At 38.4% G+C, this 114,727-nt stretch carries 125 protein-coding genes, 1 pseudogene and 3 riboswitches (2 of these 129 running past the window's edge); of the genes and pseudogenes, 77 read left to right on the top strand and 49 right to left on the bottom strand.

The window, feature by feature from the left end:
• Positions 1–955 carry the 5' portion of an ABC transporter substrate-binding protein gene (locus tag LS684_RS17820; protein ID WP_233807994.1) on the bottom strand. It extends 8 nt beyond the left edge of the window, so 955 of the gene's 963 nt are visible here — the first part of the coding sequence; it begins with the start codon at positions 953–955; its stop codon lies beyond the left edge, outside the window.
• Positions 956–1,194: 239 nt separating this feature from the next.
• Here LS684_RS17820 and LS684_RS17815 point away from each other — a divergent pair, with 239 nt between their 5' ends.
• The 5 genes from LS684_RS17815 to LS684_RS17795 are packed head-to-tail and all read left to right on the top strand — an operon-like array spanning position 1,195 to position 5,098.
• Positions 1,195–2,199 carry a FecCD family ABC transporter permease gene (locus LS684_RS17815; protein ID WP_233807993.1) on the top strand — a complete coding sequence of 335 codons (1,005 nt, stop codon included), beginning with the start codon at positions 1,195–1,197 and terminating at the stop codon, positions 2,197–2,199.
• On the top strand, positions 2,196–3,248 hold the full coding sequence (locus LS684_RS17810; RefSeq protein ID WP_233807992.1) for a FecCD family ABC transporter permease: 1,053 nt from the start codon (positions 2,196–2,198) through the stop codon (positions 3,246–3,248). The genes LS684_RS17815 and LS684_RS17810 overlap by 4 nt, the downstream gene beginning before the upstream one ends.
• A gap of 20 nt (positions 3,249–3,268) precedes the next feature.
• A complete protein-coding gene (locus LS684_RS17805; protein WP_233807991.1) occupies positions 3,269–4,093 on the top strand; it encodes an ABC transporter ATP-binding protein in 825 nt (274 codons plus the stop codon).
• The gene (locus LS684_RS17800; protein ID WP_233807989.1) at positions 4,083–4,838 is read left to right on the top strand and encodes an IucA/IucC family C-terminal-domain containing protein; all 756 of its coding nucleotides are present in this window, start codon (positions 4,083–4,085) and stop codon (positions 4,836–4,838) included. The genes LS684_RS17805 and LS684_RS17800 overlap by 11 nt, the downstream gene beginning before the upstream one ends.
• 11 nt (positions 4,839–4,849) lie before the next feature.
• Complete coding sequence (locus LS684_RS17795) at positions 4,850–5,098, top strand: DUF2573 family protein (RefSeq protein ID WP_233807988.1); 249 nt, start codon at positions 4,850–4,852, stop codon at positions 5,096–5,098.
• 38 nt (positions 5,099–5,136) lie between these two features.
• On the opposite strand, the gene LS684_RS17790 is transcribed toward LS684_RS17795, so the two are convergent.
• Positions 5,137–5,478 (bottom strand): spore coat protein, encoded by a 342-nt coding sequence (locus LS684_RS17790; RefSeq protein ID WP_233807987.1) that lies wholly within the window; start codon positions 5,476–5,478, stop codon positions 5,137–5,139.
• 127 nt (positions 5,479–5,605) lie between these two features.
• On the bottom strand, positions 5,606–5,875 hold the full coding sequence (locus LS684_RS17785; protein WP_233807986.1) for a hypothetical protein: 270 nt from the start codon (positions 5,873–5,875) through the stop codon (positions 5,606–5,608).
• A gap of 383 nt (positions 5,876–6,258) precedes the next feature.
• Here LS684_RS17785 and LS684_RS17780 point away from each other — a divergent pair, with 383 nt between their 5' ends.
• Positions 6,259–7,176, top strand: coding sequence for a proline dehydrogenase family protein (locus tag LS684_RS17780; protein WP_233807985.1), 918 nt, complete (start codon positions 6,259–6,261; stop codon positions 7,174–7,176).
• A gap of 233 nt (positions 7,177–7,409) precedes the next feature.
• On the opposite strand, the gene LS684_RS17775 is transcribed toward LS684_RS17780, so the two are convergent.
• Complete coding sequence (locus LS684_RS17775) at positions 7,410–7,541, bottom strand: YuzL family protein (protein ID WP_233807984.1); 132 nt, start codon at positions 7,539–7,541, stop codon at positions 7,410–7,412.
• 261 nt (positions 7,542–7,802) lie between these two features.
• Here LS684_RS17775 and LS684_RS17770 point away from each other — a divergent pair, with 261 nt between their 5' ends.
• The 21 genes from LS684_RS17770 to sufB all read left to right on the top strand — a co-directional run bounded on the left by LS684_RS17770 (position 7,803) and on the right by sufB (position 29,569).
• On the top strand, positions 7,803–10,184 hold the full coding sequence (locus LS684_RS17770) for a 3-hydroxyacyl-CoA dehydrogenase/enoyl-CoA hydratase family protein (protein ID WP_233811697.1): 2,382 nt from the start codon (positions 7,803–7,805) through the stop codon (positions 10,182–10,184).
• A gap of 43 nt (positions 10,185–10,227) precedes the next feature.
• A complete protein-coding gene (locus LS684_RS17765) occupies positions 10,228–11,403 on the top strand; it encodes an acetyl-CoA C-acetyltransferase (protein ID WP_233807983.1) in 1,176 nt (391 codons plus the stop codon).
• A gap of 54 nt (positions 11,404–11,457) precedes the next feature.
• Positions 11,458–13,242, top strand: coding sequence for an acyl-CoA dehydrogenase FadE (locus LS684_RS17760; protein WP_233807982.1), 1,785 nt, complete (start codon positions 11,458–11,460; stop codon positions 13,240–13,242).
• A 229-nt stretch (positions 13,243–13,471) separates the two neighbouring features.
• Complete coding sequence (locus LS684_RS17755) at positions 13,472–13,831, top strand: arsenate reductase family protein (RefSeq protein ID WP_233807981.1); 360 nt, start codon at positions 13,472–13,474, stop codon at positions 13,829–13,831.
• A gap of 98 nt (positions 13,832–13,929) precedes the next feature.
• Complete coding sequence (gcvH, locus tag LS684_RS17750; RefSeq protein ID WP_233807980.1) at positions 13,930–14,313, top strand: glycine cleavage system protein GcvH; 384 nt, start codon at positions 13,930–13,932, stop codon at positions 14,311–14,313.
• Positions 14,314–14,445: 132 nt separating this feature from the next.
• Positions 14,446–14,685, top strand: coding sequence for a YusG family protein (locus LS684_RS17745; RefSeq protein WP_233807979.1), 240 nt, complete (start codon positions 14,446–14,448; stop codon positions 14,683–14,685).
• 154 nt (positions 14,686–14,839) lie between these two features.
• Positions 14,840–15,196: a toprim domain-containing protein gene (locus LS684_RS17740; protein ID WP_233807977.1), complete on the top strand. Its 357-nt coding sequence runs from the start codon at positions 14,840–14,842 to the stop codon at positions 15,194–15,196.
• Positions 15,197–15,201: 5 nt separating this feature from the next.
• Positions 15,202–15,510, top strand: coding sequence for a thioredoxin family protein (locus LS684_RS17735; protein ID WP_233807976.1), 309 nt, complete (start codon positions 15,202–15,204; stop codon positions 15,508–15,510).
• A gap of 346 nt (positions 15,511–15,856) precedes the next feature.
• The gene (locus tag LS684_RS17730) at positions 15,857–17,128 is read left to right on the top strand and encodes an MFS transporter (protein WP_233807975.1); all 1,272 of its coding nucleotides are present in this window, start codon (positions 15,857–15,859) and stop codon (positions 17,126–17,128) included.
• A 217-nt stretch (positions 17,129–17,345) separates the two neighbouring features.
• A complete protein-coding gene (locus LS684_RS17725; RefSeq protein WP_233807971.1) occupies positions 17,346–17,690 on the top strand; it encodes an SCP2 sterol-binding domain-containing protein in 345 nt (114 codons plus the stop codon).
• Between the two features lie 80 nt (positions 17,691–17,770).
• Positions 17,771–17,870: riboswitch (SAM riboswitch) on the top strand.
• Between the two features lie 110 nt (positions 17,871–17,980).
• Positions 17,981–19,300: an O-acetylhomoserine aminocarboxypropyltransferase/cysteine synthase family protein gene (locus LS684_RS17720; protein WP_233807969.1), complete on the top strand. Its 1,320-nt coding sequence runs from the start codon at positions 17,981–17,983 to the stop codon at positions 19,298–19,300.
• Between the two features lie 110 nt (positions 19,301–19,410).
• A riboswitch (SAM riboswitch) is annotated at positions 19,411–19,519 on the top strand.
• A 168-nt stretch (positions 19,520–19,687) separates the two neighbouring features.
• On the top strand, positions 19,688–20,713 hold the full coding sequence (locus tag LS684_RS17715; protein ID WP_233807966.1) for a methionine ABC transporter ATP-binding protein: 1,026 nt from the start codon (positions 19,688–19,690) through the stop codon (positions 20,711–20,713).
• Entirely contained in the window at positions 20,706–21,371 is a 666-nt protein-coding gene (locus tag LS684_RS17710; RefSeq protein ID WP_233807964.1) for a methionine ABC transporter permease, read from the top strand. The genes LS684_RS17715 and LS684_RS17710 overlap by 8 nt, the downstream gene beginning before the upstream one ends.
• Before the next feature lie 12 nt (positions 21,372–21,383).
• Complete coding sequence (locus LS684_RS17705; RefSeq protein ID WP_233807962.1) at positions 21,384–22,220, top strand: MetQ/NlpA family ABC transporter substrate-binding protein; 837 nt, start codon at positions 21,384–21,386, stop codon at positions 22,218–22,220.
• Positions 22,221–22,654: 434 nt separating this feature from the next.
• Positions 22,655–23,023: a carboxymuconolactone decarboxylase family protein gene (locus LS684_RS17700; protein ID WP_233807960.1), complete on the top strand. Its 369-nt coding sequence runs from the start codon at positions 22,655–22,657 to the stop codon at positions 23,021–23,023.
• A 248-nt stretch (positions 23,024–23,271) separates the two neighbouring features.
• Complete coding sequence (locus LS684_RS17695) at positions 23,272–23,412, top strand: YuzK family famiily protein (RefSeq protein WP_233807958.1); 141 nt, start codon at positions 23,272–23,274, stop codon at positions 23,410–23,412.
• 922 nt (positions 23,413–24,334) lie between these two features.
• Positions 24,335–25,120: a Fe-S cluster assembly ATPase SufC gene (gene sufC, locus LS684_RS17690; RefSeq protein ID WP_233807956.1), complete on the top strand. Its 786-nt coding sequence runs from the start codon at positions 24,335–24,337 to the stop codon at positions 25,118–25,120.
• A gap of 17 nt (positions 25,121–25,137) precedes the next feature.
• Positions 25,138–26,448 carry a Fe-S cluster assembly protein SufD gene (gene sufD / locus LS684_RS17685; RefSeq protein ID WP_233807954.1) on the top strand — a complete coding sequence of 437 codons (1,311 nt, stop codon included), beginning with the start codon at positions 25,138–25,140 and terminating at the stop codon, positions 26,446–26,448.
• On the top strand, positions 26,448–27,677 hold the full coding sequence (locus tag LS684_RS17680; protein ID WP_233807952.1) for a cysteine desulfurase: 1,230 nt from the start codon (positions 26,448–26,450) through the stop codon (positions 27,675–27,677). The genes sufD and LS684_RS17680 overlap by 1 nt, the downstream gene beginning before the upstream one ends.
• Positions 27,667–28,104 (top strand): Fe-S cluster assembly sulfur transfer protein SufU, encoded by a 438-nt coding sequence (gene sufU, locus LS684_RS17675; RefSeq protein ID WP_233807950.1) that lies wholly within the window; start codon positions 27,667–27,669, stop codon positions 28,102–28,104. Before LS684_RS17680 ends, sufU begins: the two co-directional genes overlap by 11 nt.
• 67 nt (positions 28,105–28,171) lie before the next feature.
• Positions 28,172–29,569 (top strand): Fe-S cluster assembly protein SufB, encoded by a 1,398-nt coding sequence (gene sufB / locus LS684_RS17670; protein ID WP_233807948.1) that lies wholly within the window; start codon positions 28,172–28,174, stop codon positions 29,567–29,569.
• An 88-nt stretch (positions 29,570–29,657) separates the two neighbouring features.
• Here sufB and LS684_RS24165 read toward each other — a convergent pair whose 3' ends face one another.
• The 4 genes from LS684_RS24165 to LS684_RS17655 are packed head-to-tail and all read right to left on the bottom strand — an operon-like array spanning position 29,658 to position 30,815.
• On the bottom strand, positions 29,658–29,891 hold the full coding sequence (locus LS684_RS24165; RefSeq protein ID WP_267930425.1) for a tyrosine-type recombinase/integrase: 234 nt from the start codon (positions 29,889–29,891) through the stop codon (positions 29,658–29,660).
• An 11-nt stretch (positions 29,892–29,902) separates the two neighbouring features.
• Positions 29,903–30,253 carry a tyrosine-type recombinase/integrase gene (locus LS684_RS24160; RefSeq protein WP_267930293.1) on the bottom strand — a complete coding sequence of 117 codons (351 nt, stop codon included), beginning with the start codon at positions 30,251–30,253 and terminating at the stop codon, positions 29,903–29,905.
• Between the two features lie 17 nt (positions 30,254–30,270).
• The gene (locus LS684_RS17660; protein WP_233807944.1) at positions 30,271–30,546 is read right to left on the bottom strand and encodes a hypothetical protein; all 276 of its coding nucleotides are present in this window, start codon (positions 30,544–30,546) and stop codon (positions 30,271–30,273) included.
• A complete protein-coding gene (locus tag LS684_RS17655; protein ID WP_233807943.1) occupies positions 30,516–30,815 on the bottom strand; it encodes a hypothetical protein in 300 nt (99 codons plus the stop codon). Before LS684_RS17655 ends, LS684_RS17660 begins: the two co-directional genes overlap by 31 nt.
• 213 nt (positions 30,816–31,028) lie before the next feature.
• Here LS684_RS17655 and LS684_RS17650 point away from each other — a divergent pair, with 213 nt between their 5' ends.
• The 3 genes from LS684_RS17650 to LS684_RS17640 all read left to right on the top strand — a co-directional run bounded on the left by LS684_RS17650 (position 31,029) and on the right by LS684_RS17640 (position 33,401).
• The gene (locus tag LS684_RS17650; RefSeq protein ID WP_226669409.1) at positions 31,029–31,637 is read left to right on the top strand and encodes a hypothetical protein; all 609 of its coding nucleotides are present in this window, start codon (positions 31,029–31,031) and stop codon (positions 31,635–31,637) included.
• 354 nt (positions 31,638–31,991) lie between these two features.
• The gene (locus LS684_RS17645; RefSeq protein ID WP_233807942.1) at positions 31,992–32,807 is read left to right on the top strand and encodes a lipid II flippase Amj family protein; all 816 of its coding nucleotides are present in this window, start codon (positions 31,992–31,994) and stop codon (positions 32,805–32,807) included.
• Between the two features lie 105 nt (positions 32,808–32,912).
• Entirely contained in the window at positions 32,913–33,401 is a 489-nt protein-coding gene (locus tag LS684_RS17640; protein ID WP_233807941.1) for a hypothetical protein, read from the top strand.
• On the opposite strand, the gene LS684_RS17635 is transcribed toward LS684_RS17640, so the two are convergent.
• Entirely contained in the window at positions 33,342–34,067 is a 726-nt protein-coding gene (locus LS684_RS17635; RefSeq protein ID WP_233807940.1) for a transposase, read from the bottom strand. The two genes, LS684_RS17640 and LS684_RS17635, sit on opposite strands and share 60 nt — an antisense overlap.
• Before the next feature lie 687 nt (positions 34,068–34,754).
• On the opposite strand from LS684_RS17635, the pseudogene LS684_RS17630 reads away from it, so the two are divergent.
• From LS684_RS17630 to LS684_RS17600, 7 genes and pseudogenes are all read left to right on the top strand, one after another.
• Positions 34,755–34,892, top strand: a pseudogene (locus tag LS684_RS17630) (DUF72 domain-containing protein); the annotation flags it as partial.
• A gap of 17 nt (positions 34,893–34,909) precedes the next feature.
• Positions 34,910–35,731 carry a sulfite exporter TauE/SafE family protein gene (locus tag LS684_RS17625; RefSeq protein ID WP_233807936.1) on the top strand — a complete coding sequence of 274 codons (822 nt, stop codon included), beginning with the start codon at positions 34,910–34,912 and terminating at the stop codon, positions 35,729–35,731.
• An 18-nt stretch (positions 35,732–35,749) separates the two neighbouring features.
• Positions 35,750–37,111: a bifunctional metallophosphatase/5'-nucleotidase gene (locus LS684_RS17620; RefSeq protein WP_233807934.1), complete on the top strand. Its 1,362-nt coding sequence runs from the start codon at positions 35,750–35,752 to the stop codon at positions 37,109–37,111.
• Positions 37,112–37,644: 533 nt separating this feature from the next.
• Positions 37,645–37,947, top strand: coding sequence for a YunC family protein (locus LS684_RS17615; protein WP_233807933.1), 303 nt, complete (start codon positions 37,645–37,647; stop codon positions 37,945–37,947).
• 307 nt (positions 37,948–38,254) lie between these two features.
• Positions 38,255–39,349 carry an HD-GYP domain-containing protein gene (locus LS684_RS17610; RefSeq protein ID WP_233807932.1) on the top strand — a complete coding sequence of 365 codons (1,095 nt, stop codon included), beginning with the start codon at positions 38,255–38,257 and terminating at the stop codon, positions 39,347–39,349.
• A 63-nt stretch (positions 39,350–39,412) separates the two neighbouring features.
• Positions 39,413–40,171 carry a sporulation protein YunB gene (gene yunB / locus LS684_RS17605; RefSeq protein WP_233807930.1) on the top strand — a complete coding sequence of 253 codons (759 nt, stop codon included), beginning with the start codon at positions 39,413–39,415 and terminating at the stop codon, positions 40,169–40,171.
• Positions 40,172–40,236: 65 nt separating this feature from the next.
• Positions 40,237–40,428, top strand: a riboswitch (Lysine riboswitch).
• 128 nt (positions 40,429–40,556) lie between these two features.
• On the top strand, positions 40,557–42,113 hold the full coding sequence (locus tag LS684_RS17600) for a Na+/H+ antiporter NhaC family protein (RefSeq protein ID WP_233807928.1): 1,557 nt from the start codon (positions 40,557–40,559) through the stop codon (positions 42,111–42,113).
• A 505-nt stretch (positions 42,114–42,618) separates the two neighbouring features.
• Here the strand turns inward: LS684_RS17600 and LS684_RS17595 are convergent.
• The 4 genes from LS684_RS17595 to LS684_RS17580 form a co-directional block, all read right to left on the bottom strand.
• A complete protein-coding gene (locus LS684_RS17595; protein WP_233807927.1) occupies positions 42,619–43,347 on the bottom strand; it encodes a GntR family transcriptional regulator in 729 nt (242 codons plus the stop codon).
• Positions 43,348–43,367: 20 nt separating this feature from the next.
• Positions 43,368–44,099 carry a glucosamine-6-phosphate deaminase gene (gene nagB, locus LS684_RS17590; protein ID WP_233811696.1) on the bottom strand — a complete coding sequence of 244 codons (732 nt, stop codon included), beginning with the start codon at positions 44,097–44,099 and terminating at the stop codon, positions 43,368–43,370.
• On the bottom strand, positions 44,099–45,289 hold the full coding sequence (gene nagA / locus LS684_RS17585) for an N-acetylglucosamine-6-phosphate deacetylase (RefSeq protein ID WP_233807922.1): 1,191 nt from the start codon (positions 45,287–45,289) through the stop codon (positions 44,099–44,101). The genes nagB and nagA overlap by 1 nt, the downstream gene beginning before the upstream one ends.
• Positions 45,290–45,593: 304 nt before the next feature.
• Positions 45,594–46,364: a TerC family protein gene (locus LS684_RS17580; protein WP_233807919.1), complete on the bottom strand. Its 771-nt coding sequence runs from the start codon at positions 46,362–46,364 to the stop codon at positions 45,594–45,596.
• A 430-nt stretch (positions 46,365–46,794) separates the two neighbouring features.
• On the opposite strand from LS684_RS17580, the gene LS684_RS17575 reads away from it, so the two are divergent.
• Entirely contained in the window at positions 46,795–48,315 is a 1,521-nt protein-coding gene (locus LS684_RS17575; RefSeq protein ID WP_233807918.1) for a sodium-dependent transporter, read from the top strand.
• Positions 48,315–48,425 carry a methionine/alanine import family NSS transporter small subunit gene (locus tag LS684_RS17570; protein ID WP_233807916.1) on the top strand — a complete coding sequence of 37 codons (111 nt, stop codon included), beginning with the start codon at positions 48,315–48,317 and terminating at the stop codon, positions 48,423–48,425. The genes LS684_RS17575 and LS684_RS17570 overlap by 1 nt, the downstream gene beginning before the upstream one ends.
• A 72-nt stretch (positions 48,426–48,497) precedes the next feature.
• On the opposite strand, the gene LS684_RS17565 is transcribed toward LS684_RS17570, so the two are convergent.
• Positions 48,498–49,487: a M23 family metallopeptidase gene (locus LS684_RS17565; RefSeq protein ID WP_233807914.1), complete on the bottom strand. Its 990-nt coding sequence runs from the start codon at positions 49,485–49,487 to the stop codon at positions 48,498–48,500.
• Between the two features lie 205 nt (positions 49,488–49,692).
• Between LS684_RS17565 and lipA the strand changes: the two genes are divergently transcribed.
• Positions 49,693–50,619 (top strand): lipoyl synthase, encoded by a 927-nt coding sequence (lipA, locus tag LS684_RS17560; protein ID WP_233807913.1) that lies wholly within the window; start codon positions 49,693–49,695, stop codon positions 50,617–50,619.
• Between the two features lie 93 nt (positions 50,620–50,712).
• On the opposite strand, the gene LS684_RS17555 is transcribed toward lipA, so the two are convergent.
• The gene (locus LS684_RS17555; protein WP_233807912.1) at positions 50,713–51,387 is read right to left on the bottom strand and encodes a YhcN/YlaJ family sporulation lipoprotein; all 675 of its coding nucleotides are present in this window, start codon (positions 51,385–51,387) and stop codon (positions 50,713–50,715) included.
• Positions 51,388–51,502: 115 nt separating this feature from the next.
• Between LS684_RS17555 and LS684_RS17550 the strand changes: the two genes are divergently transcribed.
• The gene (locus tag LS684_RS17550; RefSeq protein WP_233807911.1) at positions 51,503–51,778 is read left to right on the top strand and encodes a YutD family protein; all 276 of its coding nucleotides are present in this window, start codon (positions 51,503–51,505) and stop codon (positions 51,776–51,778) included.
• A 36-nt stretch (positions 51,779–51,814) separates the two neighbouring features.
• Here LS684_RS17550 and LS684_RS17545 read toward each other — a convergent pair whose 3' ends face one another.
• The 3 genes from LS684_RS17545 to glpX all read right to left on the bottom strand — a co-directional run bounded on the left by LS684_RS17545 (position 51,815) and on the right by glpX (position 53,433).
• On the bottom strand, positions 51,815–52,102 hold the full coding sequence (locus LS684_RS17545; RefSeq protein ID WP_233807910.1) for a cytosolic protein: 288 nt from the start codon (positions 52,100–52,102) through the stop codon (positions 51,815–51,817).
• Between the two features lie 68 nt (positions 52,103–52,170).
• Positions 52,171–52,437 (bottom strand): DUF3055 domain-containing protein, encoded by a 267-nt coding sequence (locus LS684_RS17540; protein WP_233807908.1) that lies wholly within the window; start codon positions 52,435–52,437, stop codon positions 52,171–52,173.
• A gap of 27 nt (positions 52,438–52,464) precedes the next feature.
• A complete protein-coding gene (glpX, locus tag LS684_RS17535; RefSeq protein WP_233807906.1) occupies positions 52,465–53,433 on the bottom strand; it encodes a class II fructose-bisphosphatase in 969 nt (322 codons plus the stop codon).
• Positions 53,434–53,607: 174 nt separating this feature from the next.
• Between glpX and LS684_RS17530 the strand changes: the two genes are divergently transcribed.
• The 3 genes from LS684_RS17530 (at position 53,608) to LS684_RS17520 (ending at position 56,316) form a co-directional block, all read left to right on the top strand.
• Positions 53,608–54,912, top strand: a complete 1,305-nt coding sequence (locus tag LS684_RS17530) for an EAL domain-containing protein (RefSeq protein ID WP_233807900.1) — start codon at positions 53,608–53,610, stop codon at positions 54,910–54,912.
• A gap of 39 nt (positions 54,913–54,951) precedes the next feature.
• Positions 54,952–55,389 carry a DUF86 domain-containing protein gene (locus tag LS684_RS17525; RefSeq protein ID WP_233807899.1) on the top strand — a complete coding sequence of 146 codons (438 nt, stop codon included), beginning with the start codon at positions 54,952–54,954 and terminating at the stop codon, positions 55,387–55,389.
• A 162-nt stretch (positions 55,390–55,551) separates the two neighbouring features.
• Complete coding sequence (locus LS684_RS17520) at positions 55,552–56,316, top strand: TIGR01457 family HAD-type hydrolase (protein WP_233807898.1); 765 nt, start codon at positions 55,552–55,554, stop codon at positions 56,314–56,316.
• A 352-nt stretch (positions 56,317–56,668) separates the two neighbouring features.
• Here LS684_RS17520 and LS684_RS17515 read toward each other — a convergent pair whose 3' ends face one another.
• Complete coding sequence (locus LS684_RS17515; protein ID WP_233807897.1) at positions 56,669–57,169, bottom strand: phosphatidylglycerophosphatase A family protein; 501 nt, start codon at positions 57,167–57,169, stop codon at positions 56,669–56,671.
• 197 nt (positions 57,170–57,366) lie between these two features.
• On the opposite strand from LS684_RS17515, the gene yutH reads away from it, so the two are divergent.
• From yutH to thrB, 5 genes are all read left to right on the top strand, one after another.
• A complete protein-coding gene (gene yutH, locus LS684_RS17510; RefSeq protein ID WP_233807896.1) occupies positions 57,367–58,368 on the top strand; it encodes a spore coat putative kinase YutH in 1,002 nt (333 codons plus the stop codon).
• Between the two features lie 89 nt (positions 58,369–58,457).
• Positions 58,458–59,420 (top strand): 2-hydroxyacid dehydrogenase, encoded by a 963-nt coding sequence (locus tag LS684_RS17505; protein ID WP_233807889.1) that lies wholly within the window; start codon positions 58,458–58,460, stop codon positions 59,418–59,420.
• A gap of 595 nt (positions 59,421–60,015) precedes the next feature.
• Positions 60,016–61,314 carry a homoserine dehydrogenase gene (locus tag LS684_RS17500; protein WP_233807885.1) on the top strand — a complete coding sequence of 433 codons (1,299 nt, stop codon included), beginning with the start codon at positions 60,016–60,018 and terminating at the stop codon, positions 61,312–61,314.
• On the top strand, positions 61,311–62,372 hold the full coding sequence (gene thrC / locus LS684_RS17495; protein WP_233807884.1) for a threonine synthase: 1,062 nt from the start codon (positions 61,311–61,313) through the stop codon (positions 62,370–62,372). Before LS684_RS17500 ends, thrC begins: the two co-directional genes overlap by 4 nt.
• Positions 62,369–63,265, top strand: coding sequence for a homoserine kinase (gene thrB, locus LS684_RS17490; RefSeq protein WP_233807881.1), 897 nt, complete (start codon positions 62,369–62,371; stop codon positions 63,263–63,265). The genes thrC and thrB overlap by 4 nt, the downstream gene beginning before the upstream one ends.
• Positions 63,266–63,343: 78 nt before the next feature.
• On the opposite strand, the gene LS684_RS17485 is transcribed toward thrB, so the two are convergent.
• Positions 63,344–63,580, bottom strand: a complete 237-nt coding sequence (locus LS684_RS17485; RefSeq protein WP_233807879.1) for a NifU family protein — start codon at positions 63,578–63,580, stop codon at positions 63,344–63,346.
• A gap of 274 nt (positions 63,581–63,854) precedes the next feature.
• Here LS684_RS17485 and LS684_RS17480 point away from each other — a divergent pair, with 274 nt between their 5' ends.
• Entirely contained in the window at positions 63,855–64,181 is a 327-nt protein-coding gene (locus LS684_RS17480; protein WP_233807878.1) for a YuzD family protein, read from the top strand.
• Between the two features lie 52 nt (positions 64,182–64,233).
• Here LS684_RS17480 and LS684_RS17475 read toward each other — a convergent pair whose 3' ends face one another.
• The gene (locus LS684_RS17475; protein ID WP_233807877.1) at positions 64,234–65,301 is read right to left on the bottom strand and encodes an NAD(P)/FAD-dependent oxidoreductase; all 1,068 of its coding nucleotides are present in this window, start codon (positions 65,299–65,301) and stop codon (positions 64,234–64,236) included.
• A 415-nt stretch (positions 65,302–65,716) separates the two neighbouring features.
• Here LS684_RS17475 and LS684_RS17470 point away from each other — a divergent pair, with 415 nt between their 5' ends.
• Positions 65,717–65,956, top strand: a complete 240-nt coding sequence (locus tag LS684_RS17470) for a YuzB family protein (RefSeq protein ID WP_233807865.1) — start codon at positions 65,717–65,719, stop codon at positions 65,954–65,956.
• Between the two features lie 211 nt (positions 65,957–66,167).
• Here the strand turns inward: LS684_RS17470 and LS684_RS17465 are convergent, their stop codons facing one another.
• On the bottom strand, positions 66,168–66,878 hold the full coding sequence (locus LS684_RS17465; protein WP_233807863.1) for a DUF2225 domain-containing protein: 711 nt from the start codon (positions 66,876–66,878) through the stop codon (positions 66,168–66,170).
• A gap of 261 nt (positions 66,879–67,139) precedes the next feature.
• Between LS684_RS17465 and LS684_RS17460 the strand changes: the two genes are divergently transcribed.
• Positions 67,140–67,505 carry a HesB/IscA family protein gene (locus tag LS684_RS17460; RefSeq protein ID WP_233807861.1) on the top strand — a complete coding sequence of 122 codons (366 nt, stop codon included), beginning with the start codon at positions 67,140–67,142 and terminating at the stop codon, positions 67,503–67,505.
• A 66-nt stretch (positions 67,506–67,571) separates the two neighbouring features.
• Here LS684_RS17460 and LS684_RS17455 read toward each other — a convergent pair whose 3' ends face one another.
• Positions 67,572–68,567, bottom strand: coding sequence for an NAD(P)/FAD-dependent oxidoreductase (locus LS684_RS17455; protein WP_233807859.1), 996 nt, complete (start codon positions 68,565–68,567; stop codon positions 67,572–67,574).
• Positions 68,568–69,010: 443 nt separating this feature from the next.
• Between LS684_RS17455 and LS684_RS17450 the strand changes: the two genes are divergently transcribed.
• From LS684_RS17450 to LS684_RS17430, 5 genes are all read left to right on the top strand, one after another.
• Positions 69,011–70,228: an NAD(P)/FAD-dependent oxidoreductase gene (locus LS684_RS17450; RefSeq protein WP_233807857.1), complete on the top strand. Its 1,218-nt coding sequence runs from the start codon at positions 69,011–69,013 to the stop codon at positions 70,226–70,228.
• 78 nt (positions 70,229–70,306) lie between these two features.
• Positions 70,307–70,795: an NUDIX domain-containing protein gene (locus LS684_RS17445; protein ID WP_233807856.1), complete on the top strand. Its 489-nt coding sequence runs from the start codon at positions 70,307–70,309 to the stop codon at positions 70,793–70,795.
• Between the two features lie 156 nt (positions 70,796–70,951).
• A complete protein-coding gene (locus tag LS684_RS17440) occupies positions 70,952–71,083 on the top strand; it encodes a YuiA family protein (protein WP_233807855.1) in 132 nt (43 codons plus the stop codon).
• Between the two features lie 248 nt (positions 71,084–71,331).
• Complete coding sequence (locus LS684_RS17435) at positions 71,332–71,664, top strand: YuiB family protein (protein ID WP_233807853.1); 333 nt, start codon at positions 71,332–71,334, stop codon at positions 71,662–71,664.
• 304 nt (positions 71,665–71,968) lie between these two features.
• The gene (locus LS684_RS17430) at positions 71,969–72,685 is read left to right on the top strand and encodes a 3D domain-containing protein (RefSeq protein WP_233807852.1); all 717 of its coding nucleotides are present in this window, start codon (positions 71,969–71,971) and stop codon (positions 72,683–72,685) included.
• 81 nt (positions 72,686–72,766) lie between these two features.
• Here the strand turns inward: LS684_RS17430 and LS684_RS17425 are convergent, their stop codons facing one another.
• Both LS684_RS17425 and LS684_RS17420 read right to left on the bottom strand, forming a co-directional pair.
• The gene (locus tag LS684_RS17425) at positions 72,767–73,552 is read right to left on the bottom strand and encodes a cobalamin-binding protein (RefSeq protein ID WP_233807850.1); all 786 of its coding nucleotides are present in this window, start codon (positions 73,550–73,552) and stop codon (positions 72,767–72,769) included.
• 13 nt (positions 73,553–73,565) lie between these two features.
• The gene (locus tag LS684_RS17420) at positions 73,566–74,045 is read right to left on the bottom strand and encodes a divergent PAP2 family protein (protein WP_233807840.1); all 480 of its coding nucleotides are present in this window, start codon (positions 74,043–74,045) and stop codon (positions 73,566–73,568) included.
• A 125-nt stretch (positions 74,046–74,170) separates the two neighbouring features.
• Between LS684_RS17420 and LS684_RS17415 the strand changes: the two genes are divergently transcribed.
• The 4 genes from LS684_RS17415 (at position 74,171) to LS684_RS17400 (ending at position 78,721) form a co-directional block, all read left to right on the top strand.
• Complete coding sequence (locus tag LS684_RS17415) at positions 74,171–74,551, top strand: DUF309 domain-containing protein (RefSeq protein WP_233807839.1); 381 nt, start codon at positions 74,171–74,173, stop codon at positions 74,549–74,551.
• A gap of 77 nt (positions 74,552–74,628) precedes the next feature.
• Positions 74,629–76,137 (top strand): leucyl aminopeptidase, encoded by a 1,509-nt coding sequence (locus LS684_RS17410; protein ID WP_233807836.1) that lies wholly within the window; start codon positions 74,629–74,631, stop codon positions 76,135–76,137.
• Positions 76,138–76,455: 318 nt separating this feature from the next.
• Positions 76,456–77,769 (top strand): Na+/H+ antiporter family protein, encoded by a 1,314-nt coding sequence (locus LS684_RS17405; RefSeq protein WP_233807833.1) that lies wholly within the window; start codon positions 76,456–76,458, stop codon positions 77,767–77,769.
• A gap of 358 nt (positions 77,770–78,127) precedes the next feature.
• Positions 78,128–78,721 carry a sulfite oxidase-like oxidoreductase gene (locus LS684_RS17400; protein ID WP_233807831.1) on the top strand — a complete coding sequence of 198 codons (594 nt, stop codon included), beginning with the start codon at positions 78,128–78,130 and terminating at the stop codon, positions 78,719–78,721.
• Between the two features lie 327 nt (positions 78,722–79,048).
• Here the strand turns inward: LS684_RS17400 and LS684_RS17395 are convergent, their stop codons facing one another.
• Genes LS684_RS17395 through LS684_RS17385 form a run of 3 tightly spaced genes read right to left on the bottom strand, consistent with a single transcriptional unit; the run spans position 79,049 to position 81,293 of the window.
• On the bottom strand, positions 79,049–80,083 hold the full coding sequence (locus LS684_RS17395; protein ID WP_233807829.1) for an alpha/beta fold hydrolase: 1,035 nt from the start codon (positions 80,081–80,083) through the stop codon (positions 79,049–79,051).
• Positions 80,076–80,507: a hypothetical protein gene (locus tag LS684_RS17390; RefSeq protein ID WP_233807826.1), complete on the bottom strand. Its 432-nt coding sequence runs from the start codon at positions 80,505–80,507 to the stop codon at positions 80,076–80,078. The genes LS684_RS17395 and LS684_RS17390 overlap by 8 nt, the downstream gene beginning before the upstream one ends.
• An 18-nt stretch (positions 80,508–80,525) precedes the next feature.
• Positions 80,526–81,293: an SDR family oxidoreductase gene (locus LS684_RS17385; protein ID WP_233807824.1), complete on the bottom strand. Its 768-nt coding sequence runs from the start codon at positions 81,291–81,293 to the stop codon at positions 80,526–80,528.
• A 458-nt stretch (positions 81,294–81,751) separates the two neighbouring features.
• Between LS684_RS17385 and LS684_RS17380 the strand changes: the two genes are divergently transcribed.
• Together LS684_RS17380 and LS684_RS17375 are read left to right on the top strand one after the other, a co-directional pair.
• A complete protein-coding gene (locus tag LS684_RS17380) occupies positions 81,752–81,997 on the top strand; it encodes a hypothetical protein (protein ID WP_233807822.1) in 246 nt (81 codons plus the stop codon).
• Positions 81,998–82,095: 98 nt separating this feature from the next.
• A complete protein-coding gene (locus LS684_RS17375; RefSeq protein WP_233807820.1) occupies positions 82,096–82,317 on the top strand; it encodes a hypothetical protein in 222 nt (73 codons plus the stop codon).
• 26 nt (positions 82,318–82,343) lie between these two features.
• On the opposite strand, the gene LS684_RS17370 is transcribed toward LS684_RS17375, so the two are convergent.
• The 4 genes from LS684_RS17370 to LS684_RS17355 all read right to left on the bottom strand — a co-directional run bounded on the left by LS684_RS17370 (position 82,344) and on the right by LS684_RS17355 (position 85,700).
• Positions 82,344–83,714 (bottom strand): MATE family efflux transporter, encoded by a 1,371-nt coding sequence (locus LS684_RS17370; protein ID WP_233807817.1) that lies wholly within the window; start codon positions 83,712–83,714, stop codon positions 82,344–82,346.
• A 204-nt stretch (positions 83,715–83,918) separates the two neighbouring features.
• Positions 83,919–84,752, bottom strand: coding sequence for a MerR family transcriptional regulator (locus tag LS684_RS17365; protein ID WP_233807816.1), 834 nt, complete (start codon positions 84,750–84,752; stop codon positions 83,919–83,921).
• 106 nt (positions 84,753–84,858) lie between these two features.
• The gene (locus LS684_RS17360; RefSeq protein ID WP_233807815.1) at positions 84,859–85,263 is read right to left on the bottom strand and encodes a YuzC family spore coat inner layer protein; all 405 of its coding nucleotides are present in this window, start codon (positions 85,261–85,263) and stop codon (positions 84,859–84,861) included.
• 74 nt (positions 85,264–85,337) lie between these two features.
• On the bottom strand, positions 85,338–85,700 hold the full coding sequence (locus tag LS684_RS17355; protein WP_233807814.1) for a winged helix-turn-helix transcriptional regulator: 363 nt from the start codon (positions 85,698–85,700) through the stop codon (positions 85,338–85,340).
• Between the two features lie 121 nt (positions 85,701–85,821).
• Between LS684_RS17355 and LS684_RS17350 the strand changes: the two genes are divergently transcribed.
• Positions 85,822–86,802, top strand: coding sequence for a zinc-binding dehydrogenase (locus LS684_RS17350; protein ID WP_233807813.1), 981 nt, complete (start codon positions 85,822–85,824; stop codon positions 86,800–86,802).
• A gap of 77 nt (positions 86,803–86,879) precedes the next feature.
• On the opposite strand, the gene LS684_RS17345 is transcribed toward LS684_RS17350, so the two are convergent.
• Positions 86,880–87,062, bottom strand: coding sequence for an asparagine synthase (locus LS684_RS17345; RefSeq protein WP_233807811.1), 183 nt, complete (start codon positions 87,060–87,062; stop codon positions 86,880–86,882).
• Positions 87,063–87,402: 340 nt separating this feature from the next.
• Between LS684_RS17345 and LS684_RS17340 the strand changes: the two genes are divergently transcribed.
• Positions 87,403–87,786, top strand: a complete 384-nt coding sequence (locus tag LS684_RS17340; RefSeq protein WP_233807809.1) for a hotdog fold thioesterase — start codon at positions 87,403–87,405, stop codon at positions 87,784–87,786.
• 62 nt (positions 87,787–87,848) lie between these two features.
• Here LS684_RS17340 and LS684_RS17335 read toward each other — a convergent pair whose 3' ends face one another.
• The 8 genes from LS684_RS17335 to LS684_RS17300 form a co-directional block, all read right to left on the bottom strand.
• Positions 87,849–88,988 carry an FAD-dependent oxidoreductase gene (locus LS684_RS17335; protein WP_233807807.1) on the bottom strand — a complete coding sequence of 380 codons (1,140 nt, stop codon included), beginning with the start codon at positions 88,986–88,988 and terminating at the stop codon, positions 87,849–87,851.
• Between the two features lie 267 nt (positions 88,989–89,255).
• On the bottom strand, positions 89,256–89,615 hold the full coding sequence (gene mnhG, locus LS684_RS17330) for a monovalent cation/H(+) antiporter subunit G (protein WP_233811695.1): 360 nt from the start codon (positions 89,613–89,615) through the stop codon (positions 89,256–89,258).
• Positions 89,599–89,835 carry a Na(+)/H(+) antiporter subunit F1 gene (locus LS684_RS17325; protein WP_432418834.1) on the bottom strand — a complete coding sequence of 79 codons (237 nt, stop codon included), beginning with the start codon at positions 89,833–89,835 and terminating at the stop codon, positions 89,599–89,601. The genes mnhG and LS684_RS17325 overlap by 17 nt, the downstream gene beginning before the upstream one ends.
• A gap of 47 nt (positions 89,836–89,882) precedes the next feature.
• Positions 89,883–90,359, bottom strand: a complete 477-nt coding sequence (locus tag LS684_RS17320; protein WP_233807802.1) for a Na+/H+ antiporter subunit E — start codon at positions 90,357–90,359, stop codon at positions 89,883–89,885.
• 5 nt (positions 90,360–90,364) lie between these two features.
• A complete protein-coding gene (locus LS684_RS17315) occupies positions 90,365–91,843 on the bottom strand; it encodes a Na+/H+ antiporter subunit D (protein WP_233807801.1) in 1,479 nt (492 codons plus the stop codon).
• A complete protein-coding gene (locus LS684_RS17310; protein ID WP_233807800.1) occupies positions 91,836–92,177 on the bottom strand; it encodes a Na(+)/H(+) antiporter subunit C in 342 nt (113 codons plus the stop codon). Before LS684_RS17310 ends, LS684_RS17315 begins: the two co-directional genes overlap by 8 nt.
• A complete protein-coding gene (locus LS684_RS17305; protein ID WP_233807798.1) occupies positions 92,177–92,599 on the bottom strand; it encodes a Na(+)/H(+) antiporter subunit B in 423 nt (140 codons plus the stop codon). Before LS684_RS17305 ends, LS684_RS17310 begins: the two co-directional genes overlap by 1 nt.
• Positions 92,596–95,001: a Na+/H+ antiporter subunit A gene (locus LS684_RS17300; RefSeq protein WP_233807795.1), complete on the bottom strand. Its 2,406-nt coding sequence runs from the start codon at positions 94,999–95,001 to the stop codon at positions 92,596–92,598. Before LS684_RS17300 ends, LS684_RS17305 begins: the two co-directional genes overlap by 4 nt.
• Before the next feature lie 505 nt (positions 95,002–95,506).
• On the opposite strand from LS684_RS17300, the gene LS684_RS17295 reads away from it, so the two are divergent.
• Positions 95,507–95,716 carry a hypothetical protein gene (locus LS684_RS17295; protein ID WP_233807793.1) on the top strand — a complete coding sequence of 70 codons (210 nt, stop codon included), beginning with the start codon at positions 95,507–95,509 and terminating at the stop codon, positions 95,714–95,716.
• Between the two features lie 228 nt (positions 95,717–95,944).
• Positions 95,945–96,502, top strand: a complete 558-nt coding sequence (locus tag LS684_RS17290) for a DUF5366 family protein (RefSeq protein WP_233807791.1) — start codon at positions 95,945–95,947, stop codon at positions 96,500–96,502.
• Between the two features lie 30 nt (positions 96,503–96,532).
• Here LS684_RS17290 and LS684_RS17285 read toward each other — a convergent pair whose 3' ends face one another.
• Positions 96,533–98,377, bottom strand: coding sequence for a transglycosylase domain-containing protein (locus LS684_RS17285; RefSeq protein ID WP_233807789.1), 1,845 nt, complete (start codon positions 98,375–98,377; stop codon positions 96,533–96,535).
• Positions 98,378–98,873: 496 nt separating this feature from the next.
• On the opposite strand from LS684_RS17285, the gene kapD reads away from it, so the two are divergent.
• On the top strand, positions 98,874–99,497 hold the full coding sequence (gene kapD, locus LS684_RS17280; protein WP_233807787.1) for a 3'-5' exonuclease KapD: 624 nt from the start codon (positions 98,874–98,876) through the stop codon (positions 99,495–99,497).
• A 410-nt stretch (positions 99,498–99,907) separates the two neighbouring features.
• Here the strand turns inward: kapD and kapB are convergent, their stop codons facing one another.
• Entirely contained in the window at positions 99,908–100,294 is a 387-nt protein-coding gene (gene kapB, locus LS684_RS17275) for a kinase-associated lipoprotein KapB (RefSeq protein WP_233807784.1), read from the bottom strand.
• Positions 100,295–100,536: 242 nt separating this feature from the next.
• Between kapB and LS684_RS17270 the strand changes: the two genes are divergently transcribed.
• The 4 genes from LS684_RS17270 (at position 100,537) to LS684_RS17255 (ending at position 103,254) form a co-directional block, all read left to right on the top strand.
• Positions 100,537–100,749, top strand: a complete 213-nt coding sequence (locus LS684_RS17270) for a hypothetical protein (protein WP_233807783.1) — start codon at positions 100,537–100,539, stop codon at positions 100,747–100,749.
• Between the two features lie 255 nt (positions 100,750–101,004).
• Positions 101,005–101,550 (top strand): superoxide dismutase family protein, encoded by a 546-nt coding sequence (locus tag LS684_RS17265; protein WP_233807781.1) that lies wholly within the window; start codon positions 101,005–101,007, stop codon positions 101,548–101,550.
• 621 nt (positions 101,551–102,171) lie between these two features.
• Positions 102,172–102,807, top strand: a complete 636-nt coding sequence (locus LS684_RS17260) for a YczE/YyaS/YitT family protein (RefSeq protein WP_233811694.1) — start codon at positions 102,172–102,174, stop codon at positions 102,805–102,807.
• A gap of 69 nt (positions 102,808–102,876) precedes the next feature.
• Positions 102,877–103,254, top strand: coding sequence for a PH domain-containing protein (locus LS684_RS17255; protein WP_233807779.1), 378 nt, complete (start codon positions 102,877–102,879; stop codon positions 103,252–103,254).
• Between the two features lie 59 nt (positions 103,255–103,313).
• Here LS684_RS17255 and LS684_RS17250 read toward each other — a convergent pair whose 3' ends face one another.
• The gene (locus tag LS684_RS17250) at positions 103,314–104,486 is read right to left on the bottom strand and encodes a MalY/PatB family protein (RefSeq protein ID WP_233807777.1); all 1,173 of its coding nucleotides are present in this window, start codon (positions 104,484–104,486) and stop codon (positions 103,314–103,316) included.
• A gap of 181 nt (positions 104,487–104,667) precedes the next feature.
• Here LS684_RS17250 and LS684_RS17245 point away from each other — a divergent pair, with 181 nt between their 5' ends.
• A complete protein-coding gene (locus LS684_RS17245; RefSeq protein WP_233807775.1) occupies positions 104,668–104,928 on the top strand; it encodes a DUF1871 family protein in 261 nt (86 codons plus the stop codon).
• 55 nt (positions 104,929–104,983) lie between these two features.
• Here LS684_RS17245 and LS684_RS17240 read toward each other — a convergent pair whose 3' ends face one another.
• Entirely contained in the window at positions 104,984–105,811 is an 828-nt protein-coding gene (locus tag LS684_RS17240) for an alpha/beta fold hydrolase (protein ID WP_233807773.1), read from the bottom strand.
• A 441-nt stretch (positions 105,812–106,252) separates the two neighbouring features.
• Between LS684_RS17240 and LS684_RS17235 the strand changes: the two genes are divergently transcribed.
• On the top strand, positions 106,253–106,753 hold the full coding sequence (locus tag LS684_RS17235; RefSeq protein ID WP_233807771.1) for an Lrp/AsnC family transcriptional regulator: 501 nt from the start codon (positions 106,253–106,255) through the stop codon (positions 106,751–106,753).
• Positions 106,753–107,922, top strand: coding sequence for an aminotransferase (locus tag LS684_RS17230; RefSeq protein ID WP_233807769.1), 1,170 nt, complete (start codon positions 106,753–106,755; stop codon positions 107,920–107,922). Before LS684_RS17235 ends, LS684_RS17230 begins: the two co-directional genes overlap by 1 nt.
• Before the next feature lie 123 nt (positions 107,923–108,045).
• Here the strand turns inward: LS684_RS17230 and LS684_RS17225 are convergent, their stop codons facing one another.
• The 3 genes from LS684_RS17225 to LS684_RS17215 all read right to left on the bottom strand — a co-directional run bounded on the left by LS684_RS17225 (position 108,046) and on the right by LS684_RS17215 (position 110,856).
• On the bottom strand, positions 108,046–108,915 hold the full coding sequence (locus LS684_RS17225; RefSeq protein ID WP_233807767.1) for a DegV family protein: 870 nt from the start codon (positions 108,913–108,915) through the stop codon (positions 108,046–108,048).
• Between the two features lie 152 nt (positions 108,916–109,067).
• Positions 109,068–109,427, bottom strand: a complete 360-nt coding sequence (locus LS684_RS17220) for a helix-turn-helix domain-containing protein (RefSeq protein ID WP_233807765.1) — start codon at positions 109,425–109,427, stop codon at positions 109,068–109,070.
• Positions 109,428–109,512: 85 nt separating this feature from the next.
• Positions 109,513–110,856, bottom strand: a complete 1,344-nt coding sequence (locus tag LS684_RS17215; RefSeq protein ID WP_233807760.1) for a sodium-dependent transporter — start codon at positions 110,854–110,856, stop codon at positions 109,513–109,515.
• A gap of 285 nt (positions 110,857–111,141) precedes the next feature.
• Between LS684_RS17215 and yugI the strand changes: the two genes are divergently transcribed.
• The gene (gene yugI, locus LS684_RS17210) at positions 111,142–111,552 is read left to right on the top strand and encodes a S1 domain-containing post-transcriptional regulator GSP13 (protein ID WP_233807753.1); all 411 of its coding nucleotides are present in this window, start codon (positions 111,142–111,144) and stop codon (positions 111,550–111,552) included.
• A gap of 283 nt (positions 111,553–111,835) precedes the next feature.
• On the opposite strand, the gene LS684_RS17205 is transcribed toward yugI, so the two are convergent.
• On the bottom strand, positions 111,836–113,251 hold the full coding sequence (locus LS684_RS17205; protein WP_233807745.1) for a sigma-54 interaction domain-containing protein: 1,416 nt from the start codon (positions 113,249–113,251) through the stop codon (positions 111,836–111,838).
• Positions 113,252–113,572: 321 nt separating this feature from the next.
• Between LS684_RS17205 and pruA the strand changes: the two genes are divergently transcribed.
• On the top strand, positions 113,573–114,727 hold the 5' portion of the coding sequence (gene pruA / locus LS684_RS17200) for an L-glutamate gamma-semialdehyde dehydrogenase (protein ID WP_233807740.1). Its footprint extends 393 nt past the window's final position; only the first 1,155 of its 1,548 coding nucleotides appear in the window; it begins with the start codon at positions 113,573–113,575; the stop codon falls past the right edge of the window.

Genomic DNA, 114,727 nt, shown 5'->3' with positions numbered 1-114,727 from the left:
GGAAATACTTTTCGATATCATCAAGCATTAAGTTGGCTGCACGAACTCCACCAGCTGTATTCCAAATAGTATCATCCACTTTAAATACTTGCTGTTGTTTTGCAACTTCAAGGTTTTGGAATAATGGGTCCTGTAACCATTCATCTTCTATCTTAGTTGCATCACCTGAACCATCCTCATAAGTGAAGTAAAAAAGAATGTCACCGTCCATTTCTGGAATGTTTTCCTTTGTAGCATTCTTTCTAGCAAAGTCATCTACATTTTGACTTTCAGGACGGGCGAAGCCAATTTGGTCTAAAATAACACCTGAAAATGAATCTTTGTGGTAAATACGAACATCTCCAGCAAGGAATCGAACAATTGACACTTCCATTTCTAATTTATCTCCAAGCTTATTCTGCAAGTCAGCAATACGTTGTTCGTAGTCAGCAAGGATTTCATTTCCTTTTTCTTCTTGATTGACAGCCTTAGCATATAGCTTAAAGTTCTCTTGCCACTCACCTCGAAGTGTTTCCGCCATTACTGTTGGGGCAATTGCTTTTAACTTCTCGTAGTCCGCTTCTTGACGCATTTTGTTTCCAATTATTAAGTCTGGCTCAAGCTCTGCAATTGCTTCAATATTGATTTGACTTTCTAGTCCAACAACCTTGGCATCCTTCATATCTTCCATAATGTGATCATACCACGGGTCTCCTGTCCAAGACTGAACAGCGCCAACAGGTGTTACTCCTAAAGCGAGAAGTGCTTCCGTACCTTCGTTTGTTAAAATAACTACTCTTTTTGGCGTATCTTCAAGTGTTGTTGATCCCATTGCATGTTCTACAGTGAAGCTTGTGTCTGCTTTTTTTGCATTATTTTTTTGATCCGAAGATTTTTCTTCTGTATTTCCACAAGCAGCCAATACAAATAGAGCTGTTATAGATAGGATTGTTAGGATTGATTTTGCAAATTTCATTTCTATGTACCCTCCTGGTTGGTTTTGATAATCATTATCATTAGCAAATTAATCATAAGATAGGTTTAAGTTGAAGTCAACATGTAAATGAGAACGTTTGCCAGTATTTGTTGACAATAGAGTGAACTAATTGTATATCTGATGAAAATGATTTTCAAACTCATTGACACCTTTTTTCGATTCCAATAGACTTAAAATTGTACTTTATTCCTAATTCTATGTTAGAAAGGTTAGTTCCCATGTTGCTCAAAAATACATCTCAAAGATGGATGGGTATGCTAGTAGCACTTTTCCTTCTTATCTTATTTATGTGTGCCAGTATTGTATATGGATACACCGATACAAATTGGAAGATGGCTCTTAATGCGTTTACAAATTTCAATGGTTCGAATGAACATATTATTATTACATCCGTAAGACTACCACGTTCTTTAATTGCTGCAGCTGTTGGAGCAAGCTTGGCCATAGCAGGTGTGTTGATGCAAACACTTACAAAAAACCCTCTAGCATCTCCAGGGATTTTTGGAGTTAATGCAGGGGCAGGCTTTGCAGTAGTTGTTTCGGTTACGATATTTTCTGTTGGAAATCTTTCTGTTTTTACTTGGATAGCATTTTTAGGCGCAGCTATATCTGCAATTAGTGTCTACTTTATTGGATCCTTTGGTAGAGAAGGGCTTACTCCAATGAAATTAACTTTAGCAGGTGCAGCTATGACGGCTATGTTTTCTTCCTTTACACAAGGTCTCTTAGTAATAAATGAAGCGGCTTTAGAGCAAGTATTGTTTTGGTTAGCTGGTTCAGTGCAAGGTAGAAAGTTAGAAATCCTTGCTAGTGTTCTTCCCTATTTACTTATCGGGTGGGCAGGTTCATGGTTGATCTCTACTAGAATGAATGTTTTATCTATGGGCGATGACGTGGCCAAAGGATTAGGGATAAATACGGTATTCCTAAAAGTGATAGTCGGAATATTGGTTGTTCTCTTATCAGGTGGTGCTGTAGCTGTTGCAGGTCCTATTGGATTTATTGGAATTGTCATACCTCATATCGCTAGGTCTATTATAGGGATAGACCATCGTTGGGTGATTCCTCTATCAGGCTTGCTAGGTGGTATTTTATTGGTCACTGCTGATATTTTGGCACGCTACGTCATTATTGGGGAAGAAGTACCCGTTGGAATTATGACAGCTATTATTGGAACTCCATTTTTTATTTACATTGCCAGGAAGGGGTTCAATGCATCATGAGTAAATATAAGAATATAAGAACCTTTAAAGGGAATGTGTCCTTCCTAATTGATAAAAAAGCAATGCTAACTACAGTAAGCTTACTTTCTATATCTGCTGTTGTGTTTATATTAAGCACAGGTTTAGGGGACATGAAAATAAGCCCATTAACAGTTATTGAAGTGTTTTTTGGTGGTGGGACGAAAATGGAACAGCTCGTTGTACAACAATTTCGGTTACCAAGAATCATTGTCGCTTTAATGGTGGGAATTGCATTAGCTGTATCTGGAGCGATCTTGCAAGGAATGATACGAAATCCCCTCGCATCTCCAGATATATTAGGAATTACAGGTGGAGCTGCAGTTGCGGTTGTTAGCTTTTTAGCGTTTTTTAGTGATGAGAATAATGCTTTAATCGTAAGTATAAAGTGGATGCCCGTTGCAGCCTTTGTAGGGGCAAGTATTGTAGCATTTTTAGTGTATTTTTTAGCATGGAAAAATGGTGTCTCACCCATTCGGCTTGTATTAATTGGGATTGGGATATCAGCTCTTATGCAAGCTTTAACAACCTTAATGATGATAAAAGGGCCGATATATCGTGCGAGCCAAGCTAATATTTGGCTTACAGGTACAGTCCATGGATCTACATGGAGTAACGTAGTTATCATTGTCCCTTTTATTCTTTTATTCCTATTCATCGCCTTTATAATGGCAAGAAATATTAATATTCAAGAACTCGGAGATGATATTGCCACAGGAGTAGGTGGTCATGTTCAGAGACATAGACTTTTTCTGCTAACAATCAGTACAGGATTAATTGGTACGTCAGTTGCTTTTGCTGGGGGTATCGGTTTCGTAGGATTAATGGCGCCCCATATGGCAAGAAGGTTAGTTGGTTCATCTTTTGGAGCATTATTGCCTGTATCAGCATTAATTGGAGGAATTCTAGTTATGCTTGCGGACCTTATTGGAAGAACCGTATTTTCTCCATTGGAAGTGCCAGCAGGTGTGTTTACGGCAAGTATTGGTGCACCATATTTTATTTACTTACTATTTAAGACGAGGAATTAAAAAATAAAGGAGCGGTCAGAATGAGTCAAGTGATTGAAACCCAAAAATTAACCCTGTCATATGGAGATACGATAATTATAGATGAATTAAGTCTGGAGATTCCTAGAGGAGAGATTTCTGTTTTTATTGGAGGAAATGGTTGTGGGAAGTCGACTCTTCTTCGCTCAATTGCGCGCTTGCTGAAGCCAAAAGCGGGTGCTGTTTTGTTAGAGGGGGATGCCATCGCTCGAATGTCGACAAAAGAAGTGGCAAAGAAAATGGCTATTCTTCCTCAATCACCTATAGCTCCAGAAGGCTTAACTGTCCTTCAGCTTGTTAAACAAGGTCGTTATCCTTATCAAAATTGGTTGAAGCAATGGACGGAAGAAGACGAAGCAAAGGTGAACAGAGCTTTAGAAGCTACAGGTGTGGCAGACTTAAAGGATAGAGCTGTGGATTCATTATCAGGCGGACAAAGACAGAGAGCTTGGATTGCGATGACGCTTGCTCAAGATACAGATATCATCCTATTAGATGAACCGACTACTTATTTAGATATGACTCATCAGATTGAAATTTTAGATTTATTGTATGAATTGAATGAACTAGAAAATCGTACGATAGTGATGGTATTGCACGACTTAAACCTTGCATGTCGCTATGCACATAACATTATTGCAGTGAAGGATAAGCAAGTATTTGCACAAGGCAAGCCAGAGCATGTGATTAATTGTGGGCTTGTGAAGAATGTATTTGGTATGGATTGTGAAGTAACAATGGATCCTTTATTTGGTACACCCTTATGTATTCCATACGGAAAGGGAAGATGTATTCTGAAAAAGGCAGGAGTTGTAAGTGGGTCGTAATCTTTCAGCTGTTGAATTAGAAGTATTAGCAAAGTTTCGTATGACAGATATAAAAATCAGTCATCCCCTATCGATTTCGATGGTCGAATTAATCGACAGAGAAACTACACTACAATATTTGAACTATTTAGCTAAGCATTTGGGGACGACAGATTTAAAAGTAACAGCCTCTTTATTTACGAAACGATACGCATTTCTTGCAGTCATCTATCTATACTCACTAACGGTATGGAATAAGAAGCTGGATGTTTCGCTTGAGAATTTGTCGATTGAAACAGATAAGGAGTCAGCCCTTTGGCTCCCCTCTTTCTACTTTAATAAACAAGATGTTCAGATATCAGATGCTAATCGTAGCGAATTTAGGGAAATGGCTATCTCTCATTTGTTTAAGGAGAGTTTTTATCCAGTACTGGATGCACTCTCAGTTTCTACAAAGGTATCCAAGCTGATCCTTTGGGAGAATATTCTAGTATATATTTATTGGTTGTATGAAACAGTTATTCCTTCCATAGAAGATGAAAAACTGAGCGAGCTGGCCGTCGAAGACTTGCACTATATACTAGATGCACCTGGCCATCTATTTGGGCCATATCACGAAAATCCTTTTAAAAGGTACGGAAACACCTTACGATTTGTTGAAAGACTAAATGAAGAGGTTCGTATTCGAAAAACGTGCTGCTTTTCATATGTACCGCAAGATAATGGGATTAAATGCAAAACCTGCCCTCAGGTTTGTAATGGTTAGGAGGGGTGGACATGGATAAAGAGCTACTAGAAATGCGAAATGGGCTCTTAGAGAAGTATACAGAATTATTATTAGGAGAGACGGATAGAGAACTGCAGAAAAAGGTTGAATCATGGATTCTCTATACACATGTTGCAAAATCAATGCCTGCTTTAGCGAAGCATTGGAATGATAAATATCCAGAAGGCAAAGAGGCAATGAAAGCCATCATTCAAGAGATTAAAGAGTTAAATGAAACCCATCGTCAGCAAAACAAATAGAAAAGCCATTTCCCTATTGGAAACGGCTTTTTTCCTTATTATTGAAGCTGATTTCCGTATGGGAATTGGGAAGCATAGCCTTGAAACTGTTGATAAGACTGTTGCAAATTCTGCTGTTGGGCAGGGGTTACTTTATACCAACCATGCTGGAACATGAGTTGATAAAACTGTCTTTGAGCTTGCTGTGTTTCTGTGAATATGCTAAGTACATCCTGGTAAAGGGCATCGTGACTTGCTTCATTTAAGAATGTACAATAAGAGTCAGTCATATATTTTTCCATTGCTAACAAATCGTTTGTAAAGTCACGATCATTCATTTTCGGTGTCTGAGGTACTTGTGTTTCAGGATTTTGTATTTTTTGCTGTTGATTTTGATTCATTTTACTTCCCTCCGTAACTGTTTTATTAACGGCTTAGTTGACATATTTTATGCAAAGACTTATTTAGCTCCCGATAATTGTACGAGCAAACTAAAGACTTTACCTTCCGTGAAGAGTAGCTCAAATGCTATTGCATCCCCAATTGTGGTTGGTTCTGCTGGTTTAAATGTGTAAGTATTTGTTCATAGTGACGCTGGTGCATTTGACCACATTTTTCAAATTCTGCTTTTAACTGTGGGATTTGGCAGTGCTCTGCATAGAAGTGTGCCTTTTTCATAGCAATTAAATTCCAAGAAAGCATGTCTGTTAAATAAAGCGAGTCTTTTGTTGTGATCACCTGTGGTGGCTGTTGATACATCATTGGTTGGTTTTGAGTGTTCATGTTTTGTTGTTGCATAGCTTAATCCTCCTCATTTGTGTATGTTCGCAGTTCAACAGCAATTAAACCTTGAGTAATTGCTTGAAGATACTGGGATAAACCAGCTACAAATCAGATGAAATCCCAATTTATGTAGCATTTCAATATACAAAAATAGCCTTCCACAACAGATTTTGAACTATGCAAATTTTGGGCGACAAAAATCGATAATTTTCTTACAAAAATTATATTCAAATAGCGAGAAAGGTGATAAAATAATCTAGGAAATTTGGAAAATATGAATAAAGTTCGAAAATTGGTTTGGGCTCTGTAAAATGGATTGAAGTGCATTCTCACAAGATTTCATTTGATAGAGATTTGTTTTTTTTAGAAATGTATGCGTTTTCGAAGGGGGAGCCATAATGGAACAATTGATGAGAGATTTCTTTCTCTTTTTATCAAAAAATAAAGCGTTAACAAAGTTAGCTAAGAAATATGGTTTACGCTTTGGCGCTGCTCGTTTTGTGGCGGGAGAAACAATTGAACGTGCAGTTAATGTTATTAAGGATCTAAATAGTAAAGATCTTGTAGTGACAATTGATTATTTAGGTGAATTTATTGATAATGAGGCAGAAGCAAAGGAAATGGCTGATAACTCCATTCAAGCGATTCAAGCAATCGGACGCGAAAACTTAAGATCTCAATTGTCATTAAAAATGACATCGATGGGATTAGATATTTCAGATGATGTGGTTTTAGGCAATATGCGTAGAATTCTTGAAGCTGCAAAGGAAAATAACGTATTTGTTACAATTGATATGGAGGATTACTCCCGCTGTCAAAAAACAATTGATATTTTCAAACAGCTGAAGTCAGAATACGATAATGTTGGAACCGTAATCCAAGCTTATTTATACCGAACTGAACAAGACATGAAAGACCTAAATGAATATTCTCCCAATTTACGATTGGTTAAAGGGGCTTATAAAGAGTCTCCAGAAGTTGCATTCCCAGAAAAAAGCGATGTGGATGATAACTTCAAAAAGATTATTAAAATGCATCTTCTAAATGGAAATTACACAGCTGTTGCGACCCACGATGATGCAATGATTGAATATACGAAGCAATTAGTAAAAGAGCATAACATTCCAAATGACCAATTTGAGTTCCAAATGTTATACGGAATTCGTACAGAAAAGCAGCTAGAATTAGTAAAAGAGGGCTACAAAATGCGCGTATACGTGCCATATGGAACGGACTGGTACGGCTATTTTATGCGCCGTTTAGCAGAACGCCCAGCTAACGTTGCTTTCGTATTAAAAGGGATGTTTAAAAAATAGAAAAGGATAACCTGGAAACAATGGCCAATAGGTAAGCTTATTTCAGATTATCGGCAAAAGGGATCGAGAATTCTCTCGGTCCCTTTTAGCATTTACTAATATGGTGGAAGATCGGGAATTTCCTCTCCAGGGGATAGCGTGAGCCAAGCCTCCCAGGCATTGCCTGAGGGGACTTCGTTGTCCCGCAAATCTTCGAGGTTCAAGCGACTTCCGCTTCAGCCCCATGTATTAGCCTATTTTTTAAATTGATTATTCTGGCTGTTTTTCTTTCCGCTTCCATCCCGCTCAACAGTTGGGCCAGCATCTCCCTTTACACTAGCAGCACTTACACCAGCTTTAGAAGGATTTTTCTTCACTCTTGCCATTGCCTACACCACCCTTCAAAAAAGTTGCATATAAAAGAGAATTCCTTTCAATATAAAGTTCCCTAAAACGAGATAGATTATTGGTCAAAGGGACATAGTCTAATTTATCAAAAAATTTTTAAATTTCCGCTAGTAAATCATTGCGTAAATTTTGCAAATATTTTATAGTTATAAGTAACAGAACTCATTCGAAGCTCATTTTTTTTAACCGAAAAATGAATGAGTATTCATTCAAAAGAGTTAAAGGGGGAGACGAAGTTGATCCAACAAATTAAAAAAGCGGCTGTATTAGGCTCAGGTGTAATGGGCTCAGGTATTGCTGCGCACCTAGCAAACATTGGAATACCAACATTACTGTTAGATATTGTACCTCGTGAATTAACAAAGCAAGAAGAAGCAAAAGGACTAACCCTTGAAGATAAGCAGGTTCGTAACCGTATAAGTGCAACTAATTTACAAAAATTAGTAAAACAAAAACCAGCACCGCTTGCATCGAAAAAGAATCTAGCTCTAATTGAAGCTGGGAATTTCGATGATGATATGGAGCGTTTGAAAGATGTAGATTGGGTTATCGAGGTAGTCGTAGAAAACCTTAAGATTAAACAACAGGTATTTGAAAAAGTAGACCAATACCGAAAACTAGGAAGCATTGTTAGCTCTAATACATCAGGGATTTCAGTGGAAGCAATGGCAGAAGGGCGTTCAGAGGATTTTCAAAAGCATTTCTTAGGAACGCACTTTTTTAATCCTCCACGTTATTTAAAACTATTAGAGGTAATTCCTACGAAGAATACAGACCCTGATGTGTTTTCTTTTATGAAACAGTTTGGTGAAGACAAGTTAGGTAAAGGTGTTGTAGAAGCAAAGGACACACCGAACTTTATCGCAAACCGAATTGGGACATATGGGTTACTAGTTACAGTTCAAGAAATGTTAAAGGGTGGGTATAGTGTAGGTGAGGTTGACTCAGTTACAGGTCCACTCATTGGTAGACCAAAGAGTGCAACATTTAGAACGCTAGATGTTGTTGGACTTGATACATTTGTTCATGTAGCAAATAATGTCTACGATCAGGTAGAAGGTCAAGAAAAAGAAGTGTTTGAAGTACCTACTTTTATGAAGACGATGCTTGAAAAAGGCTGGTTTGGAAGTAAATCTGGTCAAGGGTTCTTCTTAAAGAAAGGAAAAGAAATTCTTGAATTGAATCCCGAAACATTAGAATATGGCCCACGTCAAAAGCTTAAAGCGGCTTCGGTAGAAATGAGTAAGCAGCAAAAAGGCTTAGCGAATAAATTGAAAGCGCTTGTATATTCAGATGATCGTGCAGGTCAGCTTTTGTGGAATATTTTCAGTCCAGTTCTTATCTACTCTGCAGAACTATTCGGTGAAATTGCAGATGACATTGTTGCGATTGATCGCGCAATGAAATGGGGCTTTGGCTGGGAGCAAGGTCCATTCGAGGCTTGGGATGCAATGGGAGTAGCAAAATCTGTTCAGAAAATGGAAGAACAAGGACTAACTGTTCCTAAATGGGTAAAAGACTTAATCGATAATGGCTTTACATCTTTTTATAAAGAAGAAGAAGGTAAGGTCTATTTCTATCATAATGGGGAATACAAATTAATTGAAGAAAACCCGAAAGCAATTAAATTAAAACAATTGAAAATGCAAAAGGGTGTTATAAAGAAGAATAGCGGTGCTAGCTTAGTAGACCTTGGAGATGGTGTAGCATTACTAGAATTCCATTCACCTAATAATTCCATTGGATTAGATGTTGTTCAAATGATCAACTTTGCGGTGGATGAAGTGGAGAAAAATTATAAAGGCCTCGTTATCGGTAACCAAGGAAAGAACTTCTGTGTTGGTGCGAACTTGGCGATGATCTTAATGGAAGCTCAGGATGATAATATCTTCGAAGTGGATATGGTAGTCCGTCACTTCCAACAAGCTATGATGAAAATTAAGTACAGTACAAAGCCTGTTGTGGCAGCACCATTTGGAATGACATTAGGTGGAGGTTCAGAAGTGTGTTTACCTGCTGCACATATCCAAGCTTCAATGGAAACATATATGGGTCTTGTTGAAGTAGGTGTTGGACTTATTCCAGGTGGAGGTGGAAACAAGGAATTATACTTGAAGCACCTCGATAGTATGCCAAATGGGGTTGACTTTGACCTACAGCAAGTGGCGAATAAAGTATTTGAGTCGATTGCGATGGCGAAAGTCTCGACGTCTGGTGAAGAAGCTCGAGATAACAACTTCTTAAACCAAGCAGATGGCGTGAGTGTAAATGGAGATCATTTGCTTTATGATGCAAAACAAGCTGTTCTAAGCCTTTATGGAAAAGGCTATAAGCCACCAGTCAGAAAGAAAGTTCCTGTAGTAGGTGAAACGGGTTACGCAACATTACTATTAGGAGCACAGTCGATGTACTATTCTGGCTATATTTCCGAGCATGACTTAAAGATTGCGAAGAAGCTAGCCTACGTCATTGCTGGTGGAAAAGTCCCTTATGGAACAATGGTGGATGAGCAATACTTATTAGATCTTGAGAGAGAGGCATTCATGAGTTTAGTTGCAGAACCGAAATCTCAACAACGCATGCAGCATATGTTATTAAAAGGAAAACCTTTACGTAACTAATAGATTGCTAGAAGCCAATATTTATAGAAAGAGAGGGAACAGGATGAGAGAAGCGGTAATTGTTGCAGGAGCTCGTACACCGGTCGGAAAAGCAAAGAAGGGTACCCTTGCGAATGTAAGACCAGATGATTTAGGGGCGCTTGTAGTAAAAGAAACATTGAAGCGTGCAGGAAATTACGAAGGAGATATAGATGATTTAATTATCGGATGTGCAATGCCTGAAGCTGAGCAAGGGTTAAACCTAGCTCGTAATATTGGAGCGCTAGCAGGTCTTCCTCATACAGTACCTGCTGTAACCGTAAATAGATACTGTTCTTCAGGGCTACAAACGATTGCATATGCAGCGGAAAAAATTATGTTAGGTCATGCGGATACGATTATTGCAGGTGGAGCTGAATCAATGAGCTTAGTGCCGATGATGGGGCATGTTGTACGACCGAATGCCAAGCTTGCAGAGTCAGCACCAGAATATTATATGGGGATGGGACATACAGCAGAGGAAGTAGCCAAGAAATACGGGATTTCTCGTGAAGATCAGGATGCATTTGCTGTACGAAGTCACCAAAGAGCTGCCAAAGCGATTGCAGAAGGTAAGTTTGATGATGAAATCGTTCCAGTAGATGTTACGGTTCGTTCAGTAGGAAAAGACAATAAACTAATCGAAAAAAATCTTCAGTTTACACGTGATGAGGGTGTTCGTGCTGATTCCAATGTAGATACCCTAGGAAAGCTGAGACCAGCATTCTCAGTAACAGGATCAGTAACCGCTGGAAATTCATCTCAAACAAGCGATGGAGCTGCAGCAGTAATGGTAATGGACAGAGAGAAAGCAGAATCCCTCGGTTTACAGCCAATGGCGAAGTTTAGATCATTTGCTGTTGGGGGAGTTCCTCCTGAAATTATGGGAATCGGGCCTGTTGTTGCCATTCCAAAAGCATTAAAACTAGCAGGATTAGAAATATCGGATGTTGGATTATTTGAATTAAATGAAGCATTTGCCTCTCAATCGATTCAAGTCATTCGAGAGCTTGGATTAGACGAGGAAAAAGTCAATGTAAATGGTGGAGCCATTGCTCTTGGACATCCGCTTGGCTGTACAGGCGCTAAGCTAACACTTTCGCTAATTCATGAGATGAAACGTAGAAATGAAAAGTATGGCGTTGTCACGATGTGTATAGGCGGAGGAATGGGAGCAGCTGGAGTTTTTGAACTTTTATAGAAAATCAATAGTAATGGGGGCTTCGGCTCCCAACAATAGAATGGAGGATGTAAGATGGCGAACACAACAGATAAGTTAATTAAAGGTGGAAGCTTTTTAATTGAAGATGTATCATTTGAACAGGTATTCACACCTGAAGACTATAGTGATGAGCAAAAAATGATTGCTAAAACAACAGAAGATTTTGTTGTTAAAGAGGTATTACCACAAGTGCCATACTTAGAGAAGCATGAGTTTGATCGCTCTGTAAAGTTGCTTAAAGATGCAGGAGAGCTAGGTCTTCTAGGGGCTGACGTGCCAGAAGAATACGGCGGCTTAGCATTAGACAAGGTTAGCTCAGCACTTATTGCTGAGAAGATGGCTATCGCTGGTGGCTTTTCTATTACCCACGGTGCACACGTGGGGATTGGATCCTTACCAATCGTATTATTCGGAAATGAAGAGCAAAAGCAAAAATACCTCCCACAATTATCAACTGGTGAGAAGATTGCAGCATATGCTTTAACGGAACCAGGTTCAGGTTCAGATGCTCTAGGTGCGAAAACAACAGCAAAGTTAAATGAAGCGGGAACTCATTATGTATTAAATGGTGAAAAACAATGGATTACTAACGCTGGTTTTGCTGATGTATTCGTAGTATATGCAAAGATTGATGGGGATAAGTTCTCGGCATTCATCGTTGACCGTGAATTCTCAGGTGTATCTACAGGAGCAGAAGAGGATAAAATGGGAATCAAGAGCTCGTCTACTCGAACATTAATTCTAGACGATGCAGAAGTTCCAGTTGAAAATGTATTAGGTGAAATTGGTCGTGGTCATGTCATCGCCTTTAATATATTAAATATCGGACGTTATAAATTGGGCGTTGGTGCTCTAGGAGCTTCAAAACGTGCGCTTGAGATTACCATTCCTTATGTAAACCAACGGAAACAATTCGACACACCCATTTCAGCATTTAACTTAACGAAAGAAAAGCTTGCTACAATGGCAGCAAAAACATACGCTGCAGAAAGTGCAATCTACCGTACAGTTGGTCTATTCGAAGATCGTATGAGCAAGCTAACAGAAGAAGAAGTAAATGGTGGAAAGGCTGTTGCTGATTCAATTGCTGAATATGCCATTGAGTGTTCTTTAGGTAAATTCTTCGGTACAGAAGTACTTGATTTTGTAGTAGATGAAGGTGTTCAATTACACGGTGGTTATGGGTTCATGGAAGAATATGAAATTGCAAGAGCCTACCGTGATTCTCGTATTAACCGCATTTTTGAAGGTACGAATGAAATCAACCGTTTCCTAGTACCAGGAACTTTCCTTCGTAAAGCATTAAAAGGAGAGCTTCCACTATTACAAAAAGCACAAAGTTTACAAGAAGAATTAATGATGCTAATGCCTGAAGAACCAGGAACTGAGCCGCTTGCACAAGAAAAATACTTAGTGAAAAACGCGAAGAAAATCGCGCTACTTACACTAGGGTTAGCTGCACAAAAGTTCGGTAAAGGTCTAAATGATGAGCAGGAAATCTTAGTAAATATTGCAGATATGATTTCAAATGCATATGCAATGGAATCTGTGGTTCTTCGTACAGAGAAAGCAATTGAAGCTTCTGGTTTAGAGAAGAACATGCAAAAGCTCCTTTATACAGAAATTTTCTGCCAAGAAGCATTTAACCAAATTGAAAAAGATGCAAAGGAAACATTGGTTGCAGCAGAAGAAGGAGATTCTTTACGCATGATGATTTCTGCACTGCGTAAGTTTACTCGCCATACGCCAATCAATGTAATTGCTAAGAAACGTGAAGCTTCTGTGAAGTTAATTGATGTAGAACGCTACACAGTATAATTCATTCTTTGGAGGCTACCCATTGGGGTAGTCTCTCACTTTTTTGTACAGATAAAGGGCTATCCAAGAAATAATAATGTAAATGAAGGAAAAGAGAAGAAAAAGTCGAATTATGTTTTGTACCTACTACTTCGTTTTATGAAATCTTCTCATAGATGTGGTACTATTCAAATAAGTGCTTGAAAGTACTTACAGAGTTTGGACAAGATAACAATGGGGTGGTGAAAAGATGTCATTAACATTTTATTGGTATCCAAAATGTGGTACATGTCGAAATGCAAAGAAATGGTTAGATGCGCACAATCTTTCCTATAACGAAGTACATATCGTAGAAAATCCTCCTTCAAAGGAACAATTGGAGAGTTTGTATCGAAAAAGTGGTTTTGACCTAAAAAAGTTTTTTAATACAAGTGGCCAAAAATATCGAGAGCTTGGCTTAAAGGACAAGGTTAAGACAGCTTCAGATGAAGAGCTACTAGAAATACTCGCAACAGACGGGATGCTCATTAAACGTCCAATTCTTACAGATGGAGAAAAAGTGACAGTAGGCTTTAAAGAAGAGGATTATGAAAAAATGTGGCTAGCTTGATCAAGATAGGCTTGCAAGCGCTCTTTTTTCATGCCATGATAAATTGGGAAATCGATTTTATCGATATAGATTAATTAGCAAAGATGGAGGGAATTAACATGAATACACCAAAGGAATTACGTTATTCAGAAGAGCATGAATGGGTAAAAGTAGAAGGCGAAAAAGTTCGTATTGGAATTACAGATTTCGCACAATCTGAACTAGGAGATATCGTGTTTGTTGAGCTTCCAGAGGTTGGCGACGAGCTAACTGCAGATGAGCCATTTGGAAGTGTAGAGTCTGTTAAAACGGTTTCAGAATTGTATGCTCCTATTAGCGGGAAAGTAGTGGAAGTGAACGAAGACTTAAATGATAGCCCAGAATTTGTTAATGAATCTCCTTATGAAAAAGCGTGGATGGTAGTAATTGAGCCATCTGATGCGAGTGAAATGGACAAGCTAATGACGGCTGAGCAATACGAAGAAATGATTAAAGAAGACTAATTGATTCAAGAAGCGTCCAGCGATGGGCGCTTTTTATTTTTGATAAATTAGAGGTAAGTTCCTAATAATGGATATCTATTCTCCTATTTAAAAGGGTAATCTAAAGGTAAATGGGAGAAAGGGTGTTTTTCAATGACATTAAAGCAGCAAAAGCTAGATATTACAGACCGTGTCATAGGGAGATTAGAAAATGGGGAAATCAAGCTTTTTCTTGAAAACGAACCAATTGGAAAGATGACATTGCCACAAGGATGTGTATTTCAGCTAGAGCACCATTTTGAGGCAAATGAGCAAAAAATATTTCAACATGTGACAGTAACAGAACAACCAGCAGCACGATATACAGATTGTGATGAAGGCGGATGGTGCTAATCATGGGCAGAGGGAATTCCCCCTGCTCATTTTCTGTGTGTATCAACCATTTGAATTGACAACTGCTAGAATAATGAAGGAAAAGCGCACTCCATAGCGAATAAAGAATATAGATATGGTATGATAACATAAATACACTCTATAGGTGATTAGCATGGATGGATTATCGACGGAAAAAGTAATTATTGTAGAAGGAACTTCCGATAGAAAGAAAGTGCATGCCATAATAAAAGAGCCTGTTGAAATTGTTTGTACGAATGGAACCATTAGCATGACCAAATTAGACGAACTTATTGACGAATTGTATGATAAGGATGTATACATTCTTGTTGATGCAGACGAAGCGGGAGAAAAGCTACGCAAGCAATTTAAGAGAGAATTTCCGGAAGCTGAGCATCTCTATATTGATAAGATGTATAGAGAAGTAGCAAGTGCTCCAGAGCATCATTTAGCGACCGTTTTACTCGGTGCTAATATCGATGTTTATACACAGTTTTTAGATAGAGGTTGATTTACATGCAAGAGTGGATACCAAATGATTTTTCGGAGAATATAGCTAAGGCAGAGATAACGTTCCTCTATATGTACACGCCATTATGCGGGACGTGTCAGATGGCTGGAAAAATGCTTCAAGTAGTAACGGAACTACTCCCTAATCAAAATTGGGGGAAAATTAATTTAAATTATATTCCTGATCACTCCGAAAGCTGGGAAGTTGAAAGTGTTCCGTGTTTAGCAGTATTTAAAAGCGGGGAGCTAATTGAAAAGATTTATGCCTTCCATTCGGTACCGTATTTGTTAGATAAATTAAAAAGTATTGAGTAAATCAGTTGCATGGATGCAGCTGATTTTTTTGTTAATGGATTCTTGATACTCATAAAACAGCCTAAAAACGTACAAATAGGATTATCATCCCCGAATAGTCTGATATACCATTTTTTCGCAGATACATTCGTAAATACGCTGTAATATAGAATGCTCACCACTGGTCACCAATATGCTATTTTCTTAGAATTGCTGTTTTCTCTCTAGAAGCCAATAGCAGTTGTTATCATCACTTTAGGTTCTTTCGTAATAATAGTTCAAATTTTTTCATTTTTTTATTTACTTTTCATCCCAGGTAGGATTATGATATTTAGGGATACGAAATAAATGAAGGGCGGTCTACCTCATGGCTTTTTATCAAGAATGGGTGGAGCAATTTAGAGGGTATAATAGAAATATACGCTTATCGATTTTAGCAAATGTGCTAACGCATATTGGGCTCGGTATTTTCATGGTTATATATAATTTTTATATACGAGAACTAGGTTATTCTGACCAAGTAAACGGTCAAGTCATCTCAATGACTTCATTAGCAACCGCATTCATTTTGATCCCTGCTGGGTTCCTTAGCGATCGGTATGGGAGGAAGCGAATCATGCTCTTTGGTGCAATTGCCACTGGGCTGATGTTGCTTACTAGAAGTTTAGTTGAGCTACAAAGCTTGCTTGTGTTATTTGCTTTCGGTACCGGTTTAACATCAGCTTTTCTCCAAGTATCTGCCATTCCATGGCTAGCTGAAAATTCGAAGCCAGAGCAGCGAGTACATTTGTTTAGCATGCACTTTGCAGTAATGACAGGAGCAAATGTAATTGGAAGTTTATTAGGTGGGATTTCTACAGATATCTTTTCAGTTTTTTTATCGGAGCTACAAAGTGTAAGAATGACATTAGTCTTTGGTTCGTTGATCTTTCTATTAGGATTCATACCAATTCTTCGCTTTAATGAACAAGTAGTAAGAACAAAGGATATCATTCAAAAGCCTAAAGAGCGTGTTATTCAAACATTCACAAAGCACCGTTCCGCTATTAAGATCGTTCTGTTGTTTGCTGTTGCTCAGCTTCTAATTGGCTTTGGAGCTGGACTTGTAATCCCTTACTTGAACCTGTACTTTGCGGATCGTTTCTCTGCACCCAATTCCATCATCGGCTTAGTCATATCATTAGGACAAGGAGCAACAATGATTGCCATGTTTATTGGTCCGATGGTAGTTAGAAGACTTGGAGAAGTAAAGTCAGTTGTTTTCCTTCAGCTACTCTCATTGCCATTTCTATTATTAACTGCCTATACACATAATTTATGGTTAGCAGCAATAGGGTTTTTATTTCGACAAGCGCTAATGAACGCGGGGAACCCTATTCAAATGTCATTAATGATGTCAAAAGTTGATGATTCAGTGAAAGGTCTTGCTAATTCAGTTAATCAGATGGTATTTCAACTAGGGTGGGCGTTTATGGGGCCAGTTTCAACTGGAATAGTCATCAAGTATGGATCATACTGGGGGTATGCAACGGTCTTTTCCATTACCGCTGTTCTCTACCTATTAGGATCACTCTATTTTTTCTTTGTGTTCAGAAGTTTTTCAAAGCCATCTAAGGTCACGACAGCAAAAGCAATTTAATGACATATTTCTTGGGAAATGACAGACAATGCTACAAAAAATGTAGTGTTGTCTTTTTTTGGAGATTTGTAAAGTATAAGGTAGCGTGATTCAAAATTTTTTGCATTTGTTTAGCGATTCGGCTTTTCTTGTATCTATTTGTCGATGAATAATTAAAGGAATGGAAGAAAAAGCGATGAATGTTTATAAATAGGAATATTTAAGGGGGTTGCAGTACTTGAGAGAAGAAGAGTTAGAGAGGTTTTTAACCGGGTACACAACTAAACAACACCTTTTGCTGTTAATGCAGCATAATAGGATGAATGTCCGAATCCAAACTGAGAATAATCAATTTGTATTAGCGTTCAATGAGAACATAGTAGAGCTTTTCGATTTTGAAGAAGATCAAAACTATGATGTGGAACTAGAAGGTTCTTACGACACAATCAGTTCAATATTGACAGGGGAACTTAAGCTTCGACAGGCAGCTCGGACAAATGACCTTTTGATTCGTGCTTCTTATCGAAAGCTACTCCTTTTAGAATCGATATTTTACCTTTCAAAGCCATATCGAGTAGTCTGAAAATTTAAAAAAACTGTTGACTTTAACAAAATTTTCATGTTACGATCGTTTTAGTCAATTAACTGATAAAACTGAATAGTTTCTTATCAAGAGAGGCGGAGGGACTGGCCCTACGAAGCCCGGCAACCGGTTTTTTACACGGTGCTAAATCCAGCAGAGCATAGCTCTGAAAGATAAGAAGAGATGACTATAATCCCTCTTCTTAATGAAGAGGGTTTTTTCATTTTCTTCTAGAGCAAGATTAGTTTTTGCTAATTTGTTAGCACAAAAAACAAAAGGGAGAGATGAGGATGTCAGAAAAACAAAAGAATTATCGATTAGAAACGTTAGGAGTACATGGGGGATTAACACCAGACCCAACTACGGGTGCAAGAGCGGTACCAATTTATCAAAATAATGCTTATCAATTCCGCAATACAGAACATGCCGCTGATTTATTTGCGCTTAAAGAGCCAGGATATATTTACTCGCGCATTCATAACCCAACTGTCACAGTATTTGAGGAACGAATCGCTCTCCTTGAAGGAGGGGGTGGGGCTTTAGCTGTTGCGAGTGGGATGGCTGCTATTACAACTGCCATTCTAAACGTAGCAGAAGCGGGTGACGAGATTGTCGCTGCTTCGAATCTCTATGGGGGAACATACAACTTATTTACTGTAACGCTTCCAAAGTATGGGATAACTGTAAAGCTTGTTGATTCAAGTGATGTGGAGAATTTCCGTCAAGCGATTACAGCAAAAACGAAGGCTGTATTTGCTGAAACAATTGGAAACCCAAGTCTACGCGTACTAGATATTGAGAAAGTGGCTAAGGTAGCTCATGAAAATGGGATCCCACTTATTGTGGATAACACATTTGCCACACCATATCTATGTCGTCCAATAGACTACGGAGCTGATATTGTTGTTCATTCGGCAACGAAATGGCTCCTTGGCAATGGAACAACATTAGGAGGGGTCATTGTTGATGGAGGAAAGTTTGATTGGAATTCTCCAAAGTTCCCATCTTTCATTAAGCCAGATCCAAGTTATCATGACATTGTCTATAGTGAGGCACTTGGTCCATTGGCATATATCGTGAAAGCGCGTGTTCAGCTATTAAGAGACTTAGGGCCCTCTCTTAGTCCACAAAATGCATTTCAATTTACTTTAGGTTTAGAAACTCTTCATGTACGTATGAAGGAGCATGTGGCAAATGCAAGAAAGGTTATCCACTATTTAGAATCACATCCAGCCGTGAACTGGGTGGGGCATCCCGAGCATGAAAAGCACCCAGATGTGAAACTAGCTGAAAAATACCTACCAAAAGGGGCTGGCTCTGTTCTTGTTTTTGGAATTGCAGGTGGAAGAGAAGCAGGTGCGAAATTTATTAACCAGCTGGAGCTTTGGGCACATGTGGCGAATGTGGGAGATGCGAAGAGCTTGGTCATTCATCCAGCTAGTACGACCCATCAGCAGCTAGATTCAGAAGGCTTGAAAAAAGCGGGCGTTTCAGAAGATCTTATTCGCCTATCTGTTGGAATTGAAAATGTTGAGGATTTAATTGATGATCTAGAACAAGCACTTGAAATAGCTACTGGTATTTCTTCATCTGTTGCAGCTAAGGTATAAGATTCCATCATTTTTTTCGTTGACACCCCTTTTTATCCATGATACGATAAATTTCGTAATTTAAAAAATACTTACTTCGTTTAAAGTGTTAATTGAATATAGAATGTTTGCTCTTATCCAGAGAGGTGGAGGGATGTGCCCTATGAAGCCCGGCAACCGTCAGTGAAAATCTGAAATGGTGCCAATTCACACAAAGCTGTTTGCTTTGGAAGATGAGAGAAAGGAAACGAACGTATGCCTTTCTGCTCATGAGTAGAAAGGCTTTTTTGTTTTTTTGAACATTTCACCTATATAGGAAGATGGATAAGATGATGACCTTTGAATGAATTATCCAATTGATTCAAAGGATAACAGCATAGACGAAGGGATAAAAGGGGTGGTAAACAAATGATCTCGATACAGAATGTTAAAAAAATATACTCATCCAAAAATGGTCAGGTTGTTGCAGTAGATGATGTTAACCTTCAAATTAAAGAGGGTGAGATTTTCGGTGTGATTGGTTACAGTGGTGCGGGAAAAAGTACACTTATTCGCATGTTAAATGGCCTTGAACTCCCATCTGAAGGTACGGTGACGGTTGCTGGAAACGAAGTATCTAAAGTTAAAGGAGAGAAACTTCGCAAAGCACGTCATGAAATTAGCATGATTTTTCAGCATTTTAATTTATTATGGTCACGAACAGTCCGCGAGAACATTGCTTTCCCACTAGAAATTGCAGGAGTTGCAAGTAATGAGCGTCGCACACGCGTCGATGAGTTAATTAAGCTTGTAGGACTTGAAGGACGAGAAGATGCCTACCCATCTCAACTGAGTGGAGGACAGAAGCAGCGAGTAGGGATTGCAAGAGCACTTGCAAATAACCCGAAAGTACTTTTATGTGATGAGGCAACATCTGCTCTTGATCCACAAACGACCGATTCTATTTTAGAACTCTTGGTAGATATTAATGCACGCCTCGGCTTAACGATTGTCTTAATCACTCATGAAATGCATGTAATTCGAAAAATTTGTCATCAGGTAGCTGTGATGGAGTCTGGACAAATTGTTGAGATGGGTCCAGTACTAGATGTGTTTAAACATCCCAAACAGTCCATTACGAAGCGATTTGTTCAACAAGTAACAGAACCTGAAGAAACGAAAGAAACGATTGAGCATCTACTGGAGCAATATCCACAGGGGAAGGTTGTTCAATTGACCTTTGTAGGTGAAGCAGCTGAACAGCCGCTCATTACCAACCTCATTCGAAAGCATGATGTAAGTGTAAATATCCTTCAAGGGAAAATATCACAAACACAGAATGGGTCCTATGGAACATTATTCATCCATATAGATGGAGAGCTGAATGAAGTGACAAGAGCAATGGAATTTCTTCATTCCCAGCAAGTTGGAGTGGAGGTGATTTCTAATGGCTGAGCTTTTTCCAAATGTTAATTGGGAATCCATGATAGAAGCAACGAAAGAAACTTTATATATGACAGCCATTTCCGTGGCAGTAACTTTCGTATTAGGTATCATATTAGGATTGCTCTTATTTCTAACAGCGAAGGGGAATATTTGGGAGAATAACTTCGTGAATAAAATAATAGGCGGGTTCGTGAATATTTTTCGATCCATTCCTTTTATTATCTTAATTGTCCTATTAATTCCGTTTACTAAATTCATTGTAGGCACGATGATTGGAGAAAATGCAGCATTACCAGCACTAGTCATTGGTGCAGCTCCCTTTTATGCGAGAATGGTCGAAATCGGACTAAGGGAAATTGATAAAGGGGTTATTGAGGCAGCAAAATCAATGGGAGCTAAAACATCAACGATTATTTGGAAGGTTCTTCTGCCGGAATCAATGCCTGCATTAGTTTCGGGTATAACCGTTACAGCTATTGCTCTAGTAGGCTATACGGCAATGGCAGGTGTCATCGGAGCTGGTGGGCTTGGAAATCTAGCTTACTTAGAAGGATTTCAAAGAGGTCGCAATGATGTCACCTTTATGGCGACAATCGTAATTTTAATAATTGTATTTATCATTCAATTTATTGGTGATTACGTCACTTCCAAACTAGACAAACGATAGGAGAGACAAAAAATGAAAAAATGGGTAAGTTCAATTTTAACATTCGCAGTAGTTTTGGTTTTAGCTGCATGTGGTACTTCAGATGAAGGAAAATCAGGTGACAAAGCAGCTGATCAGAAGAAAATTGTTGTTGGAGCATCAAATGTTCCACATGCAGAAATCTTAGAGCAAGTAAAACCTCTTTTGGAAGAAAAGGGCATTGAGCTTGAAATTCAACCATTCCAAGATTATGTATTGCCAAACAAGGCGTTAGCAGATAATGAATTAGATGCGAACTACTTTCAGCACATTCCATATTTAGAAGCGCAAATTGCTGAAAACGGGTATGATTTTGTGAATGCTGGTGGAATTCATATTGAACCAATTGGCGTTTACTCTAAAAAGTATAAAAGCTTAGATGAACTACCTGAAGGTGCTACGATCATCATGAGTAATTCTGTTGCAGACCATGGACGTATTTTGACAATGCTTGAAAAAGAAGGATTAATTACGTTAAAAGAAGGCATTGAGAAAGTGAAAGCAACAGTTGCAGATATTGAAGAAAATGAGAAAAATCTAAATTTCGATACGGAATATGAAGCAGCATTATTACCACAAATTTATAACAATGATGAAGGTGACGCAGTTCTCATTAACTCTAACTATGCAATTGATGCTGGATTAAACCCAACAGAGGATGCCATTGCGATTGAAGGGGAGCAATCACCATATGTAAATGTGATTGCTGTACGTTCTGGGGACGAGAATAGTGAAGAAATCAATGCTCTAGTTGAAGTATTACGATCGAAAGAAATTCAAGATTTTATTTTAGAAAAGTATGAAGGTGCTGTTGTTCCGGTCACAGAATAATTGACTTCAAATGGTACTAAAGAAAATCCTAGAACAACATGCCGATAAATTTACTAAACAGGGTCTAGCATAGGCCCTGTTTTTTTTAGGGTATTTTCTAAAAGAATATTGTATCACCCCAAGAAAGATTCCCTTCTTCATACGATAGCTGGCAGGTTGGAGCGGAAGAGTGCGAGACACTTGAGGGAGCAGTGGGACAGTTGAGATCCCACAGGCTAAGCCGAGGATACTCACCGTACGTCTTACGGAAAGCAAGGACCTGGAGCGGAAACTGAGCATGTTTCAAAAAGCTACAACGGATAGGAAAACAGATTTTTTAAAAGAATAGTTTGTTTCCTATTCAAACATACTAACGAAGAAAAAGTCTTAGCTTTCAGAGTGAGTATGTCTAAAGAAAGCTTCTTATTATGAATATGATGGGAGTTGTGAATAAAATGGAACATCAATATGAAGCAAATAATTCAATACAAGGTGCACTACATGACTATAAGCTAGGCTTAGGAGTTTTTACGGAGAAGATGCCTGAACTCGCTCATCATTATCATGCATTTACTGAAGAATGCTTTAAAGCTGGTTCGCTTTCGCAAAAAGATAAGCAATTAATTGCGCTTGGAATTAGTCTATATTCACAAGATGAGTATTGCATCATTTATCATGTCAAGGGCTGTATAGATCAAGGGGCTACAGAAGAGGAAATATTGGAAGCTGTTGGAGTTACTGCTGCATTCGGCGGAGGTGCTGCAATGAGTCAAGCGGTAACGTTAGTTCAAGAAGCAATGACAGAATTAAATAATTTACAATAGAAATTGCATAATCAAGAAGAATAGGGAGTTATTTTCCAAAATGATAAGAACGCTGGAGGTGAGTGTTTTACACTCTCTCCTATCCATACATACCCTTATTTTCAACGGTTTTCCCGCTTTGTAACGTACAACGATTCAATGATAACATAATAATTGTTTAAACGAATCGCTTATGCGAGAAAAACCGAAAGGATGGATTCATTATCAGTCAGTTACAACTCAATTATACAAGTGAGATGGAAAAGGCTATGCATGGGGCCCATGGAGTTGGCTATGAATTATATCGTCGAAAGCACGAGGTTCGAATGAGAGTAGAACAGAAAAGACAGGAAGACTATGTCGAAAGCCAACGCATGATTGCTGACTTAGATCGAAAATTAAACTCATAAAAATGAAAAGTGACAATTAAGTGAATAGAGCAAAAGAAACGAGTGAGAGGCTGGGATATAAGTATTTCAGTCGATGGTATATCCGAACGATTAGGAGTTATCTCCTTACTAGTTCGGGTATTTTTGTTTGTTTGGAAATCAAATTTTTAAAATAGTGGAATGGAGCGGAAGACACTCGACTACTAAGGGAAATAGAGGAAAGGCAGCGAGGAGACTCAGATTCCTCCCCGCGGAAAGCGAGTGTCTGCAGCGCATTTACAACCAAACTATATGAAAAAAGTCGTTGTTCGTCTTTGAGAAAGTGTCATTTAGTTATGTCACAGCCTCATGGAAAAAATCCATTGTTCTCTGCTTGAATCAGACGCATTTCGTCAGTATGTACTTGACAGGATTTAGGATTTAGTACAAACATCATCTATGAGAAGCAATTTTAGTATGGATTCGACTTGCTGGAATGATTGAAATTCATTCTCAATAAGATACTGATAAATGAGAATAGTTTTCAATTGTTTTTTCTTTTTACTACATGGATTAAGAACTTAATGGGTAAAATAAGATAGTCTTTTTTTTGAAAGCACCAACACAATAATGAAATGACTTACTGATAGATTAATCGTTGCTTCTCTGTAGAATTCTAGGCCGAAAATTAATGAATTTATTAAAAGTATAAAAGTTTTTCACTATGTTCAACTTGTAAAATATCTTATCCTATAAATAATGTAATTCAAGTGAGCTATTTTCTTTTTTTATTTCGTGTTTAAAAGTTCATGTAAATTAAAGAAGTAAACACTGCTAAAGAGTTGCTAACAAATTTCATTTGTTATAAGATTGTAATGAGAATAAAATGAGAATAAGAAGTGTTGGCATGATTTGCTAAAAAATATGCAGGTACAAATCTTTTTTTATTGATGGAGGTATAACAATGGCAGGATCTACTTTAACGATTAAAGATCTTCATGTTCAAATTGAAGGGAAAGAAATTTTAAAAGGTGTAAACCTTGAAGTAAAAGGTGGAGAAATTCACGCAATTATGGGACCTAACGGAACAGGTAAATCTACTTTATCTTCTGCAATTATGGGTCATCCAAAATATGAAATTACACAAGGTAGCGTTACTTTAGATAATGAAGATGTTCTTGAAATGGAAGTTGATGAGCGTGCTCGTGCTGGTCTATTCCTAGCAATGCAGTATCCAAGTGAAATTAACGGTGTTACAAATGCTGATTTCCTTCGTTCTGCTCTAAATAGCCGTCTTGGCGAAGGAAATGAAATTTCATTAATGAAATTCATCCGTAAAATGGACAAAAATATGGAATTTCTTGAAATGGACCAAGATATGGCACAACGTTATTTAAATGAAGGTTTCTCTGGTGGAGAAAAGAAGCGTAACGAAATTCTTCAATTAATGATGTTAGAACCGAAGATGGCTATTTTAGATGAGATTGACTCTGGTCTTGATATTGATGCATTAAAGGTAGTATCAAAAGGAATTAACGAAATGCGCGGTGAGGAATTTGGTTGCTTAATTATCACTCACTACCAAAGACTACTGAACTATATTACTCCTGACTTTGTACACGTAATGATGCAAGGGCGCATTGTAAAATCAGGGGGACCTGAGCTTGCACAACGCTTAGAAGCAGAAGGATATGACTGGATCAAACAAGAACTAGGTATTGAAGACGAAACAGTTGGGCAAGAAGCGTAAGCGTTAGGGGGATTATAATGACTATTGAGACAAAACTAGCGTTTGATCAAGAGTATGTTCAATCTTTTTCAAACGAAATGGGCGAACCGGCATGGCTAACTGAGCTACGTGTCAATGCTCTTGAAAATCTTGATGCGCTACCAATGCCAAAACCGGATAAAACGAAAATTGACAAGTGGAACTTTACACAATTCGAAAAGCATCTTGTGAAAAGCGACGATTTTGCGTCTTTAGACGAGCTTCCAGCTGATGTGAAAGCATTAGTTGATACAGAGGCTGCTGAGCAAAATCTATATATTCAACGCAATAATCGACCAAGCTATCTTTCTGTAACACAAGAATTAAAAGACAAAGGTGTAATCTTTGTTGATATTTTTACAGCTGCTAGAGAGCATGGAGAGCTATTGAAGAAATATTTCATGACCGATGCAGTAAAGGTAGATGAACACCGACTTACAGCATTACATGCGGCTTTAATGAATGGTGGAGCTTTCTTATATGTACCTAAAAACGTAGAAGTAACTGAACCGATTCAAGCTGTCTATGTACATGATGATACAGAAGCAAATGTATTTAATCATGTAATTGTTGTAGCAGATGATAATAGTTCAGTTACATATGTTGAAAACTACATTTCAACTGTTGAAACTGCAGGAAGCCAATTCAACATCATTTCAGAAGTTATTGCAAATGGAAATGCAAAAGTGACTTATGGTGCTGTTGATACGCTTGCAAAAGGTGTAACAACATATGTAAACCGCCGTGGTGTAGCTGGAAGAGATGCGAAAATTGAGTGGGCACTTGGCTTAATGAATGATGGCAACACCATTTCAGAAAATGTAACAAACCTTATGGGTGATGGCTCACATGGAGATACAAAGACCGTTGTAGTTGGCCGAGGAGAGCAAATACAAAACTTTACAACAAGTGTCGTTCACTTTGGGAAAAATTCTGAAGGATATATCTTGAAGCACGGTGTAATGAAGGATCAAGCAACTTCTATCTTTAACGGAATCGGAAAGATTGAGCATGGTGCCTCTAAGTCTAACGCTGAGCAGGAATCTCGTGTATTAATGCTTAGTGAAAAAGCTCGCGGTGATGCGAATCCAATTCTTCTTATTGATGAAGATGATGTAACAGCAGGTCACGCTGCATCAGTTGGACGTGTAGATCCAGTTCAGCTTTACTACTTAATGAGCCGTGGGATTCCGCAAAAAGAAGCGGAGCGTTTGGTCATTCATGGATTCCTTGCACCAGTTGTTAATGAGCTTCCTATTGAAGGGGTTAAAAAGCAGCTAGTGGAAGTTATCGAAAGGAAAGTTAAGTAATGAATATCCAAGATATTCGCCAAATGTTTCCGATTCTCAATCAAGAAGTCAACGGAAATCCGCTCGTATATCTTGATAGTGCGGCAACTTCTCAAAAACCAGTGCAAGTTATTGAGGCATTGGATCAATATTACCGAGAGTATAATTCTAATGTTCATCGCGGGGTTCATACCCTGGGTACAAAAGCAACCGATGGATACGAAGGAGCTCGTGAGAAGGTCCGCAAATTCATACATGCGAAATCAACGGAAGAGATTATTTTTACCCGTGGGACAACTACGGCGTTAAATACAGTTGCTATGAGCTACGGACATGCGAACCTATCTGAAGGGGACGAAATCGTGATTTCCTATATGGAACATCACAGCAATATTATCCCATGGCAACAAGTAGCTAAACATACTGGTGCAACGTTAAAGTATCTCCCGTTACAAGAGGATGGAACGATTTCATTAGACGATGTTCGACAAACCGTAACTGCTAATACGAAAATCGTATCTATTATGCAAGTCTCCAATGTATTGGGTGTAATGAACCCAATAAAAGATATTGCGAAAATTGCTCATGAAAATGATGCAGTTATGGTAGTAGATGGAGCGCAAAGTGCACCACATATGAAAATTGATGTACAGGACCTAGACTGTGATTTCCTAGCATTCTCTGGACATAAAATGTGTGCTCCGACGGGAATCGGTGTCCTTTATGGAAAAAAAGAGCTTTTAGAAAAAATGGAGCCTGTTGAATTTGGTGGAGAAATGATTGACTTTGTCGGTCTATACGAATCTACCTGGAAAGAGCTTCCTTGGAAGTTTGAAGGGGGAACACCAATAATTGCGGGTGCGATTGGACTAGGGGCAGCTATCGACTTTTTAGAAGAAATCGGTTTAGACCAAATTGAAGCACATGAGCATAAATTGGCTAAATACGCATTAGAAAAAATGTCGACCATCGAAGGAATGACTATCTATGGACCGATGGATCCTGAGAAACGTGCAGGGCTTGTCACATTTAATATGGATGATGTTCATCCACATGATGTGGCAACCGTGTTAGATGCAGAAGGGATTGCTGTTCGTGCAGGTCATCACTGTGCGCAGCCATTAATGAAATGGTTGAAAGCTTCTGCTACTGCTCGTGCAAGCTTCTATCTCTATAACACTGAGGAAGATATTGATAAGCTAGTTAACGGGCTAGTCAAAACAAAGGAGTATTTTAGCAATGTCTTTTAATAATTTAGATACTCTTTATCGACAAGTCATAATGGACCATTATAAAAACCCTAGAAACAAAGGGGTTTTAACAGAAGATGGTAGTTTAACGATAAATATGAATAACCCAACTTGTGGAGACCGTATTCAATTAACATTAAAGGTTGAAAATGGAATCGTTGAGGATGCAAAGTTTGATGGAGAAGGCTGCTCCATCTCTATGTCTTCCGCATCGATGATGACACAAGCAATTAAAGGCAGGAATATGGAAGAGGCGATCAAGCTCTCAAAAGTATTTTCTGACCTGATGCAAGGAAATGAATATGACGAAGATCTTGATCTTGGTGATATCGAGGCATTACAAGGGGTTTCTAAATTCCCGGCTCGTATTAAATGTGCAACTTTAGCTTGGAAGGCAATGGAAAAAGGGCTAAAGGAACAACAATAAAAGTATATAGCTAGCAGGATGGTGGATGGGTCCACATCCTCTTCTATAAGAATGGAGGAACACGACAATGGCGAAAAAAATGCCTGAGATCGGTGATTATAAATATGGCTTTGCCGATAAAGACGTTTCCATATTCCGATCTAAGCGTGGTCTAACGCGTGAAATCGTAGAAGAAATTTCTAAAATGAAAAATGAACCGCAGTGGATGCTGGATTTCCGTTTGAAATCATTAGAGCATTTCTACAATATGCCAATGCCACAATGGGGTGGAGACTTAGCCTCGTTAAATTTTGATGAAATTACGTATTACGTAAAGCCATCAGAAAAATCGGAGCGTTCTTGGGATGAAGTTCCTGAAGAAATCAAGCAAACGTTTGATAAGCTTGGAATCCCTGAAGCTGAGCAAAAGTATTTAGCTGGTGTATCTGCACAGTACGAATCTGAGGTTGTATACCATAACATGCAAGAAGACCTTGAAGCTCAAGGAATTGTGTTTAAGGATACAGACTCTGCCTTACGAGAAAATGAAGATATTTTCCGTGAACACTGGGCTAAAGTCATTCCTCCAACAGATAATAAATTCGCAGCACTTAACTCAGCCGTTTGGTCTGGTGGATCATTCATTTATGTTCCAAAAGGCATAAAAGTAGAGACGCCACTTCAAGCGTATTTCCGTATTAACTCTGAAAATATGGGACAGTTTGAGCGTACGTTAATTATTGTTGATGAAGGTGCTCATGTACACTATGTTGAAGGATGTACAGCTCCTGTATACACAACCAATTCACTTCACAGCGCCGTTGTTGAAATCATCATCAAGAAGGATGCATATTGCCGTTATACTACGATTCAAAACTGGGCAAACAACGTATACAACCTTGTAACAAAGCGTGCAGTATGTGAAGCTAACGCAACGATGGAATGGATCGACGGGAACATCGGTTCTAAATTAACAATGAAGTATCCGGCTGTTGTTTTAAAAGGTGAAGGTGCTCGTGGAATGACATTATCCATCGCGCTAGCTGGTAAAGGACAACATCAGGATGCAGGTGCAAAGATGATTCACCTAGCACCAAACACATCTTCAACAATCGTTTCTAAATCGATCTCCAAACAAGGTGGAAAAGTAACGTATCGCGGAATCGTACACTTCGGGCGTAAAGCAGAGGGTGCACGTGCAAACATCGAATGTGATACGTTAATTATGGATAATCAATCAACATCTGATACCATTCCATACAACGAGATCATGAACGATAACATCTCTTTAGAGCACGAAGCAAAAGTTTCAAAAGTATCTGAAGAGCAACTATTCTATCTAATGAGCCGCGGGATTTCTGAAGAAGAAGCTACAGAAATGATCGTAATGGGCTTTATCGAACCATTCACTAAAGAACTTCCAATGGAATATGCGGTTGAAATGAATCGTTTAATCAAGTTCGAGATGGAAGGGTCTATTGGATAAAAAAGATATAACCTTTTTATATCAAGGGTTTGAGAGGTTTTTATAAAGTGTGAAATTATCATCGTGCCGATTTCATGCCGATTTGATTTTATCTTTTAGTGTAGGAGGCGAACTTTTTAAGTTCGTCTTCTTCTATTTTTTCGGTGATATCAAGATAAGTATCTGCTGTTGTTTTAATGGTTTTATGCCCAAGTCGATTTGAAACATATTTTAAACTTACACCTGATTCAAGCATCAGAACAGCATGTGTATGTCTAAAACCGTGGGTGCCTTTACAATCAACACCTGCTTTTTTACAATAATCTTGCATTGTTTCACGGATAATTGAAGGTGTTAAATAATTCCCTTATAATTTTGAAAGATTATGCCCTCATTATTTTTATAAAACCTCGGATTTCCTAAAATCAATTCATTTTGCTTCATCTTATACTTCTTCAATTCACGTAATACTTCATCTTCAATTTTTATTGTGCGATATGATGAAGAGTTTTTTAATGTTGTCAATTTCACTTTGTTATTATCGTCACGACTTGTTTGTTTATCTATTGTTATTTTATCACCATCAATATCCGACCATCTTAAGGCTAATGCTTCACTTATTCTTAATCCCGTTTTGCTTAAGAAAAACATAAGCATGTAATATAGTTGATAATCAGGAAAGCGCTGATGCTTATAGATTTTCATGAAATCCAATAATTGATTTAATTCCTGAAGGCTAAAATATTTACCTTTTCCTTTTTTATAGCAACAGCATCTTGAACAGGAACTTTTAATTTATCGGCAGGGTTTTTTTCAAGCACTTCAAGTTCATGTACAGCATGATGCAAAATACTTTTCATAACTGAAAGATATTTCAATCTCGAACCAAATGAATATTTCTCATTCCCGTCTTTATCTATTTCTCCGAATGTTGTAATCCATCTTTTTATTTCAGTTCTTTTGATCGTCATAATTTTTTTATCTCCGAAAGTGGGCATGATGTGATTTCTAATATAATCACTTCAAGTTGTACAAATGTTGATTCCTTAACACTTGCTTTTTTATGCTCAAGCCAATCTTTCACAGCATCTTCAAACAACATATTTCTGTCATTTAAAGTTTGACCGTAATAGATTCGCTCTTCAACTTTTGTCGCTTCAATTTCAGCTTCCTTTTTCGTACGAAATGTTCCGATACTTCTTTCCTTACCATCCTTAGATACACGCGCCTGCCATTTTCCACTGGGTAACTTTCTGAATGTAGCCATTTTTCCTTATCTCCTTTCATTCCTGTAACATTATCTTGATAACGCTTTTTATAGCAATTAGATACCAAAGGTGATAATGCGAATAACAAGTTATTGGGTGAGAAAAGTCCATGAGTGAGTATATTTATAAAATTATAGGTGCGCCATCGAAGAATATTACAGCATTGAAAACAAAATATAATTTCAAAGAAATGAAAAGGGTAAGGTGGAAACGTGAAAATCAATAATTTGAATGTACTTGAAAAAGTTCAAGGATTTATTAGACCGCCAGAAGAAAACCTGCTCGGAATTTCTCTAAGTTATCAAGATGTTCTGGCGTTAAATAGCTTGATCAGACGTTTGAACATAAATGGGAAAACTGATCCTTATGGTGAAACCATACGAAAAGCGATTGATGAACGACATGTACTTAAAGAGGTAACACTGTCAAAGACAGGGCGGCATATTAACCAAGGCACGGTCTGGCTTGAAAAGGATGTGCGGAAAGCTTTATTAAAAGAAGCAAATAAATTAGGATTGGAACCAACTGAGTATATCCGTGGAATTATTTATAGTCTTAATCAAAAGTTAGCACAAGAAGAAATAGAAGAACGTGAAGTCCAAAATCAACTCAGACATGATAACAGGAAGATACCAATTCAAATAATACTGGATAAAGAACTAAGAGATAAATTATATAAGCGGTTCGATAAAGAGTTGAAGGACAAGGAGTTACTGGAAAGAGTAAAGAGAAGACCGTCACCTAGAAACGGAACTACTTTGGAAGATAGAATGCTTGCAGAATTGTTGAACAATCATTTACTGGAGTATTTGAGCAAATGATTGCCCTTTTTGAAAGCCCCCCCCTATGTAATGTTCTCTAGTACATGATGGGATTAACGGCGGCAAGGGAACCTTTTCCGACCAATCAGAAAATCCTCTAATTTTTTTTATAAAAAAGTTAGGTATCTTTTCAAGTTTATCGTTAGGTAGCTTTTCTATCTATTTATTAGAATTAAAACCCTTCAATCTTTAAGCAGCTATATATTTAGCTGCTCTTTTTTTTATATGACTGAATGCATTACTGTGGTAAATAAAGATATTTTTTTGACTAGCCTGCCTTAGTGCAAGTAGAAAATTGAATCTTATGGTAAAATTAGGACATTAAATTCATATGCAAAAGAAGGTAATACCTTAATGGAGTTCTTAACTGAAAAATTATTAATTATAGCTTTGTTTATTTTTATCATCCATTCGATAGAAACACTTGCCTATGCTGTGAGGTTATCGGGTGCAAGAGTTAAAATGATTGCATCAGCTTTATCTCTTTTTAACATTATGGTCATTGTTTCTAGACTAGCTAATATGATGCAACAACCTTTTACTGGTAGCCTAATTGATACTGCACCAAAGGAAAATGCTCTGGAGTTTGTAGAAACTCAATTTCGAATTCTTATTGGTGCATCGACAGTTGGAACATTATTTGGAATAATTCTGCTTCCTACTTTTATCGCATTATTTTCAAGAGCAATCATTCATTTATCAGAGGAAAAAGGTTCTGTACCTTCATTAATGAAAAGAATTTTTTCTTTACAGTACATAAAGCGCGGCATAACACATTTTAGTTTACCTAAGTTTTCATACTTACAGGATACTAGAGTAAAGGATATACCAATAAAACTATTTTGTGTAAATATGATAATAACTGCCATCTATACCATTGGTGTATTATCAGCATTATATGCAGCCTTAATAGCTCCTGAAAGAGCTTCTACGGCTATTATGGCATCAGGTTTAATTAATGGTATAGCAACAATACTTTTAGTTATTTTTATAGACCCGAAAATTTCTGTGATAGCTGACGATGTTGTTAATCAAAGAGGAAGTTACAATAAGCTAAAAAATATGTCACTAATGATGGTAACATCAAGGTTATTAGGTACAGTGCTTGCTCAATTGTTATTCATTTGGGGAGCAGAATATATAGCTTGGTTCACAAAGTTTATTGTGTAGATCAGGATTTTATAATGGGATTTGACTTAATGTGTTATTCATCTAATAGATTGAAAAAAGAATTTCAAATCCTTCTATTATATATCGGAAGTGGAGAAGAGAATTATGGAGCATAATCTAGCTGAACTAGTTGAAGGAATTTATCATCAAAAAACAAAAGAATATTTTGAAGAGGTTCTTAGCTCATATGAACACCAGAATTATAGATCAGCGGTAGTGATGTTATATACTGTAGTTATTTGTGAGTTAATTTTTAAATTGAACGATTTAAAGGATATTCACAATGACTTAAAAGCTAAGAAGATTTTAGAGGACTTAGAAGCAGATAAAGAAGATAATCCAGTATCACCTGATTGGGAGAACAATCTTATTGAAAAAGCATTTAAGGAAGCTAAGTTGTTAGAGAATGATGTATATATTCATATTACTACGTTAAAAAGGTACCGAAACCTTTCTGGACACCCTGTTCTAAATTCAATAGAAATTCTACACAGACCTAATAAGGAATTGGTACAGTCTCTTATGATTAATATGCTAGCGTCGTCTGCGTTGCTGGGCATCGGTGAAAAATTGTATCAAATGAAAGCGATCTAATACATGAGTCGCAGCTGGATACACAGCTTGAATAGCACCTGCCATGGCGGGCGCAAAATCACTGATGATGGTTTGTATGGTTCCTGTCACTTTTTTTAAGACAGCTTCAATGGCATCTTGATCTCGGTGCGGAACAATCGCTAAAATACGCCCTGTTAGCGCATTTAATACACTCGTTGCGTAGTGATGACCTCTGCGCAATGCGAACTCATCGACACAAATATGTTGGGCCGTTTCTTCGACTAATTTGTCTGGGGCATATGTGTAAAACCAGCGCTCAACTGTTGTATACGGTAGTTTGTATTCACGTGCGACATCAGCGATTGAACGACCATGGCAACGCTTCGTAATTTCACGACGAAAGGCTTCTGTAGAGGAGCGAACAAGCCCCAATCCATAATCGAACGTAAAAGTAAAATGACAACTTTTACAGCGTTGACGTGGCACAAATAATTCAATCCAAAGCACACCAATATGCCAAGCATAACCATGGCGAAAACGGCGTAATGAGCGATCATGGCAAACCGTATTACCTTTGCAAATGGGGCAAGCAATCTTTTGCCGTACAGCTGTTACAAAAAACACATTCGGCTCTTCATCAGAAGGTAGAGAGATTTCAAAAAAAGATGGTAACGGTAAAATCAATTTGATAAACTGGTTGTACAAAGCGAAAACTCCTATCGTGGTTTGTCTCGACAACAATTACGATACGTTAGTTTTCGCTTTTTTTCTATAGTAGACTGTTAAAATATTCAAATCTTGGCTAGCAACCCCAAGTTACGGTGATGAACCATTTTTCTTCTAAAACTACCCAATACCATTTTTAATGAAGATCATTGTTGCTATGGGCTTGGTTTTACTAGGAAGTTTAATTCCCACCTAAGTCAAAATTAGGAAGACGGTTCCTTTTTGTATCTATTCCTATGAATCTTCTGTTTGGTCATCGGAAGATCAAGAATTTAGCCTTTATTACATCATTCTTTGTCACACATTTTTAAGTTAATAGAAGGGATACTTCCAATCGGGTACATTTAACTTAACTTTAATTTGAAATCTGTAAGATAATGCTGTCAGTACAATAGCCGAATTCATATCATCGAAGCTTCTAAAAGTGTTTGCTATATCTGCTGGTATTCCTCCAAAAGAAAAGAGATTCCCAGCTCCTTTTAAAAGGTTTTTTCTGAGCTAGTCCAGGCTCCAGCCATGTCAAAAACTTTGTCAAAGTTGGGGTAGCGTCAGGATTTTGACAATTTAACGGTAAGGCTTCAAACTATTGATATATCAAGGTTAATAAGATTGGTATCGACAGAATAGACAAGTCTATTACAGTAGTTTTGGGGTTTCGAGTGTTTTGAAAAAAGCTGCGAGGATGTGTTCGTGCTGTTTAACAATAATTCTGGAGGGGATGCAGCCGACAATGCGAAGCAATTAATTGATATATTAGCGATTGAATACGGTGATTTAGCACCAAGGCAATTAGACTTGTTTTAATCGAGGAGATGGGCACGATGGAATGGTTTGTACTTATACTAATAGGATTAGTAGCGGGAACATTAGGCGCGCTAATCGGATTAGGAGGCGGAATAATTGTAGTCCCAGCGTTATTATTTTTCGGAACAAACACATCCTTGTTACAAGGCATAACCCCACAAGTTGCAGTAGGAACCTCGCTATTCATTATGATTTTCACGGGTCTTTCCTCAACCCTTACGTATATGAAGCATAAGACAGTCGACTATAAAAGTGGGCTCATTTTTTTCATGGGGAGTGGGCCAGGGGGCATTGTTGGTGCTTGGGTTAATAAAGCCTTACAAATGGACGAATTTCAGATTTACTTCGGTCTATTCATGATTTTTGTTTCCTTCATTTTAATCATAAGGGGACGGTTGAAGCCTCTAAAACTGAAACAATCTGGAATTCAACGAACTTTTACTGACGCTAAAGGGGATTCATACGTATATGGATATCATCCTGTATTAGGAATTGGAATGGCGTTTGTAGTTGGGTTTATTTCAGGGATTTTTGGTATTGGTGGAGGTTCGTTAATGGTTCCTGCCATGATCGTCCTATTCTTATTTCCACCACATGTAGCGGTGGCGACGTCCATGTTTATGATTTTCCTTTCGGCTATTGTTAGCAGTATGACTCATATCAGCTTAGGAAATGTGAATTGGCTGTACGCATTTGCATTAGTTCCAGGTGCGTGGGTAGGAGCGAAGGTTGGAGCATTTATTAATTCAAAACTTCAAAGTCAAACACTAGTAGCTATTTTAAGAGTATTATTAATTGTAATTGGCCTTCAGTTAATTTATGAAGGGTTGGCAGTTTAAAAAGGTAGGGTGACGGGAATGGAAACCATTCATATTTATCATACAAACGATTTACATAGCCATTTTAACCATTGGCCACGAATCCATCAATTTTTACTAGACAGAAGAACCTTGCATGAAGAAGTTGATGATGAAGTATTTTTATTCGATATTGGCGATCACATGGACCGTTGGCACCCCTATTCCGATGCTTTCCTTGGCAAAGGAAATGTAAATTTATTAAATGAAGCAGGCTATACGGCTGCAACGATTGGAAACAATGAAGGTATTACCTTGTCATACGAAGGGTTAGATGAGATGTATGAGTCTGCTAACTTCGATGTCTTATTAGCGAATCTCTATTATAAAAATGGCACAAGGCCGAATTGGGCAAAGCCTTATAAAGTTTATGAAACGTGTAAAGGTACACGGATGGCTATCATCGGATTGACCGCTTACTTTTCTCGTTTTTATGAGCTTCTTGGTTGGAGTATGACAGATCCAATAAAAGAGCTTGAAAGTCTGTTAGGTAGCTTGGAAGGACAGGCAGATGCAATTATTTTACTTTCCCATTTAGGAATTCATGAAGACGAAAGAATCGCTGAAATGTTCCCGGAAATTGACGTCATTCTAGGAGGGCACACTCATCACATTTTACATGAAGGAAAACAGGTGGAAGATACCCTTCTCTGTGGAGGGGGAAAGCACGGACAATATGTGGGTCACGTCACATTAACAATCGACTCTCTTACAAAGGAGATCAAACAGAAAAAAGCGATTTTATATGATACAAATCAGCTTCCTTCTTCAGAAAATGAACTGGAATATCGTGAAATGCTCTTTCAGCTAGGAAAAGATCAGTTGGGAAAGGTAGTGACAGAGCTATCCATTTCTCTAGATAAGAGGTATATTGCAGCTGAGCTATGTTCAGCACTTCAAAGCTGGACGAAAGCGGATGCGTCCTTTTTAAATGAAGGTCTAATTTTAGGAGGTTTACAAGAGGGTCCCCTCTCTAAATATGATTTATTAATGATTTGTCCCCACCCGATTAATCCATGTTTAGTGGAGCTTACTGGTGCTGAATTAAAGGAGGTCCTGCTGCAAACATTGGATGAAAAATGGGAGCATCTACAAGTGAAAGGGCTAGGCTTCAGAGGAACAGTCATGGGAAAAATAGTGCATCATTCGATCTCATTTGAAGTACAGAGCGGGATCAAGAAGGTGCTTGTGAACGGAGTTGAGCTAAAGAAAGAAGAAAAGTACAAGCTCGCCATTCCCGATATGTTCACCTTTGGTCGATTCTTTCCAGAAATATTCAGAGCCAAAACGAAGCAATACTTTCTCCCTGAATTTATGCGTGACTTATTAGCATGGAAGTTAGCAAATGGGGAATCGAGTTGATTGGATAGGACTTCATTTAGTTGATGAAGTTCTAAACAGCTGATGCTTGCTATTAGAATGGGCATCATAAGAGTGATGAAGTACAAAATGGCTTGGAGAAATAGTTTGGAAAGGTCATCATAAGGATGATGAAGACCCAAACGGCGAGAAAAATAGTCTAGATAGGTCATCATAAGGTGGATGAAGACCGAAATAGCTAGAAAAATAGTCTAGAAAGGTCATCATAAGATCGATGAAGTCCCAAATAGCTAGAAAAGTAGTAAGAAAAGGTCATCATAAGGTCGATGAAGACCGAAATAGCTAGAAAAATAGTCTAGAAAGGTCATCATAAGGTCGATGAAGACCCAAAGGGCGAGAAAATTAGCCAGGAAAGGTCATCATAAGGTGGATGAAGACCAAAGAACCAATAGAACAAGCAGTAGTGAAGCACCCAGTACTCTTCATCACCTACCATCCATTTTCTGTAATAAAAAACACGCATTACCTTTCTTCTGCATATGGTGTAGTGTATGGGAGGAAAGGAGCGTGGAGAAATGATTGACTTATCACCAGTAGAAATAAATGGTCATACATTTTTAAGTGTTTCTGTCGCATTGCCGAAAACGAACTTATTGGTCGTTACAAATGATAAAGGTTATATTATGTGTGGTGCACTCGATGTTGCGCTATTAAATGAAAAGCTAAAAGATCGTAAAGTAATTGCTGGTCGAGCGGTAGGAGTCAAAACTATTGAGCAGCTTCTAGATGCACCGCTTGAATCGGTCACCTTTGAAGCAGAAGAGCTAGGAATTCATAAAGGCATGATTGGAAAAGATGCTCTATTGAAGATGATTTAACTCATAAAAAGCACCGTATAGGGTGCTTTTCTTATTTTAACCAGTTATCAAATATTGAATGGAGAACTGTGATCCTAAAACCGAACTTGTTACTTGGGGAATGCTTCACTGATGAAGACAAGAAGTGATAAAATAGTATAAGAATATTAATGGTAAAAAAAACCTTCACATAAAAGTTAGAAAATAGGTTCAAAAGTAGGTTGATACGATAACTGTAATAGGGTTATTTTAGTAATAAAGTAGAAATTTGTCGGAAAATATAAATTTTATCAGATGAGTTTGCGAATTTTCAAAGTGGGAGTTTTCTATGAGATTAGTAGCTACGGGATCGGTGCAGCAAGGAGAAATATTAGCAAAGGCGATTTACAATGAAAAGGGGCAGGTATTAGTAAACGAAGGGGTCATTCTTAAAGATACGGTATTGACGCGCTTAATCAGCTTAGGCATTTCATATATTTATATTCAAGATGGACAAACAGAAGATATTTCTTACCAGCATCCAATATCAGAGAAACTACGACAAGAAGCCATCCAAACGATTGAAACAACTTTTCAACAGGTTCAAAGTGCTAAAGCGTTGTCCCATTCGTTTGTAATTGAAAAAGCGGCAAAGCGACTCACAGAATTAATTAAAGCCATTCTATCAGAGATTAGGGGCAATGAGGATCTACTAACACTTCTGTCGGATGTTTATACATACGATAACTATATATTTACACATTCCTTAAATGTGACAATGTATACACTAGCCATTGGGATGGAATTGAACTTAAAACCAAAGGATCTTGAGAGGTTAGGTCTTGGAGCCGTTCTTCATGATGTAGGGAAGATGAAAATTCCTGAGGAAATATTACTGAAGCCAGGTCGATTAACTGAAGAAGAATTCACCGTTGTGAAGACCCATGCAGAGGAAGGCTTTGAAATTCTGCGGAAAGTTCAAACACTTCCTTTAATTATTGCACATTGTGCTTATCAGCATCATGAAAGATTAAATGGTACAGGCTATCCCAGAGGGCTAAAATGCAACGAAATCCATGAATATGGAAAAATCATTGCGGTTGCCGATGTGTTTGATGCAGTGACGTCAAACCGTGTGTATCGACAAGCCATGCTTCCTCATGAAGGATTAGAAATTTTATATTCTGGAGTAGGAACATTATTTGAACCGAAAGTGGTAGAAGCGTTCCGCAGAGCGGTTGCCATCTATCCAATCGGGATTACGGTAAAGCTGAGTGATGGAAAAAAGGGAGTCGTCAGCCGTCAAAATATAGGCTTAAGTGACCGACCGGTTGTTCGTATAATTGAAATAGGGGACGAGCCTGTTAAGCCTTTTGAATTTGATCTAAAATCGGAGTTATCTGTAGTGATAACGGACTGTGATACAACTTTTAAGAATGAATAATTAAATTTAATGCTAGTTCCCTTCTTTACAGCATACATATAGCTTGTAAAGGGGGGATTTGTCTTGCCAAAAATCGGTGGACGGCGACGAAAAGGCCCGCTACCTTTTCGATATGTTTTTTTAATCACCTTTGTCTTTTTTGCTTTTTCAACTGCTGCAGGTCTTTGGTTTATCAATAAAGGGTTAGAGCCAACGCTGATGAGTTATGCTGATTCCCAAACTCGGAAAATTGCTTCATTAGTTATTAATAAGGCCATTAACAAAAAAATTGCCAATGTAATGGATATAAATGATATTATTGAAACCGTTCCGTCACCAAATGGTGCGAATACGACCACAACGAAATTTAATACGGAAATAATTAACAGGGTGCAAGGGGAGATTGCAAGTCTTGTCCAAACCAATATTAAAGAAGCTGAGGCGGGAAATCTGTCTGCCTTAGAATCTGTTACCGATATTGAGATTGAGACAGATAAGTCGAATAGCGCTGAAGGAATTGTGTATTATGTCCCTCTCGGTCAAGCGACTGAAAATGCGCTTTTAGGAAACTTGGGTCCTCAGATTCCTGTTAGGTTCAATGCAATTGGAGATATTCTAGCTGATGTGAAAACAGAAATGAAAGAATACGGTATAAATAATGTGTATGTAAAAGTGTATATTCATCTTGAAGTAAATGTTCAGATCATCATTCCATTTGCTACAAAGGTGACGACCGTTAAACAGGACATACCTGTTGCAATGGGATTAATCCAGGGTGAGGTCCCGCAATTTTACAATGGTGGAGGAGATTCTGCTCCTTCCCTCGAATTGCCAGTAAACTAAAGGTTGAATATTTATTCGTAGTTTGCTATATTAAAAGAACAATAAAATAAATAACCTTATCATTCCGATGGGGTAGAGGAGCATGAATCAAGAGTATAGCGTGTGAGGATGACAACAGTGATCACGTTAGAAAGGGGTTTTTGCCGAAGTGAAATGCGATGTGTCAGCATGTGTTTCGCTGGGGTTACTTTTAATAAAAGTAACACTGTCATTATGAAGCGTTTTTACTTGCTTCATAATGGGGAGCTACAGATCGTGATGGAGAAACTATATTACTAAAAAGAGTAATGATGGATTTTTCTCTATCGTTACTCTTTTTTTATTTTGCTCTATCATAATCCATTTCTCCCCTCTATATAGTAGTAAAAAAGAGGAGGAAACCAAAATGGTAAACAGCATTTATTCATTATTACCACCTATTATTGCGATTTTAATGGTTATCTTAACGAGAAGAGTACTTCTATCGTTAGGAGTAGGGATTTTAACAGCTGCAATCTTGCTTGCTGAATTTAGTGTAACGAAAACATTCTCAATGATCTTTGATGCCGTGAAGGGGATTTTCATTTCCGATGGAGAGTTAAATACGTGGAATGTGTATATTATTCTATTTTTATTAGTATTAGGGATAATTACAGCCTTTATTTCAATCTCTGGAGGCAGTCGAGCGTTTGGTGAATGGGCAATGAAGCGTGTGAAAACGCGTGTAGGTGCTCAATTAGTAGGAGCGGTTCTCGGCGTTATTATTTTTATCGACGATTACTTCAATGCCCTTGCAGTTGGACAAATTTCGCGCCCGATTACAGATCGGCACAAAGTGTCGAGGGCGAAGCTAGCGTATTTAATTGATTCAACATCTGCACCTATATGTGTCGTTTCACCTGTTTCGAGCTGGGGCGCTTATATTATAGCGCTAATCGGTGCGATTCTTGTAGATCATCAAGTAAATGACTATAGTTCGTTTTCAGCTTTTATTCAAATGATTCCAATGAACTTATATGTATGGACGTCACTTGCAATGGTATTTATTATTATCTATCGAAATATCAATCTTGGTTCTATGAAAATTCATGAAGACCGCGCAGTTCAAGAAGGCTTAGTACTTGATCCTGAAAAGTCAGCCCCTGGTGAACTAAAGGATGATCTACCAACAAGTTCAACAGGATCAGTTGGTGATTTGATTTGGCCAATTGTTGCACTTGTCGTAGGTACAGTAGGGTCGATGATTTGGACTGGATTACAAGCAACAGAAGGATCTGCAACGATTCTGAAAATATTTGAAAACACAGATGTAGCAAAATCTCTTATCCTTGGTGGGGTGTTCGGTTTAATCGTTACACTTCTATTATTCTTCCGTCAAGCCTTCATGTTAAAAGGGGTTTCAGGGAATGTGTTTTTACAAGGTGTGCTAGAAGGGATTAAGTCAATGCTACCTGCTGTATATATACTGATTTTTGCATGGGCGATTGTCGACTTGATTGGTCGTCTAGAAACAGGTGAATATTTAGCAGGGATTGTTCAAGAGTCAAATATGAATCTTTCCTTCTTACCGGTAATTTTGTTTATAATTGCAGGGATTATGGCATTTTCGACCGGTACTTCTTGGGGCTCTTTCGGCATACTCTTACCGATTGCTGGAGATATTGCAGCAGCAACGGATATTACGATGCTTTTACCAGCGATGGCTGCTGTTTTAGCAGGTGCAGTATTTGGAGACCATTGCTCTCCGATTTCGGATACGACGATTTTATCTTCAACTGGAGCCGGCTGTAACCACATTGATCATGTGTTAACTCAGCTACCGTTTGCGATTATCTCGGCTGTTATTGCGGGGATTGGTTATGTTGTTCTTGGGTTTACCGGAAGCACGCTTCTCAGTTTAGCGACTGTAGCTATTTTCTTAGTTGCGTTTGCGTTTATTGGAGGGCGGAAGAAATTAGCTTAATTTGAAATTGTGGGGATATTATCTTTAGCAGGCTACTCATTAGGGTAGTCTTTTTTTTTTGATTATAGTGGGGGAAAAACAGGAGATTTCCGCTCCAGGTGCTTGCTTTCCGGGGGGCGTTCGGCGAGCCTCCTCTTCGCAAGCTCATGCGGGGTCTCGCCTGAAACGCAAATCCCCCAGGAGTCAAGCACCTTCCGCCCCAATCACCAATTTAGGCTTTCTATATTAGGAAGTCTATAATCTCACTGATGGTTAATGCAAATCTAGCTCCACCTATAGTTGTTTTTTATAGTGGGGGAAAAACAGGTGATTTCCGCTCCAGGTGCTTGCTTTCCGGGGGGCGTTCGGCGAGCCTCCTCTTCGCAAGTTCATGCGTGGTCTCGCCTGAAACGATATACTTGATGAAGCCGTTAACTGGTTCTAAAAGAACCTTCTGACGGCTTCTAATTACAGGTGCCTTCTGTTGAGAGGAGCTGAACCAGGTCTAAATACAAAAAAGACCCTCTTAGAAGGATCTTTTCATTGTATGAACAAACTTATAACGGTCCGCTCGGTAGGATGATTTCACGAGTTCAAAGGGAGTTCCATCTTGAAGGTAGGAGACCCTTTTGATGAATAGCACTGGAGCAGAACTTTCGATTTCCAGCAGCTTCATCTCGGTTTCTTTCGGAGTGGAGGCTTCGATCTCTTGTGAGGCCTCATTGATTATTAAGCCTAGGTGATGTTCAATATATTGGTACAGCGACTGGTTAATAATATCCTCTGTTAAGCCTTTAACGAGATTTGCAGGAAGAAAAGTGGTTTCAAGAGCCATAGGTAATTGATCAGCTAGACGGACACGCTTTATTTCATAGATAGGTGTGTTTTCGTTGAGGTTTAAAGCCTGGGCAACCTGCTTGTCGGCAGGGATAATTTCAAAGGAAATCAATTTGCTGCTAGGTTTCATTCCTCGTTCAAGCATATCTTCTGTAAAGCTCGTAAGACCTTGAAGCTTTTGTTCTACTTTTTTCTTATTCACAAATGTTCCTTTTCCTTTTTGCCGATAAAGTAGCCCTTCTGTAACTAAGTTATTGATCGCTTGTCTAACGGTCATTCGGCTAATTTGAAAGGTTTCTGCAAGCTCTCTCTCAGAGGGAATGGCTTCATCCACCTCTAAGCTCCCGTTCTCAATTTGAGCACGTAAATGCTCCTCTAGTTGAAAATAAATAGGAATAGGCGAATTTTTATCAATCATATAAATAGCTCCTTATTATCCTACAGGTCCACAAGCTGTAGGGCTTCTTCGTCTGCAATTATCGTAACATGTTTATGTGACTTGAGAGAAGAGGCAGGAAATTGTTCCGTCATTTCTCCGTGAAGTAATTCTTGAATAGCTTTGGCTTTAGATGCACCCGAAGCTAATAATAGAATTTCTTCGCTGTCTAAAATGGTTGAAATCCCCATTGTGATGGCATGGGTTGGAACGTTTTCAATGGAGGAGAAGAAGCGAGAATTGGCTTTTCGGGTACTTTCCGCCAGCTCCACCACATGTGTTCGACTGGAAAATGAAGTCCCGGGCTCATTGAAACCGATATGCCCATTGTTGCCGATCCCAAGTAACTGAAGCTGAACTCCACCTAATTTCTTAATTTGTTCTTCATAACGACTGCATTCCTTCTCCCAATTATGGCTGGTACCTGACGGGATATATGTTTGATCAGCAGGGATATCGATATGATTAAATAGCTGGGTCTTCATAAAATGAAAATAGCTTTGTTCAGAAGCTTCATCAAGTCCGATATATTCGTCTAAATTGACTGTACGTATATTTTGATATGTGGTTCCCTTTTCTTGAAAATCCTCGATCAGACGTAGGTATACACCTTTAGGAGTGCTCCCAGTAGCTAAGCCTAATGTAGCAGAGGGGTTCGCATGAACGGTTTGAATGATTGTAGTAGCAGCGATTTGGCTCATTTCTTCATAATTTTTTACTTTAATGATGTTCATCATTGTTGATTCACCTCTCGTTCATATGCTTTTACACCGCGACAAAATGTGTGTTTAACATGAAAATATTGATCAAGTACAACAATGTCCGCATCCTTGCCAATATCAATACTCCCTTTTCGGTCGAAGATATTTAGCTGTTTAGCTGGATTGCTGCTTGCAAGCTGAACTGCTTGTTGTAAACTTATCCCGGTAAAATCCATCATATTCAAAATGGAATCTCTCATCTTCAAAATACTTCCAGCAAGGGTTCCGTCTGCCAGTGTAGCCTTATCATCCTTAACTGTCACATTTTGTCCACCAAGATCATATTCACCGTTTTTTAAACACTTTGCTCTCATGGAATCTGTGATTAACAACATCCCATCCATTCCTTTTGCTTGAAGAGCTAGCTTGATCATTTCCGGTCGAACATGAATACCGTCAGCAATCATCTCTACTTTTAGCTCGTCTAACAGTAGGGCAGCCCCTGCTACACCTGGCTCTCGGTGATGTAGACCTCTCATTCCATTAAACAGATGGGTAACCTGTGAGGCACCTGCCTGAACGGCTTCTTCTACTTCATAGTAGGTGGCATCAGAGTGACCGATTGATGCGATAACACCTGTCTCAGAAAGGTATTTAACAAGCTCTAATCCTTTTTCTTTTTCAGGTGCAAGTGTCACTAACTTAATAGCTCCACCAGAAATCAATTGCCACTCTTGAAAAAGAAGGACGTCTGGGTGGATGATATCAGATGGAGGCTGAGCGCCCGCTCGTTTTTCGTTTATAAAAGGTCCTTCTAAGTGAACTCCAATTACTTCTGCTTTTCCTGGGGTATTATGCTGTTCTCTATAAAGAGCTACATTTTGAAGTGCCTGGTTTATTTTTTGTTTCTCTTGAGTGATAGTTGTAGCTAAAAAGGCAGTCGTTCCTTCAGAGGGCAACACACTAGCCATTGTAGTGAGGGCATCTGGTGTACTGTCCATAGTATCTGCTCCGCCAGCTCCGTGAATATGAACATCAATAAACCCGGGTACAATTGTATGCTCTTGAGAAAGCTCTAATACTTGAAGGGGGGAGTGAAAAGTAGGAAGCTCACTCATCTTTCCAAAGCTCTCAATTTTTCCATTATTAATGAACAGAAAAGCTTGCTCTATAAGCTCAGCTTCTAGTAGTATTCGGCAATTCGTAAATAGAAGACGACTCATTCATTCCATCTCCAATTCTATAAGGGATATCCTTATTATAAATTTTAATGATATAGTTGTCTATACCAGTTAGTAAAAAAATATAAAGTTATAATGTGGTATATACCTAATGTCTGCTGAGGCTATTTTTTTGTGTAGCTTACGGGGAGATGAATAAATTGAAGGTATCACTATGTCTTGAATTGTTAGAAAAGCTAACGAACCTACATTATTTTTGAAAAGACTCGTATGTCTAGAATAAAAATGTAGGCAAGAAAACAAGTTCTTACGATTTCCTTACCTACAATCGAACGGATGATTTATTTTAAGGATTTCCTTCTTCAGAAGGCTTTTCTTTCGAAAGAAACCAACCTAAGATAGCAATTAGTATGAGTACGGACCAAAATGTAAGTTTCCATTCTATTGATTTTGCAAAGTCTTTTGAGAGGTAGGCTAAGTCAGGGTGGGATAGAGTATATACGGCTAATTTCACTCCTACCCATCCAACTATTAAAAAGGCGGCTGTTTCAAGCCCAGGCTTTTTGTGTAATATTCCTACAAAGAAGTTAGCAGCAAATCTCATAATAACCAAACCAATAATTCCACCAGCTAGAATAACTGAAAATTGACCTCCGTCTAGTCCTCCTATATTAGGAAGGTCTGTTTCAGGAAGAGCAACTGCAAATGCGACTGCTGCAAGAATTGCATCAACTGCAAATGCCAGATCTGCTAGCTCAACCTTCAGCACCGTTATCCAAAAGCCCGAGCCTTGTTTTTCATCCCCCGTTTTTTTATTTTCTCCTTTTCTTAAAATGAACTTTTTAACAATATGTGTGATAGAAATAAACAATAGATATAGTGCTCCAATTGCTTGAACCTGCCATACATCAACTAAAAAGGAAATAATGAAAAGGGAGCCAAATCGGAAAAAAAATGCTCCAGCAAGACCATAGAACAATGCCTTTTTTCTTTTGTCTTCTGGTAAATGTTTGACCATTATTGCAATAACTAAAGCGTTATCAGCTGCAAGTATTCCTTCTAGTCCAATTAATACGATTAAAACCCATAGATATTCTAATATAAGAGCTGTTTCCATCTAAACCCTCCATAGCATTTACTATTATTAGTTTGCTATAAGAAAATTAGTTCTATTCGCTTCTATCCATCCAATGAATTTATATATAGTGGTCTATACCATCTCAGGCAGATTATTCATAAGGCTTTATACCCTAAAGAAAAAAATTTGAATTTTCTGTCTTGATAATAGAAAGTTTCTAATTAGGTTGAATATGAATCTATAAAGGAGGTAATCAGGGAACTGGAAATAATTTTGAAAGAATAGAAATAGGCTTTAGTGCGTCTGTTTCTGTACTTTTCAAAAAAATAATATTATTCCCAAAATAATGTTTTGACAGAAGGACAAAATCTAGCTATACTAAATTCATACTAAATTATCTGAAAATATAAAAAGTTCCAACTCTTAAAAATTCAAAGAGTTCGGGACTATATTAGGGGGTAGAAAGGTTATGGATAATCGTCCACAGTGGGGAACGAGAGCAGGTTTTATCCTTGCAGCAGTAGGATCAGCTGTAGGATTAGGTAACATTTGGAGGTTTCCTGGAACTGCATTTGATAACGGCGGAGGTGCCTTTTTCTTACCGTACTTATTTGCATTATTAACTGCAGGTATTCCGTTACTTATCCTTGAATTTACTATAGGGCATAAGTATCGAGGCTCTGCACCATTATCTTACGCTAGAACAAACAAAGGAGCAGAATGGCTAGGGTGGTGGCAAGTAGCAATCTCATTTGTTATTGCTACGTATTATGCGGTAATCATTGCTTGGGCTATGTCATACACGGTATTCTCCTTTAAGTTATCATGGGGGAGAGAAGATACGGTTAACTTCTTGATTGCTGACTATTTAAAGGTTTCCGATGCAGGAGTGATGGGAAGTTTAGTTCCAGGAGTCCTTATTCCATTAATTATTGTTTGGGTAGTTACTCTAGGTGTATTATTTGCTGGTGTTAAAAAAGGGATTGAACGCGCGAACAAAATTATGATTCCGGCACTTGTTATTTTATTCTTAGGAGTAGTTATTCGTGCTTTAACATTAGAGGGAGCTCTAGATGGTGTCAATGCATTCTTCAAGCCAGATTGGGGAAGAATTGCTGAACCACAAGTGTGGGTAGCGGCATATGGACAAATATTCTTTAGTTTATCGATTGCTTTTGCTATTATGATTACTTATTCAAGTTATCTACCAAAGAAATCTGATATTACAAATAACGCATTTATCACAGGATTTGCGAACTCGAGTGTTGAGCTTTTAGCTGGGATTGGAGTATTTGCTGCTTTAGGTTTCATGGCTCAATCACAAGGTGTTCCCGTTCAGGATGTTGTAAAGAGTGGCGTTATTCTAGCATTCGCTGTATTTCCTGAAATCATTAACCAAATGCCTTTCCTTCCAGAAGTGTTTGGAGTTCTATTCTTCGGAAGTTTAGTATTAGCAGGTTTATCATCACTAATTTCAATCGTCGAAACATTTGTTGCAGGGGTACAAGATAAATTTAACGTAACTCGTAGTAAAGCAGTTCTTTTTGGTGGAGGTTTATCAGCAGTTATCTCCCTATTATTCGCAACTCAAGGTGGATTAAACTTCCTTGATGTAACAGATGAGTTTATTAATCAGTTTGGTGTAGCACTAGCAGGATTGTTTGAAGTTGTTTACTTTGCTTGGTTTGCTAAGCAGCTTAACCCATTACAACAGCATGCGAATGCAATTTCGGATGTAAAGTTAGGGGTATGGTGGAAGATTTGCTTAAGTGTTATCACACCAGTTGTATTAGGATACATGATGTACGGTAAAATGAAAGAGCGTATTATTAACGGATATGGTGGATATCCAACAGACTTCGTATTTAACTTTGGATGGACAATAGCAATCGGCGCAATCTTACTTGCGGTTGTGTTCTCCCAGTTTAAATGGAAATCAGCATCATTAGAGGTTCCTAAGGAGTCGACAAATAAGGGGGTTTCTAGCTAATGGAAACAAGTGCGATTGTCATGATGATTATAGGAATGGTCATTATATGGGGCGGCCTTGCTGCTAGTATCTTTAACGCTGTTTCTAAGTCAAAGAAAGCTTCGAATTAATGTAGTTCTGAATGAAAGGACTTCCCATGTTGGAAGTCCTTTTATATTTCATATTTAAAATGAATGAATGGATTATTTTCTTCGTTTTTGTCGTTCTTGTCTCTCCCATAGTTTTAAGTGTGGATAGGGATCATATGACCATTCAGTATAACCATTGTCCTTGTACATCCCGTAATGTAAATGTGGTGGGAATTTACCTGAAGTTCCTGGTGGTCCGTAGCCGGTGCTACCTACTCCTCCAATTAGCATCCCCGGTTCAACCACTTGCCCAACTGTTAGACCCTTGGAAAAGCCGCTTAAGTGGGCAAAATAGTGATAATTATTGTTAATATCACGTATTCCTATTCTCCAGCCACCATATCGGTTCCAGCCTTTCATTTCCACAATCCCATAAGAGGTTGCTCTAACTGGGACACTATAATCAGCAAATATATCCGTTCCTTCATGAATCCGTCTACCACCCCAGCCTCTTGCGTCTCCCCAAGTGCTCTTATAGCTATAGTTCCAATTCAATGGGACAGGAAAGGCATGCTCTGTTAGGTTGATCCGTCCAAAATGTTTGTAGATTTTTGCTTTGCCAATGATAATTCTTACGGTTTTATCTCGCTTATAATAATCCCATAAGCCAATTTTTAGATTGTCATGATCGACCCCATAATTTAAGAGATGATGGGCAAATGCATACATAACGTCCTCTTCATCAGAAAGGTTCGCTTGTCCATCTCCGTTTCCATCCACCCCAAATCCATTAAAAAAATGGATGGACTTTGGATTTGTATCCGATTGATTAGGGTTTAAGGCTCCACACCATTTCTCTGGAGTGAAATAAATACCGATAGCTCCTTCTGCTTTCGGTAAGTCCTTACGTGCTTCTCTAATATTCCGCTCGTATTGATCAATTGCCGCTAAATAGTACCAAGGAATTTGTGTAACTGCTTCAACCTTTTTATAGATACTCATTCGTTTTTCATATAGATCGGGTTCTTTCGGTTCAGCTTTAACAGCTGTAGTATGAATGAAGACAGAACTAATCAATAATGAAACAAGTATAAGAAGCCGCATAGGAATCCTCCCTTCTAAAATCATTTAACATGCTTATTTTGTGAGTAACTAAAAAAATAAATAGATATCAATTAATGGTAATGCCAATATCTTCGGCTTGTCCTCCTATGTATGGTGTGTTAAAGTGACATCAGAAGTGCGTTTTTCCTTGGAAAAAAGAGCAAATGACAAAACTTCAGGTTTTTTAGAGATGGAGTGAATAAATTTGAGTAAAAAAGAGGAATATTTGCGTAAGCCTGAATGGCTAAAAATAAAGTTGAATACGAATGAAAACTATATGGGCTTAAAGAAAATGATGCGAGAAAAGAAGCTTCATACGGTCTGTGAAGAAGCTAGATGTCCTAATATTCATGAATGCTGGGCTGTCAGAAGAACAGCGACTTTCATGATACTAGGTGATGTCTGTACTCGTGCATGCCGTTTTTGTGCGGTTAAAACCGGTTTACCAACAGAGCTAGACCTTCAAGAACCAGAAAGAGTCGCAGATTCTGTAAGTTTAATGAACCTAAAGCATGCCGTTATTACAGCTGTTGCCCGTGATGACCTAAAGGATGGTGGGTCTGGCGTTTTTGCTGAAACGGTGAGAGCCGTTAGAAGAAAAAGTCCATTTACCACTATTGAAGTACTGCCATCTGATATGGGAGGCGTCCTAGAAAATTTACAAACATTAATGGATGCACGTCCAGATATTCTAAATCACAACATTGAAACCGTTCGCCGTTTAACGCCGAGAGTCCGTGCCCGTGCCAAATATGATCGGTCTTTAGAGTTTTTGCGTCGTGCAAAGGAAATGCAACCAGACATTCCGACAAAATCAAGCCTTATGATTGGATTAGGTGAGACGAAAGAAGAAATCATCGAAACGATGGATGATTTACGAGCAAATCATGTTGATATTATGACAATTGGTCAGTATTTACAACCAACGAAAAAGCATATTGCTGTACAAAAATATTATCATCCCGATGAATTTGAAGAGCTTAAGGAAATTGCACTTAGCAAAGGGTTTAGCCATTGCGAAGCTGGTCCGATGGTTCGAAGCTCCTACCATGCAGATGAGCAAGTAAATGCGGCTGCAAAGCAAAAGCAACAACTGGGTGAGCAAGAAACTGAACAAGCAAAAGAAGCTTAATCAAATGAACGAAGGCTGTCATCCCAAAAGCGAGGGGAAGACAGCCTTTTATTGATGCACGTTTTCTTAAGAATGCAAAGTGCTGTAGCTTGGCTATTGCATATTTCTATCTTTTGTCTCTTCACCAAGGTCATCTTTATCCCTATCATCGTTCATTTCACCTTGCGCTTCACCATTTGCATTTTCACCATTGCTCATTTTGCGTCCTTGTGGAGAAGAGCTAACCATTTGTTTAATCAGCTTGTTCAATCCATATTCCACATTCGTGCTATCTGAGTCTACGCTTGCATAATTTTCCACATTTTTGCGTAAGTTGGTATTATCTGTAACATACACATGGTACCATCTCGGAACGACAGACATGGCCATTTTTTTCACTTGGTCTGCTGTCTCAAAACGGTTTTCTGAATCTGTTTCATACACGATTAATACTTCCTCAGAAGTCACTAAGGTCGATACATCATCTACATTTGGAACTTCAGTACAGTATTTCCCAATGATATCGGCCACTCGCTCCCTATTCAGTGATGCGTAATGGTTGGCTGAGACATTTTCTCCCATGATCGGGCTTCTCTGGTGACGAGTATAACCAAAGTCTTCACTAATTCTCCTAGCATCTTTATTTTGCTGATAAAGTTCTTCCCGTTCTGTATTCACATTAATCGTGTTGCCGCTTTCGGGATAGATATCTTCACGTGCCATATCATTTTGGCAAGCGGTTAATGCCGTTAGACCACATATTCCTATAATCATCATTGTTTTTTTCAATGATAACACCCCCTCATTTATTAGAATGACCAGGTGTTTTGTTTTTTTTCTTAGTAATTGATGGGGAATCAGTTATAATTTAAGGTAAGAAGGATGAGCAAACGAGGTGAGACAAATGATTAGTATAAACAATATTTCTTATGATCTCGTCGAAGAAAGACGTGATGGGTACAATGAAGAAGCCTTTCGCTCGCGCTATAGTGATATTTTAGCTAGATATGATTATATTGTGGGGGACTGGGGCTACGGTCAGCTTCGTTTAAAGGGCTTTTTTGACGATCAAAATCAAAAAGCTGCTTACGATACAAAAATAAGTACATATACAGAATACTTATATGAATTTTGTAATTTTGGATGTCCTTATTTTGTAGTGAAAAAAGTGAAGAATTAATTAAAAGGTCGAAGCGAATCGTGCTTCGACCTTTTATTATGCTTCAGAGTAAGGGGATTGTGTCTCCTTATTCGGATCATCATGTGGAGGATGAGAGCCATCCATTTGTCTTGGTAAATTCTCATGAAGCGATTTAAATTCATAATTAAAGGCACTATAATAACGTTGTCCTTCTCGCCATGGAGTACTTTTATTTTGCACTAACTCATATTTTCCTCGTGGAGAGCCGTAAGGTCCTTCTGGTAATTGTTCAGGTATTAAGAAATTCCGCTGGGCCTCCACATTAGAAAAGTCTGAATATGTTTCACTGTCTTTTTCCACCATTGATTGATCACCCCTTTTTGCTTAGTATGACAAGAGTAGGTGATGCTAATAAGTGAAAAAAATTGGGTTTAGATGATTTCGTAAAGGAAATTACGAAGCTCCTCCGCATCTTCTTCAGATAGATTGAAGGCGTATTCCAAATATCCTTCTTCTTTTAAATCGTCCTCTCCAATTATGGCAAAGCGACTACCTTGAATATCCAAGACTAATTTCTTCCCGTAGTATCGATCTGACATCGTAATAGCTAAGTCGAATCTGGTGTTCTCTCCCATAAAACTAACAAATCGTGTCTTTGTATCTACTAAGTCATTATATAAATAAAATCGGTCAGTCATTGCAGTTCCTCCTCTTGGATACGAATATTAGGTCATTACCAAATGTGGCTTATGCTCAAGGTGATGATGGGCTGTAATGAAACGGACTGTTTTCGTTTTACTTCTCATAACGATAGAGTGAGTTTCAACTAGATCTCCGCCAAGAAATCTTACTCCATCTAATAGTTCCCCACTAGATACACCAGTTGCCGCAAAAATGGCATCATCACCTGAAACAAGATCTTCTAAATGAAGTAACTGGCGAGGATCCTTTAATCCCATGCTCATACAACGAGCTTCTTCTTCGGTCGTATATGGCACGAGACGACCTTGCATGTCTCCCCCAAGCGCTTTAATCGCAGCAGCTGAAATGACACCCTCAGGAGCACCACCAATACCAACAAACAGATCTATTCCTGTATGAGGAAGAGCGGTCGCAATCGCTGCACCTACATCACCATCACCGAAAAGCTTTACACGGGGTCCTTTAGCTCGGACGCGCTCTATTAACTCTTCATGACGATCCCTTTCTTGAATAATCACGGTCAAGTCTTGAACTCGTTTGTTATTTGCTTTCGCAACAATGTCGATCGTTTTTTCAATAGGATCGAGTAAGCTAATCTGTCCTGCAGCATTTTTTCCTACAGCGATCTTCTCCATATACATATCTGGCGCATGAAGCAAGGTTCCTTTATCAGCTACAGCAATGACTGCCATCGCATTGTTATGACCTTTTGCAACGATGCTTGTCCCTTCAAGAGGGTCAACAGCAATATCTACCTGTGGTCCTGCCCCAGTTCCGAGCTTTTCACCAATATACAGCATCGGAGCTTCATCCATTTCGCCTTCACCAATAACAACTACGCCATCCATATTGACCGAATCGAACATTTTCCGCATAGCTGTTGTAGCTGCACCATCCGCTTCGTTCTTTTTGCCACGTCCCATCCACTGTGCGGATGCAAGAGCAGCTGCCTCTGTTACTCGGACAATTTCTAAAGCCAATTCACGTTCCAACTAGCTTTCCTCCAATACATCTATTTCTTCACTTCTTATATTAGCAGAATCCGAATCGTTACAAAACGAGATTTGAAAATTCGACAAGTCGAATGGAAAAACATACGGAATTTAACGAATTATGGTACAATATTGATAAATGTATATGTTAGCTTCTGAGAGGAATGAGGCTTAATGGTCTATCATTTACGAAAAAAAATGAATCAGCTCACTAGATGGGGCAAAATTATATTTCCTACGGGGAAACTACGCTATTATCCACCTAAATTTACATTAAGAAACCCGATGATCGAAGGGGTTAGATCCTCTTTTAAACAAGGACACGAAGTAGCTGTCATTGTTTTTAATGTGACAAACTTAAGAGAAATATTGGAGCAACTCGGGTTTTATATGTATGAAAAATATATAAGCCATCTTAAAAACACGTTTAAGGGAGTAGTTGCAAGGCAAGTAACAAATGATCAGATCATCGTGCTACATGATTATGACAGTGATGGACTTACCCTGTTGTTACGGGTCAATCATGATTATCATTCTGTATCTGATATTGAGAAGGTTATGAATGAAATTTTGAGTGAAGCTGCAAAAGCTGTCGTTGCGAGTTTTCCTTCAGTGCAAACCATTTTTAATACAGGTTATATGTTTGTAGAGAAAAAACATTATTCGTTAGAAGAAGCGGTGACTAAGGCTCAACAGCAAGCATATGCGATGGCGGAAAAAAGAGTAGAGTCTGAATTTAATGAAATGGTATATGCTATGAATAAGATTGTTGCCCAACGGGATATTAGACTATTAGCTCAACCAATTATTGATATTGCGACTAACCAAATTCAAGCATGGGAAATGCTTACACGCGGACCTAAGGGTACAGAGTTAGAAAGTCCATTAAGGCTATTTTCAGTGGCTAGGCAAACGAGAATGCTCTATGACCTTGAATTGATTGTGTTCGAAAAAACAATGGAACAAATTAAGGCAACAGGGTGTCAGCATAATATATTCATTAATTTCACACCTTTTACTCTGGGGAATGAGCGATTAATTCGAGATGTAAAGAAGCTATTGGTCAAATATAAAAACATTCCTCCCCAGCAGATTACGATTGAAATTACAGAGCGGGATTCGTTTGAAGGAATGGAGCACTTTATCGAAAATATTCGTATCCTGCGAAAGATGGGATTCCTCACAGCAATAGATGATACGGGTGCTGGATATGCCAGTTTAAATTCAATTAGTGAAATTTTGCCTGATATTATTAAAATAGATCGAAGCGTTATTCAAAATATCGATAAGAATACTGTAAAAGAGTCGATGCTAAAAGGACTATTACTAGTTGCAAAAGAAGCAGGTTCACTTGTTGTAGCAGAAGGAATAGAGAGTGAGGAAGAAGCTTCTGTATTACTGAGAAATCATGTGGACTTAGCGCAGGGCTATTATTATGCAAAGCCAGATTCATTACATAAAGGCCTTTCGTCATTTTAAGCTATCCTATATTTGACTCAATTAAGAAAGGTGAGAGCCATGTATTTTGTAGACCGAGAAAAAATTGAAGAAACTCTACAGTTCCTAGAAGGACAAATTACTCTTTTTCTAGAGAAAAAAGATTGGACCACCATTTTAGAAAAAGCGGCATTAGAGCGAATTACCCATACGATCATCGAATCTATACTTGATGTAGGAAACTCTATGATTGACGGCTTTATTATGCGAGATCCAGGTAGCTATGAGGACATTGTGGATATTCTAGACGATGAAAAAGTCATTACAAAAGAAATGAGTCATAGTTTAAAGGAAATCCTCCTTTATCGAAAAGTTCTCGTTCAAACCTACACAAAAATCAACCATGTAGAGCTTCAGGATGTTTTTCAAAAGCATATAGAAAGCCTGCACATGTTTGCTCCTAAAGTTAGAGATTATTTGACAAATGAACTCGGGCCGGTTTCAGCATTTAAAAATTAACCTATGAAAAAATGGGAAATTTATCATTGTTTTAATAAAAAAGAGATTGCGGTTTAGTTGGCAATCTCTTTTTCGTTCTACTATAATTGTGAATGATTGCACAAATCGTTTTCCTTTAATAATATAGATAGTTGGGTAAGATATTTTCTAGGAGTGATACTAATGAAAAAATATAGCGGTTATTTAATTGATTTAGATGGAACGATGTACCGTGGTTCTGAGAAAATTGAACAGGCTTCTGATTTTGTTAAGCAGCTTTGTGAACTAGACATTCCATACTTATTTGTAACGAATAATTCTTCAAGAACACCGGCACAGGTTGCTGAAAAACTACAAAAATTTGATATTCCGGCAACAGAAGAACGGGTTTTTACAACTAGTCAAGCCACGGCAAATTACATAGCAGAGATGAAAGCAGATGCATCTGTGTATGTCATTGGGGAAGAGGGCATTCGAACAGCAATTGAGGAAAGAGGCTTATCCTTTGGAAATGAAGAGGCTGATTTTGTTGTTGTCGGTATTGATCGTTCAATTAGCTATGAGAAGCTAGCGACGGGATGCTTAGCTGTCCGAAATGGAGCAACTTTTATTTCTACGAACGGTGATATTGCCATTCCAACTGAAAGAGGGTTACTTCCAGGTAATGGTTCATTAACTTCTGTTATTACGGTATCCACCCAAACGAAGCCTATCTTTATCGGAAAGCCGGAGTCTATTATTATGGAACAGGCTTTAAAGGTGCTTGGAACAAAAAAAGAAGACACGCTTATGGTTGGAGATAACTACGATACGGATATTCTAGCGGGGATTCATACTGGAATGGATACATTGCTTGTTCACACTGGAGTGACAACAAAGGCACACTTAGAAGACTACGTCAAACTACCTACTTATTCCATAAATTCTCTAGATGAATGGAAATTTTAGAACAAATAAAGGACTAACGAGTTTGTTAGTCCTTTTCATTTCGTTTCTTTAGAATGGAAATATGTGGATATTTGGTGATTTCCGCTTCAGACGCTTGCTTCGTGCGTGGAAGTCGCTGAGTCTCATCAGCAACTAGAGTACTTGCAGGATCGCACCTGCCCGCTAATCCCAAAAGAGTCTATGCAGCTTCCGTTCCAATCAACCTAGAGCTACTAAACCTAAGTATTACAAGAGGCAAAAAACAGCTTTTCAGTGACATCTAGTTTCCTCCTGCTGGGTAGCACCTGAAATGCTAAACCTTTATGAGTCAAATCCTTTCTATTTCAGGTCAACTAGCAGTTGATGAACCCAATTATTCAGTATGGGCTGCCCGGTGTGCGAGGCGGCTTGAGGCAGCTGCAGCTATTGCCCCTACAATATCGTCAAGGAAGGTGTGGCATTTGCCAGAGGATTTGTCATTTAACTGCTGTAAGATACCGGGCTTTTGCTTGTCAATATACCCGTAATTTGTGAAACCGATGGACCCATAGACGTTCACAATTGAAAATGCTAGAACCTCATCTACTCCATATAACCCTTCATCTGCTTGAATAATGGATTGCAATGGTTCTTCTAGCAGTCCTTTCTCACTTAGCATATCTAGTTGAATTCCAGTGAGGATCGCATTTTGAACTTCCCGCTTTGATAAAACCCGTTCCACATTTAACGTACAATCTTCCATCTGTAAATTTGGATGATATTTCTCCTGTAAGTAAAACACTAGATCAGCAATATCTTGAATCTCAACTCCTCTTTCATGTAACCATTTTCGTGCTGTTGCTTCAGTTAAGGTCGTTTTCTTTTCTTCAGTCATTCGCTTCACCTTTTCTTGTTATTTTCACTATATATATACTTTTTTTATTAAATTATGAGGAAATAGCCTGGAATGATACAGTTTCTCCATTTTTCAGCATCTCCAACCGGCTGTTGCTTATGCAAATAACAAACAATTTTTTAAAAGGAGCTCATATATATATAAGAATAGAACCTAGATAAAGAAGGTGATTGGAAATGCTTCGGCAAATGTTACGGAAACATTATGGGATATCGGCTGAAGAAGAACTTACTGTTGAACGATTTGAAGCATACAAAAGCAATCAGAAAGTGTACCTGATTGTTCGAGCGAATCATCAAGAAGAAGAGCTTCTTGAGTTAAATACGTTGGCTAATCATCTTTATGAAAAAGGTGACAAGCACGTGGGGCGATTTGTCCCCAATTTAGAAGGACAGACAGCTACGAAGTGGGAGGATGGCGATTATTGTGTCTTAGCTTGCCCACCATTTGAGTCCCCATCTACTAAGAAAGTTGGACGAAAATTAGCAAAGTTTCATTTTCGCGGGAGGCTTATTCAAGCTTCGATCACAAGAACGAGTCGAATTGGCCAATGGAAAGAACTATGGGAAAAGCGTCTAGATCAGATGGAGGCTGTGTGGAATAATAAATTATTTCAACATCCTGATAATGAATTTGAAAGGCTATTTATAGAATCATTTCCTTATTACATGGGGCTTTCAGAAAATGCCATTCAATACTTAGTTGATACGGAAATGGATGATGAACCAAACATGATTGATTATGGGACAGTTTGTCATGGACGATTCACAAATCAATCCTGGGGAAGGCAATATGTGGTGAAAAACCCACTAGATTGGGTATTTGATCATTGTAGCAGAGACATGGCTGAATGGATTAGAGAAAAATACCTTAGAAATATTTCAACCTATCAACCAGATGTGAAGAATTTTTTGAGTGATTATCAATCTGTCATGCCATTATCTACTTTTTCATGGCGCCTTTTATATGCAAGGCTCTTGTTTCCACTACATTATTTTGAATGTGTGGAAGAGTACTATATCACACATTCAGAGCAACAAAAAAATGCATTAACAGATCAACTGAATAAGTACCTGCAACAAACAAATAATCATGAAGAATTTCTTCGCGATTTTTACGACCTAGCAGAAGTTCCAACAAGAAGGCTCAATATCCCTGAGCTTGACTGGTTAATATAGAACTGTGTGTTTCTTTCAATCCTTATCCCTACCTACTATAATAAATCTAGATAGTTTATGAAGAATTGCTAAAGGTAAGGGGATATGAAATGAAACCGTCCATTTATATAACAAGAAAATTACCTGCAGAAATTATCGAACCGTTCATGCAAAGATATACGGTTGAGATGTGGGAACATGAGGATCAATCCGTACCATATGAGATTCTTTTGGAAAAAGCAAAACACGTGGATGCCTTGCTGACCATGCTAACCGATCCAATCAATAAACAAATTATTGATGCGGGACAGTCATTAAAAGTCATTGCAAATCTTGCTGTTGGGTATGACAATGTAGATGTGCCAGCTGCAAAGGAGAGAGGAATTGTGGTGTGTAATACGCCAAATGTGTTGACCGATTCGACTGCCGATCTCACCTTTGCGTTATTGATGGCGACATCTAGAAGAATATTAGAAGCAGCCAACTTTATAAAAGAAAATCGTTGGAAAAACTGGAGCCCACTTCTTCTAGCTGGCAAAGATATTCACCATAAGACCGTCGGAATTGTTGGTATGGGGAGCATTGGTCAAGCCGTTGCTAGACGAGCATCAGGGTTTGATATGAAGATCATCTATTACAATCGCGCCCGAAACATCGAAGCGGAGCAAAGACTAGGAGCAACCTACGCTTCGTTTGATGAATTAATTCAAATGGCTGACTTTGTCATATGTTTGACTCCATTAACAGAGGAAACGAAGCATTTATTTTCAAGAGATATATTTAAGAAAATGAAAAACTCGGCCATTTTTGTGAATACTTCTCGTGGACCAGTTGTCGATGAAGAAGCATTATATGATGCACTCCTAACAGGAGAGATTGCAGGAGCAGGATTAGATGTATTCGAAACAGAACCTATTGGAGCCGATCATCCCTTACTTACCCTTGATAACGTGGTTGCTCTGCCACATATCGGGAGTTCCAGCATGGAGACAAGGACAGCGATGATGAACCTTTGTGTCGAAAACATTTTGGCCGTACTAGATGGTGATCCTCCAATTACACCTATTGGCTAATGGTCTATTTACTTTCATCTAGCCACCTAAAAAGTAACCGAGATTTCGGAGGCCACTGAAAATCTGCCGATCTTTTAGATTTTCTTGAAAATCAAACAAAAAGCCGCTTTAATTCCATTTATTTGGAATTAAAGCGGCTTTATTTTTGTTTTGTCGTCCTCTTTTGCTTCTATTGTTGCCCAATCAGTTTTAGAATTTTTTTAAAATTGACCGTAAAAATGGCCATTGCGCCTTGCATCTCTATAAGAATTTCGAGGCCCTATGGGAATAGTGTGACAGGAGAGACCCCGCAGGCGCGCTGAAGAGGCTCACCGTACGCCCCGCGGAAAGCTGAAGCATCCTGGAGTGGAAATCAACCGGCCCTATTTAACCAAACTCTCCTATTAAGGACTTTTTCAGTGGCTTTAGATTTCGGTGACTTTTTTGTTTTGAAAATTGTCAAAATTTTTAAACGCTGCTACCAATAGATAGTAAGCGTTTTCAGTGATTTTCTAAGGAAAATAGCTATTGTAAAGTTATTCTAAGCACCATATAATGTCTACTATATAAAAACAAATGTACACAATAGAAATACAGTAAGTAGGAGGAAGAACGTATGGAAGCTATTTCAATTGGTTTATTAGGGTTAGGAACTGTTGGATCTGGAGTAGTGAAAATTATTGAAAATCATCAGGATAAGCTGATGCACCAAGTTGGTTGTCCGGTTCAAGTAAAAAAAATCCTAGTACAGGATCTGGAGAAACAAAGAGAAGTATTTGTAAGGGAGGAGCTTCTAACTACAAAGGCAGAAGATATTATTCATAATCCTGAAATAGATATTGTTATAGAAGTTATGGGGGGCGTTGAGGAAACGAGAAAGCACCTTCTAGAGGCATTGAAGAATAAGAAGCATATCGTTACAGCGAACAAGGATTTAATGGCTGTATATGGTTCAGAGCTTCTTACATTAGCATCTGAAAATAACTGTGATCTATTTTATGAAGCAAGTGTAGCCGGGGGAATTCCTATTTTACGAAGTTTAGTAGATGGTCTAGCATCTGATCGTATTACGAAGATGATGGGAATTGTTAATGGTACAACGAATTATATCCTTACGAAGATGAGCAAGTATGGGAATGCGTATGAAGATGTTCTTAAGGAAGCCCAGCAGCTTGGATATGCAGAAGCTGACCCTACATCTGACGTTGAAGGATTGGATGCTGCAAGAAAGATGGCGATACTAGCAACATTAGGATTTTCGATGAAAATTGATTTAGATGATGTAGAGGTTCAAGGGATTACACATATCAGTGAGGAGGACTTAGATTATAGTAAACAATTAGGATATACAATGAAGCTCATCGGAATTGCTCATCGAGAAGGAGAGAAAGTAGAGGTAAGTGTCCAACCGACCCTTCTATCAAATGCTCACCCTCTTGCTTCCGTGAACGATGTATACAATGCAGTGTATGTGTATGGCGAAGCTGTAGGCGAAACGATGTTTTATGGCCCAGGAGCAGGAAGTCTTCCAACTGCAACGGCCGTTGTGTCAGATTTGGTGGGTGTGATGAAGAATATGCGTTTAGGAGTTAATGGAAAAAGTGCCGTCGTTCCACAATACCCTAAAAAGCTAAAGGAGCCAGAAGAGATTTTATCCAAGCATTTCTTAAGGCTACATGTACGAGACGAAGTCGGTGCCTTTTCAGAGATTACGTCGATTTTCTCTGAATATGGGGTAAGCTTCGAAAAAATTCTACAATTACCATTAAAAAAGCGAGAAGTTGCTGAAATTGTTCTTGTAACTCACCATGCATCACAAAAAGCATATGAAAGAATTTTATTTCAACTTAGAGATCTATCTTCTGTTAAAGAGGTAAAAAGTAGTTATCGTGTGGAAGGGAGCTCTAATCGATGAGGTGGAATGGATTAATAGAGGGATATAAGGACTTTTTGCCAATCAATGAATACACTCCTTCTCTCACACTTAATGAAGGAAATACGCCGCTGCTCAAGCTAGAGACTCTTTCTGCTGAGTGGGGAGTTGAACTTTATGTCAAAGTGGAGGGAGCAAACCCAACAGGCTCCTTTAAAGATCGAGGGATGGTGATGGCTGTTGCAAAGGCAAAAGAGGCTGGAAGCAGTACGGTCATATGTGCTTCCACTGGGAACACATCCGCATCCGCTGCAGCCTATGCTGCACGAGCAGGCTTAAGGTGCATCATCGTCATTCCAACGGGAAAGATTGCAATGGGAAAGCTCGCTCAAGCAGTAATGTACGGAGCAGAAATACTATCGATTGAAGGAAATTTTGATCAAGCGTTGCAGATGGTTCGAAAAATTAGTGAAGTAGAGCCTGTCACGCTCGTTAACTCTGTGAATCCTTACCGTCTAGAGGGGCAAAAAACTGCTGCATTTGAAATATGCGATCAGCTCGGATGCGCACCAGATATCCTAGCCATTCCTGTAGGGAATGCAGGAAATATTAGTGCATACTGGAAAGGGTTTAAGGAATACCATTCAGTAAAAGGAACAGGGCTGCCAGCGATGCATGGGTTTGAGGCTGATGGAGCTGCAGCTATTGTTCATAATCGGGTGTTTGAAGAACCAGAGACAATAGCAACGGCTATCCGAATTGGTAATCCAGCTAGCTGGGATCTAGCTATTCAAGCAGTCAGCGAGTCAATGGGGAGAATGGATGAGGTTAGTGATGAGGAAATACTAGCTGCTTATCAAAAGCTAGCTCAAGCGGAAGGTGTATTTGCTGAGCCAGCTTCTGCTGCATCCTTAGCAGGGGTATTCAAGCAAATCCAAACTAGGCAAATCCATGCAGGAGCAAAAATTGTTGCTGTGCTGACAGGAAATGGATTAAAAGACCCAAATACAGCGATAGAATGTAGTCCAATCAAGCCAATTCTCCTTCCAAATGAGGAGCAGGTTGTCGCAGAGCATATTAAAGGATTGGTTCATTTATGAGGTTTGTTATTAAAGTCCCTGGAAGTACAGCTAATCTCGGCCCGGGCTTTGATTCGATTGGGCTAGCTGTTAATCTCTATTTAACTCTCCATGTGGAGCAATCAACTCGTTGGGAGGTGATTCCTTTATCTGAGGAGCTAGAAATTTTTCCAACAGATGAATCCCATTTTATCGTTCATTCCGCTTTACAGGTAGCCAAATGGAATAACATGGAATTACCTCCTTGTAAGATAAAGATAAGCAGTGAAATTCCCCTGGCTAAAGGGCTGGGGTCAAGTGCAGCTGCAATTGTAGCTGCAATCGAGCTTGCTAATGCTGTAGGTGGATTGAATATGTCAAAACAAGATAAGTTAGTGTTAGCTTCTCAAATGGAAGGCCATCCAGATAATGTAGGTCCGTCTTTATATGGGGGACTAGTAATAGGGTGTCAGACGGAACAAGCTGTGGATGTTACTGTTCTTCAAGAATTACAATTTGATCTGGTAGGAGTGGTTCCAAACCAAAAGCTATTAACCGCAGCTTCTAGAGAGGTTTTGCCACCATCATTATCTTATGATGAAGCTGTAAAAGCAGGAGCGGTTGGGAACGTTTTTGTAGCGGCACTAATGACAGGTGATTATCAATTAGCTGGTAAGATGATGAAGCAGGATCGGTTTCACCAGCCCTATCGAAGGAAGCTAGTACCTCATTTTGGAATCATCGAAAAGTTAGCAGAGGAATTAGGAGCATTTGGTGTGGCTTTAAGCGGGGCTGGCCCAACAGTGATGTGCTGTGTAAAGCAGGGGGAAGGACAGGTATTCATTGAAAGCTTAAAACATGCCTTACCTGAAATGACGTATCACCATTTATCGATCGATCAAATGGGGAGTATGGTATACCAGACTGTTAGCTAAGATTTTTGCTGCAATTGAAGAAAATCATTCGCAAATAAAAAGCGATTCAATTAAGAATCGCTTTTTCAACCATATAAATTAGAATACTTGCTCTACTTCAACAACGCCAGGAACTTCCTCTAAAAGAGCACGTTCAATTCCAGCTTTTAATGTAATTGTAGAACTTGGGCAGCTTCCGCAAGCTCCTAATAAACGTAGCTTAACGATTCCATCCTCAACATCAACTAATTCACAATCTCCTCCATCACGAAGAAGGAATGGGCGTAATTTATCTAGTACTTCTTGAACTTGCTCAATCATTTCTTTTTCAGCCATTTCAATCGTCTCCTTTCCTACCTTTTATTATAATCATATTAGACTTAAAAATCTATTCTTGGCAATTAGAAACAGTAATTTGTTTTCGTTCCTTCGCGTTGTCCCAATCCAATGCACCCAAGAGAAATCGTTGGTAACACTCGAACATGCATGAATAATAGGACGACACTTAACGAACAACGTAAGTACCCATCTCTATTTCCTATAGAACAATCGTGTTTTTCCTATGAGAATATTGTAAAATAAAAACAAGGAATAAAGGGAGGGACAATTATTGGAAAAAACACAAGTGGAAGTGTCAATATATGGAGCAGAGCAGCTTTGTCCAAGCTGTGTAAACCTGCCATCATCAAAAGAGACGTATGAATGGTTAGAAGCAGCCATTAGTCGTAAATTTCCTAACCAACCATTTAAAATTACGTACATTGATATTAAAAATCCCCCTGAGATAGAAGAGAAACGCAGTTTTGCTAACAGAGTAATGGAAGAAGATATGTTTTATCCCGTAGTTGTGATTGAAGGGGAAATTGTTGGAGAAGGAAACCCAAAGCTAAAAACCATTTTTGCTGAAATGGAGAAGTATGGATATAGAGTAGAATAAGAAAGAGGGTGTCAAAAGTATAAACTTTAAGGCACCCTCTTTCTTGCTTATCTTATCCGTTATGATACTTGTACATCCAAAGGATCCCAGATTTTAAAAGGCGAGCTACACGACCGGTGATGGCCTTGTCCGCTACGAGTCCAAATCCATGTTTTTTTCCTAAGGAGCCAAGCACCCCTTTTAGTTTAATTTGTGGCAATGATTCTGGAAGCTCTTCCCCGCTCCAACGTTTAAGTAGTACTTGGACAATTTGCTCTGCTTGTCCTTCTGCTAGCTGAGCACTTGGTGCATGCGGTAAGCTTGCACAGTCTCCAACTACATAAACATGTTCATTTTGTGGAATATTATGAAGAGGAGTTAATTTGACACGCCCTTGAGCATCCTTTTCAACATCTAAGTTTCGAACAATTAGATTAGGTTGGATTCCTGCTGTCCAAACAATTGCATCACAATGAACGGGTTCATCGTGATTAAATAGAGTATTTTCTTCAACTCGAGTAATATTCGAGTGATTAATTATTTCAACACCGTGTGTATCAAACCAGTTCTCAACGTAAGTGCTTAATTTAACAGGAAATGCAGATAGGATATGTTCTCCACGATCAAATAGTTTAACACGTAAGTCTGGTCGACTTTCATTTAATTCACTAGCTAGTTCTACACCGCTTAGACCACCACCAACAATGGCAACTACTGCACCAGCAGGTAAATTGTTAAGTGTTTGATAAGTAGTTCTTGATTTTTCAATTGTTTGAATGCTGTACGTATATTCTTCTGCTCCTGGAATATCGTGAAATTTATCTTCGCAGCCTAATCCAATAATGAGGTCATCATATGAGAGGGCTTCCCCATCTTGGAACACTACCGTTTGATTGTCTAAATTTACACCTGTCACTTCACCGTATTTCATATGAAGGCGGGGGTGTTCAGGAAAAGGGACGCGAATATGATGATCAGAAATGGTACCTGCAGCGAGTGCATAATACTCTGTCTTTAAGCAGTGATAAGGTACGCGATCAATAAGAGTGATCGATACATCTTCAGGCAGTTGATTTGGCAGCAACTTTGCTAATACCTTCATTCCACCGTATCCGCCACCTAGAATCACGAGATTTTTCATTATGAATTTCCCCTTTGTGTCCACTTTAAAAGCGGTTATATGAATAGCTGCATCTCCCTGTTGTCTGTGTCACTCATTTAAGATATCTGCTATATCTATTCTCCCCTATTTGTGACAATGTGATCAAAACAGGTAAAAACGTTTTCACAAAATAATAAACGAATTATTTGAAAATAGCAAAAAGTACATCTATATGAATACCATAAAAAAGTATATCGAAATTGTGACAAAATCACAACACCCCTAGGCTAATTTGTTGACAAAATCACAAGGGAAATAACGTGAAGACTTCTTAAGAAATGATTACCAAATGGTTCGATTATTATAGGTGACTTCTCCCCTCTATTTAGGTCTGAAGGCTTGCGAATTTTATCTGAAAAGAGTAGGATAGACTATTAGTAGAGGGGTGATAGATATGATCAAACCGATTATTGAGTTTTGCATAAGTAACTTAGCTAGTGGAGCTCAAAGGGCAAAAGAGGTACTAGAAAAAGACTACGATTTAGATATTATAGAATACGGCTGTTTAGGTTATTGCGGAAAATGTGCCAATTCTCTTTTTGCATTAGTGAACGGTGAGGTCGTAACAGGGGATTCTCCAGAGGACCTTGTTGACAACATTTATCAATACTTAGATGAAAATCCAATGTTTTAACCATATAAATAAAGGAGCGAAAATGCTCTTTTCACCCTGTAGACAGCTCCCTGAAAGAGAGCTGTCTACAGGTTTTTTGTTGGGATGAATGTTTAGCTTTGTTTTTTCTTTGAAAAAGAAAAGAGACTTTAGATCAAATAGAACATCCCAATTGATCTAAAGTCGGAGAAAAAAATCACAATTTTTTTCCTCATTAGCCTCTATAGTATTCTTATAGACTTAGGCTATTCTCCTTAATTTCCTTTTGCTCTTCTCGAATATCATACCAACGTTCACGTGCCATTTCGATGATCTTAGGTTCAAGGGAACGACTTTGTCTTTCAATAACTTTGGAGAAATATTTTACAGCCTGCTCTGTATTTGAAGTTCTTCGAGAAATTTCTCCTATTAAGTAAAGAAGGCGATCAATGGAAACCTGTGTACCTTGAAAATCATCTGCTGTGTAAGACTCCAAATATTCATAGAGAGCTAGTTTTAAGAAGCGTTGCTCTTGCTCCATGTTTTCAAGTTCACGATAGATCCATGCTAATCTCATATACATGCCAGCAATGGTAATATGTTTTTCGTTCTTTAAAGTAGCACAGTATGCAGAAAGTTTATACGTTTTAATTGCATCCTTTCCATTTCTCTCAAGACCGAATGAGTGAGGTACCCAATTTGTGCATATTTTATCTGTGATTATTTCTTTTGTACCTGGCGGAAAGTAAGGAGTAAAATCGTCAGAGAATGAGAATCCACAATGTTCACAAACATTTATGTGATAGAAAGTGGGGTTTAAGGATGGATCTTTGTAGATAGGTCGAAAATCTGTATCATAATCCAAAACCTTCACAAACCGGGTGCGCATTTTTTGTGTTGTAAAGGATTTATTACAAATCATACATTTACAACTTTTATCATATAAAGGAACTAATTCTGTCATTTTACATCACCCTTTGTAGGTCGATTTCTTTAATATAATATAGGATAATATATCTATGATTATACCGTAAACAGCAGGATAATTGTACTTAAGATAATAAATTTTATGTGAATGAAAGGGTAATTAGTCACATGTATGTAGACTGTGGATTAGGATAAGTGTGGAAAAGGAAGAATCTGAAGCTCGTTCAGTTGAGTGTACGCTTCAGACTGTATATACTATATATAAGGGATTCCCTGAATCTGAAAGGAGGCCTATGAAATGAGTCAAGAGGTTGTAATCATAACAGAAGCTGCTGCTCTACAAATAAAAGATATGATGAAGCAAGGTGAGGAAGAACATGCATTGCTGCGCGTAGCTGTTAAAGGTGGGGGATGTAGCGGACTTTCTTACGGTATGGGCTTTGCTCATGAGGTTGAAGAGAATGATATGCAATTTGAACAGCATGGAATTCAGATTGTCGTCAATCAAGAGGATGCATCCATTCTAAATGGAACAAAAATAGATTATAAGCAGTCCATGATGGGCGGCGGGTTCACCATCGACAACCCGAACGCCATCGCGTCATGCGGCTGCGGATCATCATTCCGTACTTCTACCAATGCTGGTACGCCAGAGGAATGTTAAGCAAAAAAGCACTTGAATCTAATGATTCAAGTGCTTTTTATAAGCGCTAAACGGGAGCTTCCGCTTTTATTTAAACATCGATGAGCTGTGTAGTGGCTGAATTTTTGCTTTTGGATCAATATATGCTTTTGCGTTGTTTACTGCGGTTGGTGCTTCTCCAAAGCCACAAGCGATTAGTTTTACTTTTCCTTCATACGTGCAGATGTCACCTGCTGCGTAAATTCCTGGAATATTTGTTTCCATTTTTGAATTTACTACGATGGAATTTTTCTCGATTTCTAAGCCCCATTCTTTAATTGGGCCGAGTGAGGAAACAAAACCATAGTTGCAAATAACGGCATCTACATCAATTGCCACTTGTTCTTGGTCATTTACATTTTCTAAGATGACTTGCTGAATTCCATTGTCATTACCAATTAAATCGACTGGTACATAAGGGGTTTTAACATCTGCCTTTGAGCTATGTAGATTTTCAACACTGTGCTCATGTGCACGGAATTTGTCGCGGCGATGAACAATTGTGACTTGTTCTGCAATTGGCTCCAGCATTAACGTCCAGTCTACAGCAGAATCTCCGCCGCCAAAAACTACTACCTTTTGTCCAGCAAATTTATTTAGATCATCAATGAAATAGTGCAGGTTTTTACCTTCATAGCTAGTAGCATTTTCGAGCTCCAATCTACGAGGTTGGAATGCACCATTTCCTGCTGTTATAATAATGGTTTTAGAATAATGAACTTCTTTATTGGTTGTTAGCTTAAATACACCGTCTTCTTGCTTTTCGAGCTTCTCCACGGATTGTTCAAGAGAAATGGTTGGATCAAATTTAGCCATTTGCTCCTTTAAATTATTGATTAGCTCTTGTGCACGTACCTTTGGAAAACCGGCTACATCGTATATGTATTTTTCAGGATAAAGAGCAGATAGCTGTCCACCTAATTGTGGTAAGCTTTCAATGATTTTTACGGAAGCTTGTCTCATTCCGCCATAGAAGGCAGTAAATAATCCTGCTGGTCCTCCGCCAATTATCGTAATGTCATAAACTGTTTGATCTTCTTTCACGCCATATCCCCCCAAAAATGTAGTACCTTACCACCTTTTATCATACCATAAAATTAAACAATACTCACATTTGATGCGAGGTAGAAGTGGTTAAATAACAGGGTAGAAAAATTCATTTTGCCATCATTTAAACCGTATAAAAGGCAGCGAAGCTTCAATTCATTATATAGGTAGTTAGCAGATGGCACTGTGATTAATGTCATAATATTCGCAAGGTTTTTAAACTATCATAAAGGGTTGAAAAAGATGGTGAAAAAGAATATTATGTAGTGTAGGCATTATGTTAAGATTCTGTGACAATTTTCTTACATTTTTTTGACTTCTTTCGTGAAGTACATCACAAACTTTTTCGCATTTATTAAAATAAAATTTTATTTAGCGGTGGAAGATAAGAAAAAGCGCTAGAACATCGAAAAATCTTATAAGGGTGGAAGTGATACACTTTGAAAAAGCCAAAGATTGTTATTTTAGGAGCTGGATATGGCGGACTTATGACTGCAGTTCGTCTTCAAAAGTTAGTAGGGGTAAATGAGGCAGACATCGTGTTAGTCAATAAAAATGACTATCATTATGAAACAACATGGTTACATGAAGCATCTGCAGGAACTCTTCACCATGATCGTGTACGTTATGATATCCGTGATGTAATTGACCGCAACAAAGTAGAATTTATACAAGATACTGCGATTGAAGTTAAAATTGAAGAAAAGAAAGTCATCACCGAAAACAATGAAATTAATTATGATTATTTAGTAGTTGCTTTAGGTGCAGAACCAGAAACATTCGGAATTAAAGGATTAAAAGAGCATGCATTTTCAATTGTTAACGTAAATGCGGCAAGACAAATTCGAGAACATATTGATTATAATTTTGCTACTTACAACACAGAGGAAGAAAAGAAAGAAGAGCGTTTAACTTTTGTTGTAGGTGGAGCAGGCTTCACAGGAATTGAATTCCTTGGAGAGCTTACAAATCGTATTCCGGAACTTTGTCGTGAGTATGACGTTGATTACAAAAAGGTACGTGTTATTTGTGTAGAAGCAGCACCAATGGTTTTACCTGGTTTTGATCCTGAGCTTGTAAATTATGCAGTGGCTCAATTGGAGAAAAAAGGTGTAGAATTCATGATTGGTACTGCGATTAAGGAAGCTACAGAAGACGGAATTGTCGTTGCAAAAGGTGAAGATGAAGTTCAACACATTAAAGCAAATACAGTGGTATGGGCTGCAGGTGTTCGCGGAAGCTCTATCATCGAGAATTCAGGTTTCGAAGCAATGCGCGGCCGTGTTAAAGTTGAACCAGACTTAAGAGCTCCTGGACATGATAATGTATTTATCGTTGGAGATTGCTCATTAATTATTAATGAAGAAATTAATCGACCATATCCTCCAACAGCACAGATTGCGATGCAACAAGGAGAAGTATGTGCTCGTAACCTCGCTGCACTTATTCGAGGTAAAGCAGACTTAGAAACATTCACTCCAGATATTAAAGGAACAGTATGTTCACTAGGGGAAGATGACGCGATTGGTGTAGCGTTCGGTAAGAAAATGTATGGAGGAAAAGCTTCATTCATGAAGAAGATGGTTGATAACCGTGCTCTTTATATGATTGGTGGACCTTCACTTGTATTGAAAAAAGGGAAATTCAATATTCTATAATGTACTTTTCAAAGGGATAGACAGAAGTCTATCCCTTTTGTTTGCTAAAATATAGAGGTAGATGAGGAGGGGAGCTTAATGTCTAGTAATAAGAGAGGGAGCGTCTGGCTCGCAGTTTCTGGACTTGTTGTAAATGAAGATGGAAAGTGGTTAGTAGTAATGAAGAAATACGGTGGGTTAAAAGGAAAGTGGTCATTGCCAGCCGGGTTTGTTGAACAAGATGAAACAGCGGATGAAGCTGTCCTTCGCGAGATTAAAGAAGAAACAGGCATTAGTTGCGAGCTAAAAGGGATGATAGGCCTTCGAACTGGAGTTATTAATGGAGAGATTAGCGATAATATGATTTTGTTCCTTCTTACTCCGAAGGCACATCAACAAATTAAAGTTGAAGAAAATGAGCTATATGATGTAAAATTTATAGCCCCTGAAGAGCTAACAGAGCTAGATGAGGCGTCTGTTTTATTAAAATATTTTACGAACATTTCTTCAAGAGAAGCGAAGCCTTTAATTGGTGGAATTAATCCTGGTAATCAGTTCGGGTATACGGCATATAAATTATTTTTATAATTTTCTGAAAAAATAAGAAAGAACGAGTAAAGCAGAGTTTTAATAGTATGTATGCGTTTCCACTTCCCTTTTTTCAACTTATTTGCTTCTTTTCACAATTAAAAATCCTTGGTATATTATCAGAAAATTCATTCTTATTAAGGAGATGATTGAAAGATGGCAGCTAAGAATTATGATGGAAAAGAATGTGTATATTGTTCTGGAAAAGGGTATTTTCAACTTCTTCTTGGAGGTTCAGAAACATGCACGTGCTGCGGGGGATCTGGTAAGAGAAAAAGTCTTTCATAAATGTGGCTCTGTAAGCATTGCAGAGTTAAAGCTGTAGTCATTGTCTAGTGACTACAGTTTTTTTACACAAAAATAGACAAAGTTATGTATTCCTTAAGAAACAAATAGGAAGATCTACTCCTTGTAGCTGACATTTTGAGGAACATTTTCATCTTAAATAGTGTAAAAAAGCAATGTTGATGAATATTATTGACTCCCTATTTTATATTCAGTACACTTGAATTTGATGGACTAGGGAGGTACAAACGATGCAAAACACAATCTTTGCTTTACCGATTACCATTATATCTATGCTGTTATTCTTTGTTTTGTTTTTTGGAATCGGTTTTATCTTAAATATGCTACTACGCATGTCATGGATTATGGCAATTATTTATCCAATTATCGCTATTTTTCTTATTGATAATGTTCGTTTTATTGAATACTTTACTAACAGTAAAGAAGCATTCTCTCAGTTAGGAACGCAACTTGTAAGCTTAGCTCCAATTGATATCATGATTGTGAGCAGTGGATTTGCAGGAACCATCTTGGCGGGAGTTACCATTAAATTACTACGTAATAAAGGCTATCGAATGTTCTAACAGGAAGGTGAAGCAGATATTTTGCTTCATCTTTTTTTTGTTCCATTTGAGATGTAAGAACAGGCTAGTGGAAAATAAGGAGATTGTCGAGATTTAATACTTGAAGAGATTAGAAAATCAATAAGAGCTATTCTCGTTTAATTGCCTTCGTTGGCGGTGAATTTTCGTTAGTTTCTGGATAGTTATCTCTAGAAATTTCCAAAAAATTAAGAAATAAAGCCTAACTTGTCCATTTTTTTACTCTCAGCATGAATATTTTTTTCAAAGAAAGGAAATGAATATTCTTGGGAGGAGTGAAAATCAAATGAATAATTTTAAAAATTGGTCAAAGCGTCTTACCATGACAGTTTTATTTTTAGGAGCATTGTTCACAACGTTTCATCAAATATCAGGAGTAGAGGCACAAAGTCTATCTGCATATTTATTAAAAGAAGAGGCAAATCTACAGCAACCCAACGATAGTACTTATCAAAATCATACATTTAAGCCCCTTGGAATTGCCTTAAAGTTTCTCAAAAGTATGGGAAGAACGGAAACTCAAATCTCATCAAGTGAAGCGGTTGAGGGGTCAGTGCCTACGTTAGAGGAAGCATTTGATTGGTCGAAATACCAATCCACAACAGTTACTGCAACAGGTTATACAGCAGGATATGAGTCAACAGGGAAAAATCCTGGACACCCGCAATTTGGTATTACCTATTCAGGTGTAAAAGTACGAAGAGATTTGTACTCAACGGTTGCAGCTGATTTACGAGTGTTTCCTATTGGAACGATTCTGTTTATTCCAGGCTATGGATATGGTGTAGTAGCAGACAAAGGTGGAGCCATTAAAGGGAATAAAGTCGATCTATACTATGATACAGTTGAAGATGTATATGAAAATTGGGGGAAGAAGACCCTCGAAATTTATGTAATTGAAAAAGGAAAAGGAAGTCTAACTGAAGAAGATCTTGTGTCATTAAATGAAAACGAATCAATGCAAGTATTTAGGCAGCAATATATTGGGTCGGAAAAGGAATAAGATAAAAACAGGTAAGCTCTCTTCTTAGAGTGTCTTACCTGTTTTTATCTAATTCATACAAATTCATTTTCTAGAAAATTGTTAAATGTGTGCAAATTCCTTAGAATGAAGGAGTTTAGCTAACTGAATGGCACCATCAACTAATCGGGGAGAAGGCCTGCAATAAAGAGCTTCTTCTAATATGAATATTTGATTCTGCTGAACAGCATCTAATTGATCCCAGCCAGGTCGCTTCTTGACAATCTCCATATTAACCTTCTCTTGACGAACCCCAACCCATGCTAAGCATATAAAGTCTGGATTTCTACTGGACACATCCACCCAATCGGTTTGAACACTTGCTAGCTCAACCTCTTGAAAAAGATTTTTTGCCCCAATCATTTCACTTATCTCGGTAAGCCAATTATGCTTTCCTGGGGTGAAGACGGGCTTAGGCCACCATTCCCAGTATAAGGTAGGCTTTGCTTGAATGGTTAGTCCGATCTCACGTATTTCCTCGATCTTGGAACGAAATTGAATGGCTGCTTGCAGTCCAGCTGCTGGATCATTAATAGCTTTTCCTGTTGTGATAAGATCTTTTTCGATATCTTCTAGAGATTGAGGATTTAAGACAATATGAGGAATTCGTCGTTTTTCTAATTCTGCGATATTCTTCTCCATGCCTGGTACACTTAAGGAAGCGAGGACCATATCAGGTCTCAGTTCCTCTACTAAGTCCATATTAATGGATAAGTCTGGTCCTAATCTTGGGAGTTCATGGATTGATTCTGGCCAGTCAGAATAATCATCAATTCCCACTAAGCAATCTGTACGGTTCATATAAGCAATCAATTCAGTGTTACTAGGACAAATTGAAATGACTCTCATCAAGCATTCTCCTCTACATTGTGATAAAGTAATGTAGCAATAAGGTTAAAACTACCCCAGTTAATCCGCCAAAGAAAACCTCAATCGGCTTGTGTCCAAGAAGCTCCTTTAACTCTTTTCGTTTCTCTTGCTCCGGTTTTTGCTGCCATACTTTTGCTTCTTCAACAAAACGATTAAAGTCAGATACTAATTGGTTTAATACTATCGCCTGTTCTCCAGCTTGTCTGCGAACTCCAGTAGCATCAAACATCGTGATAATAGCAAAAACGGCAGATACAGCAAAAATAGGTGAAGCTAGGCCAGTTTCTAATGCTACTCCAGTGGAAAGAGCGGTAACGGCTGCTGAATGCGAGCTAGGCATTCCTCCCGTGCTCGTAAGCAAAGACCAGTCCAGTTTTTTTGTAGCAATATACTGAATAGGTACTTTTACAAATTGGGCAAAGAAGATACCAGCGATGGCTGCCCAAAGCGGGAAGTTTGTTAATAAATCCATGATGAAACCACCTTATTTTTAAAAGTTTATTTAAAAGATTATATGTAAAAAAATTGATCGGTTTGTTAAGATGATAAGCATAAATAAATAGAATTGCAACCGGTTTGAGTAAAGAGGTGAGCGCTTTGGTAGATTATCCGTTAGAATATTATGATTTTTTCGTGAAATTCAACGAGGGAGATTATTACACGTGTCATGATCTTTTAGAGGAGATGTGGATGACAGACAAAGGAAATCTTTTCTTAAAAGGACTTTTGCAAATGAGTGTTGCCATCTATCATTATGAATACGGCAATATCAAAGGAGCCAGACTAATGATGTCTTGTGCCCATGAATATTTACAAAGCTATCGTCCGCTTCATTGGGGGTTAGACTTAGAAGAGGTGTATCATTTTATAAACGCATGCATGTCATTGTTCCCTAAGAATTTAGACAGAGTACCCTTTGAAGATGTCAATAAATTACCTCAACTACCAAAGTTATTTCTTTACTTGAGGGATAGTTAGGTAGTCGAAATAAATGACTACATTCGTTATAATAGAAATAGAATTGAATTGATTACGATTAAATGGGGGTAGAAGAGATGTTCACAGTTAAACAAGAGCGAACTTTTTCCAATCAGCATGAAGCAATGATTATCGGTTTATTTGAAAAGTCGGAGAAATTTGAAGGAAGCCTGAAAGGTCTTGATGAGCTTTTTGAAGGGCAGTTAACGGAGCTTGTAAAGAGCGGTGACCTTTCGGCTAAGAAGAATGCAGTAGGGAAAGTACATACATTTGGAAAAATGGAGACTAAGCGTTTATTTTTCGTTGGACTTGGAAAGGATAAGAGCTTTACCTTTGAAACTGCAAGAGAAGCATTAGGAAAAGTCTTTAAAGAAGTGACAGCCGCTAAACTAAGTGAAGTAGCAATTGACCTAGATTCATTTATTGGAGGTCATGTTGAAGGCATGGACGCTGCTCATGCGGTAAGTGAAGCTTTTGCCTTATCTACATATGAGTTTGAAGGCTATAAACAAAAATCAAATGAACCAGAGAAAAAGCTCGAGAGCATAGTTGTATATACTAATGCAGCGGAGGAAGAAGATGTTCGCGCTTCATTAACTGTGGGGTATGCGTATGGAAAGGCAACGAATTCCGCTCGCACGCTTGTTAATTTGCCTGGTAATATGCTAACAGCAACAGACATGGCGAATTATGCAAAAGAGCTTGGGGAGACATATGATTTTGAAGTGGAAATTTTAGAAAAAGAGGATATGATGAAGCTTGGCATGGGTGCTTTGCTAGCTGTTAACCAAGGGTCTGCCGAGCCTCCGAAAATGATTGTTCTTAAATATCAAGGAAAAGATGAATGGAAGGACGTACTTGGTTTAGTTGGGAAAGGAATCACATTTGATACAGGTGGTTATTCAATTAAGCCAAAGGATGGCATCGTCGGTATGAAGTCAGATATGGGCGGTGCAGCTGCTGTTTTAGGTGCCATGGAGGTTATCGGTGAATTAAGACCGGAGCAAAACGTAGTAGCGGTAATTCCATCTACGGATAATATGGTAAGTGGTACGGCATTCAAGCCTGATGATGTCATTACAGCTATGAGTGGAAAAACGATCGAAGTATTAAATACAGATGCAGAAGGCCGGTTAGCATTAGCAGATGCCGTTACGTATGCGAAGCATCATGGGGCAAATTATCTTGTAGATGTCGCTACTTTAACTGGTGGTGTCATTATTGCGCTTGGAACAGATACGACTGGTGCGATAACCAATAACGAGGCACTATTTGAGCAAGTGGTTGAAGCGTCCTATGAAGCTGGTGAGCCTATTTGGCGCCTACCGATTTTTGAAAAAGATAAAGAACGAGTAAGAAGTAGTAAAATAGCAGACTTAAATAATTCTCCTGGAAGAGAAGGGCATGCCATTATGGCTGGAGCTTTCATTGGAGAATTTGCTGAAGATACTCCATGGGTGCATTTAGATATTGCGGGGACTGCTACTACAAATAAGGCTTCAAACTTAGGACCAGCAGGTGCAACTGGTGTTATGACACGTACACTTGCATTATTTGTAGAGCGTTTTGAACCTTTTCGATCATAAGATGTTTAAAAAATGCTGAATCACTTGGTGATTCAGCGTTTTTTTTTGTTGATAAGCACTTCGACATCCAATGATAGTGTTTAGTCCCTCGAGGTCATAAGCCAATGTAGAATGGAAGGCAAAAAACGACTTTTATTCTAGACTGTCTTCCTTGCCCTTGCCTCACCAATGCGCCATACGATTTTGTTCTAAAAAGCGTTGAAAAATATGTGAGATTGATAAATTTAACATTGACCGATTGAAATGGGTATGATAATTTTATTATATTAATTTAATTCTCTACCAATTTATCAGAGTAAAGTATTAGGAGGCATACAAATGAACGCAGTCATTATAGCGGTCCTTGTGATGCTCGTCCTCAGTTTATTTCGGGTTAATGTGGTTTTTGCACTAATTACCGGAGCATTAGTGGGCGGCTTAACAGGAGGCTTATCAATAGAAAAAACAATTGAAGTATTTACAAATGGGCTAGGAGGAAGTGCATCAGTTGCATTAAGCTATGCTTTATTAGGAGGATTTGCAGTTGCCATTTCCAAGACTGGATTACCTAATCTACTTGTTGAATGGGTACTTGGAATGGTTGGGAAGCAAGGGGATTCAAAAGCGAAAGCAATGTCAAAAACCTTAATTGTGTTCTCGATCTTATTAATGGCTTGCTTTTCACAAAATTTAATTCCGATTCATATTGCATTTATTCCAATTCTTATTCCACCGTTATTAAAAGTAATGAATGAATTAAAGATTGATAGAAGGTTAATTGCGTCGGTATTGACGTTCGGTTTAACGGCACCTTATATTCTTCTACCAGCAGGTTTCGGGAAAATATTTCATGAAATTTTGGCCACTAATATGGCGGATGCAGGGTTAGCCATTGACATGGGCGATATTCCAGTGGCTATGCTTATTCCCACAGGAGGATTGTTTGTGGGATTACTTGTAGCTGTCTTTATTTCCTATCGAAAAGCAAGAAGCTATGAAGAAGTTGAATTTGTAGAAATGGAGAAAGGTCAGTACTCAAAGGTTGGAATTGTGTTTTCTCTTATTGCAATTATAGCTGCTTTAGTCGTTCAAATTCAGTTAAATTCAATGATTTTTGGTGCTTTAACGGGAATTGTTGTTGTATACCTTAGTGGGGCAATTAAATGGAGAGAAGCGGATGATCTGCTAACTGAAGGTATGAAGATGATGGCTTTCATTGGATTTGTTATGTTAGCAGCCTTTGGCTTTGCAGATGTGTTAAAAGCAACAGGTGATGTCGATCAGCTAGTAAAACAGGCAGCAGACCTTATTGGTGGAAATCAATCATTGGCAGCACTTCTAATGCTATTAGTGGGTTTACTCGTCACAATGGGAATCGGTTCGTCGTTCTCGACTATTCCAATTATCGCAACGATTTTCGTTCCATTAGCCATGGAGCTTGGCTTTAGCCCAATGGCTACCATCGCATTGGTTGGAACAGCAGCTGCATTAGGGGATGCAGGTTCACCCGCATCAGATAGCACTCTTGGTCCAACAGCAGGTTTAAACGTTGACGGACAGCACAATCACATCTGGGATACATGTGTCCCAACCTTTCTACACTATAATGTCCCGCTCATTTTCTTTGGATGGTTAGCGGCGATCATTTTATAAATAGGAAAGCAGCTACTCGAAGGAGGAGCTGTTTTTCTTTTTTTATGATCGTGAGGACGATGAAGCTCAAATTTTGTAGAAAAGTAGAAGAAAAAGGCCATCATAAAGCGGATGAAGGCCAAAAGTAGACGAAAAGTAGAGTGAAAGTGTCATCATAGAGCGGATGAAGGCCAAGAGTAGAAGAAAAGTAGAGTAAAAAGGTCATCATAGAGCCGATGATGACAAGAACCGTAAACAAAGCTGATAAAAAGAGGCATCATCATACGAATCGGGACAGATCCGTTCATCAGAATTTTTATATTCGGAAATCTTTTTGTACAATACAAGTAGTTAAATAACCGTTGAAAAGGGTGAAAGCATGTATTTTGGAAAAAAGCGAGAACAAACAGATCCACGTGTGCCTCCGAATCAAAATGTTACCACTAGTTTTCCCGTGCTTCATCATGGGAATGTACCCTATTATCGAGACTTAACAGCTTGGAACTTAAAAGTATTTGGCTTAGTAAAAGAAGAGAAAACCTTTAGCTATAAGGAGATTCTCGAGCTCAAGCAAACCGATTTGCATAATGATATCCACTGTGTCACAGGGTGGAGCAAGCTCGATAATGTGTGGACAGGTGTTACAGTAAAGGATCTAATGAAGAATATGACCATTCTCGAAGAAGCAAAATACGTATTACTTCATGCAGAAGAAGGCTGGAAAACAAACTTACCGATTGAAGATTTCTTGAAAGAATCAAGTATGCTAGCTCACTCTCATAATGCAGAACCCTTAACACCTGATCATGGATTTCCACTTCGAGCGGTCATTCCGCACCTCTATTTTTGGAAAAGTGCGAAATGGCTTAGAGGGATCGAATTTGTGAGGGATAATGAGCCTGGATTTTGGGAGAAAAATGGATATCACATATATGGAGATCCTTGGAAAGAAGAAAGGTTTAGTTGGGATTAAAGTCCAAGCAGCCATTTGATTCTTTGCCTTTTAAACCATATTTTAATTTGAATTCTTATAGAAGAGTGTGCGAGTTAAGACCCTATGGTATTCAAAGCTTGCCGGATTTTTAAAATAGAAATGTAGAACTAAAAGCTCCAAACACAGCATTCCTGAAGAAAACCACTGCCTACTTTTATGTAAGCAGTGGTTTTCTTAATAACCTGTATCTGAATAAAACTCTTTAAATACAATCGGCCCAAATCCCAAAAATGCCATGCAATTGAGATGATGGATGGGTTTTCTATTGATTAGATTGATAGACATGTTTTAAACACTCCTCTTCATTTAATGAATCGACTCCGAGCGCTGTGCTAGCCAGTTTTTCAAATAGATAGGAAGCACGCCATCCTTTGTCAGCATGGTATGACCGCCTTGTAGCAATTCAAATGTTGTATCCGTGCTAGCTACCTTTTCTAGTATGGGCATCGATTGTTCTTTTGGCACTAGGCGATCATGCGTAGTTGAAATAACCAATAGATGAGCTGAAATATTTTCAAGATAGACGAATTGATGATCGATGGAGAGAGTACCATTCATGAGTTGGTTGTCAGCGACAAGCCTTGTTACTTGGTTCATAGCTGCCCCTGGAAAGGGGATATGACTTCTCGTCCAATAATTAAATACTTGCCATTTATGCAGATATTCTTCGTCGTATGCTCGGTTTAATAGGGATAGATAAGGAGATACATAGATAGGAGAAGTTAAGAGTCTCATACCTGCTCTCATCATAAGCGCAGGGACCAAACCAATCGTTTCAAAAAATGGTTGGAAATCGAGCTCGTTTTTCCTTAGTGCATCCACCCATTTGTCAAAGGCTGGCATTGTTTGAAAATCAATCGGAGCAACCGATAATATCAAGTTTCGTATAGGCTCTTCAGCAATCGCCGCATAAATGGCAGCAAGGGTTCCACCTAGACAGAACCCCATAATTGAAAGTTCTTTCGCTTTTGAATGTCGTAAAGCTCGCCTGACGCCTTTCTGAATATAATCAGTTATATACTGATCAAGAGTCAGGTCTTTATCTTCAAATCCGGGAATCCCAAAATCAATTAAATATACATCATAGCCCTCTTTTGCAAGCGCCTCGATTAGACTCATTTCTGGTGAAAGATCAAGAATGAATGGTTGGTTTACGGTGGAGTAAATAAGAAATAGAGGAGTATGATATCTTTTTTGTCTAGCAGGATAATACCAGAGTGTAGCTTTGTTTTTTTTCCAAATGGCTTCTCGTGGAGTTGGATTAACGGTCGGAACAGGCTTTGTCCATTGGGATAGAAAATTCTTCCATCTCCGTGATTCCGTTTCTGTCCATTTATCCATTTCTATTCATCCGTTCATTCAATTGATCGAGTAATGTGTGAAGTTGGTTTGTATGCTCAGTTTGATTTGGTAGTAGAAGAGGGAATACGAGCTGACATCTCTTTCGCTTGGTAGGAAGAGCCGTCTCTTTAAGTTGATATACTTGCTCTTCTAGTTGATCCATTTTTTCTTCAAGCTGAATGATTAACTTGGTTAAATTAGCAATATCTGTTTTTGTTGGGACGTTTGCAATTGTCGCAAATGCTTCACTATACTCTTGAAGCTGATGGACGATTGTTTCACAAGCATTGCCTTTCGTTTTGAACAGGTCGATTACCTTGCCTTCGTTTAAATGTTCTTGTAAAGCTTGGTTTAGAAAGGCTTCAAGCTTAACTCCTAGTTTTTTCACAATAGAATAATAATCTTGTAGTTGTTCACCGGTCATATGGTTTACTCCTTTCATTTAGATTAAAGCAGTTAATCCTCCGTCTACAATTAGAGTTTGACCAACGACGTAATCTGACGCGCTGGAAGCTAGGAATAATACGACTCCTTGAATATCGTTTGCTTCTCCAAATCGTCTACTAGGAATTGTACTAGCGATCTTTGGACCAGCTGCTTCAAAGAGCTTCTTCGTCATCATGGTTGGGAAAAAGCCAGGTGCGATTGCATTTACTTGAATATTTTCAGGTGCCAGCTTCACAGCTAGATCTTTTGTAAAAGCAATTACAGCACCTTTACTTGTGTTATAAGCAATCGTGTCCATCAATCGTGGGTCCGTACCACCTAGTCCACTGACAGAAGCCATATTAATGATTTTTCCGTAGCCTTGTTGGATCATTACTTTCGCAACTGCCTGTGAAAAAAGGAAAACTCCTTTTGCATTGACCTCCATCACCTTATCCCATTTATCCTCTTGTAATTGAAGTGTAGGTGCCATCCAAGAGGTACCACTATTGTTAATGAGAATATCGATTGTGCCAAAATGCTCGACCGTTTTGTTCACTACTTCTTGAATCTCTTCTTTTTTTGTTACATCACAGGATAAGGCAAGAGAGAGTACTCCTTCCTGTGATAGTTCATTACATACTTCTTGACAGTTTTTTATATTTCTAGAACAAATAACGATGTTGGCTCCTGCTTTTCCAAGGGCAATGGCCATTAGCCTACCTAGGCCACTCCCGCCGCCCGTCACTATAGCGGTTTTTCCTTTAAAGCTGAATAATTCCATTTCACAACCTCCTTTATTTCATAAACTTCTCTATATTATAGACAAGCAGTGATAGAGAGGTGCAGAAATTATAAGACATGCCTATGCCTTTTTTAAAGGGTACTTTCTAAAAGCTTTTTTTTATACCAGGTAGGATTCCCGTCATCATACGAAGGCTAGCAGTTGGTAGCGGAAGGATGCGAGACACCTGCGGAAGCAGTGGGACAGGCGAGATTCCACACCACAGGCACAACCGAGGATACTCACGGCACGCTTCGCGGCAAGCGAGTATCCTGGAGCGGAAAACTGCCCATGCTTGCAAAAGCAACAATGGATACAAAACAGCCTTTTTAAAAGAGGTATTTCAAAAAAGTGTTGCAAAGAAAAACCTCCAATTTCTGCGTTATTCTTAGATAGAATAAATAAGAAGAAAATGGAAAAAGTAATACCATAACAGTCTGTATGAAGGAGAGTCATAGGTGACGGAAGAGGAAGTAGAAGCTGTGTTTGAAGAAAATGGGTACTCTAAGCTTTATCATCAGTTGCAATATAAACTTTGGCTGAATGGAGAGCTTGATTTGGTGGATGCATCATTATTAGATTCCTTCTTTGATGCATATACTTTTGTAGAATATGAAGATCTGTTATTTGATGAATTTATGTATCATTTTCGTATGTATCAGAATGTGTGTCAGAAAAATGATTGGACGTATCCGACAGCTTAACAGGAAGGAAAAAATAATGGGAAAGCCCACTCCATTATGGTCTATATTGCATATGAAATAGTGTAGGGCAGTGTAGATGAGTAAAGGAGGTAACCCAAATGAGACAGTTTAACGGACCTTATTATAGAGTTCACAGAGATCAGAGATTCTTCGGCTTTCCATTCATTGGCGGGTTTTTAGGTGGATTATTGGGTTCAGCGATTGTTAGACCTCGCCCATATTATTATCCTTATTATGGGCCGCCTGGACCAGTTCCAGGACCAGGTCCAGGTCCAGGTCCATATGGACCATACCCATATGGAGGCCCGTATTACTATTAATCAGATAAGGGATTGGAAAGGAGCCATCACAATAGTGACGGCTCCTTGTTTTCTTTATAGGAATTTCTGTCTTTGAGAATGAGCTTTCTTAGAAAAACGATAATTCCGAGTGCAACTAGAAATTCAGATAATGGTAGAGCAAGCCACACACCGTTTACTCCAATCCATTTTGGTAAAAGCCAAATCGCCACAAGCATAAGAACGAAACTTCTTAACATAATCATATAAATGGCGGGACCGACTTGACCAATAGATTGATAATAAGTCATGTATATGAAATTAATCCCCATAAATAAGTAGCCAATGAAAAACAATTGGATCCCCTGTATGGCCAATGTCTCAATATCTGGAGAAGTAATTCCAAATAAGGATACGAGTTGTCGAGCACCTGTAAACCCGATGATTAGAAAGAGAACACCAAGTAGTATGGACGTTTTTTCAGCAATTCTAATGGTGGCTTGAATACGCTCTTTTTGGTGTGCTCCTTTGTAAAAGCTAATCATTGGCTGAATGGCAGATCCAATTCCGAAAAAGGCAAGAAACATAAAAGCATGCAAATAATTTACAACCGAGAAAGCGGCGACACCATTTGTTCCAATAAGCTCCACCATCATTAAATTATAGGAGATTACAAATACAAGTGTACCCATTTCAGCTAAAAAGCTAGGAAAGCCAATTGAGAATATTTCGCTCATTGACTGAAATGACCACTTAAATTTAATTAGCTTTAATGAAATGTCTTTTTTCGTAAAATGGAGGAGTAGGACAAGAAGGCCAATGACTCCAGAAAGTACGGTAGCTAATGCAGCTCCTTTTACCCCAAGCTCGAGAATAAAGATCATCCAGTAGTTTAACAATATGTTGGAAATAGCAGTTAACACGAGACTAATCATCGCTAATTGAGGATTCCCATCATTACGAATAAAAATACTTAATGCATTCTCAATGGCCATAAACACTCCAAAAAGCAATAGAATGGATAAATAATCAATAACGTATGGCTTTGTATCAGTGTTAGCCCCTAAAAGATCGGCTAATTGATTCACATTTAGATAACCAATAAGGCAAAAAACAACTACAAGTAAAGTTACCAACGTAAGGGAGAAGGTGAAAATACTTCTAGCCCTTTTCACGTTATTTTCGCCAAGTGCGATGGAATATAGAGTTCCTCCACCGATTCCAATCCAAAGAGAAACTGAAATTAGTATGGAGAATACAGGCACGGCAATATTCACACTAGCTAGAGCAGTCGAACCTACAGCATTTCCAACAAAGATCCCATCTATTAGAATATTAATGGACATCAGCATCATACCGATTAATGACGGAATGAGGTATTGGAAGAAAACCTTGTTCACGGATTGATTTAATAATTTATTTTGGATGGCTGTCTCCACATTCATCCCTCCTGTTCTTATCTACAAGAGAGAGTCTATACCTTCAAGTAACTTGAAGGTCAAGAATTATTTATTGTTACGGTAAGGAGAGAAGTAGCCAGCTTTCATGCACTCAGCTTCTTTTCCTAGTGTAATTCAGTATTACGGTCATTCACTCATACATGAAAAAGAATGACTAGTTGATTTTGGCGAACTATTCTAACTTCAAAGTTTTTTAATAACAGGTATTTCAATCAAGGTTATGAAATTTTGTTTTTCCTTCACGACCGATTCATCAATAATGGAGATTTCGTACGGATCTCCAATTGGATCGTAGCCTAAACGCTTTAGCTCCTTTAGGAAAATTCGATAGCTTTCTTTTAATTCCTCATATGGACCTTTGTGTGGATATGTGGCGTAAAGTCCTTCGGGAAGAAAGGTGGCTTCTTCAGAAGTATGTTGATTCCATATCAGCTTAAAGATACTTTTATACATGAGAGGGCCATCTCCATATAAACAATTTAGATCTATACTCGCTCCGATGTCCCCTGTGAAAATCCCATCCTTAAGTTGATTGGAGGTTTCCCTATTCATTTCTTCTATGTAGATTTCTTCAAAATGAATAGATAAGTCAACTGGAATGCTTTGATATAAAAAAGAAATCGGTCTATTTGGAAAAAATTTAACCTCTACGATTTGCTCGTGTGAGTGTTCTTTTCCTACTTTAAGCGTATGCATTTTGTGTTTAATTTGTTGAGCAGATAAGGTTAGTGCCTTAATTTCGTCCTGAAGATCTTCCCATTTCTTTTGAAATAAGTCATATGTATTCTCAATGGTTCTATTATCCATATGGGTTTGGATATCACGAATTTGAAAGCCAATTTTCCGTAAAAAAATGATCGTATCCAGGTGAACAAATTGATCAGACGTATAATAGCGGTATTGATTTTCTTCATCTATAAACTTCGGTTTAAAAAGGTCAATCTCATCATAGTACCTTAAAGTTGAATGAGGAATTGAAAACATTTTTGAGATTTCGCCAACACGGAATTTCTTCATAATGTGCTCCTTCAATAGTTTGTGGTTAAGTCTATCATATCTTGAATGATTCAAGAATTCCAAAGCAAGAAAAACGCGCGAGCTATATCAAACTCGCGCGTTTGCTCTACATCCATCGTAAAGTGAGAGATAGATGACAGCAATTCACATGATCCAGGTCGGCATTAAAGTTTAACTTAAACCCATCTGGATTGTAGTCAATCTTCGGCATTTTTTTTACTCCCGTCGACTGAATCATGCTGTGGACTGCCTGTGTATTGGATTGTTGGGCGGCACTCATTAGCCTAAAGGCAAAATTTTTTGATTTCACCATTTTTTCAAGAACTAAATGAGCGTCAGTCATGAGCGCTTCCATTTCTTTAGCAGATTTCATGAAAAGGTCAGGATTTACGTCTGGGAAAGTACGAGAGTAAGGTGAATAGAATGGTGGATAAGGGCGAACAGAAGGATTCCATCTTGTCATTTGATAAGTGTGTGCTTGTGGATAACGATAAGGATAATTGGGGTACATACCCATTTTCCCCCCTTTACGTAAATTGGAAAACATTCACTTTCATATATATATTTAAAGGGGTTATCCTATGATTACTTTGTAAAGTCGTAGGTAGATGAGCAGCGGTTCATCACGATGCCAGCTTTTTCGGCATAGGCATCTCCCCACTTACACATTTCAAAAAGAACAGCTTTTAATTGGTTGCCCATAGCTGTTGTGGAATAAACGACATGGGTCTCTTCGAATGCGGTACGCTCAACAAGTCCATGTTCTTCTAATTCCTTTAGCTGCTGTGATAACATTTTTTGTGTAACTCCTGGGAGGGATCTTTTCAATTCATTAAAGCGTTTGGCCCCCTCATTTAAATTCCAAAGAATCAACACCTTCCATTTCCCTCCAATCAAGTCAATAACCAAATCAATCGAGCAATCGTATTCGGGGTATAGCTTCTTCATCGTTTATTCCTTCTTCCCACATCTAGTTTCTAAATGGTAACTTGTTTCATTTAAACACAATATATATTATAAGCGTTAGAGTATTCTCTGCAAAAAAATTAGCATAGGAGATGGCAGATAAATGAAAGCGTTGCTCTTGCATGAAAAGGGATTATGGAAAGAAATGAAGGTTGAGGAAGTTGAGGTTCCTATTGCAAGTGAAGGTGAACTTCTCATAGAAGTACATGCTGTAGGAATGAACCCAGTAGATTATAAAACAGCAACAGGAGGAAACCCTAATTGGGATTTTCCACATATCCTTGGGCTAGATGTTGCAGGTGTTGTGGCTGATATAGGTGATGGTGTGTCACTATGGAAAAAGGGTGATCGAGTAGTTTTTCATGGTGACCTCTCGAAAAAAGGTGGCTATGCAGAGTATACAGTTACAACGGCTCATACGGTTTCTAGAATTCCTGATGAAGTTTCATTTGAAGATGCGGCAGCCATTCCAACTGCTGGATATACTGCTTATCAAGCATTACATCGTAAGCTGCCACTTGAACAAATTGAAACGCTTCTAATCCATGGTGGTGCAGGAGGAGTGGGTGGCTTTGCCGTTCAGCTAGCAAAGCTGTCAGGGAAGAAGGTGATTTCCACCGCTTCACGTTCTAACCATGAATATGTGAAATCACTAGGGGCAGATGAAGTAATAGATTATCGAGAAGAAAATGTAAAAGAGAGAGTTCTGGAGATTACAAACGGGCGTGGAGTCGATGCCGTAATTGACTCCGTAAGTAGACAAAGTGCTACAGATTCTACGGAGCTGCTGGCATTTTTAGGACATATCGTTCATATTGCAGGTGCTCCAGATTATTCTCATATCCCTCCTTTTACAAAAGCACTATCCTACCATGAAATTGCATTAGGTGCTGTTCATCAGTACGGAGATAAGCAATCGCAGGAAGATTTAAGACGGATGGGAGATGGGATGCTAGCTTTAATGGCAGAAGGAAAGTTATCATCTATGCTGAAGGAAGTAATTTCGTTAGAAGAAGCTCCTGCTGCCCTTCTTCGGTTATCTGAACGCCATGTGAAAGGGAAAATTGTCGTGAAAACAAAATAAGGCCATTTAAACCGCGAGCTCATAAAGAGTTCGCGGTCTTTATGATATTTAGAAGTATATAGGAGCAGAAATTTGACCTATGATCGCTCTCTATGTTCGAATAAGTCAATGGTTCCTAATACAACATGTGCTAAGCCGAACCCAAATACCGTATTTGAAATCATTTTGTCTACTTTTCGATTTTGTTTTAAAGCGTAACCGGTTGCTGCTACAGCTGTTCCAAGTACAGTTGGAATTAGCCCTTCTCTAATTTTCTCCATTATATGCCACCCCTTTTGAAAAAATTGTCCCTTCAGACAACCATATTTTCTCCTGTTATAGTATATTTAAAGATAGAAGGATTTTACAAAAAAAGTTATTTTCTAAAAGATTGTTGTTTATGCCAGGCAAGATGACCTTTTTCAAACGAAGGCTTGGAGTTTGGAGCTGAAGGATGCAAAACGACTACCTTAGAAGTGGGACTGGTGAGAGCCCACAGTCGAAGCCGAGGATACTCAACGTACGCTTCGCGGCAAGCGAGTATCCTGGAGCGGAAAATTGCCTATGGTTCAAAGCAACAATGGATAGGAAAACAGCCTACAAAAAAAGGAGGAAGAGGGAATGGATCTAAAAAACACTTTATTACACTCATTAGGGATTGAAGTTACAAAGCTAGAGGCAGGTACGGTTGTCGCGACCATGCCGGTGGATGAAAGAACACGTCAGCCTTTTGGGTTACTTCATGGTGGCGCATCTGTTGCATTAGCTGAAACGGTTGCATCGATTGGGGCATTTGAATTGATTGATAAGGAGAAAGAGGCAGCAGTAGGTTTGGAAATTAATGCGAACCATATTAGAGGCAAAAGAGATGGAGTAGTGACGGCCATTGGGAAGGTGGCACATCAAGGGAAATCAACGATGGTGTGGGAAATCAAAATTGTGGATGAGGACGAACAATTGATTTGTCTTTCTCGATGTACGATGGCTATTATACAAAAGAGATAAGCTTCGACGTGTAAAGGACAGACCATTCGATGTACAATCATTTAGTGGTCCGTCCTTCTATATTATAAATCGGGAAGCTGATAAAGTTGATCAAAACGATTTTTGTGAATAGTCGAAGGTGTCATTCTTAGTACTTGATTTCGAACTTTACAAACAAATGGAATATCGATTTGTGCTACTTTCCCGGCTAGCCAAGAATCTTGAACAACCTTTCTAGTACGATGCAATCTTTTCGTTTCGTATTTCATGAACGCACTTTGGATGGTTGTTTCATTTTGTAAACAAATTGCAAGATAGAGGGCATCTTCAACAGCTTGGCATGCACCCTGTCCAAGATTTGGTGTCGTTGCATGGGCTGAATCACCAAGCAAAAGGATATTTCCAAAGCAATATTGGAAAAGTGGATCTAAATCATAAATGTGATGACAGATGACATTCTCATCTGCCGTTTTTTCAATTATTTGCGGGATTGGGTCATGATAGTGAAAAAAGTTATAGACGAGATCTTTTGTTTTCCATGCTTTCATATGTGCTTCATTTAATTGGCTATTTTTTAATGCGTACCAATAAATACGGTTATCTGAAAGTGGAACGATCCCAAATCTACCTCGTGGCCCCCATGTTTCAGAAAATTCCATTGGAATATACTCTGGAACCTGCTCTATAATTCCACGCCAACATGTGTATCCAGCAAATCTTAATTCTTTATAGGGAAGTAACTTCTTACGTATGGCAGAATGAATTCCATCGCTTGCAATGACAAAATCAGTCTTATGAACAGATCCATCCTGAAAGACAAGCTCAACACCATCTAAGTCTTGATGAAAATCAACAAGCTTCTTATCGTATTGAACCATTCCAGGTGGAAGTGCTTCTCCTAGAATGCGAATTAAGTCATAACGATGAATAAACGTATAGCAAGGAGTAGAAGAAGTTTCAAAGTGTAAATTCATAATATCTTTACCGGATTCTGAAGTAATTCTACAGGTGTTCGTAGAAAAAACATATTGCTTAATATCCTCGGATACTCCTAAATATTCAAACGCTTTCATTGCATTAGCTCCTAGTACAATACCAGCACCAGTTGTGTGTAAGGTAGGAGCTTTTTCAAAAACGGTTGCATCTATGCCTCGTTTTCTCAATGCAAGGGCTGCACTCAACCCGCCAATTCCACCGCCAACAATGGCAATTTGTTTTTCCAAGATGGCGCACACTCCTTTAACACAAATTCCTTAATTTACTATACGAAAATTCAACGATGAAAGATATAGACAAATCATGAACATTGTGACTTTTAGCACATTTTTTCCCAATTATGTTTATTGAGTAGTGTTTGCAAGCAAATGTACTGATCGCTTAGTTGTTTAAGCGAAACCATTTACAGTCTATATGATAACCAAGATGGATATCATGACGGAATGTAAAAAGCCATCAAATGAACTAGTGTCATTGATGGCTATTAACTGTTTTTATTGCTCGGCTTTGCGTTCTTCTTTTGCTTTCTTTAGGTCATCCTGTACGCTTTTCTCCCAAAGTGGAATGCCGGAGTTATAGGCAGCTCTACTAATTAAATGTCCAGCAACGGGGGAAGTCATAAAGATAAATGCAATCCCCAAAATGATACGTGAATTAAAGTGTCCTTCCTCAAGGAAGAAATATAAGAACGTACCAAGTAGAATGGACATAACTCCAAGGGTAGCCGCTTTAGATGCGGCGTGGTTTCGTGTATAGACATCTGGTAATCGAAGGAGTCCAAAGGCAGTCACTAAGCTTAAAAAAGCTCCAATAATGAGAAATGAACCTGTTACAAAACTAACGATCGCGTTCATGCTCAATTATGACCCCCTTTTCTAAATATTTGGCAAAGGCTACTGTCCCAATAAAGGCTAATATCCCAATTAGAAGGATAATTTCTAGAAATGCATTTGTTTTTAGGGCAATAGATATAAGGGCGATAATTGCAACTAGATTGATGCCGATCGCATCTAGCGCTACCACTCTGTCTGGAATACTAGGACCTTTTATCACGCGATAGATGAGCCCTAGCATGCTGATGGAAACACATACGAGTGAGATGTATACGACTAATTCAAACATTACCGGCTCACCTCCATAATGGCACGCTCAAAAGTCTTTTTGATATTATTAATTTCGTCTTGTGCATCCCCCATGTCCATGGCATGGATATACAGGATTTTATTGTCGAGTGAAATATCGACAACGAGTGTACCTGGTGTTAACGTGATTAAATTTGCTAATATCGTGATTTCCCAATCTTCTTTTAATTCAGTTGGAAGAGCAAAAATCCCAGGTTTCATATCCAGTCTTGGCTTTAAAATGACCTTTAACACAGCGATGTTCGCTAAGAGCAGTTCCTTGATAAATAAAAAGAATAGATTGATCACGGCAATCACTCGAAGAATATAGAACCGTGAATTGAAAAATCGTCTAAAAGCAAACACAATGAGAAAACCGAAAAAATATCCAACAAAGAAGGTTACTGGATCGTAAGAAACCTTAAGGAACATCCATATAAAAGCTAGAAAGATATTTAAAAGTATTTGAAATGCCATCGTCACTACTCCTTTAAAACCGCATCTATATAGATAGCTGGGTTCACAAGCGTTTCAGAGGCTTGTGTGATATAAGGGTATATAGCTTCCGATCCTAAGCCATATAAAACAGATAAACCGACTAATAAGGCAGGTGAGAGTAGGAGCCATTTAACAGGAACCCCGGCTTCTCCTTCATAAGAGCGTGGTGTTCCCCAAAATCCATTGATGAAGATTTTCATCACCGAGAACAACACGAGCAAGCTAGACATGAGGACAATAGCTGCTCCAATGAATTGCCCTTGCTCAAATCCCCCACGGATAATCAGCAATTTTCCAACGAATCCGCTTAGCGGTGGTACTCCAGCAAGGGCAATAGCAGCAATGAAAAATGTCCAAGCAACTCCTGGATAATTTTTTATTAAACCGCTGACCTGTTTTAAATTGCTTGTTCCGGTTATCCTGATTACAATTCCTACTAATAAAAACAATGCTGCTTTAATTAGCATATCGTGTATGAGGTAAAATACTGAACCTGTTAAGGAATCTGGCGTCATCACCGAAATACCGAAAAGAATAACGCCGACTGCAACAATAATGTTATAGATAATAATTTTCTTAACATCCCAATAGGCGATTGCTCCAATGACTCCTACAATGATTGTTAGCATCGCAAGTACGCTAATAAGCTGATGTGTGAAGCCTTGATCGTGATAGAAGAATAATGTAAATGTTCTTGTAATCGAATAGACACCAACCTTCGTTAACAATGCACCGAATAGAGCCATAACTGGTGCTGGGGGGGCATAGTATGAGCCTGGTAGCCAGAAATAAAGGGGGAATATTGCTCCCTTTAGACCAAACACGATTAAGAACATGACCGCAATAACCGTTAGAATCCCAGGCTGTCCTGCCAGTTGAATTCGTTCTGAAATATGAGCCATATTGAGCGTGCCAACAACAGAATATAAATAAGCAACGGTAATAACAAATAAGGCTGAAGAAATCACATTTACGAGAATATACTTAATCGATTCACGCAATTGAATTTTTGTTCCTCCCAAAACTAGCAGCACGTAGGAGGACATCAGCATAACTTCAAAGAATACGAACAGATTAAAGATATCTCCAGTTGTAAACGCCCCATTAACTCCTACTATTAAAAATTGAAAAACTGAATAATAGTAGAATTTTTCTCGTTCCTTTCCTATGGAATGGAACGAATAAATGAGACAGGCTAATGCAATCACACTTGTTGTTAATACAAGTAAGGCGGAAAACATATCAGATACAAGTGTAATTCCGAATGGTGCTTCCCAGCTACTGACATCTAAAGTTTGAACGCCTTTATTTCTTACTGTTTGAACTAATGCAACTGAAGCGATGATTGTAGCTACCGAGGAAATAACAGATAACCATCGTTGGAAGTTAACATTTTTAATGAATATTAGAAAAATACCTGCGAATAATGGGATCAAAATCGGTAAGATTAGTAAATTACTCATTTCCTTCGTTTCCTCTCAATTGATCCATATTATCGGTCCCAAGTTCTTGGTAGGCTCGATAAGCAAGCACTAAGAAAAAGGACGTAACACCGAAGCTAATTACGATAGCTGTCAGTATCAGTGCTTGTGGAAGTGGATCAGCATATGATTTAGCGTACTCTCCTAATAATGGAGCCGCTCCTCGTTTTAAGCCACCCATCGTTAATATCAATAAATGGGCACCATGGCTTAGAAGTCCTGTACCAATGATTATTCGTAGTAAGCTCTTTGAAAGCATTAAGTATGTGGCTGTCATAAATAAAATGCCTATGACAATGGCCATTAATATTTCCATTATTCATCCTCCCCTATTGTTTGAATAATGGTCATCGTTACGCCGATAACAACGAGATACACACCAGTGTCAAATAGTACAGCAGTATGCAGGGCAGTATCTCCTAAGAGTGGCAGTAGAACATGACTATGTGCATGAGTTAAAAATGGAGCATCAAACAACAAGGCTCCAGCTCCAGTACCTACGGAAAATAATAGTCCAACTCCAATCATGTATTTATAATCGATTGGGAGAATGTTGGCTACCGTTTTCATATCGTATGCAAGAAGCAATAGAACAATGGCACCTGATGTCATTAATCCTCCAATAAAGCCTCCACCTGGATAGTAGTGACCAGCAAAGAAGAGGTGGATGGAGAACAAAATGATGATAAAGAGAGTGATTTTCGTAACGGTTTGTAAGATTACATCATTTGTCTTCATCCTTCTTTCCTCCTTGTTAGACGTAATTTAATCATCGCAAAAATACCAAGTGCAGCAATCGCTAACACGCAAATTTCAAACATGGTATCAAAGCCACGGAAATCAACAAGGATTACGTTAACCATATTTTTTCCAGCTGCTTTTTCATACGTGTTTTCAATATAGTATTGTGAAATGGATTCAAACAGTTTATTGCTATGACTAGAAAGCGCCACTAGCGTTACAACGACACCCACACCAACCGAAATCAATGCGTTTGTCAGCTTAAACCCAATTCGTGATTCCTCCCTTTTCAGCTTCGGCAAGTGATAGAAGCAGAGAAGAAACAATGAAACGGAAACAGATTCAATGACGAGCTGTGTCAATGCAAGGTCTGGTGCTCTAAATAATACAAAGAATAAAGCGACTATATAGCCAACTGCTCCTAATAAAATAATCGACGTTAGTCTCGATTTAGCAAAAAGAATGGTAATAGAAGCGACGACGATTAATAAAGCTAATACCACTTCATACAAGCCAATCGGAGCAAGGTTGTTTGTTTTTACTACAAAAGCATCCTTCATAAACAGGCTGGCACCGATAATTAAGATGAAAAAGGTGAAAATATAAACTAAGTACGTTCGAATAAACCCATTCATATAGGTTTTCGTCAATTTAAATGAACCATTTTGGACAAGGTCTAGACCTCGATCATAAAACCTGTTTAACGTTAACTTCTCAGGATGAAGATCGTACATACTCTTCCATTTAGGGAAAGTGGTGTAAAGGACAACACCAATGGCAATCACTCCAAGCGTCATAAACAGCTCGATTGTTGGACCATGCCAAAAGCTAATATGAACAACGAATTCCTTTGAGTCGTTTAGTAAACTAGGCAAAATGGAAGCCATTACAGGCGCAATTAAATGATGTGATAAGATATTTGGAAACAATCCAAAAATGATCACAAGTGACGCTAAGATAATTGGCGGAATCAACATTCCAAGTGGTGCTTCGTGAGGCTTTTTCTTCATTTGTTCTGGTTGATACTTACCAGTAAACGTCTTGAATACAAGTCTCATACTATAAATGAAGGTAAACACACTTGCAACCCAAGCCAGGATAGGGAATAATAGTCCCCAAGTTTCTAGGTTGAAGATATCCATTTCTAACACACGGACCATTCCCGTAAAGAACATTTCTTTACTTAAAAAGCCATTGAATGGAGGTAATCCAGCCATCGAAAATGTGCCGATTAACGCCAATGTAAAAGTAATCGGCATAAAGCTCATTAACCCGCCTAGCCTGCGAATATCCCTCGTCCCTGTTTCATGATCAACAATCCCTACTACCATGAAAAGACTTCCCTTAAAGGTAGCATGGTTGATTAGGTGGAAAACAGCAGCAGTTGTAGCAACCGTATAGAAGCTATCATCAATTGAAGGATAGTGAAGAGCCGCGGCTCCAATTCCAAGTAATGACATAATCATTCCCAACTGACTGACGGTCGAGAAGGCAAGGATTCCCTTTAAATCGGTTTGCTTTACAGCGGAGAATGAACCCCAGAATAAAGTGATAATCCCAAAGCCTGCTACTAGCCATAGCCATACGCCGGACTCAGCAAAAACAGGGCTTAGACGAGCGACTAAATATATTCCAGCCTTAACCATAGTCGCTGAGTGAAGATATGCACTGACTGGTGTAGGGGCTTCCATAGCATCTGGTAACCAAATGTGGAAAGGAAATTGAGCAGATTTCGTAAATGCTCCTAATAAAATACAAAGCAGCGCTGGGATGAATAAGCTATGGTTCAAAATCTCACTTGATTGAGCAGCAATTTCACTTATATTGAATGTCCCTGTCATTAAATAAAGCAAAATGATCCCACCTAGCATAGAGAGACCACCAAAAACGGTAATGATCATGGACTTTTGGGCACCATAGCGCGATTTTTCTCGATGATACCAATACCCAATTAGTAAAAAGGATGAGAAGCTTGTAAATTCCCAAAACATATATAACACAATGAGGTTTTCAGAAAGAACAACGCCGAGCATGGCACCCATAAATAATAACAAGTAGACATAGAACGTATTCAACTGTTCTTTATCTTTTCCTAAATAATAAATCGAATAGAGAACGACTAAAGACCCAATTCCGGTAATTAATAACGCAAATAATAACCCAAGTCCATCCACTTTTGCGATGAAATCTACACCAAGTGAAGGAATCCAGGATATACTCTCAGTCGTTATTCTGTTATGACTAACATTTGAGATATAGGAAATGAAGTAGCTAAATAACAGAATTGGAAGCGGAAGAACGAACCATCCTGTATGAACTTGCTTAAATAGTTTATAGAATATAGGCACAAGTATGGCAAGCAAAAATGGTGAAATGATTGCTATATGCAGCAAAGACAATGCAAAACCCCCTTTATGTTGTATGGCATAAAACCACATATGGCACGAAACGGTTCAAATTATGTAATCTGTAAGAGTTAGTAGATACGTGAGCCATAAAATGGTGATGTGAAGTCGCCCTTTTATTCAATATTTCCAATACGTGATTGGAACATGCTAATCTTTCCAATTCTCTCAGAAATACCAATCATGTTATACATGTAATTTCACTTATTGAAGTCCTTTCTCTTGTAAAGCTGTTTTGTGTTTGTAATCTGCCTATATAAGAAAACCTCAGACAAATTATAACCTAAAATGTAAGACCATGCATTTCTAAAAAGCATGGGGCTCTTAGATGATTCCCTTGTTATTAAATAGGTAAGAACACGTAAAAAAAACCAAAAAATTTTTAATATCTCAAGTCCTTTTCGCTTTACGTTAACATACATTTCTCGGGTTACCTAATGAATCAAGTGTATAAAAATACCTTGATCGATCCATCCTAACGTTAGGATGGTGTTGTGTAATGAGAAAAAAAATAATCGCATCCATGTCGATTTTCCTCCTTTTGTTAACAGGTGGGTATGTCATTGAACAAAAAGACAAGCGAGAGTTTTATGTTCCTACAGTTGACGAGGAGATTGTAGAAATATTACCTGTTAATTATATGGACAAGCAGAAGAAACGATATAAGTTTTTTGAATCAAGGGAATATGTTCGAATTGAAACGATCTAATATGAAAGAAGATAACCTTCGAACATATATAGGAGAAAGGAGGAAGAGAATGGACTCGACCTCCTTTTTGGCATGATGATGAAGTATAAGGAACATGTTATTCTAAAATATGGTAAATAGGATAATTCCTTATTGTCCAAATCCTTCTTTTCGAGGATAATAGACCATGGCAATATCGAGGGCTAAAAGAACCTCGTAGCCTCAAAAAGAACGAGACTTGGAGAAATTATGAAAAATACGTATTTAACAAGCTACTTCCCTCTTCTTGCGATCATTCTATTTAGTGTGTCTATATCGATTCGTGTGGAATTGATTTTGTTAGATTTCTTGAAAAATATTGGGATATACAGTGGTATGTTAGAATTTTTTTCTGAAGGTGGAATAAAGCTAGCTTTACTAATCTTATTAGTGGCTATATCGTTTATGGTGTTAGCAGCATTTAAATTAGTTGCGGATACAACGAACGGTTTAGCATTGCTCTTCTTTTCGAAAGATGCAGAAGGGGAGAGCTTGAATAAAATACGCTCAGGCTCTATCATCTATTTTGTTGGTGGTGCTATTTCCTTAGTAAGCATGTATAGTTTTATTGGGATAGGTATTATATTTACGTTAACAACGGTCATTTACCTCATCTATTTTGTTTATAAGTCAAGTGGGGCTCTATCCATGTGGGGAATTATCGGGATGATTTTTTTTCAAGTGGTAGTTTGGTCTACCTTATTGATTGGCCTCATGTATATAGCGGTAAAAGTGTATAACAGCATCATGGCGAGCCTGCCTGTGTAAAAAACAAAACGACGAGGATGGCCTCGTCGTTTATTCATATCCATTCATAATATCTCGCCAAATAAGAAGTTCTGGAACAGAGGCTTCAATGGCTTTCATGTTTTGAGGCGTGTCTTTTCCTACCCAAACACCTGCTGTTAGTCTGTCGGTAAGGCCTACAAACCAGAAATCCTTATAATCATTTGTAGTCCCTGTTTTTCCTCCTACATAAGTATTGGGAAAATACGCTTGCTTGGCTGTCCCACTTTGAACGGTTTTCTTCATCAGTTGTCGAATATGGTCAACAGTCTGTTTGCTCCATACTTGAACAGGCTGATCCTGCCATTCGTAGAGCACTTCACCGTTGAGACTAGTAACCTTTCGAATAGCTCGAGGTGGTTGATAGGATCCAGCATTTGCAAAGGTCGTATATGCCCCCGTTAGCTCTAATGGAGTCATTCCAAATGTGAAACCTCCGACAGCGGCAGGGAGTACTTTGTCTTGCTCAACTACTTTTTTAAATTGGAAAGCTTCTAAGTCTTTAAAGCTACTTTCGATTCCCACTCGGTCTAGTAAGCGAACGGCCGGGGTATTAAAGGAGTAAATGAAGGCAGTTTCAAGACTTATCATTCCTCCTCTACTTCCGCCATAGTTTTCAGGACAATAACCATCTTTACAAAAAGCATCAGAACTAATTTGTTCGGTTAGAGCCCCCTTCGTTCGCTCGATATATGGTGCATAAGCAATTAATGGCTTAATGGCTGAACCAGGCTGACGATATGCTTGGTAGCCTCTATGAAAATCATATTTTTTATAATTTTTCCCGCCCACAAGTGCTAGAATTTCGTGCCTCTCGTGATCAATAACAGCAGCGCTTCCTTCAACATCAGAATAAGGCAGTCTACTCTTCACTGCCGATTTAGCTTTCATCTGCAGTGAAGGATCAAGTGCTGTTTCAATAATTATGCCTGATCCAATAATGTTTTTTACTCGAGTCTCAAGCGTTGCACGTCTACTTTCAGAATCTGCTGATTGGTCCCAATCCTCCTGCTGAGCAATGAGCTCTGCTAATTCTGCTTCCACATAAGCTACATAGTCAGGATGTATGTCTGTTCGTTTCTTTACGTTTAGACTTATCGGTTGTCCTTTAATCGCTTCGGCTTCCTCGGTGTTTAAATAACCAGCCGCACTCATTTGATCGACAAGTCGCTCCTGTCTTTTTTTCGTGTAATTGAAATGAGTTAAAGGGTCATAGAGTGAGGGATTATTAGGGATTGATGCTAAAAAAGCTAGCTCACTTTTGGTCAGCTTTCCCGTTGTTTTTTGAAAATAGAACTGTGCAGCTGCTTCAATTCCGTATGCACCATTTTGAAAATAGATAGCATTTAGATATGCTTCTAGAATTTCATCCTTAGAATACGTGCGTTCTATTTCATAAGCATATAAGATTTCACTGAGCTTTCGATTATATGTCTGCTCATGGTTTAAATACAAGTTGCGAGCGAGCTGCTGGGTAATTGTACTTGCACCTTGCTCGATTTCCTTTGATTGAATGTTAGTCGCTAGAGCACGTCCAATGGCTGTTAAATCAAAGCCGATATGTTCATAGAAATGCTGGTCCTCTGAAACAATGAAAATATCTTTTAAGAATGGGGGGATCTGCCCACTAGGTAAATAGATGCGATTCATCGGCCGGTCCATTTCCGAGATGGTGTTCCCATTTCGATCCTTTAGATAGCTTGTCTGAGTTAAATTAGTTTGTTGAACATTTATTTTCCCGTCAATAATTTCATGAAAGCTCTGAACCTGCTTCGTTTCATCTGCTAATAAAGAGGCTATGTAGAGAAAGAGGGGAAAGAAAATGAATATTATGATATATCCAGTAATGGTGCGCAATCGATTTGTCCATTCCTTTCCGTTTGTGAATGAATTCTTTTTTATGGTAATAAGTTCGGTCAATTGGAATAGTGAAATAGTCTACTATCTCATACTAATCCAACATTGAAAAGTTATAAAGTAGGGAACAGGAGATTGCAGAAAGAAATTTATTCAGAGAGTCGGAAAAAAAACTTATTTTTCAAAATTTATTGAAAATAATTACTGAAATTTTAAAAAATTCAACCGAATTTCGTGCTATAATGGAAGAAAAATGGTGTGCGTTGATCAAAAGGGTTTCAACTTTAATTTATTTTAGCTCTGTTATCACTTGGTGTTTATTTTAAATAAGTCCATTTAAGAACCCAATGAAAGCAATTGGACAGGTAAGCGCTATTTGCGTAAATGTGCCGATAAAGCTCTCATTTAGGGGAAGGATTTGGAGTGAAACCAACATCCCCTTTTAACAGAGAATTTTTTTCATAAATGAAAGGAATCAAGGAAAGTAGGTGAATGTGTGGAGAAGAATCATCAATATCTATTTATTGACTTTGAATTTACAATGCCAGAAAGAAGTGAAAAGTATAAGGGTTTCTACCCTGAAATTATTGAGGTAGGTTTCGTGTCTGTTGTGAATGGAGAGTTGATTGATCAATATTCATCCTATGTTACCCCTCTTCGTTTTCCTATTTTATCTGAGCGATGCAAATCGTTCCTTAATATTTCCCAAGAGCATGTGGATCAAGGAATTTCTTTTTTTGAGCTTGTTCAAAAATTGAAAGATGTCAATAGTCAAAATCAACAAACAACGATCATCACGTGGGGAAATATGGATATGAAGGTATTGCGCAATAATTGCTTGAAGGCAAACGTTCCATTTCCGATAAAAGGAAAGGAATTGGATCTTTCAATGGAATATAAGCGTTTCTTTGGAGATCAAAATCAAACGGGTCTGTGGAAAGCTGTTCAGGAATACGGAAAAGATGGAACAGGCAAACATCACCGGGCACTTGACGATGCTCATACAACGTATAATATTTTTCGTTTAGTAGAAAAAGACAAACGATACTTACAGAATCATGAGCCAACAACGATTGGAGACAGAGTTGATTTCTCAAAGCTGTTTAATAAATTCGCATAAAAAGCCAAATCGCAACCAATGTGATTTGGCTTTTTATTGGTGTGGGACTTGGGTGAATTACGCTCCAGGCGAATGCCAAGGAGCTTTTTGATAGGACGGAAAGAGTCTGTGTGATCATCATATGGGGAGCGAACGCTCAATTTTTGAGCGTTCGCTCGTAGATCACTGAAAATCGCTCGCTTTTCTAGATTTTCGCTCGCTTTAGATTGTTTTTCGCTCGCATTCGATTAGGTTTCGCTCGCTTAATAATGCTTTTCGCTCAAAATGAAGATTCTATATGTTGAGTTGTCCATATCATGCGAACGTTTTGACCATTTGGGCAATATCTGTGAGCTTAAAGCGAAATTAGTGCTAATTTAGATTTGAATCGTTCAATGAGCATTCGGTGAAGGTTTGATTCTTCCATGCTTCTACTTGCGATTAAAATAATCTTCTTCAAGGATAGACATGTTTTTCAAAGATTGCTCAGCCCATGTGGAAGTGTCTGTTTCTAACTCTTGCTTTAGTCTATTAATTGCATCCTTTAATGAAGCTTGATAGTCAGGCATCTCATCTTCATAGCGTTTAACCATTTGCTTTGGTACATTTGTTTGCTCTTGATAGGCTAATGCTCTCCGTTCATGAAAAATGCCGACATCAACCTGTTTTGGGTTATGTAAGTCTCCCTGCATTGGATGTTTTACAACAGCTAGTACACGGACAAGATAATGTGATGGCCGAATATCGGTAATCTCCCCAATGTATTTTCCTGTCTTATATATTGCCGTAACACGATCCCCTATTATTAATTCTGACATGTAATCATATCCCCTTTCTAAATACTTGTAGCTTTATTTTATTATGCAGGATGGAAAGAGAAATACAAAGTCTTTTACTTAGTTAATATCTATAATGAGGTACGCGAAGACTCTCAAGGTTAGAGTACATGTATACGATTAGAGGCAGGCACTCAATCTCCTAAATAAGTTGGTACAACTATCAAATGTTGATATAATAGTTTCTTGAACGACTGCGTTTAAAGCAGAAAGGAAGAAATGACATGCTTGAACATTATATACTTTCATTGTTTTTGTATTTTCCTGAGGATAAGTCAGAATATATTCCCGCTGTCTTTAGCTTTGTTATCTTTCTAATTGGAGCAATAGTAGTTATGCGTTTAATTATCGTTGTCTCAAAAAAAGAAGCATCAAAGGCAAAGGAGCTAGAAGAAAAAATCCTAAACGATCAGACAGAAGATAAAAAAAATAGCTAGATTCTTTTTAGACTGTAGAGAGGATTTTTTGACCTTCTAGAGTCTTTTTTCTTTGATTTTGGCAATCGCTACAACACGAATAGGTTATTTCAGCATTAAACAAAGGCTGCTTTGCATGTAGAGATTACTCCTATTTGAATATTCAAGAAAACAAAACGGGAATCTATCCTTCCTATGACATAACAACCCTCCATGTATAATCTTACCTCTGACCGTTAACAATGAAGACAAATTGTCTATTTGGAGGAATCAATCATGAAGAAAGCTTGGTTAGCCATCCCTTTATTATTAATAGCAGGATGCGGAGAGCAACAACCAACGAAGCTTGACGTAGAAATGTACAATGCTGATGGAGATCAATTAGGGATTATTAAATTGGCTGAGCAATCGAGAGGTGTAAAATTGGAGATTGACCTTGAAGGCCTGCCTCCAGGAGAGCATGCCATTCATATCCATGATACTGGGAAGTGTGAAGGACCTGACTTTAAATCTGCAGGCAACCATTTTAACCCGGAAGAAAAGGAACATGGATTGCTCCATCCTAAAGGGGCCCATGCTGGTGATCTACCAAATTTAATTGTTGAAGAAGATGGGAAAGCGAAAGAGGAGCTTATGGCACCACAAGTCACTTTGAAAGAAGGGAAAACTTCATTATTAACAAAAGAAGGAACATCCATTGTCATCCATGAAGGGAAGGACGACGGAATGACACAGCCTTCTGGAGACTCGGGTGAACGGATTGCTTGTGGGAAAATCAGCAAGGATAAAGATGGAAAGGCTCAAAAAAAGGCACAGGATTAATGAGAGGCTGGGACATTCGTATTTCAGTCAATGCTATACCCGAACTATTAGGAGGTATCTCCTTTTACTAGTTCGGGTATTTTTGTTTGTTCGGAATACAAATTTTCAAAATAATAGTTGGAATGGAGCGGAAGACCTCGACTACTAAGGGAAATAGAGAAAAGGCTGAGACACTAAAGTGCAGCGAGGAGGCTCAGCTTCCTCCCATCGGAAAGCGTGCGTCTGCAGCGCAGGTGGAACGAACTTATTTTTACAACCTAACTATTTAAAAAAATTCATTGTTCGCCTATGAGAAGGAGTCATTTAGTTATGTCCCAGCCTTTTTATTCTTGTTTAGAAGAGTACAAAATTTATCGATTGTTGATAAGCGCTTTGACGTCCAGCGCAAGCGACTAGCCCCTTGTGGTCACAAGCCAATTTAGAATGGAAGGGAAAGAACATCTTCTATTGTCACTTGCCCAAGGCTAACAAAGCCGCTTGCGCATTTGGTTTTGGAGCTTAAACAGCTATAATGACAATGAATGTCGAAGGAAATCTCCCCGTTTCTTTATGAGTTTCAACTGCCGTACGTGCCATTATATGTTATAGTGGATTTTGGAGTTCTAGAAAACGGGAGGGAGTATATTGCACGAAAAGTTGATTCGATGGGCTTTCTTCTTTATTGGACTGATGGTGCTTGCAATTGGTGTGGCATTGACCATTAAAGGAAAAATCATGGGGATTGGACCATGGGATGTATTTCATTATGGGTTATATGTACAATTCGGATTAACGATTGGTACATGGTCCATTATTATTGGATTTATATTAATTTTTACTACTTCAGCTCTAACAAGAACCCTACCGCAAATTGGTGCGCTTATGAATATGCTTTTTCTTGGCCTTTTTATTGATTTCTTCCATCTTGTCCTTCCAAATCCAAACTCCTTATTTATGGAGATTTTTTTCTTTGTACTCGGTGTGTTAATTTTAGGGTACGGGATAGGTTTATATGTAGCTGCTGATTTAGGGGCTGGGCCTCGGGATAGTATTATGCTTCTGATTGTTAAAGAGACAGGATGGAGCATAAAATGGGTTCGAAATGGTATTGAGGTTACCGTGTTTTTATTCGGTTGGCTTTTAGGCGGACCGGTGGGAATTGGAACGATTTTTATCGCCTTCTTTTTAGGTTCAATAATTGGGGTCTCCATTCCGCAAAGTAAAAAGCTCTTACATTTTATACTAAAGAAAGCACAAGTCACACAAGTTCAAGTGTAATTTAGTAAATGAGCTGACGATTACATCTTAGAGTCTAAGGGAATAAAGCTTAGAAAAGGAGTGTCGTTTATGGGAATATTCGATGGGTTTATGGGGAATGCAAGCGAAGTTAATATTGCAGATGTAGAGAAAGAATTCAAGCACACACTCGCACCAAATGAAAAGGTTGAAAAAGCGTACCGATTGATTCGTGATATGTTTATTTTTTCTAATAAACGCCTAATACTAATTGATAAGCAAGGGTTAACAGGGAAAAAAGTAGAATATGTTTCTATTCCTTATCGTAGCATCACCCATTTTAGTATTGAAACTGCAGGCAATTTCGATTTGGATGCAGAACTGAAAATTTGGATATCTGGTGCTGCTGAACCGATTCAAAAACAATTTAATAAAAGCTTAAATATCTACGAGGTACAAAGTGTGCTCGCCACATATGTGTTAAAATGAAGACCTCTAAAAAAACAGGTCGTCACGATTGCTTGAAAATCGACAACCTGTTTTTTTATTTAGATTAGCTCAGAAAAAGCTCTTTTGATTCTCGTTAAGCCGTCTTCTACAGTTTCACGAGGACAAGCTAGGTTTATACGAACAAAGCCTTCTCCCCCTGGTCCATATTTATCACCAGGCTCTAATGCAATCTTTCCTTTTTGAAGAAGTGTATTTTGTAGCTCTTTAGGTGTTAGATTTAAATTTCGACAATCAATCCAAAGGAGATAAGTACCTTCTGGTTCCATCCATGATAGATTAGGAAGCTGTGATTGGATATAACTTTTAGCGAATTCGATATTGTTTTTGATATAATCAAGTAGCTCTTCTAGCCATTCTTCTCCGTACCGATAAGCTGCCTCCATTCCGACAATCCCAAAGGTGTTTAAAGTAAATTGCCCTTGCTTCAACTGAGTTGCTGTGAATTTTTCACGTAATGTAGGGTTTGGAATGATAACCGCTGATGCTTGAAGACCTGCTAGATTAAAGGTTTTACTTGGTGCAATACAAGTTAACGATATTTCCTTAAGACGAGGATCTAAAGATGCAATTGGAACATGAATGTTGGGCTTAAATACAAGGTCAGCATGAATTTCGTCTGATAAAATAAGACAATTATATTGTAAGCAAAGCTCTCCGATTTTCAGTAATTCTTCTTTCGTCCATACTCGGCCACCTGGATTATGAGGGTTGCACATGAGAAATAATTTCGGCCCCTGCTTTAAAGCCTTCTCAAATTCTGTAAAGTCTAATTCATAGCGGTGATTCACAAGCTTTAACGTGGAGTTAAGCACTTGTCTACCATTCTTTTCAATCATATCGAAAAATGGGGTATAAACTGGAGATTGGATTAGCACGCTGTCCCCTGGGTCAGTAAAGCTTTGAATTGCTGTACTAATGGACGGTACCACCCCAGTATGATAGACAAGTGAAGAGGTCTTTATTGACCAATTATGTCGTTTCTCGATCCAATTCTTTATTGCTTCCTGGGTGGAAGGAGGAACATACGTATAACCGAAAACACCGTGATGAACACGACTAGATATCGCATCGATTACTTCTTTTGGAGGCTGGAAATCCATATCTGCAACCCACATGGGTAGCAAGTCGTCCTCACCGAATATTTGCTTAGTTAGTTCCCATTTAACAGAAGCTGTATTTTTGCGATCAATTAGTTGCTCAAAGCGACTCATTACAACCACTCTCCCAAATATTATCTAATGATACGTTTCTAAATGCGTTTAAGCAAAGATTGGTATATATTCCTTTTCTCTTTTTGAAAAAGAAAAGATACACCCCTATTAAATTTCGGTCTACCTACAAACTGTGATAAAATAACCACACATAAAGCTAAAATAAATTAGGTGTGATTTAATGAACCAACAACAAGTAAACTTACAATTTGTTGTAATGTTAAATGAATGGGACCCTTTTCGTTGCGGAGAAGGTAATTACGATCCGGAAATAGCTGATACCATCCAGGCTGTTCATGATCTAGATGATGTGGGAGCCCTTGCTAAAAGAATTCAACAAATATACGAATTTTCCTTTGAAGAACTTATTCCTGATGAATCTTGTCTACAAATGGCGCATAAGCTTCTTCAAACGAAAACTCAAGGATCTTGTTCTCTTTAACCAATCACAAAATGCTGCCCCAGGAATTCATGGTGCAGCATTTTTAATTAGGAGGTTAGCTACTAATAAATTCTCTTGTATAGCTAAGAACATCCTCAGGTCGTTCTTCTGGAACAAGGTGACCGGTATTCTTTAGAATAACCAAGTCAGAATGCTGAAGATCATTATTAAGCCGCTTTCCAACATTTAATGGAACTACTTTATCATGTTCTCCCCAAATCAGTAAGCTTGGAGTTTTGATTTGTTTGAGCACTTTTGCAGGGAGATCTCCTTCACGATGTCGAATCATTTTCGTTAAAGCTTTAAAGATATCATCTTCAAGAAAGGGAGATAAGTATCCATACATCATTTCCTCATCGATTAAGGAATGGTCATATACCACATTTTTTAAATTGTTTTTAACACCTGAACGCTGAAGCCAAAGTTTTACATATAGGTGAAAGAATGGGATATAACTCGTAAATATTAGCGGAAGCTTTGCCTTCTTTAAATAGGCTGAGCTACAAAGTAGAATATTTTTCTTCACAAGATCAGGTCGGTTATTCACAACATTCAATGATATTTGTCCCCCCATTGAATGCCCCATCAGAATCACTTCATTTACAGTAATCATTTCAAGTAAGCGGATGACTGTCTCAGCCATATTGACATATGAGTAAATAAAAGTACTGGATTTACCACTTTTACCGAAGGGAGGAAGGTCAACAGATATCACGTTATAATCTTTGATTAGTAATGGAATCACTCTTCGGAAACTAAAGGTAGAAGATAGAAAACCGTGTAAGAGAACGATCGTCTCTTTTGAATGAGCGTGTTTGTAATATTCATAATAAACTTCAATCCCATTTATTTCTTTAACGCCTGAATAATTATCTAGGCCCATGAAACCTCCACTCCTGCATGAATTTTTTTCGGGTTTTATGTTTTACATATGGCTATTGCTTTTCCATGGACTGATTTTCCCTTTTTGTTAATTATATAATCTTACAAATGAATTTCCTTTATTCTATATTTTTCACATTCTTAAGTTATACAAGCTTGATTTGTATGATAAGTAGCAGGTTGCAGACAAATTCGAAGCATTTTGTGATAATTAGTCAAACTAGGTGATTGGAGCCGAAATCCCCTTTTTACCACGCACACAATTTCCCTACTAATTTTTGCAAGCAAGTCAAACTGACTACAAAATAGAAGTAGATTCGAATGAATTTTCTGCTATAATGGAGAATATTTATTCATTTGGTATCAATTGTGAGAAAATGGGTATTGAGTTGGTGCTACCTTGAACATTCATTAGAACCTTCATATGAAAGGGGTAATTTACTTGAAGTTAACTGATAAGGAATTAGAAATTCTTGAAATTCTAGAAGGAAATGCTCGCCTATCAAAAGAGGATTTAGCGAAGATGGTTTCGCTACCGATGGAGGAATTAGAGGCGATTGTGGAAAAGTTAGAGGAAGAAAAAGTAATCGTTCGCTATGCTTCCGTTGTAGATTGGACGAAAGTTGAGAGTAATGAAGCGGTGACAGCTATGATTGATGTAAAGGTAACTCCGAAAAGAGGGGTCGGATTTGATGAAATTGCGCAGCGAATCTATCGCTATGAAGAGGTTCGTTCCGTCTATTTAATGTCTGGTGCATATGACCTTTCAGTCATTATTGAAGGGCGTTCAATGAATGAGGTCGCTCGGTTTGTCTCTGATAAGCTATCTACCTTAGATTCAGTTATTTCTACTACGACTCACTTTATTTTGAAAAAATATAAGCATGATGGTACAATTTTCGGCCAGTCTGATGAAGATAAAAGAATTGTGGTGTCACCGTAATGAATCAAACGAAAAACTATTTATCAAAAGCTGTATCAGAATTAAAACCATCTGGGATTCGCCGTTTCTTTGACCTTGCCGCAGGGATGGAAGGAGTCATCTCCCTTGGAGTTGGAGAGCCTGACTTTGTAACATCTTGGTCAGTTCGTGAAGCAGCGATTCTTTCGCTAGAGCAAGGTTATACATCGTATACAGCAAATGCAGGCTTATTAGAATTAAGAGAAGAGATTTCTTCTTATATGAATAAAAACTTTCAAGTAGACTATGCTCCTGCAAATGAAATTATTGTCACAGTTGGTGCGAGTCAGGCGATTGATATTGCTTTACGTGCAATTCTTGATCCAAATGATGAGGTTATCATATTAGAACCAAGTTTTGTTTCCTACGGACCATTAGTGCATTTAGCTGGTGGAATGCCAGTACCTATTCAAACAACAAAGGAAAATGATTTTAAAGTCACTCCTAAGCAGCTTGAGGAGGCAATCACGACTCGAACGAAAGCAATCATGATATGTTCTCCAAATAATCCGACAGGCTCCGTTTATCTAGATAAGGAGTTAAGAGAAATAGCGGAAATAGCAGAGAAATATAATTTGGTGATTCTGTCTGATGAAATATATGCAGAGCTCTCTTATGATGAAAGCTATACGAGTTTGGCATCCTTACCAGGTTTAAGAGAAAGAACAATTGTTATTTCTGGTTTTTCTAAAGGATTTGCGATGACCGGATGGAGATTAGGATACGTGTGTGCTCCATCAGAATTTTGTGAAGCAATGATAAAAATTCATCAATATGCGATGATGTGCGCTCCAACTATGGCCCAGCATGCAGCAATAGAAGCTCTTCGAAACGGTCATGGAGATGTAGCTGCAATGAAGAATAGTTATCGCCATAGAAGAAACTACTTTACGACATCATTAAATGAAATGGGATTGACCTGTCATAATCCAGGTGGAGCTTTTTATGCTTTTCCGTCGATTGAATCAACTGGATTGACCTCTGAACAATTTGCAGAAGCATTATTAATGGAAGAAAAGGTAGCTGTCGTACCTGGAAATGTTTTCGGAGAGAGTGGGGAAGGGCATATCCGCTGTTCCTATGCTTCTTCTATGGAACAGCTACAAGAAGCAGTGAAACGGATGAATCGGTTTATAGACAGAAGAAAATAAACAATCATAAAAAAAAGACACCCCATTCATAGGGATGTCCACTTCAAAAAGGGGGGAATACTAGAAAGCCTTATGCTACAAGGTTTTCCATTATTTCCTCTTTTTATACATTTTTGTGCAAGTCTATTCTTTCTTCTTGTCTTTCTCAATCCATGACAGTCCAATTGTCCCAAATCCAGTGTGTACGCCAGCTACTGGAATAAGGGGAAGTATTTCAATTTTTAAATGAGAGTAAGCTTCCCTGATTCTTTCACTTAATTTGTGCGCTTGTTCTTGCTCGCCTGCATACATGATGCCTACTCGTTCATGTATTCCCTTTTCGTATGCTTCTGCTAATCTAGCTAGAATGGTACTTTCTGCTTTTTTCATTGTGCGGACTTTTTCAATGATATTAACTTTCCCCTCTTTAAAACCTAATATTGGTTTAATTTGAAGGAGGTTCCCGAGGATCGATCCAAAGTTAGATACTCGTCCACCTTTGCGTAATTGCTCTAAGCTAGCGGGGATCAAGAGCAACTGGCATTTTTCGCGTAAGGAGAGAAGGGCAGTTACAACTTCAGAAGGACTATGTCCGTCTTGGTATAAACGTACCCCTTCTTGAACGATAAACTTTAACGGAAACGCACCAATCCACGAATCAACAGAGTGAACGGGGAAGTCCACCATAGATGCTGCTTGTGTGGAGGTAGAATACGTTCCGGACAAAGCACTTGAGCAATGAATAACGATTGCTTCATCATATGATTCCTTTAACATATGATATAAATTAATAAAATCTCCAAGAGACGGTTGTGAACTGTTTGGCGATTCTTCACTTGTACGCATTTTCTCATAGAACTCTTCAATTGAAATTTCAATTCCTTCTTTATAAACTTCATCACCGAATCGAACAGATAATGGAACAACATATATATGATTATCCTTTAGCCATTGTTGTTCTGTTTGATTAAAAGAGGCAGTTGAATCTGTCACCCAAGCTATTTTCTTTGACATTCTTGTCTTCCTTCCATGAAATGAGTTGATGTATACATATTATTAATAATAGATGAATGTTATATGATTGAAAATATTATTTTCTGTGCCAATCTATTCGCTTTTCAGGGCGAAAGTTGAACGAAAAAAAAGCGAGGAAATCTAGCCTCGCTTTACTTTTTATATTTGATTTCAAAAAGCATTTGCATCACTCGAAGAAAGTCCTCTTCAGTGAACTCCTTTGCTTTTCGTAAAATAAGCTTTGCTTTCTTGGTGCCGATCTCTTGAACAAGCTGTTCAATTTCGTGGTCAATGCCAACATGATTTGTTTGCAAATCTTGCTCTAGTAATTCTGAAGCAGGAATATCAAGAACGGTTGAGATTTTTAGAACCGTTTGTGTGTCAGGATGCTGTTCACCTGATTCATATTTTTCAATAGTTCCAGTTCCAACTCGAATTTTCAATGCGAGCTCCTGCTGCGTCATTCCTACTCTTTCTCGACAAGCCTTAATGTTTTGAGCGATTGTAGACATTTCATTCACCCCTATGATTAATCGTCTTTATTAACATTCTACCATGAGGATGGTGTTTTTATTTCAGCGTTTCGTGAACATTTCGTTAAAAAAGACCAATGGAATGAAGAAATACAACCAGAATTCCTAGAGGTACAATATATCGGATAGCGAAGTACCAGATATCAAAAATCATACCTAATCCATTAGAGCCTAATTCAAGTTCTTCCTTGACCATTTGTCTAGGTAGCTTAAACCCTACAAAGAGAGAAATAAATAATGCACCAAGAGGAAGTCCAAAATTAGTTGTCAGATAATCGGCTAAATCAAAAATTGATTTCCCGAAAATGATGACTTCTGAAAATACACCAAAAGATAATGCACTTGGAATACCTAATATGGCAATGAACATTCCAGAAGCCCAAGCTGCTTTCTTTCGCTTCTTGAGATCATCTTTTGCAATAACCGCAACAATGATCTCAAGTATGGAGAACGCAGATGTAAGGGTAGCGAATAATAAAAGAATTAAGAAAATGGTTAAGAAAACTCCTCCAAAAGCCATTTCATTAAATACAGCAGGCAGTACAACAAATACTAATCCTGCACCTTCTCCTGGTTCAAATCCTAACGCAAATACAGCCGGGAAAATTACGAGACCAGCTAATAAGGAAATAAGAACATTTAGTCCAACTACAGAAAATGCGGATTTCACCAAGTTATCAGACTTGGATAAATAGGAAGCATAGGTCACCATAATCGAAATACCAACACTTAAGGCGAAGAAGGACTGACCTAATGCAGCTAAAATGGTATCTGCAGTTATTTCACTTAGGTTTGGTTTAAGGAAGAATTCTACACCCTTTAATGCACCATCTAGAGTTAAGGAACGAATGGCTAAAACAATAAAGAGAATAAATAAAGCGGGCATCATATATTTACTTGCTTTTTCAATGCCTTTTTGAACGCCTCCGCTAACAATCAGAATGGTTATTAGCATAAAGACGATCTGTGCAGCTACTGCTTCTACAGGACTGCTGATAGTTTGGCTGAATAACCCGCCATACTCTTCTTGTGATAACCCTGTTAATTGCCCAGTCACACTGCGAACTAAATAAGATAGAATCCATCCACCTACCACACTATAGAACGATAAAATAATAAAAGATACGATGACTCCTAAATATCCAATCCAATGCCAAGATGTACCTGGTGCCAGCAATTTATATGCAGATACTGCATCTTTTTGTGCTTTTCTACCAATAATAAATTCGGCAATTAAGATAGGTGCTCCAATAAATAGTGTTAATAGAAGGAAGAGAAGGAAGAAGATTCCCCCACCGCTTGTACCTGCCATATAAGGGAATTTCCAAATGGCACCAAGTCCGATTGCTGATCCTGCAGCAGCTAGGATAAACCCTAGTTTTGAAGTCCATTGCTCGTGTTTATTCATTGATTGTATACTCCTCTTTCTATTCAAAAAATATATTTGTCCATATTACTATTTTTTTGAATGAAAGTGTATAGGATTTTTTAAATTTTTTGTCGATTTAAATATTAAGATTTAGATAGCGTTTTCATATGTAAATATTGTAAATAATAGTACGATCACCTTGCTAAATCCGAATGAAATAGGGAATGTTCAAGGGAATGTCTTTTGATTAATCTTATGATATGTGGTATAATTTTTTATTGCGTATAAAAGAGATAAAATCAATTTAATTTTAGGAGTGTTTTCATGGCTGAAAATATTGAAGTAGGTAGCGTTTTAACTGGTAAAGTAACAGGTATTCAACCTTATGGTGCATTTGTGGCACTAGACGAAAATACACAAGGATTAGTTCATATTTCTGAAGTTACTCATGGTTTTGTAAAAGATATTAACGAGCACCTAAAAGTAGGAGATGAAGTGAACGTTAAAGTACTATCAATTGACGAAGCGGCTGGAAAGATTGGTCTTTCTATTCGTGCAACAGAAGAGCCACCAGCTCAACCTGCAGCTGCACCAAAGGCTAAAAAGCCTCGCAAGCGTCAAGTAGCTGCTGCTGTAACTAGCACAGATGCAGACACACAAGGGTTTAATACACTTAAAGACAAGCTTCAAGAGTGGATTGAACAATCAGAGCGTCAAGATCTTATCAATAAATAAGATGTAAAAAAACCGAGCAATGTTGCTCGGTTTTTTTATTTGGAGGGGAAGACACTCGACTACTAAGGGAAACAGAGGAAAGGCTGAGACACCAAAGACCATCGAGGAGGTCAGCTTTCCCCCCCCCCCCCCGGCGGAAGGCGAGTGTCTGCAGCGCATTGGAACGAACTTGTTTTTACAACCTAACTATTTTAAAAAAGTCATTGTTCGTCTTTGAGAAAGAGTCATTTAGTTATGTCCCAGCCTCTTTATAAAATAACTATCATTTCTTCGCCCTCTAAGGTTATTCTCTCTGAAGCTGATATTTTTTCACTCGGTATTGAAGGTTTTGACGACTCATTCCGAGTGCTTTTGCTGCATGCGTAATGTTATAGTCATGCTGCTTAAGGACTTTCTTTAAATAATAGGTCTCAGCTTCTACCATATATTCTTCAAGAGATTTGACTGTTTGTCCTTTATGGATAAATAACTCTTCCATTACATCCAGAGACTTTAATTCTTCGTTGAATTGGGGCTTATTTCGAAATTGAATGGGAAGGTGTGAATACGATATACAATCTTCGTGTTCAATTAAATTCATGGTTCCTTCAATAATATGCTCAAGCTCCCGTACATTCCCTGGCCAGTCGTATTGTTCAAATGTTTCTAGCACACTTTCTTCAACAATCAATACATTCATTCCAAAAAGGTGATTATATTTATCTATAAAAAACTGAGCAAGATCCCGAATGTCTTTTTTTCGTTCTCGTAACGGAGGGATGAATAAAGAAACAACACTTAGTCGATAGTAAAGGTCCTTACGAAGACGTCCTTCTGAAATGGCGTCAATAGGGTCTTCATTAATAGTAGCAATAATGCGTACGTTTATTTCCCGATCTTTTGTATCTCCTACGCGGCGTACGGTCCTTTCTTGCAAAACCCTTAGTAATTTTGCTTGTAGGGAAGGGTTCAAGGAGTTGACTTCATCTAATAATAGTGTCCCTCCATCAGCTTCTTCAAAAAGTCCAGGACGTTCAACAGAGCCAGTAAACGCACCTTTCTTTGTACCGAAAAGAATGCCTTCAATTAAACTATCAGGCAGTGCTGCACAATTTTGCGAGATAAACGGTTTAGAGCTTCGATTACTCCCATTATGAATACTTTGTGCAAAAAGCTCTTTTCCTGTACCTGTCTCTCCAATGATCAGAACCGAAGAACTTGTTCGCGTAGCTCGTTTACTGGCGTCGATAACTTCTTGAATTTTATCGCTGCTACCGATAATACTATCAAATGTATATTTCGTCCCGCTCTTCTTTAAAATATTCTCCCTAATTAATTTCTCGAGCTTTGTGACATCTCGGGCAATTTCCATCGCTCCAATCCGTGTTCCCTCCTCTATAATGGGAAAGGTATGATTAATCGTGGTAATTTGCTGCCCTTTATTGTTAAAGTATGTTTGCTTAGCGTTTTTAATTGTGGTTCCTTTTCTTAACGCTTCAAGAAGCGTGCTATCTTCATTATGATGGAAGGAAAATACGTCATATAAGTTTTTATCAAGTACATCCTCAATGTTCATTCCTTCTATTTCAACCATTTTTTTATTGTAAATAATCGTCTTGCCTGTCTCGTCTACAACATGAACACCAACATCTATTTCGTCCACTAATCGCTGGTACATTTTATTGATATTGTGAAGTTCATCGCAGGTAGCTTTCTTCATATTAGCCCTCCTTTCATAAGGATATCTATTTTCTATTGTATAGAGGAAAGATTGAAAGGTGCAATATATTTTTGCGTTTATAAAATGAACGTCAAAAATATATGCAAAAAAATATGGCGTTTAGTATCCATTTCTCTATTTATTACAGACAAAATTAAAGAGGAAAATTTTATGTTCCCTGCACCATACATGACTATACTAGTTAAAAACAAATCATTTCTCATAAGATTTGCAGTAGAATGAGGATTTCTATAATAAGTTGGCATAGAAATTGCATAATAAAGAAGTGGTATAAGATTCTTATTCAAGGGGGATGAAAAAATGGTGCAACCTTACAAGCATGAGCCATTTACGGATTTTTCTGTAGAGGAAAATCGTCAAGCTTATTTAGAAGGGTTAAAGAAAGTAGAAAGCTATTTAGGTCAAGATTATGATTTAGTAATCGGTGGAGAGCGTATCTCTACAGAAGACAAAATCGTCTCTATTAATCCAGCAAATAAAGAAGAAATGATCGGCCGTGTATCAAAGGCAAACAAAGAGCTTGCGGAAAAAGCAATGCAAGCGGCAGTTGAAGCGTTCAAAACGTGGAGAAAAGTGAAGCCAGAAACACGTGCGGACGTTCTATTCAAAGCAGCTGCGATCATCCGTCGCCGCAAGCATGAGTTCTCTGCCCTTCTAACAAAAGAAGCAGGGAAGCCTTGGAAGGAAGCGGATGCGGATACAGCAGAAGCAATCGATTTCCTCGAATTTTATGCTCGTCAAATGTTAAAAATCAAAGACGGAGTTCCTGTGAACAGCCGTCCGAATGAATATAACCGTTATGACTACATTCCTTTAGGAGTAGGCGTCATTATTTCACCTTGGAACTTCCCACTTGCGATCATGGCAGGTACAACAGTGGCTGCGATTGTAGCCGGGAACCCAGTTCTATTAAAGCCAGCTTCAACGACTCCAGTAGTAGCTGCGAAATTCGTAGAAGTGATGGAAGAAGCAGGTCTACCAGCAGGCGTTCTGAACTTCGTACCAGGTAGCGGTGCAGAAGTCGGTGATTACTTAGTTGACCATAAGGACACTCGCTTCATCTCATTCACTGGCTCTCGTGATGTAGGTCTACGCATTTATGAGCGTGCATCCAAGCTAAACGATGGCCAAATCTGGTTAAAGCGCGTAATCGCTGAAATGGGCGGGAAAGATACAATCGTCGTTGATAGCGATGCAGATCTTGAGCTAGCGGCACAATCCATCGTTGCAGGCGCATTCGGCTTCTCAGGCCAAAAATGTTCAGCTTGTTCACGTGCGGTAATCGTTGAAGATGTGTACGATCACGTGTTAAACCGTGTAGTGGAATTAACGAAGGAATTAACTGTTGGAAACCCTGAAGAACAAAGCCATTTCATGGGTCCAGTTATCGACCAAAGCGCATTTGATAAAATTATGAGCTACATTGAAATGGGCAAGCAAGAAGGAAAGTTAATG

The organism is Cytobacillus spongiae, assembly GCF_021390075.1.
This window is presented reverse-complemented; position numbering and strand designations above follow the sequence as displayed.

Excerpts from the sequence above, each read along its gene's own strand:
- LS684_RS17475 (WP_233807877.1), bottom strand. The coding sequence starts at position 65,301 with ATGAAAAATCTCGTGATTCTAGGTGGCGGATACGGTGGAATGAAGGTA.
- LS684_RS17565 (WP_233807914.1), bottom strand. The coding sequence starts at position 49,487 with ATGCGGCTTCTTATACTTGTTTCATTATTGATTAGTTCTGTCTTCATT.
- LS684_RS17215 (WP_233807760.1), bottom strand. The coding sequence starts at position 110,856 with ATGAATAAACACGAGCAATGGACTTCAAAACTAGGGTTTATCCTAGCT.
- LS684_RS17345 (WP_233807811.1), bottom strand. The coding sequence starts at position 87,062 with ATGGAGAAAATTAGAGAAGGGCTAATTCCAACTGTACTTGGAACAGCT.
- LS684_RS17595 (WP_233807927.1), bottom strand. The coding sequence starts at position 43,347 with ATGATTGATAAAAATTCGCCTATTCCTATTTATTTTCAACTAGAGGAG.
- LS684_RS17540 (WP_233807908.1), bottom strand. The coding sequence starts at position 52,437 with ATGACTGACCGATTTTATTTATATAATGACTTAGTAGATACAAAGACA.
- LS684_RS17520 (WP_233807898.1), top strand. The coding sequence starts at position 55,552 with ATGAAAAAATATAGCGGTTATTTAATTGATTTAGATGGAACGATGTAC.
- LS684_RS17795 (WP_233807988.1), top strand. The coding sequence starts at position 4,850 with ATGGATAAAGAGCTACTAGAAATGCGAAATGGGCTCTTAGAGAAGTAT.
- LS684_RS17420 (WP_233807840.1), bottom strand. The coding sequence starts at position 74,045 with ATGGATTTATTAACAAACTTCCCGCTTTGGGCAGCCATCGCTGGTATC.
- LS684_RS17525 (WP_233807899.1), top strand. The coding sequence starts at position 54,952 with ATGTATTTTGTAGACCGAGAAAAAATTGAAGAAACTCTACAGTTCCTA.
- LS684_RS17780 (WP_233807985.1), top strand. The coding sequence starts at position 6,259 with ATGGAACAATTGATGAGAGATTTCTTTCTCTTTTTATCAAAAAATAAA.
- LS684_RS17430 (WP_233807852.1), top strand. The coding sequence starts at position 71,969 with ATGAATAATTTTAAAAATTGGTCAAAGCGTCTTACCATGACAGTTTTA.
- LS684_RS17615 (WP_233807933.1), top strand. The coding sequence starts at position 37,645 with ATGATTGACTTATCACCAGTAGAAATAAATGGTCATACATTTTTAAGT.
- LS684_RS17705 (WP_233807962.1), top strand. The coding sequence starts at position 21,384 with ATGAAAAAATGGGTAAGTTCAATTTTAACATTCGCAGTAGTTTTGGTT.
- LS684_RS17250 (WP_233807777.1), bottom strand. The coding sequence starts at position 104,486 with ATGAGTCGCTTTGAGCAACTAATTGATCGCAAAAATACAGCTTCTGTT.
- LS684_RS17785 (WP_233807986.1), bottom strand. The coding sequence starts at position 5,875 with ATGCAACAACAAAACATGAACACTCAAAACCAACCAATGATGTATCAA.
- thrC (WP_233807884.1), top strand. The coding sequence starts at position 61,311 with ATGAGGTGGAATGGATTAATAGAGGGATATAAGGACTTTTTGCCAATC.
- LS684_RS17400 (WP_233807831.1), top strand. The coding sequence starts at position 78,128 with ATGTATTTTGGAAAAAAGCGAGAACAAACAGATCCACGTGTGCCTCCG.
- sufD (WP_233807954.1), top strand. The coding sequence starts at position 25,138 with ATGACTATTGAGACAAAACTAGCGTTTGATCAAGAGTATGTTCAATCT.
- mnhG (WP_233811695.1), bottom strand. The coding sequence starts at position 89,615 with ATGAACGCGATCGTTAGTTTTGTAACAGGTTCATTTCTCATTATTGGA.
- LS684_RS17435 (WP_233807853.1), top strand. The coding sequence starts at position 71,332 with ATGCAAAACACAATCTTTGCTTTACCGATTACCATTATATCTATGCTG.
- LS684_RS17310 (WP_233807800.1), bottom strand. The coding sequence starts at position 92,177 with ATGGAAATATTAATGGCCATTGTCATAGGCATTTTATTTATGACAGCC.
- LS684_RS17340 (WP_233807809.1), top strand. The coding sequence starts at position 87,403 with ATGGATCTAAAAAACACTTTATTACACTCATTAGGGATTGAAGTTACA.
- LS684_RS17610 (WP_233807932.1), top strand. The coding sequence starts at position 38,255 with ATGAGATTAGTAGCTACGGGATCGGTGCAGCAAGGAGAAATATTAGCA.
- LS684_RS17810 (WP_233807992.1), top strand. The coding sequence starts at position 2,196 with ATGAGTAAATATAAGAATATAAGAACCTTTAAAGGGAATGTGTCCTTC.
- yutH (WP_233807896.1), top strand. The coding sequence starts at position 57,367 with ATGCTTCGGCAAATGTTACGGAAACATTATGGGATATCGGCTGAAGAA.
- LS684_RS17245 (WP_233807775.1), top strand. The coding sequence starts at position 104,668 with ATGAACCAACAACAAGTAAACTTACAATTTGTTGTAATGTTAAATGAA.
- LS684_RS17350 (WP_233807813.1), top strand. The coding sequence starts at position 85,822 with ATGAAAGCGTTGCTCTTGCATGAAAAGGGATTATGGAAAGAAATGAAG.
- LS684_RS17390 (WP_233807826.1), bottom strand. The coding sequence starts at position 80,507 with ATGACCGGTGAACAACTACAAGATTATTATTCTATTGTGAAAAAACTA.
- sufC (WP_233807956.1), top strand. The coding sequence starts at position 24,335 with ATGGCAGGATCTACTTTAACGATTAAAGATCTTCATGTTCAAATTGAA.
- LS684_RS17355 (WP_233807814.1), bottom strand. The coding sequence starts at position 85,700 with ATGAAGAAGCTATACCCCGAATACGATTGCTCGATTGATTTGGTTATT.
- LS684_RS17790 (WP_233807987.1), bottom strand. The coding sequence starts at position 5,478 with ATGAATCAAAATCAACAGCAAAAAATACAAAATCCTGAAACACAAGTA.
- LS684_RS17360 (WP_233807815.1), bottom strand. The coding sequence starts at position 85,263 with ATGTACCCCAATTATCCTTATCGTTATCCACAAGCACACACTTATCAA.
- nagB (WP_233811696.1), bottom strand. The coding sequence starts at position 44,099 with ATGAACATCATTAAAGTAAAAAATTATGAAGAAATGAGCCAAATCGCT.
- LS684_RS17385 (WP_233807824.1), bottom strand. The coding sequence starts at position 81,293 with ATGGAATTATTCAGCTTTAAAGGAAAAACCGCTATAGTGACGGGCGGC.
- nagA (WP_233807922.1), bottom strand. The coding sequence starts at position 45,289 with ATGAGTCGTCTTCTATTTACGAATTGCCGAATACTACTAGAAGCTGAG.
- LS684_RS17515 (WP_233807897.1), bottom strand. The coding sequence starts at position 57,169 with ATGACTGAAGAAAAGAAAACGACCTTAACTGAAGCAACAGCACGAAAA.
- LS684_RS17715 (WP_233807966.1), top strand. The coding sequence starts at position 19,688 with ATGATCTCGATACAGAATGTTAAAAAAATATACTCATCCAAAAATGGT.
- LS684_RS17465 (WP_233807863.1), bottom strand. The coding sequence starts at position 66,878 with ATGACAGAATTAGTTCCTTTATATGATAAAAGTTGTAAATGTATGATT.
- LS684_RS17755 (WP_233807981.1), top strand. The coding sequence starts at position 13,472 with ATGTCATTAACATTTTATTGGTATCCAAAATGTGGTACATGTCGAAAT.
- LS684_RS17735 (WP_233807976.1), top strand. The coding sequence starts at position 15,202 with ATGCAAGAGTGGATACCAAATGATTTTTCGGAGAATATAGCTAAGGCA.
- LS684_RS17640 (WP_233807941.1), top strand. The coding sequence starts at position 32,913 with ATGGAGCATAATCTAGCTGAACTAGTTGAAGGAATTTATCATCAAAAA.
- LS684_RS17550 (WP_233807911.1), top strand. The coding sequence starts at position 51,503 with ATGATTAGTATAAACAATATTTCTTATGATCTCGTCGAAGAAAGACGT.
- LS684_RS17575 (WP_233807918.1), top strand. The coding sequence starts at position 46,795 with ATGGATAATCGTCCACAGTGGGGAACGAGAGCAGGTTTTATCCTTGCA.
- LS684_RS17500 (WP_233807885.1), top strand. The coding sequence starts at position 60,016 with ATGGAAGCTATTTCAATTGGTTTATTAGGGTTAGGAACTGTTGGATCT.
- LS684_RS17320 (WP_233807802.1), bottom strand. The coding sequence starts at position 90,359 with ATGGCATTTCAAATACTTTTAAATATCTTTCTAGCTTTTATATGGATG.
- LS684_RS17720 (WP_233807969.1), top strand. The coding sequence starts at position 17,981 with ATGTCAGAAAAACAAAAGAATTATCGATTAGAAACGTTAGGAGTACAT.
- LS684_RS17805 (WP_233807991.1), top strand. The coding sequence starts at position 3,269 with ATGAGTCAAGTGATTGAAACCCAAAAATTAACCCTGTCATATGGAGAT.
- LS684_RS17425 (WP_233807850.1), bottom strand. The coding sequence starts at position 73,552 with ATGAGAGTCATTTCAATTTGTCCTAGTAACACTGAATTGATTGCTTAT.
- LS684_RS17580 (WP_233807919.1), bottom strand. The coding sequence starts at position 46,364 with ATGGAAACAGCTCTTATATTAGAATATCTATGGGTTTTAATCGTATTA.
- LS684_RS17505 (WP_233807889.1), top strand. The coding sequence starts at position 58,458 with ATGAAACCGTCCATTTATATAACAAGAAAATTACCTGCAGAAATTATC.
- sufB (WP_233807948.1), top strand. The coding sequence starts at position 28,172 with ATGGCGAAAAAAATGCCTGAGATCGGTGATTATAAATATGGCTTTGCC.
- LS684_RS17680 (WP_233807952.1), top strand. The coding sequence starts at position 26,448 with ATGAATATCCAAGATATTCGCCAAATGTTTCCGATTCTCAATCAAGAA.
- LS684_RS17225 (WP_233807767.1), bottom strand. The coding sequence starts at position 108,915 with ATGTCAAAGAAAATAGCTTGGGTGACAGATTCAACTGCCTCTTTTAAT.
- LS684_RS17620 (WP_233807934.1), top strand. The coding sequence starts at position 35,750 with ATGGAAACCATTCATATTTATCATACAAACGATTTACATAGCCATTTT.
- LS684_RS17570 (WP_233807916.1), top strand. The coding sequence starts at position 48,315 with ATGGAAACAAGTGCGATTGTCATGATGATTATAGGAATGGTCATTATA.
- LS684_RS17760 (WP_233807982.1), top strand. The coding sequence starts at position 11,458 with ATGGCGAACACAACAGATAAGTTAATTAAAGGTGGAAGCTTTTTAATT.
- LS684_RS17655 (WP_233807943.1), bottom strand. The coding sequence starts at position 30,815 with ATGGCTACATTCAGAAAGTTACCCAGTGGAAAATGGCAGGCGCGTGTA.
- kapB (WP_233807784.1), bottom strand. The coding sequence starts at position 100,294 with ATGTCAGAATTAATAATAGGGGATCGTGTTACGGCAATATATAAGACA.
- LS684_RS17315 (WP_233807801.1), bottom strand. The coding sequence starts at position 91,843 with ATGAGTAATTTACTAATCTTACCGATTTTGATCCCATTATTCGCAGGT.
- LS684_RS17460 (WP_233807861.1), top strand. The coding sequence starts at position 67,140 with ATGAGTCAAGAGGTTGTAATCATAACAGAAGCTGCTGCTCTACAAATA.
- LS684_RS17695 (WP_233807958.1), top strand. The coding sequence starts at position 23,272 with ATGCATGGGGCCCATGGAGTTGGCTATGAATTATATCGTCGAAAGCAC.
- gcvH (WP_233807980.1), top strand. The coding sequence starts at position 13,930 with ATGAATACACCAAAGGAATTACGTTATTCAGAAGAGCATGAATGGGTA.
- LS684_RS17325 (WP_432418834.1), bottom strand. The coding sequence starts at position 89,835 with ATGCTAGGGCTCATCTATCGCGTGATAAAAGGTCCTAGTATTCCAGAC.
- LS684_RS17545 (WP_233807910.1), bottom strand. The coding sequence starts at position 52,102 with ATGGTGGAAAAAGACAGTGAAACATATTCAGACTTTTCTAATGTGGAG.
- LS684_RS17375 (WP_233807820.1), top strand. The coding sequence starts at position 82,096 with ATGAGACAGTTTAACGGACCTTATTATAGAGTTCACAGAGATCAGAGA.
- LS684_RS17740 (WP_233807977.1), top strand. The coding sequence starts at position 14,840 with ATGGATGGATTATCGACGGAAAAAGTAATTATTGTAGAAGGAACTTCC.
- LS684_RS17530 (WP_233807900.1), top strand. The coding sequence starts at position 53,608 with ATGGTCTATCATTTACGAAAAAAAATGAATCAGCTCACTAGATGGGGC.
- LS684_RS17440 (WP_233807855.1), top strand. The coding sequence starts at position 70,952 with ATGGCAGCTAAGAATTATGATGGAAAAGAATGTGTATATTGTTCTGGA.
- LS684_RS17205 (WP_233807745.1), bottom strand. The coding sequence starts at position 113,251 with ATGAAGAAAGCTACCTGCGATGAACTTCACAATATCAATAAAATGTAC.
- thrB (WP_233807881.1), top strand. The coding sequence starts at position 62,369 with ATGAGGTTTGTTATTAAAGTCCCTGGAAGTACAGCTAATCTCGGCCCG.
- LS684_RS17365 (WP_233807816.1), bottom strand. The coding sequence starts at position 84,752 with ATGAAGAAATTCCGTGTTGGCGAAATCTCAAAAATGTTTTCAATTCCT.
- LS684_RS17305 (WP_233807798.1), bottom strand. The coding sequence starts at position 92,599 with ATGAAGACAAATGATGTAATCTTACAAACCGTTACGAAAATCACTCTC.
- LS684_RS17270 (WP_233807783.1), top strand. The coding sequence starts at position 100,537 with ATGCTTGAACATTATATACTTTCATTGTTTTTGTATTTTCCTGAGGAT.
- LS684_RS17730 (WP_233807975.1), top strand. The coding sequence starts at position 15,857 with ATGGCTTTTTATCAAGAATGGGTGGAGCAATTTAGAGGGTATAATAGA.
- LS684_RS17405 (WP_233807833.1), top strand. The coding sequence starts at position 76,456 with ATGAACGCAGTCATTATAGCGGTCCTTGTGATGCTCGTCCTCAGTTTA.
- LS684_RS17255 (WP_233807779.1), top strand. The coding sequence starts at position 102,877 with ATGGGAATATTCGATGGGTTTATGGGGAATGCAAGCGAAGTTAATATT.
- LS684_RS17220 (WP_233807765.1), bottom strand. The coding sequence starts at position 109,427 with ATGTCTACAATCGCTCAAAACATTAAGGCTTGTCGAGAAAGAGTAGGA.
- LS684_RS17295 (WP_233807793.1), top strand. The coding sequence starts at position 95,507 with ATGAGAAAAAAAATAATCGCATCCATGTCGATTTTCCTCCTTTTGTTA.
- yugI (WP_233807753.1), top strand. The coding sequence starts at position 111,142 with ATGGCTGAAAATATTGAAGTAGGTAGCGTTTTAACTGGTAAAGTAACA.
- LS684_RS17745 (WP_233807979.1), top strand. The coding sequence starts at position 14,446 with ATGACATTAAAGCAGCAAAAGCTAGATATTACAGACCGTGTCATAGGG.
- LS684_RS24160 (WP_267930293.1), bottom strand. The coding sequence starts at position 30,253 with ATGAAAATCTATAAGCATCAGCGCTTTCCTGATTATCAACTATATTAC.
- LS684_RS17710 (WP_233807964.1), top strand. The coding sequence starts at position 20,706 with ATGGCTGAGCTTTTTCCAAATGTTAATTGGGAATCCATGATAGAAGCA.
- LS684_RS17445 (WP_233807856.1), top strand. The coding sequence starts at position 70,307 with ATGTCTAGTAATAAGAGAGGGAGCGTCTGGCTCGCAGTTTCTGGACTT.
- LS684_RS17600 (WP_233807928.1), top strand. The coding sequence starts at position 40,557 with ATGGTAAACAGCATTTATTCATTATTACCACCTATTATTGCGATTTTA.
- LS684_RS17265 (WP_233807781.1), top strand. The coding sequence starts at position 101,005 with ATGAAGAAAGCTTGGTTAGCCATCCCTTTATTATTAATAGCAGGATGC.
- LS684_RS17625 (WP_233807936.1), top strand. The coding sequence starts at position 34,910 with ATGGAATGGTTTGTACTTATACTAATAGGATTAGTAGCGGGAACATTA.
- LS684_RS17395 (WP_233807829.1), bottom strand. The coding sequence starts at position 80,083 with ATGGATAAATGGACAGAAACGGAATCACGGAGATGGAAGAATTTTCTA.
- LS684_RS17660 (WP_233807944.1), bottom strand. The coding sequence starts at position 30,546 with ATGCCCACTTTCGGAGATAAAAAAATTATGACGATCAAAAGAACTGAA.
- LS684_RS17230 (WP_233807769.1), top strand. The coding sequence starts at position 106,753 with ATGAATCAAACGAAAAACTATTTATCAAAAGCTGTATCAGAATTAAAA.
- sufU (WP_233807950.1), top strand. The coding sequence starts at position 27,667 with ATGTCTTTTAATAATTTAGATACTCTTTATCGACAAGTCATAATGGAC.
- LS684_RS17470 (WP_233807865.1), top strand. The coding sequence starts at position 65,717 with ATGATCAAACCGATTATTGAGTTTTGCATAAGTAACTTAGCTAGTGGA.
- LS684_RS17815 (WP_233807993.1), top strand. The coding sequence starts at position 1,195 with ATGTTGCTCAAAAATACATCTCAAAGATGGATGGGTATGCTAGTAGCA.
- LS684_RS17410 (WP_233807836.1), top strand. The coding sequence starts at position 74,629 with ATGTTCACAGTTAAACAAGAGCGAACTTTTTCCAATCAGCATGAAGCA.
- LS684_RS17645 (WP_233807942.1), top strand. The coding sequence starts at position 31,992 with ATGGAGTTCTTAACTGAAAAATTATTAATTATAGCTTTGTTTATTTTT.
- LS684_RS17700 (WP_233807960.1), top strand. The coding sequence starts at position 22,655 with ATGGAACATCAATATGAAGCAAATAATTCAATACAAGGTGCACTACAT.
- LS684_RS17775 (WP_233807984.1), bottom strand. The coding sequence starts at position 7,541 with ATGGCAAGAGTGAAGAAAAATCCTTCTAAAGCTGGTGTAAGTGCTGCT.
- LS684_RS17765 (WP_233807983.1), top strand. The coding sequence starts at position 10,228 with ATGAGAGAAGCGGTAATTGTTGCAGGAGCTCGTACACCGGTCGGAAAA.
- LS684_RS17240 (WP_233807773.1), bottom strand. The coding sequence starts at position 105,811 with ATGGGCCTAGATAATTATTCAGGCGTTAAAGAAATAAATGGGATTGAA.
- LS684_RS17290 (WP_233807791.1), top strand. The coding sequence starts at position 95,945 with ATGAAAAATACGTATTTAACAAGCTACTTCCCTCTTCTTGCGATCATT.
- LS684_RS17485 (WP_233807879.1), bottom strand. The coding sequence starts at position 63,580 with ATGGCTGAAAAAGAAATGATTGAGCAAGTTCAAGAAGTACTAGATAAA.